General features: G+C 41.8%; 76 protein-coding genes, 6 tRNA genes, 1 other RNA gene, 1 pseudogene and 1 riboswitch. Of the genes and pseudogenes, 42 read left to right on the top strand and 42 right to left on the bottom strand.

All coding sequences use genetic code 11. The annotated features are described in order from the left end of the window. Positions 1-88 precede the first annotated feature (88 nt). Positions 89-466, top strand: coding sequence for a hypothetical protein (locus ACE01T_RS02665; protein ID WP_395518662.1), 378 nt, complete (start codon positions 89-91; stop codon positions 464-466). Positions 467-510: 44 nt separating this feature from the next. On the opposite strand, the gene ACE01T_RS02660 is transcribed toward ACE01T_RS02665, so the two are convergent. Beyond that, positions 511-3405 (bottom strand): valine--tRNA ligase, encoded by a 2895-nt coding sequence (locus ACE01T_RS02660; protein ID WP_180043205.1) that lies wholly within the window; start codon positions 3403-3405, stop codon positions 511-513. Positions 3406-3590: 185 nt separating this feature from the next. On the opposite strand from ACE01T_RS02660, the gene ACE01T_RS02655 reads away from it, so the two are divergent. Continuing rightward, positions 3591-4277 (top strand): hypothetical protein, encoded by a 687-nt coding sequence (locus ACE01T_RS02655; RefSeq protein WP_395518661.1) that lies wholly within the window; start codon positions 3591-3593, stop codon positions 4275-4277. Between the two features lie 20 nt (positions 4278-4297). Continuing rightward, the gene (locus tag ACE01T_RS02650) at positions 4298-5104 is read left to right on the top strand and encodes an SDR family oxidoreductase (protein WP_395518660.1); all 807 of its coding nucleotides are present in this window, start codon (positions 4298-4300) and stop codon (positions 5102-5104) included. 218 nt (positions 5105-5322) lie between these two features. Here ACE01T_RS02650 and ACE01T_RS02645 read toward each other — a convergent pair whose 3' ends face one another. The 8 genes from ACE01T_RS02645 to sdsA all read right to left on the bottom strand — a co-directional run bounded on the left by ACE01T_RS02645 (position 5323) and on the right by sdsA (position 15997). Then, positions 5323-5757 (bottom strand): YbjQ family protein, encoded by a 435-nt coding sequence (locus ACE01T_RS02645; RefSeq protein ID WP_180043202.1) that lies wholly within the window; start codon positions 5755-5757, stop codon positions 5323-5325. 3 nt (positions 5758-5760) lie between these two features. Then, a complete protein-coding gene (locus tag ACE01T_RS02640; RefSeq protein WP_180080651.1) occupies positions 5761-6117 on the bottom strand; it encodes a YbjQ family protein in 357 nt (118 codons plus the stop codon). A gap of 105 nt (positions 6118-6222) precedes the next feature. Further along, positions 6223-7683 (bottom strand): multidrug efflux RND transporter AdeIJK outer membrane channel subunit AdeK, encoded by a 1461-nt coding sequence (adeK, locus tag ACE01T_RS02635; RefSeq protein ID WP_180080681.1) that lies wholly within the window; start codon positions 7681-7683, stop codon positions 6223-6225. Next, positions 7683-10865 carry an efflux RND transporter permease subunit gene (locus ACE01T_RS02630; RefSeq protein WP_086196868.1) on the bottom strand — a complete coding sequence of 1061 codons (3183 nt, stop codon included), beginning with the start codon at positions 10863-10865 and terminating at the stop codon, positions 7683-7685. The genes adeK and ACE01T_RS02630 overlap by 1 nt, the downstream gene beginning before the upstream one ends. Before the next feature lie 12 nt (positions 10866-10877). After that, positions 10878-12146, bottom strand: a complete 1269-nt coding sequence (locus ACE01T_RS02625) for an efflux RND transporter periplasmic adaptor subunit (protein WP_180043201.1) — start codon at positions 12144-12146, stop codon at positions 10878-10880. 31 nt (positions 12147-12177) lie between these two features. Next, positions 12178-12783, bottom strand: coding sequence for a phosphatase PAP2 family protein (locus tag ACE01T_RS02620; RefSeq protein WP_180080653.1), 606 nt, complete (start codon positions 12781-12783; stop codon positions 12178-12180). A 147-nt stretch (positions 12784-12930) separates the two neighbouring features. Beyond that, positions 12931-14985, bottom strand: coding sequence for a site-specific recombinase (locus ACE01T_RS02615; protein ID WP_395518659.1), 2055 nt, complete (start codon positions 14983-14985; stop codon positions 12931-12933). Between the two features lie 34 nt (positions 14986-15019). Beyond that, entirely contained in the window at positions 15020-15997 is a 978-nt protein-coding gene (gene sdsA, locus ACE01T_RS02610; protein WP_086196865.1) for an All-trans-nonaprenyl-diphosphate synthase, read from the bottom strand. Between the two features lie 436 nt (positions 15998-16433). Between sdsA and rplU the strand changes: the two genes are divergently transcribed. The 7 genes from rplU (at position 16434) to ACE01T_RS02575 (ending at position 22596) form a co-directional block, all read left to right on the top strand. Then, positions 16434-16745 carry a 50S ribosomal protein L21 gene (rplU, locus tag ACE01T_RS02605; protein ID WP_086196864.1) on the top strand — a complete coding sequence of 104 codons (312 nt, stop codon included), beginning with the start codon at positions 16434-16436 and terminating at the stop codon, positions 16743-16745. Between the two features lie 18 nt (positions 16746-16763). Then, positions 16764-17021 (top strand): 50S ribosomal protein L27, encoded by a 258-nt coding sequence (rpmA, locus tag ACE01T_RS02600; protein ID WP_086196863.1) that lies wholly within the window; start codon positions 16764-16766, stop codon positions 17019-17021. A gap of 219 nt (positions 17022-17240) precedes the next feature. Then, the gene (gene lolA / locus ACE01T_RS02595; protein ID WP_180176213.1) at positions 17241-17939 is read left to right on the top strand and encodes an outer membrane lipoprotein periplasmic chaperone LolA; all 699 of its coding nucleotides are present in this window, start codon (positions 17241-17243) and stop codon (positions 17937-17939) included. A gap of 493 nt (positions 17940-18432) precedes the next feature. After that, a complete protein-coding gene (locus ACE01T_RS02590; RefSeq protein WP_300043451.1) occupies positions 18433-19221 on the top strand; it encodes an RsiV family protein in 789 nt (262 codons plus the stop codon). Positions 19222-19340: 119 nt separating this feature from the next. Further along, positions 19341-20612, top strand: coding sequence for a serine--tRNA ligase (gene serS / locus ACE01T_RS02585; protein WP_395518658.1), 1272 nt, complete (start codon positions 19341-19343; stop codon positions 20610-20612). Between the two features lie 90 nt (positions 20613-20702). After that, a complete protein-coding gene (gene cysG / locus ACE01T_RS02580; protein ID WP_395518657.1) occupies positions 20703-22079 on the top strand; it encodes a siroheme synthase CysG in 1377 nt (458 codons plus the stop codon). A gap of 37 nt (positions 22080-22116) precedes the next feature. After that, on the top strand, positions 22117-22596 hold the full coding sequence (locus ACE01T_RS02575) for a tRNA (cytidine(34)-2'-O)-methyltransferase (protein WP_086196856.1): 480 nt from the start codon (positions 22117-22119) through the stop codon (positions 22594-22596). Positions 22597-22653: 57 nt separating this feature from the next. On the opposite strand, the gene ACE01T_RS02570 is transcribed toward ACE01T_RS02575, so the two are convergent. The 6 genes from ACE01T_RS02570 to rpoD all read right to left on the bottom strand — a co-directional run bounded on the left by ACE01T_RS02570 (position 22654) and on the right by rpoD (position 29223). Next, positions 22654-24048, bottom strand: a complete 1395-nt coding sequence (locus ACE01T_RS02570) for an APC family permease (RefSeq protein ID WP_395518656.1) — start codon at positions 24046-24048, stop codon at positions 22654-22656. A gap of 264 nt (positions 24049-24312) precedes the next feature. Then, positions 24313-25497, bottom strand: a complete 1185-nt coding sequence (locus ACE01T_RS02565) for an iron-containing alcohol dehydrogenase (protein ID WP_180042407.1) — start codon at positions 25495-25497, stop codon at positions 24313-24315. A 1-nt stretch (position 25498) separates the two neighbouring features. Next, a complete protein-coding gene (locus ACE01T_RS02560; RefSeq protein WP_166170413.1) occupies positions 25499-26032 on the bottom strand; it encodes a hypothetical protein in 534 nt (177 codons plus the stop codon). A gap of 77 nt (positions 26033-26109) precedes the next feature. After that, the gene (gene lipB / locus ACE01T_RS02555; RefSeq protein WP_180042405.1) at positions 26110-26769 is read right to left on the bottom strand and encodes a lipoyl(octanoyl) transferase LipB; all 660 of its coding nucleotides are present in this window, start codon (positions 26767-26769) and stop codon (positions 26110-26112) included. A gap of 162 nt (positions 26770-26931) precedes the next feature. Continuing rightward, positions 26932-27219 (bottom strand): YbeD family protein, encoded by a 288-nt coding sequence (locus tag ACE01T_RS02550; protein WP_086196931.1) that lies wholly within the window; start codon positions 27217-27219, stop codon positions 26932-26934. 117 nt (positions 27220-27336) lie between these two features. Beyond that, positions 27337-29223 carry an RNA polymerase sigma factor RpoD gene (gene rpoD, locus ACE01T_RS02545; RefSeq protein WP_180042403.1) on the bottom strand — a complete coding sequence of 629 codons (1887 nt, stop codon included), beginning with the start codon at positions 29221-29223 and terminating at the stop codon, positions 27337-27339. A gap of 368 nt (positions 29224-29591) precedes the next feature. On the opposite strand from rpoD, the gene ACE01T_RS02540 reads away from it, so the two are divergent. Together ACE01T_RS02540 and ACE01T_RS02535 are read left to right on the top strand one after the other, a co-directional pair. Continuing rightward, positions 29592-29801: a PA3496 family putative envelope integrity protein gene (locus ACE01T_RS02540; RefSeq protein ID WP_086176283.1), complete on the top strand. Its 210-nt coding sequence runs from the start codon at positions 29592-29594 to the stop codon at positions 29799-29801. 69 nt (positions 29802-29870) lie between these two features. After that, positions 29871-30395: a YecA/YgfB family protein gene (locus tag ACE01T_RS02535; protein WP_166170407.1), complete on the top strand. Its 525-nt coding sequence runs from the start codon at positions 29871-29873 to the stop codon at positions 30393-30395. 158 nt (positions 30396-30553) lie between these two features. Here the strand turns inward: ACE01T_RS02535 and ACE01T_RS02530 are convergent, their stop codons facing one another. The 4 genes from ACE01T_RS02530 to trhO form a co-directional block, all read right to left on the bottom strand. Further along, complete coding sequence (locus ACE01T_RS02530) at positions 30554-30973, bottom strand: ABZJ_00895 family protein (protein WP_180042401.1); 420 nt, start codon at positions 30971-30973, stop codon at positions 30554-30556. Positions 30974-30994: 21 nt separating this feature from the next. Next, positions 30995-31609 carry a DedA family protein gene (locus ACE01T_RS02525; protein WP_180042399.1) on the bottom strand — a complete coding sequence of 205 codons (615 nt, stop codon included), beginning with the start codon at positions 31607-31609 and terminating at the stop codon, positions 30995-30997. An 85-nt stretch (positions 31610-31694) separates the two neighbouring features. After that, complete coding sequence (locus ACE01T_RS02520) at positions 31695-31979, bottom strand: FUSC family protein (RefSeq protein WP_180042397.1); 285 nt, start codon at positions 31977-31979, stop codon at positions 31695-31697. 220 nt (positions 31980-32199) lie between these two features. Then, positions 32200-33132 carry an oxygen-dependent tRNA uridine(34) hydroxylase TrhO gene (gene trhO, locus ACE01T_RS02515; RefSeq protein WP_180042395.1) on the bottom strand — a complete coding sequence of 311 codons (933 nt, stop codon included), beginning with the start codon at positions 33130-33132 and terminating at the stop codon, positions 32200-32202. A 206-nt stretch (positions 33133-33338) separates the two neighbouring features. Here trhO and ACE01T_RS02510 point away from each other — a divergent pair, with 206 nt between their 5' ends. Further along, entirely contained in the window at positions 33339-33827 is a 489-nt protein-coding gene (locus tag ACE01T_RS02510; RefSeq protein WP_395518655.1) for a DUF1289 domain-containing protein, read from the top strand. A gap of 140 nt (positions 33828-33967) precedes the next feature. On the opposite strand, the gene ribB is transcribed toward ACE01T_RS02510, so the two are convergent. From ribB to ACE01T_RS02450, 12 genes are all read right to left on the bottom strand, one after another. Next, entirely contained in the window at positions 33968-34627 is a 660-nt protein-coding gene (ribB, locus tag ACE01T_RS02505) for a 3,4-dihydroxy-2-butanone-4-phosphate synthase (RefSeq protein WP_086196844.1), read from the bottom strand. 94 nt (positions 34628-34721) lie between these two features. After that, a riboswitch (FMN riboswitch) is annotated at positions 34722-34882 on the bottom strand. Positions 34883-35057: 175 nt separating this feature from the next. Further along, positions 35058-35438 (bottom strand): aspartate 1-decarboxylase, encoded by a 381-nt coding sequence (gene panD, locus ACE01T_RS02500; protein ID WP_086196843.1) that lies wholly within the window; start codon positions 35436-35438, stop codon positions 35058-35060. A 143-nt stretch (positions 35439-35581) separates the two neighbouring features. Next, a complete protein-coding gene (gene pth, locus ACE01T_RS02495) occupies positions 35582-36163 on the bottom strand; it encodes an aminoacyl-tRNA hydrolase (RefSeq protein WP_180042391.1) in 582 nt (193 codons plus the stop codon). A 19-nt stretch (positions 36164-36182) separates the two neighbouring features. Next, positions 36183-36479, bottom strand: a complete 297-nt coding sequence (gene rplY / locus ACE01T_RS02490; protein ID WP_086196841.1) for a 50S ribosomal protein L25 — start codon at positions 36477-36479, stop codon at positions 36183-36185. A 100-nt stretch (positions 36480-36579) separates the two neighbouring features. Beyond that, the gene (locus ACE01T_RS02485; protein WP_086196840.1) at positions 36580-37533 is read right to left on the bottom strand and encodes a ribose-phosphate pyrophosphokinase; all 954 of its coding nucleotides are present in this window, start codon (positions 37531-37533) and stop codon (positions 36580-36582) included. A 36-nt stretch (positions 37534-37569) separates the two neighbouring features. Continuing rightward, positions 37570-37644, bottom strand: a tRNA-Gln gene (locus ACE01T_RS02480). Positions 37645-37735: 91 nt separating this feature from the next. Further along, positions 37736-37810, bottom strand: a tRNA-Gln gene (locus ACE01T_RS02475). A 41-nt stretch (positions 37811-37851) separates the two neighbouring features. Then, positions 37852-37926, bottom strand: a tRNA-Gln gene (locus ACE01T_RS02470). 27 nt (positions 37927-37953) lie between these two features. Continuing rightward, positions 37954-38028, bottom strand: a tRNA-Gln gene (locus tag ACE01T_RS02465). Between the two features lies 1 nt (position 38029). Further along, positions 38030-38860: a 4-(cytidine 5'-diphospho)-2-C-methyl-D-erythritol kinase gene (ispE, locus tag ACE01T_RS02460; RefSeq protein WP_180042389.1), complete on the bottom strand. Its 831-nt coding sequence runs from the start codon at positions 38858-38860 to the stop codon at positions 38030-38032. Between the two features lie 24 nt (positions 38861-38884). Further along, positions 38885-39466, bottom strand: coding sequence for a lipoprotein insertase outer membrane protein LolB (lolB, locus tag ACE01T_RS02455; protein ID WP_180042387.1), 582 nt, complete (start codon positions 39464-39466; stop codon positions 38885-38887). A gap of 8 nt (positions 39467-39474) precedes the next feature. After that, on the bottom strand, positions 39475-41187 hold the full coding sequence (locus ACE01T_RS02450; protein ID WP_180042384.1) for a tetratricopeptide repeat protein: 1713 nt from the start codon (positions 41185-41187) through the stop codon (positions 39475-39477). A 78-nt stretch (positions 41188-41265) separates the two neighbouring features. Here ACE01T_RS02450 and hemA point away from each other — a divergent pair, with 78 nt between their 5' ends. Continuing rightward, positions 41266-42555, top strand: coding sequence for a glutamyl-tRNA reductase (gene hemA / locus ACE01T_RS02445; RefSeq protein ID WP_180042382.1), 1290 nt, complete (start codon positions 41266-41268; stop codon positions 42553-42555). A 22-nt stretch (positions 42556-42577) separates the two neighbouring features. Here the strand turns inward: hemA and ACE01T_RS02440 are convergent, their stop codons facing one another. Further along, positions 42578-44485, bottom strand: coding sequence for a DNA primase (locus ACE01T_RS02440; RefSeq protein ID WP_180042380.1), 1908 nt, complete (start codon positions 44483-44485; stop codon positions 42578-42580). Positions 44486-44682: 197 nt separating this feature from the next. After that, the gene (locus ACE01T_RS02435; RefSeq protein WP_180042378.1) at positions 44683-45714 is read right to left on the bottom strand and encodes an outer membrane protein assembly factor BamD; all 1032 of its coding nucleotides are present in this window, start codon (positions 45712-45714) and stop codon (positions 44683-44685) included. 71 nt (positions 45715-45785) lie between these two features. Between ACE01T_RS02435 and rluD the strand changes: the two genes are divergently transcribed. The 3 genes from rluD to ACE01T_RS02420 are packed head-to-tail and all read left to right on the top strand — an operon-like array spanning position 45786 to position 48224. Then, complete coding sequence (gene rluD / locus ACE01T_RS02430) at positions 45786-46838, top strand: 23S rRNA pseudouridine(1911/1915/1917) synthase RluD (protein WP_180042376.1); 1053 nt, start codon at positions 45786-45788, stop codon at positions 46836-46838. 51 nt (positions 46839-46889) lie between these two features. Continuing rightward, positions 46890-47630, top strand: coding sequence for a peptidoglycan editing factor PgeF (pgeF, locus tag ACE01T_RS02425; RefSeq protein ID WP_180042374.1), 741 nt, complete (start codon positions 46890-46892; stop codon positions 47628-47630). A 42-nt stretch (positions 47631-47672) separates the two neighbouring features. Next, positions 47673-48224, top strand: a complete 552-nt coding sequence (locus ACE01T_RS02420) for a flavodoxin family protein (protein WP_166170375.1) — start codon at positions 47673-47675, stop codon at positions 48222-48224. A gap of 61 nt (positions 48225-48285) precedes the next feature. Here ACE01T_RS02420 and smpB read toward each other — a convergent pair whose 3' ends face one another. Continuing rightward, entirely contained in the window at positions 48286-48762 is a 477-nt protein-coding gene (gene smpB / locus ACE01T_RS02415; RefSeq protein ID WP_086196831.1) for an SsrA-binding protein SmpB, read from the bottom strand. A gap of 140 nt (positions 48763-48902) precedes the next feature. Between smpB and coaD the strand changes: the two genes are divergently transcribed. The 4 genes from coaD (at position 48903) to ACE01T_RS02395 (ending at position 50218) form a co-directional block, all read left to right on the top strand. Then, positions 48903-49394, top strand: a complete 492-nt coding sequence (coaD, locus tag ACE01T_RS02410) for a pantetheine-phosphate adenylyltransferase (protein WP_086196830.1) — start codon at positions 48903-48905, stop codon at positions 49392-49394. 1 nt (position 49395) lies between these two features. After that, a complete protein-coding gene (locus ACE01T_RS02405) occupies positions 49396-49659 on the top strand; it encodes a YfhL family 4Fe-4S dicluster ferredoxin (RefSeq protein ID WP_180042373.1) in 264 nt (87 codons plus the stop codon). Between the two features lie 26 nt (positions 49660-49685). After that, an RNA gene (gene rnpB, locus ACE01T_RS02400) (RNase P RNA component class A) lies at positions 49686-50069 on the top strand. 72 nt (positions 50070-50141) lie between these two features. Beyond that, a tRNA-Met gene (locus ACE01T_RS02395) sits at positions 50142-50218 on the top strand. A gap of 98 nt (positions 50219-50316) precedes the next feature. Here ACE01T_RS02395 and ACE01T_RS02390 read toward each other — a convergent pair. Continuing rightward, positions 50317-50580 carry a hypothetical protein gene (locus tag ACE01T_RS02390; RefSeq protein ID WP_257221636.1) on the bottom strand — a complete coding sequence of 88 codons (264 nt, stop codon included), beginning with the start codon at positions 50578-50580 and terminating at the stop codon, positions 50317-50319. Positions 50581-50866: 286 nt separating this feature from the next. On the opposite strand from ACE01T_RS02390, the gene ACE01T_RS02385 reads away from it, so the two are divergent. Continuing rightward, positions 50867-50943 (top strand) — tRNA-Met (locus tag ACE01T_RS02385). A gap of 129 nt (positions 50944-51072) precedes the next feature. Here ACE01T_RS02385 and ACE01T_RS02380 read toward each other — a convergent pair. Next, entirely contained in the window at positions 51073-52098 is a 1026-nt protein-coding gene (locus ACE01T_RS02380) for a hypothetical protein (RefSeq protein ID WP_395518654.1), read from the bottom strand. Continuing rightward, positions 52091-53716, bottom strand: a complete 1626-nt coding sequence (locus tag ACE01T_RS02375; protein WP_395518653.1) for an NAD+ synthase — start codon at positions 53714-53716, stop codon at positions 52091-52093. The genes ACE01T_RS02380 and ACE01T_RS02375 overlap by 8 nt, the downstream gene beginning before the upstream one ends. 254 nt (positions 53717-53970) lie before the next feature. Between ACE01T_RS02375 and ACE01T_RS02370 the strand changes: the two genes are divergently transcribed. From ACE01T_RS02370 to ACE01T_RS02360, 3 genes and pseudogenes are all read left to right on the top strand, one after another. Further along, a protein-coding gene (locus ACE01T_RS02370) for an IS3 family transposase (protein ID WP_087514482.1) occupies positions 53971-55130 on the top strand; the annotation gives its coding sequence in 2 pieces (ribosomal slippage) (positions 53971-54205 and positions 54205-55130; 1161 coding nt in all). 925 nt (positions 55131-56055) lie between these two features. Further along, positions 56056-56506 (top strand): annotated as a pseudogene (locus ACE01T_RS02365) (transposase); the annotation flags it as partial. A 164-nt stretch (positions 56507-56670) separates the two neighbouring features. Further along, the gene (locus ACE01T_RS02360) at positions 56671-57549 is read left to right on the top strand and encodes an IS982 family transposase (protein WP_395518663.1); all 879 of its coding nucleotides are present in this window, start codon (positions 56671-56673) and stop codon (positions 57547-57549) included. 270 nt (positions 57550-57819) lie between these two features. On the opposite strand, the gene gltA is transcribed toward ACE01T_RS02360, so the two are convergent. Then, on the bottom strand, positions 57820-59097 hold the full coding sequence (gltA, locus tag ACE01T_RS02355; RefSeq protein WP_086196825.1) for a citrate synthase: 1278 nt from the start codon (positions 59095-59097) through the stop codon (positions 57820-57822). A 1013-nt stretch (positions 59098-60110) separates the two neighbouring features. Here gltA and sdhC point away from each other — a divergent pair. The 9 genes from sdhC to sucD all read left to right on the top strand — a co-directional run bounded on the left by sdhC (position 60111) and on the right by sucD (position 72145). Next, entirely contained in the window at positions 60111-60509 is a 399-nt protein-coding gene (gene sdhC, locus ACE01T_RS02350) for a succinate dehydrogenase, cytochrome b556 subunit (RefSeq protein ID WP_131273317.1), read from the top strand. Then, positions 60509-60874, top strand: a complete 366-nt coding sequence (gene sdhD, locus ACE01T_RS02345) for a succinate dehydrogenase, hydrophobic membrane anchor protein (RefSeq protein ID WP_180042367.1) — start codon at positions 60509-60511, stop codon at positions 60872-60874. Before sdhC ends, sdhD begins: the two co-directional genes overlap by 1 nt. Positions 60875-60886: 12 nt before the next feature. Then, positions 60887-62785, top strand: coding sequence for an FAD-binding protein (locus tag ACE01T_RS02340; RefSeq protein WP_086196823.1), 1899 nt, complete (start codon positions 60887-60889; stop codon positions 62783-62785). A 14-nt stretch (positions 62786-62799) separates the two neighbouring features. Continuing rightward, positions 62800-63510 (top strand): succinate dehydrogenase iron-sulfur subunit, encoded by a 711-nt coding sequence (locus tag ACE01T_RS02335; protein ID WP_086196822.1) that lies wholly within the window; start codon positions 62800-62802, stop codon positions 63508-63510. Positions 63511-64341: 831 nt separating this feature from the next. Then, a complete protein-coding gene (locus ACE01T_RS02330; protein ID WP_086196928.1) occupies positions 64342-67182 on the top strand; it encodes a 2-oxoglutarate dehydrogenase E1 component in 2841 nt (946 codons plus the stop codon). Further along, entirely contained in the window at positions 67182-68399 is a 1218-nt protein-coding gene (gene odhB / locus ACE01T_RS02325; RefSeq protein ID WP_180042365.1) for a 2-oxoglutarate dehydrogenase complex dihydrolipoyllysine-residue succinyltransferase, read from the top strand. Before ACE01T_RS02330 ends, odhB begins: the two co-directional genes overlap by 1 nt. Positions 68400-68459: 60 nt before the next feature. After that, positions 68460-69893 carry a dihydrolipoyl dehydrogenase gene (gene lpdA / locus ACE01T_RS02320; RefSeq protein WP_180042363.1) on the top strand — a complete coding sequence of 478 codons (1434 nt, stop codon included), beginning with the start codon at positions 68460-68462 and terminating at the stop codon, positions 69891-69893. A gap of 182 nt (positions 69894-70075) precedes the next feature. Continuing rightward, on the top strand, positions 70076-71242 hold the full coding sequence (sucC, locus tag ACE01T_RS02315; RefSeq protein WP_395518651.1) for an ADP-forming succinate--CoA ligase subunit beta: 1167 nt from the start codon (positions 70076-70078) through the stop codon (positions 71240-71242). Positions 71243-71254: 12 nt separating this feature from the next. Continuing rightward, a complete protein-coding gene (gene sucD, locus ACE01T_RS02310; protein WP_395518650.1) occupies positions 71255-72145 on the top strand; it encodes a succinate--CoA ligase subunit alpha in 891 nt (296 codons plus the stop codon). A gap of 533 nt (positions 72146-72678) precedes the next feature. On the opposite strand, the gene ACE01T_RS02305 is transcribed toward sucD, so the two are convergent. Then, positions 72679-72927: a helix-turn-helix domain-containing protein gene (locus ACE01T_RS02305; RefSeq protein WP_180042357.1), complete on the bottom strand. Its 249-nt coding sequence runs from the start codon at positions 72925-72927 to the stop codon at positions 72679-72681. 513 nt (positions 72928-73440) lie between these two features. On the opposite strand from ACE01T_RS02305, the gene pgaA reads away from it, so the two are divergent. Genes pgaA through pgaD form a run of 4 tightly spaced genes read left to right on the top strand, consistent with a single transcriptional unit; the run spans position 73441 to position 79517 of the window. Then, entirely contained in the window at positions 73441-75912 is a 2472-nt protein-coding gene (gene pgaA, locus ACE01T_RS02300) for a poly-beta-1,6 N-acetyl-D-glucosamine export porin PgaA (RefSeq protein WP_180081301.1), read from the top strand. Continuing rightward, positions 75912-77750, top strand: a complete 1839-nt coding sequence (gene pgaB / locus ACE01T_RS02295; protein WP_395518649.1) for a poly-beta-1,6-N-acetyl-D-glucosamine N-deacetylase PgaB — start codon at positions 75912-75914, stop codon at positions 77748-77750. The genes pgaA and pgaB (ACE01T_RS02295) overlap by 1 nt, the downstream gene beginning before the upstream one ends. Then, entirely contained in the window at positions 77750-79018 is a 1269-nt protein-coding gene (pgaC, locus tag ACE01T_RS02290) for a poly-beta-1,6-N-acetyl-D-glucosamine synthase (protein WP_166170351.1), read from the top strand. The genes pgaB (ACE01T_RS02295) and pgaC overlap by 1 nt, the downstream gene beginning before the upstream one ends. Beyond that, the gene (gene pgaD, locus ACE01T_RS02285) at positions 79011-79517 is read left to right on the top strand and encodes a poly-beta-1,6-N-acetyl-D-glucosamine biosynthesis protein PgaD (RefSeq protein WP_395518648.1); all 507 of its coding nucleotides are present in this window, start codon (positions 79011-79013) and stop codon (positions 79515-79517) included. Before pgaC ends, pgaD begins: the two co-directional genes overlap by 8 nt. Here pgaD and pgaB (ACE01T_RS02280) read toward each other — a convergent pair. From pgaB (ACE01T_RS02280) to ACE01T_RS02270, 3 genes are all read right to left on the bottom strand, one after another. Further along, the gene (gene pgaB, locus ACE01T_RS02280) at positions 79483-80712 is read right to left on the bottom strand and encodes a poly-beta-1,6-N-acetyl-D-glucosamine N-deacetylase PgaB (RefSeq protein ID WP_395518647.1); all 1230 of its coding nucleotides are present in this window, start codon (positions 80710-80712) and stop codon (positions 79483-79485) included. The genes pgaD and pgaB (ACE01T_RS02280) overlap by 35 nt on opposite strands. An 84-nt stretch (positions 80713-80796) precedes the next feature. Beyond that, the gene (locus ACE01T_RS02275) at positions 80797-81141 is read right to left on the bottom strand and encodes a VOC family protein (RefSeq protein WP_395518646.1); all 345 of its coding nucleotides are present in this window, start codon (positions 81139-81141) and stop codon (positions 80797-80799) included. Positions 81142-81348: 207 nt separating this feature from the next. Next, on the bottom strand, positions 81349-81885 hold the full coding sequence (locus ACE01T_RS02270; RefSeq protein WP_395518645.1) for a hypothetical protein: 537 nt from the start codon (positions 81883-81885) through the stop codon (positions 81349-81351). Between the two features lie 350 nt (positions 81886-82235). Between ACE01T_RS02270 and cysD the strand changes: the two genes are divergently transcribed. The 4 genes from cysD (at position 82236) to ACE01T_RS02250 (ending at position 85870) form a co-directional block, all read left to right on the top strand. Then, the gene (gene cysD, locus ACE01T_RS02265) at positions 82236-83144 is read left to right on the top strand and encodes a sulfate adenylyltransferase subunit CysD (protein ID WP_171522023.1); all 909 of its coding nucleotides are present in this window, start codon (positions 82236-82238) and stop codon (positions 83142-83144) included. Between the two features lie 45 nt (positions 83145-83189). Further along, positions 83190-84806: a sulfate adenylyltransferase subunit CysN gene (cysN, locus tag ACE01T_RS02260; RefSeq protein WP_395518644.1), complete on the top strand. Its 1617-nt coding sequence runs from the start codon at positions 83190-83192 to the stop codon at positions 84804-84806. A gap of 148 nt (positions 84807-84954) precedes the next feature. Then, entirely contained in the window at positions 84955-85227 is a 273-nt protein-coding gene (locus ACE01T_RS02255) for a hypothetical protein (RefSeq protein ID WP_395518643.1), read from the top strand. A 64-nt stretch (positions 85228-85291) separates the two neighbouring features. After that, positions 85292-85870, top strand: a complete 579-nt coding sequence (locus tag ACE01T_RS02250; RefSeq protein WP_395518642.1) for a hypothetical protein — start codon at positions 85292-85294, stop codon at positions 85868-85870. Positions 85871-85910 lie beyond the last annotated feature (40 nt).

Here is an 85910-nt window from a genome sequence, read left to right as displayed (position 1 = left end):
GTAATGTACAAGTTGCTGTAGAAGCATGTTTAATTCGTCTGATCACAGATACTTTATAAAGCATTTTAATACTTTTTTGAATCTGTCAATGCGTAAGTCCTATAATAAATATAAAGAATATTTGTCTTTATCATCATCTTTAAATATTGAGAGCGAGAAAAAGTTGATTCAAGAATTGGAGAGTTTCGGGATTGAGACTTTAAATGATTTAGATAAACTAATTAATCGTGTTATTCAAAATTATAAAATACTTAAAAATAATACCATCCTTGGTTTATGTCGTGATGTAATGATGTTGGATGATATCAATAAATATTTTCAATTATCTTTTTTAGGGGCGACTAATTCATGGGGGGTTACTAACCCAGAAACTTATACTATGTTAAAACAAAAATATGAAGAGCATGAAATTGATTCTATTTTCAGTACAAATGAAATTGATATTATTGAAGAAGGCGAAGAATAAAAAATCCCCTCATTTGAGGGGATTTTTTGAATCAAACTACAGCATTAAAGCGCCGCAATTTGCTCCATATTCGCTTTAATCTTCGCTAACTGGTCAGCAAACTCAGCAAGTTTCACTTTTTCGCCTTCAACCACAGCAGCAGGTGCTTTTGCCACAAAACCTTCGTTAGAAAGTTTATTGGCAATTTGGTCATGTTGCTTTTGAACCTTGTCTAAGTCTTTTTGTAGACGACCCAATTCCGCTTTAGGATCAATCAAGCCCTTCATTGGAACGTATACAGATACATGACCTACAACAGAAGATGATGACAAAGGTGGTTGTTCGCCATCAGCCAAGAAGGTGATGCTTTCAACTTTCGCCAGTGCTTTGAACAGCGCTTCAATACGAGTGATCTGTGCTTTTTCAGCTTCAGTGGTATTTTGCAGAAGAACAGGCAACAAACGTGCATTACCTAAGCCCATCTCACCACGGATGTTACGAACCGCACCAATCAAACCTTGTAGCCATTGCATATCTGCTTCAGCCTGGTCATTCATCAACGACTCATCCGCAGTCGGGTACTGCGCAAGCATAATCGTTTCGCCAGTGATGCCAAGTTTAGGTGCAAGCGTTTGCCAAATTTCTTCAGTCAGGTAAGGCATTAATGGATGTGCAAGACGTAAAGATGCTTCCATCACCGCAAGCAATACACGACGAACTTCCGCTTTACGCTCTTCAGATACATTTTCATCGTTCAGAACAGGTTTAGTCAGTTCTACATACCAGTCACAGTATTCATTCCAGATGAACTCGTAAATCGCTTGTGCAGCTAAGTCTAAACGATAGGTTGCAAATGCAGTTTGTACCGCAGCAGTCGCTTTTTGCAGACGGCTGATGATCCACTGTTCAGGCAATTCCCAAAGATCAGGACGAGCCGTTTGACCTACCGTTTGACCTTCCACGTTCATCATAACGAAACGCGTACCGTTCCAGATTTTGTTGGCAAAGTTACGGTAACCTTCAACACGTTTCATGTCGAACTTGATGTCACGACCGGTGTTGGCCAGTGCGCAGAAGGTGAAACGAACCGCATCCGTACCATACGCCTGAATACCTTCAGGGAACTCTTTACGGGTTGATTTTTCAATCTTCGAAGCCTGTTTCGGGTTCATCAAACCAGTGGTACGTTTTTGTACTAGAGTTTCTAGATCAACACCATCAATCAAATCTAATGGGTCAAGCACGTTCCCCTTAGATTTAGACATCTTCTGGCCTTCGCCATCACGTACCAGACCGTGTACATACACAGTTTTGAACGGCACTTGTGGCGTACCATCTTCATTCTTCATGAAGTGCATGGTCATCATGATCATGCGGGCTACCCAGAAGAAGATGATGTCAAAGCCAGTCACCAATACATCAGTCGGGTGGAACGTATTTAAGAAGTAGTTTTCTGCATCTTTCTTGGCATCGCCAGTCCAACCTAAGGTTGAGAATGTCCAAAGACCTGAAGAGAACCATGTATCCAATACATCTTCGTCTTGGTTCAATTCAACATCGGCAGGAATGTTGTTTTTCGAACGAACTTCAGCTTCGTCACGACCAACATATACATTACCTTCTGCATCGTACCAAGCCGGGATACGATGACCCCACCACAATTGACGAGAGATACACCAGTCTTGGATATTGTTCATCCATGCCATGTACATGTTGCTGTACTGTTCAGGTACGAACTTAATACGACCGTCTTGAACCGCTTCAATCGCAGGTTTCGCAAGCGGCGCAATCTTCACATACCATTGGTCTGTCAATAGAGGCTCAACGATCACGCCCGAACGGTCACCACGAGGTGGTTTAAGCGTATATGGTTGGATTTGGTCTAACCAGCCTTCCGCTTCAGCTTGTTCTACTAACTTTTTACGTGCTTCAAAACGTTCTAAACCAATGTAGTCCGCAGGGGCAGGAATGGTTTTAGAAATTTGCTTACCCGCTTTCGCGATGTATTCAAATTCAGCCAATACTTCAGCATTTTTGTTGAAGATGTTGATGATTGGCAATTCGCAGCGTTTACCCACTTCATAGTCATTGAAGTCATGTGCAGGGGTGATTTTCACACAGCCGGTTCCGAATTCTTTGTCTACATATTCATCTTTAACGATTGGAACTGCACGACCTGTAATTGGCAGGATGATGTTCTTGCCAACAAGCGCTGCATAACGCTCATCATCCAGCGCAACTGCAACTGCTGTATCACCCAGCAAGGTTTCAGGACGAGTCGTTGCTACTACGATGTAATCTTTACCATCATGCGTGCGCAGGGATTTGTCTTCAAAGAAATATTTGAAGTGCCACAATGAACCTGCTTCTTCTTTATCTGATTCTACTTCCAGATCAGACAGTGCAGTTTGCAGTTTTGGATCCCAGTTAACTAAGCGTTTACCACGGTAGATCAAACCTTCTTCATGCAGTTTGACAAACACTTCTTTCACTGCATTGGATAAACCTTCATCCATGGTGAAGCGTTCACGTGACCAGTCAACCGAAGAACCTAAACGACGGATTTGGCGGGTAATGTTACCGCCAGACTGTTCTTTCCATTCCCAGACTTTTTCGATGAACTTTTCACGGCCCAGGTCATGACGGCTGATGCCTTCTGCACCCAACTGACGCTCTACCACCATTTGCGTTGCAATACCGGCGTGGTCAGTACCTGGTTGCCATAAGGTATTTTTGCCTGACATACGGTTAAAACGAGTCAGAGCATCCATGATGGCATTGTTAAAACCATGACCCATGTGCAAGCTACCGGTGACGTTTGGTGGCGGAATCATGATACAAAATGATTCGCCTTTTTCAGACGGCTTGAAGTAACCGCGCTCTTCCCAAGTTTGGTACCATTTTTTCTCGATCTCGGTAGGATCGTAGGTCGTAGCAATATTTTGCGCAGAATCAGTCATAGTGAAAACAGATCAAAAGTGAATAAAAAATTGCAGTTATTGTAGCAAAAAAAATGACAGATGAGGCAGCTAAAGAAAATGCAAAAATTAAGCATTTGGCACATACACAATTCGGTTCTATGATGAGAGTATTATAAAAACAGCGCAGATGATCGCAGAACAATACTAAAAAGGAGATGATCACCATGAATTATATGATTTCTTTAAAATTAAAAGCAGAAACACATCAACGGTTCTGGCAGATTCACCAGCAACTCAATCAGGGCAAAAGCGAAAGTCTGGCGAAACCGCTGGGTGAAGTCCTGGCGGATATCTCTTGTGAAATTGTGGATCAGGTGTTTGGTGAAATTGCCCGTTTATCTACCTCCAGTGACCGGGAATCTGAAAAAGTGGTGCAACAGATTTTAGATACGGTACGTAAATATATGCCGTGGTCGGTGTCATTTTTTGGTAATGACCGTCTCACTCCAATGGTTAATTATTTGATTGAAATGGCACATGAAAAAAATGATCAATACTATATTTCCTATCAGGTTGATCATGTACTGGTGGTGGAACTGTTAGGTTATGTGGAACAAGTCAAGAGTGGAAATAGCCAATATGTTTCGCCTGCCTTGAAAGCTTTTACCGAAATGGTCGATCAAGGTGTGACCTATTTGCTACGTGAGCCTAAAAAAATGTTGAAATTCAATTTGGTGGTTGATAAAACCCTGAATGGGGTGATTCATTTGACCACGCAAATGGGCTATAAACGTTTGGAAAAAATTGGAACTTATTATGATGCTCAAGATACTCATCGTTATCTTGATCATTTTCTGATGTTTTTGAACCCAGAGCCTAAAACGGACAGATCAAACAATTCTGAAACCTAATTTAAAACAGGAAGCATAACATGGCGCAGCAGGACAGTTTAAACAACAAAGTGGTATGGATTACCGGTGCATCTTCAGGTTTAGGTAAGGCTCTTGCTCAGGAGTGTGCCTTGCAGGGGGCAGAGGTGGTACTGAGTGCACGCCGTATCGATGAACTGGAAAACGTCCGTTTAAGCTTAACTCATCCTGATCGGCATATCTGTGTCAGTGCCGATATTACTGATGAAAATCAGGTTCGCCATGCTTATGAGCAAGTGCTGAACCAGAAAGGGAGTATTGACTGGTTAATTAATAATGCCGGCCTAAGCCAGCGAGCCTTAATTGCCGACACCACCATGCAAACTGAACGTGCCATTATGGAAGTGGATTATTTTTCGCAAGTTTTTCTGACCAAAACTGTTTTGCCGACCTTCCTGCAACAAAATTCGGGACGGATTATCTTTGTTTCTAGCGTGGCGGGTTTATTGGGTACCCAGTACCGTGCTTCATATTCAGCGGCAAAAGCGGCCATCCACATGTGGGCCAATAGCTTGCGCGCAGAGGTGGCACAAGAGGGTGTTCATGTCAGTGTGGTGTTTCCGGGTTTTGTCAAAACCAATGTGTCTTTCAACGCCTTAAATGGAGAAGGCAAACCGCAGGGGCATCAGGATGAAGCGATTGAAAATGGTCTGGAGCCAGAAGCGTTTGCCAAAACCGTGCTGAGTGCTTTGCTGAACGGTGAAGAATATATTGTGGTGGGTGGAACCAAAGAAAAACTGGGGGTATGGATGTCACGCTTATCGCCAAGTACCCTGTATAAAATGATCCGCAAGGCTAAGGTAAAATAATTAAAGCTCTTTCTATTTTAAAAGAAGAAGCTTTAAAGTCCCCCTTTGCAAAAGGGGGACTTAGGGGGATTCTAAATAGTAAAATGTTAGTCACGATATAATCCCTCCCTTGAGCACTTGAAATATATTTCGAATCTGCAACCGGAGATTTATCAATAATCTCCCTAAATCCCTCTTTAATAAAGAGGGACTTTGCTTTTATCGGGGGAGGATTAGGCTTATAGTTGAATCGCCGTTCCATAGGCAAACACTTCCACCATTCCGCCTTGCATGCCCATCTCTGTGGTACTGAGGCGTAAGCCCATAATCTGGGTTGCACCGATTTTCTCGGCTTCCAGTTTCAAGCGGACAATCGCTTCACGTCGGGCACGTTCCACCACACTTTCATAACTGGTCAGACGACCACCGAAAAAGTTCTGGATATTGGCAATCACATATTTAAAGTAATCATGCGAAATTACTACATTGCTGCTCACCAGTTGCCCCGGATATGAAGATATTTTAAAACGGCTATTATCCAGGGTGATATAAGCCAAACGCTGTTCATTTTCCGCCAGTGAATCCAGGTGCTTGCGTTCATTGTATCTGCCGAAACCAAAACCGAGTGCAAATAAAATGGCAAAAACAACTATCTGGAGAATTAACCCATCCATCACTTAGACCTGCGCTTGAAATGGATCGGGAAGTTTAGGAATGTTTGGCTCCACCACAACTGCTGTGCCATACACAAAAAGTTCCGAAGCACCTTGGGCAATATTGGAGGTTGAAAAACGGATGCCAACCACGGCATTGGCGCCCATTAATCTGGCCTTTTCAATCATGCGGTTCATGGCTTCCTGCCGCGACTCTTCCAGCAGTTCAGTATAGGCCGTCAGTTCACCACCGACAATATTTTTTAAGCCTGCAAGCAGGTCACGTCCGACATGCTTACTGCGTACAGTGCTGCCATAGACCACATCGAGTTGACGAATAACGGTATGACCCGGAACAGATTCTAAATTACTCAGCAGCATGTTTTGATATTCAAATGAAATGGGATTTATTGAAGATAGGAAATCATGTTTAAAAAAGCAATAAAAAAGCCTGCATGGCGCAGGCTTTTTTATCATATTGGAATATTACTGAGCACTGTTTGCCGCTTTGCGTTCAGCCGAAGAAGGTACCTGTTGAACGGCATCACCGGTGTTGGCTTTAATACCGCCACCCAGGGTCTTATACAATTCAACCTGGTTATTCATGTTGGCTTGTTCAAGCAACAATAAACCCTGTTCGGCTGCATATGATGCACGTTGTGCATCCAGTACCGTCAGGTAGCTGTCAATACCGGCGCGGAAGCGGGCATTTGACAATCGGTAAGTGGTATTGGTTGCATCCACCAGACGGCGCTGTGCTGCCAGACGGTCACCAATATTTTGACGTACCGCCAGGGCATCATTCACTTCACGGAAAGCGGATTGAATCGATTTTTCATAGTCAGATAAGGCAATTTGCTGATCTGTTTCTGAAATCTTGATGTTGGCTTTACGCGTACCCCAATCGAAGATTGGCAGGTCGATGCTCGGACCCACTGACCAGACAAATCCACCTGATTTAAACAGGTCGCTCAAGCTGGTTGAGGCATAGCCTGCGTTGCCGGTCAGACTGATAGTCGGGAACATGCGTGCTTTGGCTGCACCAATATTAGCACCCGCCGCAGACAGTTTATATTCCGCAGCACGAATGTCAGGACGATTATTTAACAAGTCACTTGGTAAACCGGCACCAATGGCATTGCTTTGACTGATACGTGTGACACGTTGAGTCGGCAGCAAATTGGCAGGAACCGCTTGACCGACAAGCAGGTTCAGCAGGTTTTGTGCCTGGGCAATTTGGGTCTTGTAATTGGCCACATCGTTACGGGCCGTTTCTACAGAAATTTGTGCCTGACGCACAGGAACTTCACTGTCGATACCGACATCGAAACGTTTTTTATTGAGGTTATAAGACTCAAGCTGGGCTTTCAGCGTTTGCTCGGCAAGTTTTAAATTGGCATTGGCAAACGAATAATTCAACCAGGCTTGTGCAACCTGACCTATCAATGCAATTTGAGTCGCATCACGCGCACTTGAAGTCGCTAAATACGTATCTAAAGCATTGTCTTTCAAGCTGCGCACGCGGCCCCAAAAATCCAGCTCATAGGCAGTCACACCTAAGCCGACATTGTAGCTGGTCATCGCACCCTTGGTGTTCATTGTATCCTGACGCAGTACACTGCCACTGGCACCAATGGTTGGCAGCTGGTTGTTCTGGGTAATTTGGTACTGCTGCTGTGCACGCTGAATATTCAACGTTGAAGTACGCAAATCACGGTTATTAGCCAATGCCAGATCAAGCACTTGAAGCAAGCGTGGATCGGCAAAAAAGTCTTTATAACCTTTTTCAGCAATTGAAGGTCCAGAACTTGCGGTTAAATAACCCTGTTCTGGAATATTTGCTTGAGCTACGGGCTCTGGGCCACGCATGCTTTGACAGGCTGTCAAAGCAAGCGCAAGTGCAGATACCGCAATGCTACGACCTGAAATAGACCATACCTTTTGCATCACGATGCTTGCTCCTGATTATTTTGGTTTTTAGGTTTGTATTTAAAGATACTTCGAATCCAGACGTAGAACACCGGAATAAAGAAGATACCCAATAAAGTCGAACTGATTACGCCACCCAGTACACCATATCCGACTGAATGTTGGCTACCTGCACCTGCACCTGCAGCCAGTGCAAGCGGAAGTACACCAAAACCGAAGGCAAGGGTGGTCATAATAATGGGACGTAAACGCATTTTCGCTGCATGAAGCGTCGCTTCAAGCAAAGGCTCGCCTTTATCCTCCTGCAGCTCCTTGGCGAATTCTACAATCAGGATCGCATTCTTCGCAGCCAAACCAATGACGGCAATAATCGCGACCTGGAAGTAAATGTTATTCGACAAGTTTGGATCTTTCAGTACGATCATGCCAAGGAACGTTAAGCCAATTGCACCGACAATACCTAAAGGAATCACCAACAGTACCGAGAATGGAATAGACCAGCTTTCATACAATGCAGCAAGACACAGGAACACGATTAACATAGAAAGCCCATATAGACCCGCAGTTTGCGAACCTGCTTCACGTTCTTCTAAAGATAAACCTGTCCATTCATAGTCAAAACCGCTCATGCCCATTTGTGGCAGTTTGGCAATGATTTCTTCCATGGCGAGCATTGCATCACCAGAGCTGACGCCCGGTGCAGGGGTACCCTGAATATTCACCGATGCAATACCGTTATAACGTTCAAGACGTGGCGAACCATAGGTCCATTCACCGGTTGCAAAGGCAGAGAACGGCACCATTTGTCCCAGGTTGTTACGTACGTACCACTTGTTTAAATCTTCCGGCATCATACGCGCATCGGGTACGGCCTGAACATAGACTTTTTTCACGCGACCGCGGTCAATAAAGTCATTAATGTATGAACCACCCCAAGCAATACTCATGGTGCTGTTGATTTCAGAAATACTGACGCCCATAGCGCTGGCTTTTTCATTATCAACATAAATTTTGTATTGCGGCGTATCTTCTTGGCCGTTCGGACGCACACCGACAAGACGTTTATCTTGTGCTGCCATACCCAGAATCATGTTACGGGCAGTAATCAGTTTTTCGTGACCACTACCTGCAGCATCTTTCAACTGCAAGTTAAAGCCAGCAGAAACACCCAGTTCCGGCATTGCAGGAAGCTGCAAAGGCATCACGTAAGAGGCATCTTTGGCAATCACGTTCAGGGCCATACCACGCTGGATGATGGCACCGATTTGAGATTCAGGTGTTGTACGCTCACTCCAGTCTTTTAACTTAATGAAGGCTAAACCGGCATTCTGACCGATACCCGTGAATGAGAAGCCCGCAACGCTGAAGATAGAATCGACATTGGCCTTTTCACCTTCCATAAAGAAACCGTTCATTTGATCAATCACTTTTTCGGTACGATCAAGTGTGGCATTCGGTGGAAGCTGAACCAGCGTCATTACTACACCCTGGTCTTCATTCGGCAGGAATGAACTTGGCAGGTTCTTGAACATGAACAGCAAGCCAGCGATGACCACGGCATAAATGGCACCCGCAATGATTTTATGAATCAGCAGTTTGCCTACCCATTTCTGGTAACCGACTGATAAGCGGTCAAAGCCATGGTTAAACCAGCGGAAGAAGCGTGCGAACACACCATTGCTTTCCGGCTTGTCTTTATCATGCTGTTTCAGCAAGGTTGCACAAAGCGCAGGAGTGAAGGTCAGGGCAATGGCCAGGGATAAAATCATCGCGGTCACAAGCGTGATCGAGAACTGGCGATAAATTACACCGGTCGTACCACTGAAGAATGCCATCGGTACGAATACTGCGGTTAATACTGTCGTAATACCGATCAGGGCACCCGAAATCTGTTGCATCGACTTTTCAGTCGCCGTAACCGGATCGAGATGTTCTTCCTGCATCACTCGTTCTACGTTCTCGACCACAACAATCGCATCATCCACCAGCAAACCAATTGCAAGGACCATGGCAAACATGGTGAGGGTGTTAATCGAGAAGCCAAACAGGTTGATGATGGCAAAAGTACCCAACACCACTACAGGCACGGCCATGGTTGGAATCAGGGTGGCACGCCAGTTCTGCAAGAACAGGAACATCACCAGGAATACCAGCACAATCGCTTCAATTAAGGTGTGAACCACACTTTCAATCGAAAGTTTGATAAACGGCGTGGTATCAAACGCCAACTGGTCTTTCAAACCACTTGGATAGTTTTTGCGCAGTTGTTGCAAGCGCTCTTCTACTGCAGTTGCCGTGTCGAGTGCATTTGCACCGGTAGCCAGTTTAATTGCTACACCGCCAGCAGGTTTACCGTTGAATTTAGACCGGAACTGATAGGTGTCAGAGCCTAATTCAACTTTAGCCACATCACCCACAGTCACTTTTGCACCAGAACCGGCATTTTTCAAGAAAATGGCACGGAACTGTTCAGGTGTTTGCAACAGGCTTTGTGCATTTACAGTGGCATTTAGTACCTGGCCTTCAACAGCAGGCGCACCACCGAGTTGACCTACTGCAACCTGTGCATTCTGGGTGCGCAGTGCGGTCACAACATCACTTGGGGTCAGCTGGTAACTGCTGAGTTTTGCTGGGTCCAGCCAGATACGCATGGCATAAGAACCACCAAAGACCTGAACTTCACCTACACCAGCTACACGGCTTAGCGGTTCAGAAATATTCGAGTTGACGTAGTCTTTGATGTCGGCATCAGAGAGTGAACCATCTGGCGAGTAGAATGCAACTACCTGCAGGAAGCTGGCACCCGATTTGGTCACCTTGAGGCCCTGACGCTGTACATCTTCAGGCAGCAGGGCAGTTGCGGACTGTAATTTGTTTTGCACCTGAACTTGTGCAATATCAGGATCAATGCCTTGTTCAAAGTTCAATGCAATAGATGCCTGACCGTTACCGGCACTGTTGGACGAAATATAGCGTAAGCCATCCAGACCGTTCATTTGCTGTTCAATGATCTGGGTGACTGTATTTTCTACAGTTTCAGCAGATGCACCTGGATAGGTCGCAGCAATGGTTACCGTTGGCGGTGCAATGGTCGGATATTGTGCAATGGGCATTTTGCTGAGGGTTAAAATACCCGCCAGCATAATCACCAATGCAATCACCCAAGCAAAAATCGGGCGATGAATAAAAAAGTGAGCCATTCAGTCTACCCCTTATGCATTTGAAGTAGCTTTTTGTTCAGTTTTAGGTTGTGCTTGGCCAGCAGGTTGGCCTGCTTTATTTGCATCTGCCGCAGGCTGACCTGCACCCTGAGGTGCTGCAGCTTGAGGCTGGTAAGGTTTGGCAACCACGGTTGCGCCTTCTTTCACCTTGGCAATACCATCAACAATGACTTTTTCACCCGTTTGCAAGCCTTTGGTCACAATCCAGTCTTTGCCTTGCACACCGGCAGTTTCAACCGGACGTGTTTCAACCACACCTTTGGCATTCACGATCATGGCAATCGCCTGACCTGTTGGGGTACGGGTAATCGCTGCCTGAGGAATCAGCATGGCATTCGGAATAACACCTTGCACGATTTGAGCAGTTGCATACATGCCTGGAAGCAGTAAATGGTTCGGGTTCTGGAACACAGCACGCAGCGTTACCGTACCGGTTTCCGGATTCACACTGGCATCGGAAAATGCAAGACGACCTTCAATTGGGTAATAACTGCCATCTTCAAGCTTAAGCTTCACTTTAGTATTGTTGCTGCTACCCAAATTGCCTTGGCTCAACTGTTGACGTAAACGCAGCAGCTCGGCACTCGACTGGTTAATGTCAACATAGATTGGATCCAGGCGTTGCACTGTCACTAAAGGTGCTTCCTGGCTTGCGGTAACCAGGGCACCTACAGTGACGCTTGAACGGTTGGTTTGACCTGAAATAGGTGAACGAACGGTAGAATAACCGAGGTTGATTTCTGCATTTTTAAGTTCGGCCTGGGTTGCCGCGACATCCGCTTCAGCCAGTTTTACTTGTGCAGCAATATCATCATATTCTTGTTTTGAAATGGCATTGGTGCCGACAAGTTGACGGTAACGTCCTTCTTTCACGCGTAATAGGTTTAAGTTGGCCTGCTGACGGTTGAGCGCAGCACGTGCACTGGCGACAGTTTCACGGTTGGTTCGCGAGTCAATTTCATACAGTGCCTGTCCTTGACGGACATAACTTCCTTCAGTAAACAGACGTTTAAGAATGACACCACTGGTTTGTGGACGGACTTCAGAAATTTCAAATGCCGTCATACGACCAGAAAGTTCTACCGATTGCTCTACGCTTTGGGGTTGAGCAACAATGACACCGACTTCAGCCGGTGGCATTTTTTGGGCTGCTGCAGCTTGCTGCGCATCCTTGGGATCTTTGCTACAACCAACAAGTGCAATACTTGTTGCTAATGCGCAAGCGGTAAGGGCGGGTGCCCATAGCTTTGCAGACATCATTGTTCCACCTCGATTAGATTCTTCTCTAAAACTAATTTCTTTTTTCTCTACTTAATTTGGCATACAGCAGATAAAGTAGTGTGATCCAAATAAAACTTATGCTCCAACCCGCCAAGACATCAGAGGGGAAATGCACGCCCAGATAAACCCTGGAAATTCCCATAACAAACAGCCAGATAAAAGCACATATACAAACCAGTATGTGCTGGGGATGTTTTTGACTGAGATAAATTGCAAGACAACCCAAAGTTGCGGCATAAAGGCTATGCGCACTGGGAAATGCAGCACCATAGCTTGCAACCAGATGATACATTTCGGGTGGGCGAGGTCTTGAAATTACATATTTAAGTAGCCAAACCGTGGCAGTACTTCCGATCAGCCCCATGCCAATAAAAACAACATTTGTAAATTTTTTATACCATGCCTGCTGTAAACACCAGACTGTGGTTAAAAATAACACAAATGGCATACCGCCTATAGTCGAAAGTGTGATGAATATTCTATTTAGTGGCACGCTACGATGCTGGCTCAACCATTCAATCATCACCCAGTCGAAGTGATTCAAGAATGGCGTAACCAACATTAATATGCTGAAAATAAATAAGAAAAATCCTACACCAAGCAACAGATAAGGCATGTAAGCAACCTTTGTTATCTTAGTCGATTGAAGCATGACTAATGAATGGTTAAAGTGTACTCATCAGTACACTTTATTTCAAGTATGTGTAAATTATGCTTTTCTTTTTACCGATTTTTTAACATGAAGTAAAACAAAAATAGCAAATTACTTGAGTGCCGATTTTTGCGGTGTTGAAAATTCATCTACTTCTAATGGAGTTTTTGGCGGCCAAAAAAAGTCACTGGGGCGAGTCAGGAAGTGGGTGAGTACCAGTTTGGCCAATGGCTTCCATTGTTCAAAGCGAACGCGGCGAGCACGTAACGCGACAATAATCGTTAAAGTAAAACTCACAAACAGGTTGGTCAAACCAATTAACAATACACCTAAAAATGACACAATAATCAAGCCAATTTCAGGGCTGCCATTAATACAAATCAAACCCTGAATAAAGTTGGCTGAAGCAAAGGCAATGTGGCGAATATCCAGAGGTAGCCCTAAAATAAAACCGATGGTGCCCATACTGCCAAGCATGATTCCGAACAGGAAGTTCCCCGCTAATGCGCCTAAATTGCGTTCGATATAGGCGGCAAATTTATTCAGGCGTTCTTGCCCCAATAACTGTTTTAAGTTTGCATGGGCCTGTAAACGTGGACCCACCTTACGGTACACCGCCATGTTGTCAAAATAGCCGGCAATCAGTCCTGAAAAGAATAGACACACCCCGGCAATCGCTGCATGAGGAATGGCCAGTGAGGTAAATGGATTGAGGGAATGTAAGGTTTTGGTGGCTTTGACATGAGTTAAAAGCGGTTCATCCATGCCGTACTGCCAGAGCAGGGTGATGACGGCCGCAGTAGGAATGGCAATGGAAATATTACCTAGAATGGCAATGAACTGGGTGCGGATGATGTTAATGATCAGTGCGGCAAGTTCAGCAATCTGTGCGGTTTTAGAGCCTTTGGTCTGTTGTACCGTTGCTGCAAGTGCTGCGGCAGTCATGGCGGGCTGTTTGGTGGCAACGGTAAAATGCAAGACATGAATCAGCATAAACCCGAATGAATAATTCATGCTAAAGACCAAGGCCTGCATGATGGGTGCCATGGCCATTCGCGCAGCCAATATTTTCAAGCTGGCCATGGTGGCAATAATGACACCGGCACCTGCAGCCGATTTATACATCGACCAAAAACCTTGCTTGTCGGTACTTACATAGTGTTCACCGGTTTTACTGGCATTCTCGGTGACCTGTAATGCAATCAGTTCGCTATTGGCGGCTAAAAGTGACCGGACACTGCGCTCGCTATAAATGGCATGGGTGATATCGACCAGCAACAAGCCTAAAGATTCATAGCGAAGCTGGTCTTCATCCATAATCAGATTAAGTAACAGTTCAATACGGTCCAGACATTGTTCCAGTAATGACAGCAGATAGGTCAGGCTTAAACTCACACCAATTCTTTTGGTGGCACGACGAATTTTTAATACCACATCCCGACATTGCTCAATCATGACCAAAGCTTGAGATGCGTCTGGAGGAACAATTAAGGCCATCGGATCGGTGTTTTGATGCAGTGCCTTGTAATGCTGGATAAATTCATTGATTTCCCGGTTTTGTACCAAGAACGGCGATTCATATTCGGTAAGTTCCGGATGGGCGTTAATAAATTCCGGATACAGCCCAATGCCACTAATCCGGTAAGATAAAACGGTAATGGCCTTGATCAGCTCACTTTTAATTTTAAGCTTGTCTTGCTGATTGCTGTGACCCTGATTGATCAAAGCAAAGAGTTTTTGCCAGTCTGCATCGACAAGACTATCCAGCCAGTATTTGTCACTACGCTGATAAAAAACACGCCGTACCAAATCTTGCAGCTGGCTTTGATCATTAATCAGGGGAAGAAAATGCGCACCCAGCCGTTGAGCGAGCTGATTCCAGAAACCATCCAAAGACAAAATGCCAGTATCGGCATATAAACTAGTTTGCTTGTACTGGTTAATGAGTTTTAAGATAAAATTTTGAAAGGTAGTAACAGCGTGGGGTGTAAGCAGCAGTGCCTGGATGAAAGCCTGGAATTTATGGTTAATTTCGTCAAGATTGGTGGAGTCATCTGGGCGAATCCGGTTCACCAGCTCAATCAGCAGTGAATCATCAAGAACAGTCTGACTGGATTCAAGCTGCTCCTGCATTTTTAAAAATAGATCATTAAAATTTATATGCATAGGCGAGGGGTAAAACTATATTTTTCAAATACCGTTATTGAATCCGGTTGAGGGCAAGCTGGGCCAAATTAATCAGTGCCTGGCGATATTCACTTTCAGGAAGTGCATCTAATGCGTTCAGTGCAAATTGTGTTTCTTCAGTGGCACGTTGGCGGCAATAATCCAGAGCACCACAGCTTTGCACAATCTCGATCACACGTTCCAGCTGGTTAAGACCGCCGGTGGCAATACTACGACGAACAATTTCATGTTCTTCATCGGTGGTTTTTTGCAAGGCAGAGATTAATGGCAAAGTCGGTTTACCTTCCATTAAATCATCACCAATATTTTTACCTAATGTTTCCGCATCGGAAGTATAGTCTAAAATATCATCAATAATCTGAAAGGCATTGCCAAAGTGACCGGCAAAGACGCGCAGGGGTTCACGGTATTGTGGCGTGCCCGATAAAATGGCAGCACCTTCAGTGGCCAGTTCAAATAGGCGCGAAGTTTTACCATGAATAATGTCGAGATACGTCTTTTCGGTGGTTTCAGGCTGATGCTGTGCTTGCAGTTGCAACACCTCACCTTCGGCAATTTCACAGGTACCGGTAGAAAAGTCCTTTAGCAGGGTCATGTCATTCAGGTCGACCAGTAAATCGAAAGCACGGGAAATCAGAAAGTCACCGACCAGAACCGCAGTTTGGTTGTTCCATGTAGCATTGGCTGTAGGACGACCGCGGCGCAAGCCTGATTCATCCACTACATCATCATGGACCAGCGTTGCGGTATGCAGCATTTCAATAATCGCTGCCAGTTTACGCTGGCGTTCGATATCTTCTGCGCCGCAGGCTTTGGCTGCCAATAGGCACATGATTGGGCGCATACGTTTGCCGCCTGCTTCAACCACGTGTTTACTTACCGCCATCACCAAGGCAACTTTTGAAGTGATTCCTTCATTGATAAATGTGTCCATCGCAGCAAAGTCTGAAGCAACAGGAGCGAGAATGTCTTGCTTAAAATCGATGGCCATATGAAGAGAAACCTCTAAAAATTGAATTGCTTATTTATAGTTTAACAACTATAGCTGATATAAGGCGAAGATATTAATATAGTTGTTTAAAACCTGACTAGGCAAATGGTTTTAAATTTAACCGCATTATTATTATCCAGCCAGATGTGTGATGGAACTGGCACTCGGGTTTTTATACTAGCGAATTGAGTTTAAAAATCTATTACATTGACAAAACGTCAGCTCTACATACATAGCTAAAGGGTCATTTTTTAATACGCTTTGATCGTTTATAAAATAAACTGCGGACAAAGTGCAAAAAAACGCTTAAATGGCTTGTTGTTTGATTTATTATCACTTAATATGTTTGCCCTTATATATCCCCCCAGTGGCGTTCGTATTAAGATCGATATATTCCTTTATCGGCACGACGACACGGGCATGTTTGGAGTACATTATGTACGCAGTAATCCAAAGCGGTGGTAAACAACACCGTGTGGTTGAGGGTGAAACCCTTAAAGTAGAATTGTTGAAAGCTGAAACTGGTACAACTATTACGTTTGATGACGTATTAATGCTTGTAAACGGCGAAAGCATTCAAATTGGTGCTCCAGTTGTTGCTGGTGCGACAGTAACTGCTGAAGTAGTTAGCCACGGTCGTCACGACAAAATCCGTATTGTTAAAATGCGTCGTCGTAAACATTACCGTAAACAACAAGGTCACCGTCAATGGTTTACCGAGTTGAAAATTACTGCTATTTCAGGCTAATTACGAGGATTATGAAACATGGCTACTAAAAAGGCTGGTGGATCGACACGTAACGGTCGTGACTCGAACCCTAAAATGCTAGGTGTTAAAATGTACGGTGGTCAATCTGTGACTGCGGGTAACATTATCGTTCGTCAACGTGGTACAGAATTCCACGCTGGTGCAAACGTAGGTATGGGCCGTGACCATACTTTATTTGCTACCGCTGATGGCGTGATCAAATTCGAAGTGAAAGGTCAATTTGGCCGTCGCTATGTATCTGTTGAAACTGCATAAGTTTTAATGGTACGAAAAACCCACATTTGATGTGGGTTTTTTTATGTCTGTAAATCGGTGAAATAATGGTTGCCATCTTCATCATGATGTAGAAATGGCTACATTGGCTATTAATAACAATACAAAACTTCTTATTTTCTCAATTATTAGGATTAAAAATTGGTTTAAGATGGACGCATTGAACAAATTGCGATACTGCAAATAAAAAAAGGTGATGATATGAAAATGCTTCGTAAAACTCTGTGTGCGATGACCTTGGGTGCTGTAACGCTTGCACCGGTAATGAGTACAACTGTTTTTGCTGCCCCTGTAGCAGCATCGGAGCAGCAAGCAACCAACAATCTGGTCAAGCAGTTAAGTAATATTCGCACATTGTCTGCTAACTTTGAACAAACCACAAAAGCGACTTCTGCTGGTAAAGCCCCGCAGAAAAAAGGCTTGACCGGACAACACATGAATCAAACCTTTAAAGGGGTGATGAAAGTGGCTCGTCCTGGCAAGTTCTTCTGGGAAACTACCAGTCCAGCCAAACAGACCATTGTGACTTCCGGTAAAACAGTATGGATTTATGATCCCGATTTACAGCAAGCCGTCCGTCAAAGTCTGGATGAACAGGTGGCAAATACGCCTGCGTTATTATTGTCGGGGAATACCAGTCAGATTATGAAGTCTTATCGTGTCACTCAACCAGATAAAGGCAAGACCTATTACACCTTGTACCCTAAAGTGAAAGACAGTGCATTCCAAAGCCTGACCATTAGTTTTGGCGCGAACAAGGCCCCAAGTTTGATGATTTTGCAGGATTCATTGGGGCAAACCACCTATGTGCGCTTTAATAATGTGAAATTGAATCCATCGATTGCTTCTTCAACCTTCAATTTTACACCACCAAAAGGTACCGATATTATTGATCAATAATATATTGATTTATAATATTTAATTATGAGTTCGTCATAAATTGAAAAGCAGTCCTGTGTGGCTGCTTTTTTATTGGATATGCTGTTAAAAATGAGGGAAATTTTTATTCACCCAGCACCACCCTACAAGAATATGTTCAAGCTCGAACCTAAACATCATAATGCACAATATTTCAAAATCAGCGGATGTGCAGAGGGCTAGGGCTATCTGTTATCTTATCTCTATCATATCCATACAGAATCTTCCAAAGTAGTGATTCTCAAGGTGTAAGATTTAACACTTCAGTCTCAGGCAGGAATTATCCTGGGTGTGCATGTGCCCTTGAGTTTTCACGATAACTGGGTTGAGCTATCTTAAAATCAGGCAATTTTTTATACAAATGCCTCATTATTCAGCTAAACAGGGTTAAAGATACATATTTTAAATGTTATTCAGGGATCTGGCTTTGTATAGTGAAGCCGCATGATCAAAGGCACTAGGTTGTTAAGATAAGATGAAAATACGCACGAATCAACAATGGCTCTGGGCTGTTCCGGTTTCTTTGGCAGCACTCGTTATGGCAGGTTGTCAGGAGCGACCTGCACCGCAAAAGGAACAGGTTAAGGTAGAAAAACAGGAAGCTTCTTCTACAATTCCATTAATTCAAGCCAAGGTTGTTCCTGTGAAATTAAGCAAACCGGAAGTCTGTGATGCGGAAGGTTGTACCCAGTATGAGATTCAGACGGTAAAGAGCAACTTGAAATGGGTGGATGACTATTTTATCGATCGGGTGAAAAAAGCCGATCCGATTGCATTTTCTACCACGCCCAATGAAAAGATCAATGCTGCCGAAGGAGCGAGTCCCAATTTAAGTCAAAGCTCGACCTATATCCGTTTTGTCAGTCAGCAGTATGACCGGGCAACCTTTGCCATTCAAACTTATACCTATTCATCCGGTGCTGCGCATGGCATGTATCATCAGGAATTTGTCAATTTTGACTTGAAAAACAAAAAGCGTCTGGCACTGCAAGATATTATGGTCAAAGGTGCAGAACAGCAATTATTGAATACTTTATATGATTCAAACAGCATCTGGCTGGAACAGCACAGTATAGATAGAGAAAAACTGAAATTAAGTGATAATTTTTACTATGGTGCCAATGGTATTGTCTTTGTTTATCCCTTGTATGAGCTGGCTTCCTATGCAGAAGGCATGACTGAACTGACCTTGCCTTATTCTGCACTCACTAAACTGATTAAAGCTGAATATCTGCCAGCTTTACCCAAGTATCCATCGTCCTAATTTAAGCTTAATTCGGGTAAATTTGCTTTAATAAGCCACAGCTGTCCGCTCGATCACTGTCTTTTTTAGTGTTTAGCGCTTACACTATAGCCAGTTTTTTTCTTTGCAAAAGATTGGCTATGATCGACCCGAAATTAATCCGAAATAATATTGAGGCTGTAAATTTAGCCTTGGCAAAACGTGGTGTACAGCTGAATGTCGAAGAGTGGGCTTCACTGGAAGCTCGCCGTAAAGAGCTTCAATCGAAAACTGAAGCTTTACAAGCAGAGCGTAATTCGGGTGCTAAACAAGTTGGCCAAATTAAAAAATCTGGTGGCGATGCATCTGAAATCATGTCACGTATGGCTGCCATTGGTGATGAAATTAAAGCTGCTGAAGTTGCACTTGCTGAATTGCAAACTGAAATTGAAACCAAGTCTTTAAGCATTCCCAACATGCCGCATGAATCTGTACCTGAGGGTAAAGATGAAGACGACAACGTTGAAATTTTAAAATGGGGCACACCGCGTCAATTTGATTTTGAAATCAAAGATCATACTGACCTAGGGGAATGGATGGGCGGTTTGGAGTTTGAAACCGCAACCAAATTGACCGGTACACGTTTTAGTGTTCTGAAAGGCCCATTGGCGCGTTTACAACGTGCGCTAACCCAATTCATGCTGGATACCCATACCCTAAAAAATGGTTATACTGAAGCCTATGTGCCTTATCTGGTGAATGCAGATTCATTGCGCGGTACAGGTCAATTGCCTAAATTTGAAGAAGATTTATTCAAATTGCAGGGTGAAAAAGAATATTACCTGATCCCGACTGCTGAAGTGCCGGTCACTAACTTTGTACGTGACGAAATTATTGATCCTGAACGTTTGCCATTGAAATATGCCGCACATACGCCATGTTTCCGCAGCGAAGCAGGTTCATATGGTCGCGATACCCGTGGGTTAATCCGTCAACACCAGTTCGACAAAGTTGAGATGGTGCAAATTGTAAAACCTGAAGATTCGATGCAGGCTTTGGAAGAACTGACCGGGCATGCTGAAGGTATTTTGCAGGCACTCGGTCTGCCATACCGTAAAATTATTCTGTGTGGTGGTGATATGGGCTTTGGTTCAACCAAGACCTATGACCTTGAAGTTTGGGTACCGAGCCAAAATACCTACCGTGAAATCTCTTCATGTTCAAATATGGGCGATTTCCAGGCCCGTCGTATGAAAGCACGCTACCGTGTCGACCAGAAGAAAACCGAATTCGTGCATACCCTGAACGGTTCAGGTCTGGCTGTTGGCCGTACCTTGCTTGCGGTGATGGAAAACTACCAGCGTGCAGACGGTTCTATTGAAATTCCTGAAGTGCTACGTCCATATATGGGCGGTGCGGAATTTATTGATTGATCTTCGGATTGATCAATAAATTTATGAACAGCACAATTTTGTGCATGAAAATTGCTTAAGACAGTCAGATTTAAAATATTGAGGTCATTCGTGGATATCTTTCCAATCTCTTTAAAGTTGCAACAGCAACCTTGTCTGATTGTCGGTGGTGGGCGCATTGCCTATCGTAAGGCCGTACTTTTGGCAAAAGCAGGCGCAGTCATTGATGTGATTGCGCCTGAAATCGAAACTGATTTACTAGAGATTGTTCGTGCCAGCCAAGGGCAATATGTCCAAGCATCTTTTAGTCCAGATATTCCATTACGCCCTTACCGGTTGGTGATTGCGGCAACCAATGACAAAGCGACCAATATTCAAGTTTTTGAAGTTTGCGAAGCTGAAAAAATTCTGGTGAATAGTGTGGATGATCTACCGCATTGCCGTTTTATGGTGCCTGCCATTATCGACCGTTCTCCTTTGGTGGTTTCGATTGCCACTAATGGCAAATCACCAGTTTTATCCCGTCAAATCCGAACCCAACTGGAAGCCAGTATTCCGCATGGCATGGGCAAGCTGGCAGAGTTTTCTGGAAAATGGCGTGCTGCAGTCAAAGCCAAAATTGAAAATCCAGATGAACGCCGTATTTTTTGGGAAGACCTGTATGCCAGTCCACTCAAAGAACAGGTGTTTAATGACAATATTGCTGAAGCGGACCGTTTAATTGAACAAGCCTTAATGGAATGGAAAGCGCCAAAAGGTGAAGTCTATCTGGTGGGCGCAGGACCGGGTGATCCTGAACTGTTGACCTTAAAAGCACTGCGTTTGATGCAGCAGGCAGATGTGGTTATTTACGATCGTTTAGTGTCACCTGCAATTATGGACTTGTGCCGCCGTGATGCGGAAAAGGTTTATGTGGGTAAAGCCCGCTCCAATCATAGTGTGCCGCAAGAAGGCATTAATGCACTCTTGGTGGAATATGCTGCAAAAGGTAAACGTGTCTGCCGTTTAAAAGGCGGTGATCCATTTATTTTTGGTCGTGGTGGTGAAGAGATTCAGGAACTGTTTGCTGCAGGTGTGGCTTTTCAGGTGGTTCCAGGGATTACCGCGGCTTCAGGTTGTTCAGCCTATGCCGGTATTCCTTTAACCCATCGTGACTATGCACAAAGTGTGCGCTTCCTGACTGGACATTTAAAAGAAGGTTCACCAGAGTTACCTTGGAGTGAGCTGGTGTATGAAAATCAGACCTTGGTATTGTATATGGGGTTGGTAGGTCTGGAAAAAATCTGTGCCCAGCTGATTGCCCATGGCCAACGTCCAGACATGCCGGTTGCACTCATTTCCAAAGGGACTACCCCTGACCAGAAAGTGGTGGTTGGAACCTTGGCCGATATTGCTTCAAAAGTGTCAGAACATCAAATTCAAGCGCCAACCCTGACCATTATTGGGGAAGTGGTAAAATTGCGCGAACAATTACAGTGGCAAGGCTAATTCGAGTCTTGTTACATTGAAAGAGTAGAGAAATCCTGTGATCCACGTTGTTTTATACGAGCCTGAAATTCCTGCAAATACAGGGAATATCATTCGTTTATGTGCCAATACCGGTGCGCAGTTGCATCTGGTAAAACCGCTGGGTTTTGAGCTGGATGATAAAAAGCTGAGACGTGCAGGTCTGGACTATCATGAATGGGCGCATATGAAAGTGTGGGAAAACTTTGCAGAATGTATAGCGCATTTAAAAGAACAGGGAATTGAGAATGATGCCATCTATCCCTTAACCACCAAAGGTTCTGAAACTCCGCATACCTCAAATTTAAACCGCCCGGTGGCGTTGTTGATGGGACCGGAAACACGTGGTCTGCCTGAAAATGTGCGTATGATGTTTCCGGAAAAACACTGGATTCGTTTACCCATGGCTGCTAATTCACGTAGTTTAAATTTGTCTAATGCTACAGCAGTTATTCTGTATGAAGCATGGCGTCAGCAAGGTTTTAAAGAACTGGTTTAATTTCAGATCATAAAAAAAGACGCATTGAGCGTCTTTTTTTTGCATGAAGTCAAAGCATTAATGCGTATCATCAAACTCGTTGTGCTGCGGAGCGGGGTGTTTGAAGCCTTTGGTTTTATAACCCAGATACAAAATACCGAACATTGCCCACCATAAACCAAATTTTAATGCGGTATCTTCAATCTCTAGCCACATCGCAAAAATGCTCAGGAAGCCAAGTAAAGGAATGACCACAAAGCTGAGAATGTCTTTGATGCTTTTGGTGCGACCATCTCGTAAGGCATAACGTGAAATAACAGACAGATTTACAAAGGTAAAGGCAGTGAGGGCACCAAAACTGATCATTGAAATCACGATGTCTAAGTCCATGAAACCAGCAGTTAAGGCCACGCCACCAACAATCAGGATGTTGTAAACAGGTGTGTAGCTTTTTGGGCTAATATGACCAAAAATTTTCTTATTGATCACGCCATCACGACCCATCACATACATTAAGCGTGAAACACCTGCATGTGCAGAAATACCGGATGCCATTACCGTAACGATTGCAAAGTAAAGCACCACAGTTTTGAACGCTACTCCCCCAACGGCTTGAAGAATGTCCGGCTGAGTTGCAGCAACATCTTCAAAATATGTCTTTGGATCGTTCGGGAAGTAAATTTGCATGAAATAGGTACTGATAATGAAGATAATACCTGCGATGAGTGCCGTAAGGAAAATCGCTTTAGGTAGAGTCTTTTCAGTCTCTTTGGTTTCTTCTGCCAGTGAGCTGAGTGAGTCAAAACCAGTAAAAGAGAAACAAAGCAATGTTGCACCGGTAATTAACGGACCCAAAGCCGTCATTTCATTCCAGAACGGTTCCAGACTCCATAACTGGTATTTGGCATTCGCTAATGTACCATCGGCATTGATCCCACCTGCGAGTAGAGAGTAAACCATCCAGGTGAAGTATGCGATGACAGCCAGCTGAATCAATACAATCAAGCCGTTGAAGTTGGCAACAAATCTGGCACCACGCAAGTTTACGCCAGTCATAAATGCGGTCAGTGCAACAACCCAAACCCAATGGTTAACCTCAGGGAATAGGGCTTCCAGATAAATGACTGCCAAAATGATGTTGACCATGGGTGACAGTAGATAATCCAGCCATGATGACCAGCCCACCATAAAACCGACATTAGGGTGAATCGATTTTTGTGCATAAGTATATGCCGACCCTGATGATGGATAACGACGGATCATGTGTCCATAACTAATAGATGTAAATAGTATTGCAATCAGGGCAATAATGTACGAAGTTGGCACGTGGTAATGGCTTTCTTCAGCAACCAGACCGAAGGTATCAAATAATGTCATTGGCTGAATATAAGCTAAACCAATAATAATGATGTGCCAGAGTCCAAGCGTTTTTTGCAGTTTAGCTGTCGATTGAGTCCCAGAGATAGTTGTCAACGGCGTTATCCTCTTATCGTTGATCAAGGATCAGTCATGTTTACAAGGATCGTTTGAGACGAACGATCCCCCCTAAATGAATAAAACAAAAGTGCGCCAATCTACTCTAGTTTGGTACGTTTTGCCAATATCTTTGTGAGTTTTTAATGCAGAAAATATGCCACTTGATATAAAAAACTAACTTTAATTTTCTATAAAGTAAAAGCCTGATGCTTAAAAAAACATCAGGCTAATTTTTAGCTATATTCGCTTAATTTTCAATGTTTACCAAGCTTTTTCTAAAATCGCTTTTAAATCATTCAAGGTGGCTTCTTTCGGATTGTAAATAATGGAACCATCATTTAATGCTTTGTCTGCGACTTCATCCAATTGTGCTTCTGAAATCTTGTCGGTTTCACGTAAAGTACGTGGCAATTTCGTCAGTGCATACAAGCGATCACGCATGGTCAGAATCGTAGCAATGGTTTTATCGGCACGTAAATGGGCAGGGGTTTGCGCATAAATGTCTGGACCTGCTAAAGGTAGCAATAATTCTGCAAGCTTGTCGCCATTCACCTCTTTATTGTACTCAAGCACATAAGGCAGGAACAGGTTCATGCACAGGCCATGTGGCAAATGTGCAACTGCACCTAAAGCATGTCCAAGGGAATGCACCAGGCCTACCATGGAGTTGGAGAACGCAATTCCGGCCATGGTGGACGCTTGTGCCAGTTCCAGACGGCCAAACTCATCAGCTGGATTATCTAACACATTGAACAGGCTGTTGCTCACTTTTTTGATGGCAGCTGTCGCATAAGCATCACTGATCGGATTGGCAGCCATGCAAGTATAGGCTTCAACTGCATGGGTTAGTGCATCCATGGCTGTCATGGCAGTTAAATGTGGTGGCAAAGTCTGGGTCATGCGCGGATCCAGAATTGCCGCATGCGGCATCAGATAATAGGATGCAAAGGGCATTTTGACATTTTTTTCAAGATCGGATACCACAGCCACCATGGTCACTTCTGAACCCGTACCCGATGTGGTAGGAATCACAAAAAATGGTTTTAACGGTTTTGGCAGGTTATGTGCACCTGAATATTTAAGCAGGTCATCGCCACCTTCGGTCACCAGAATATTGGTTGCCTTGGAAGTATCAATCACTGAACCGCCACCGACAGCAATAATCGCATCACAACCATTATCACGATAAGCTTTCGCTGCATTTCGGACGGTTTGTACGCTTGAATCAGGTGGAACATCATCAAAAATATAACCAATGACTGCATCGGTAGATTCAAAAGCTGCTTCAATTGGTGCAAGCAGATTGTTGCTGCGTACACCTTTGTCAGTAATGATCAGAGGACGTTTGGCACCTAAAGTAGCAAGTTCAAACGGAATATGTTCTAAGGCAGCATGACCTGCAATGACTTTGACCGGACAGAAAAATTCGTAATAAGGCTTAGCCATGTTATGCACTCCGTTTAAAATAGGATTGAGCTACTTTCAAATAAATATTTGCAGCTCCAGTCAGTTTTTCTTTTAGGCTTAATTCGGTCGGATATTGTTTTACAGCAAGCTCCGCAAGGAGTTTAGGTAAAATAAGCGCTTCCATTTTGTTTAAGCAGCGGACCAGACGAATGGCAAATGCAATATCTCCATCGGCTATCATACGGTCATGGGCAAAGGCCTGTGCGGTACTTTCCTGAAAGGAAAATACTAAAAAGGCATGGCTTAAGTGCTTAAAAGTAATGGTGAGGTCAGGTTTGCTGTCTACAGATTGCAGTAATTGTAATTGATGGTCTTGCGTGACTTTTGCAATAAAAGCCGGGCCATGGGGAAATACTTTCATTGATAGAACGAAACCCACCGGGAATTTTGCAACTTCCTGTTTGACTTCGGCGTCGACTTGACTCGCCATTACCAGACCTCTGCCAATCACATCCATCATGAGTTTGACATAGGTCAGTTGTAAAGCGGGCTTAACGGATTTGGTTGAAATCACTTGTGTATCCCTTATCTAAAGAATATTTTATTAGTTTAGAGTAAATACTCTAATTTATTTTTATGTCAAAAGCAAAATTATTGTTGCATGATTTGAACTTCACTAAAGTAACCGCTGTTGTTTAAAGTTTCAATGATATCGAAGCATAAGTTCTCGAATTTTGGATAATCTTGAACTAAATCCTGAATGCGTACCATCTCCAGGCCAGCATAACCACAGGGGTTAATGGTGTGGAAACCAGACAGGTCACAATCAATATTTAGAGCCAGTCCGTGATAGCTGCGTCCTTTGCGGATTTTAAAACCCAGCGAACCAATCTTGCGCTCATTGACATAAACGCCCGGCGCATCCGGTTTGGCATAGGCTTCAATGCCATATTTGTTCAGCAGTCCAATCATTAAATTTTCAGCATAAGATACCAGCGTGCGTACATTCCAGCCCAAGCGGTTTAGGTCAAACATAAAGTAGGCTACCAGTTGGCCTGGGCCATGCCAGGTGACTTGTCCACCGCGATCCGTTTGTACCACCGGAATATTGCTGGGTATCAGAATATGTTCCGGTTTGCCAGCTTGACCTTGGGTCAGCACATCATGATGCTGCAAAATCCACAGTTCATCTGGCGTATTCTCATTGCGGTTTTCAGTCAGCTGTTTCATATCCTGAAAACGGTCGAGATAAGGTGTGAGCTGGTTAAATTGACGAATAATCAGTTTGGGTTTTAGAACAGCATCAGTCATGTGAAGTGCGTCCTTAAAAATTTTCAACAGGATGCAAGGATTATAATGAAATCATGCCAAGATAGGGGATGATCACTGCACGATTTAGAGTTTTTCGTAGTATTGATAATATTTTTATTGGCTTATAAATAAAAAAACACGCATGACGCGTGTTTTTTGCTCTTAAAGTGCAGTTTTAATCAATGGGCAGGCTGCCAAGTCAGCATATAAAGCATGTACCTGTTCCAGTTCGACAAAAACGATTTGGGCAGTTAAAGAGTGATATTTTCCAGTACGTGAAGGTTGTACCTTGATGCTGTTACCATCAAATTCCGGAAAATGTTTTACCAAAATATCTACAACAGCAATATGTAATTCTTCACAGGCTTCACCAATCAGTTTGATCGGATAATCCATAGGGAAAACCCATAGATGTTCCTGAAGTTCGCGAGATGGTGTACGGTCTAACATGGTCATAGTAGTCCCACTTATATATCAAACGCCTGCATAGAGGCAGGCGTTATGTGTTGCTGAATACTAGATGGGGGTGTTGGATAATTTTTCAATCCCCATCCGTATCACTATGTCTTAGTCATTTTCCAGGAATGAACGTAAGTGTTCAGAACGGGAAGGATGACGTAATTTGCGTAGTGCTTTGGCTTCAATCTGACGGATACGTTCACGGGTAACGTCAAACTGTTTACCGACTTCTTCCAGAGTGTGGTCAGTCGGCATGTCGATACCAAAACGCATTTTCAAGACTTTCGCTTCACGTTCAGTCAGGTTTTCCAGTACTTCACGGGTTGCTTCTTTCAGGCCTTCTGAAGTTGCCGCATCAATTGGAGAAGTGATGTTGCCATCTTCAATGAAGTCACCCAAATGTGAATCTTCATCATCACCAATTGGCGTTTCCATGGAAATCGGCTCTTTGGCAATTTTAAGTACTTTACGGACTTTAACTTCATCCATTTCCAGACGTTCGCCCAATTCTTCCGGGGTTGGTTCACGGCCCATTTCCTGAAGTAATTGACGAGATACACGGTTGATCTTGTTGATGGTTTCAATCATGTGTACCGGGATACGAATGGTACGTGCCTGATCGGCAATCGAACGGGTAATTGCCTGACGAATCCACCAGGTGGCATAAGTCGAGAATTTATAACCGCGACGGTATTCAAACTTGTCTACCGCTTTCATCAAGCCGATGTTCCCTTCTTGAATCAGGTCAAGGAATTGTAAACCACGGTTGGTATATTTTTTCGCAATTGAAATTACCAGACGCAAGTTGGCTTCGACCATTTCCTTTTTCGCACGACGGGCTTTTGCTTCACCTACTGCCATACGTTTAGAAATATCTTTGATTTCCTTAACATTCAAACCCAATTCTTTTTCGATGTCGGCAATTTTTTGCTGGAATGCCAGTACATCGGGACGTACTTTTTCTAAATAAGTTTTTTGTTCAGCTGGCGCTTTGGCAATTTGCTCATCTAACCAGGCTGGATTTGATTCCTGCCCCGGGAAAGACGTACGGAATTGAGTACGGTCCATACGGCCACGGCGGACTGCATAACGCATTACTTCACGTTCAGACGTGCGGATCTGTTCATGGGTGCCACGAATCATTTCAGAAATGATGTCAAATAGACGCGGAGTGAATTTGAACATCATAAACACGGTTGCCAGTGCTTGAAGCGCTTCATCTGCCTGTTTGCTGTTACGACCGTATTTTTCAATGGTCGCTTTGGTTACTTTCCAGGCTTCTTCCAGTTCAGCAAAACGCACACGTGCAATTTCTGGATCAGGACCGGATTCACCTTCAGAATCATCCTCAGTTTCAGCTTCTTCTTCTTCGTCATCGTCCAGTTTTACATCTTTGGTCGATTTAGATGTTGATTCTTCATCCTCATCGATATCCGCTTCATCTTCTAAAACTTCTGGGATTTCTTCATCAGATTCCGGGTCTAAATAGCCCGATAAAATATCAGCAAGACGACGTTCACCTTCAGTAACATCGTTATATTCTTTTAATACAACTTCAACGGCATTTGGCCAGTAGGCAATCGAGTGCAGAACGTCACGGATACCTTCTTCAATGCGTTTAGCAATGCTAATTTCGCCTTCACGTGTTAAGAGTTCAACCGTTCCCATTTCACGCATGTACATACGTACGGGATCTGTGGTGCGACCAGGTTCGTTTTCAACAGAAGCAAGTACGGCTGCCGCTTCTTCTTCGGCAACTTCATCGGTCGCTTCTGCACTAGTGCCATCGAACATGGTGTCATCAGATTCAGGCGCACGTTCATGAACAGGAATACCGACATCCTGAAGCATCTGAATGATGTCTTCAATCTGTTCGCTTTCCGTGATCGAGTCTGGGAGATGATCGTTAACCTCAGCGTAAGTTAAGTAACCTTGCTCTTTGCCTCGGCTAATCAGAGCCGCTACTTGCGAAGTAGGGGAAGTCATATCGCTCATCTTTGCTTACTCTTCGTTGAATCTGTGGCAGTGAAAAACCGTGCATGATAGCACAATTTGCTTAAAATTGTTTTGAATATTGATTGCTCAAGTTTCATTTAAAAATATAAATTTGATTTAACAGCTGTTTTCAATATTGGGCTGAAACTTTTTTTTTCAAGTCCATAGGGTGGATCACTCAAATTATGTTGAGTTTTTATTGGTCCATGCTGGAAATTCCAGGAACTAATAAATACACAATTTTTAGGGAGAAAAACAAGATTAAACCCGGTTTGCGGGAGAAAAAAATAAAAATACTTGACAAGAGTGCGTAAGCAGGATAAATAGCGCCTAGACCCATTCACTTTTTTCACCTTGAGGTAGTTTTAGTGTCTTCTACAGATTTTGAACTAGATGATAGCTACAGTGATGATGATGTTAGTTTTGATGAAGTATCAAGCAAAATTAGTGCTAAAGAGTCGTTAGAAAAACGTCGTCTGATTGATGACCTTCTTGCACAGCGTCGTTTAGAGCGTGAGCTGAAAGATTTTGATTATGATCTGGATGATGACGACGATTTTGATGATGAAGAAGACTAAAATAGGATTCTGCATAGCAGGCTAAAATGCTATGCTATGTCGCAGTTATTTTACAAACCTGGATTTTAAATGAGTGCTTTAGATTTAGACCTTTTGAGCGAATATCTAGATGGCGACCAGAATGAATATGGTCTAGATTTTCCGGCTACTCATGGCTTTTTATGTGCAATTGCGGTTGGTCCGAAATTCGATAAATGGCTGGACGAACTTTTTGATAACAATCATAAGAAAGTGCCTGCTGAAATCATTGCTCAAGTAAAAGCCTGGTTAGAATCAATTCGTCAAAGCCTGGCGAATGAAGAAGGAATCGAGTTTCCTTTTGAAATTGAAGAAGCAGAAGTGGATTCAAGTTTAGGTGACTGGAGTGTCGGCTTTGTCGATGCCATGTTCTTAAACGAAGATGCCTGGTTCACTCCTGAACATGAAGAACAATTAGTTGATTTAACTTTGCCAATGATGGTCTTTAGTGGTGTGGATGAAGAAGATCCGCAAATGGAATCTTTCCGTCGCAATGGCCAGTTGATGGATGAAATTGCTGAAGAAATTCCGGATAATTTAAATGAATTATATTTGATGTACCATACGCCAGCATGATGGTACGCCTTGCGCTGCTATAATCGCCGCGCATAGATCACACACCAGCGTGATGTGACATCTTGTGCTGTTCTAATCGCAGCTTATGTATATATTTAGCTCAGATTAATTTGTTAATAAAAAAGCACCATAAGGTGCTTTTTTAATTGTTCAATTGGCTATTTTCTGGATTTTAATTTCAAGAAGAGCGGACTCATCCACTGATAGGCAATAAAGAATAAAGCAAAATGTATTGCAACGATGAGCAACATAAATACGGCATAACCTGCTAAACCCATTTTTTCAGCAGATTGAATAATTTGTTCTGCATTCGGGTTCATCATGACCAAAAAGAATATAATAAAACACTCCAAAGTAATGGCAATCGCAGTATTTCCCCAGACCAAGATATTGCGTTCTTGTACAGTCGGCAAGCGTTGTTCTTTTTGCAGGAATTTAACCACATGACGAATCATGGTAACCAAAAAAATAGCGACGAAGAGCATCAAGCCAAGATTGGTAACAAACAATAAAAACAAAACGCTGAGAATTAAAACCACGCCATAATCGATAGCAAAACTTTTTAGATATTGTTGCATTTAAGCCCCTGATAAAATCAATTAGTTCTTCATTTTGCGTAGTTGTCTACGGTATAGGAGGATGGCGATAATCACCAGGATAATGAGGATAATACCATGGCTGACTTGGCTAAATATTTGCTGCATGAGCTGTTGGTTTTCACCAAAGTAAAAACCGACACAAGCCAGAAATGTAGTCCAGATGATAGTCCCTAAGCCACTGTAAAACATAAACTTCCAAAAAGGCATGTGGCTCATGCCAGCGGGAATACTAATCAGCGAGCGAACTGCCGGAATCATACGACCAAAGAATACGATGCGATGTCCATAATGCTCAAACCAGTCCAGAGACTTTTTAACATCACTAGATTTGATAAACATATATCTGCCATAACGGTCAACGAAACGGAAAATACTGTCATGGTTAAACTTATAGCCAATCCAATACAGTAAAGCAGCTGCAAGCAATGAACCGAAACAACCGGCAATGATGACGCCAAATAAAGTCAGCTGGCCTTGTGATGCAGAATAGCCAGCCGAGGGCATGATGATTTCAGAAGGAATAGGCGGGAATACGTTGTCAAGAAACATCAGTAGGGCAATACCGAGATAGCCCAATTGTTCCATGATGGAGATAATCCATTCTGTCAGATTCATAAAGTGATAAAAATAATCGTGATATTTACACCATCCTAAAGTTTATTAGATTTAGGGTAAAGTGTAGCCAGGTAATCAGTCTGGATTATTCCTGGCTATGAATCAGAGTATGGATATAAACTTTTCTCAAACTATAGGCAAGTGCAAATGGAATTACACCGAGCAAGGCATATTCTATAAAATTAGGTGTAAGGTGATATGCAATAAATATGGAAAAAATGCTGCCAATAATAGCACCCATCATCACAATAAAAAGATGGGATTCCTGCTCTAGAGTTTGTTTAATGTGTTTGACTTTTTGTAGATTTCTTTCGCGTGCAAGGTAAAAGCGTCGAGTATAATTGGCGGAACGACTAATTGCTCTTGACATAATTTAACTCCTTTTTCACGTTACTTTTTAATGTTATATATTAAATATTTCACGTTAAAAATTAATGGGTTATAGATTTATTATAATTTTTATCCCAGATTACCATATTATTTGTGACTTGATATACATTAATGGTGAAAATTGGTGATATTTTTTTATTTATTGTTAATTTTAGGTAAATAAAAAGCCCTCGAGTGAGGGCTTTTTTGAGGGAGATTAATTACAGGCGTTTACGCTTGGCAGCTGCAATTTGTGACTGACGCATACGGAAACCGGCTTTTTGCTTCTCGCTGGTTTTGTCGATGCAGTATTTACATGATACGCCATGTTCATAGCTTGGAAGTTCTACTTCTCCAGGAAGCAAAGGCCAGCCACAAGCATGACACTTGGTGTTCTGGCCTTCTTCTACACCATGAGTAACAGCTGTACGGCCATCAAACACGAAACATTCACCTTCCCACATACTTTCATCAGCAGGAGTTTCTTCCAGGTATTTTAAAATACCGCCTTTCAAATGATAGACCTCATTAAAGCCTTCTTGCAGCAATAATGATGTTGATTTTTCACAGCGAATACCACCCGTACAGAACATGGCAATTTTCTTGTCTTTATGCTGTTCCAGCTGTTTTTTTACATATTCCGGGAATTCACGGAAGGTTTCAGTTTTAGGATCAATTGCGCCTTTAAATGTACCGGCTTTATATTCATAGTCGTTACGGGTATCAATCAAGATCACGTCATCACGTGCAATCAGTTCATTCCATTCTTTTGGATCAAGATAGTGACCGACTAAATCGCGCGGTTTGACTTCAACGCCTAAAGTCACAATTTCTTTTTTTAGTTTAATTTTCATTTTACGGAATGGCTTGTCAGAGCTGTGTGACTCTTTATATTCCATTGCGTTAAAACCTTCATCCAGAAGAAACTGGTGGATGGTATCAATTGCTGCACGGTCACCTGCTACAGTACCGTTAATGCCTTCTCCTGCAACAATAAGAGTTCCACAAAGATTGATGGTTTTTACCAAATCAAGAAGACGTTGCTGCAGATCGGCAGGATTTTGAACTTCTTTAAATTGATATAGTGCCGCAACAACCCAGTCAGTGGTCGCTTGCTGTTCTACAGGTGCAAGCTGTTCTACAGTAGCGTTCATGGAAAACTCCAAATGTATTAAGGTAAGACAAAATTTAAGCCGCATATTCTAACGTGAATTGGCGCAATTAGCGATAAAACCTAGTATGAAATATGGTTTTTCATTTGCTGTTGGGGGATGTATGATGCCTGTGCTGATGGTTTATCAAATCAGAAAAGCGGTCTGAATTTTCCAGATGTGAACATTGTTGAATTTCGGAGTTTATTTTGAATACTGATCGTCGAATTGCTTCTTTGACCCCATGTGCAGGGCGTTGCTCTACGGTGTTTGGTGATTCGGTCTGTCGGGGGTGCCGTCGTTTTAATCATGAAGTGATTAAATGGAATACCTATACAGCAGAGCAGCATACAGCCATTTGGCGTCGATTAGATTCGCAACTTGATCAGATTTTGATTCCAATGTTGCCTATGGCGGATATCACCCATGTTGAAGGTTTTGTTTTATCCAAGCATGTGCGGTTGCGTCCGGATGCGAGCAAAGGGCGCAAGCTATACCATGCATTAAAATTATGTGAGAAAAATCGTCATTTTACTGATGATAGTGGGTTAGGTATTCACTATAAAGATGTTCGTCCTTTGTGGGATGAATTTGAGCGACGAGTATTGGCACTTGCCACAGCCAGTTATGATTTGGCCTTTTTACGCGCTGATGGCATCAGTATGCATTTGTTGCAAAGTCTGGAAGAAGAGGATTAAATCCTCTTTTTTAACTTAAAATTTATAAAAAAATTTCTTATTCTCGTGTGCACTGAAATCATTTTGCATTAAAAAATCATCAGGCTTAATCAGGAAGCCTGATGATTTTAATTTTTTTGTGGCAAGTTTTGTTGTCTCGTTTAAAGATTATGCTGCAAACGGTACTGTACAATTTCTTCAATGGTAATCACGGTTAAATGATGAGTCTGTGCATAAGACAGAACCTGAATACCAGATGCCATCGTACCGTCAGGATTGGTCAGTTCACATAATACACCAGCGGGTTTCAAGCCAGCCAAACGTGCCAGATCAATGGTGCCTTCAGTATGGCCACGACGCGTCAGTACCCCACCTTCGCGCGCGCGTAAAGGGAAGACATGACCTGGTCGGTTGAGATCACTTGCCACAGCACCATCTTTAATTGCCGCTTTTACTGTGGTGGTACGGTCTTTTGCCGAAACGCCTGTAGTGACACCTTCTGCTGCTTCAATGGTCACGGTAAAAGCTGTTTTAAAATGGCTGGAGTTATCTGTCACCATTGGGGGAAGTTCCAGATGGTTAGCGAGTTCATCAGTCAAACAAAGACAGACAATGCCTGAGCCATCGCGAATCATACGGGCCATAGTGTCTACAGTTAAGGTTTCTGCAGCCACGATCAGGTCGGCTTCATTTTCACGGTCAAAGTCATCCATGACTAAAACGGGTTTGCCTTGGCGGATATCTTCTAAAGCTTTCTGGATGCGTTGTTTAGCAGGAGGAAGGGCAGAAAAGAAAATTTCGGGTTGAATCAAACTAGACATTGAAACGCTCTCGTAAAATAAACATACGGTTGAACATTTCAGGACTGATGCAGAAATGGGGTCGCAGCGATATATCACATATCAATATCGGTTACGTCGTCTTCTTTCATCCGGACTATACCGTCGGCTTTGGTTTTTCACCAAATCTGCGAGTAAACTTTAACCAGTTTACAGGCTCGTGGGCTGATTAAATCCTACAAGAATGTAGTTTTAATTTACCACCGGTGGGGAATTGCACCCCGCCCTGAAGCGATGTGTCATAAGTATAGTCCTGTTTTTAACAGTGGGTACAAATTTCTATAGATGAATCAGTCATATCCATAGTCAAACCAAGAATAACTTTAGAATAAGCTTATAATTATGAATATGTAGGGTATAAAAAAGCCCGCAGAAGCGAGCTTTTTGAATGTTTTGATCTGAACTGATCAGTTTAGGCAACCTGTACAGGAATACAGTTGGCGGTATGGTTCACTGTATTGTCCGGATTGGCATATACCAGACGAGGTTTATGGGCATTCGCTTCAGCTTCGGTGAAATCGCCAAATGTGGCGATAATCATTAAATCGCCCACATCAGCCTGCAGGGCAGCACCACCATTGACTGAAATAATGCCAGAATTTTCTTCACCACGGATGGCATAAGTGGTAAAACGCTTACCATTAGTCACGTTCCACATATGAATTTCTTCATATTCACGGATACCGGCTAAATCCATTAACACGCCGTCAATTGCACAAGAACCTTCATAATGTAATTCTGCTTGTGTCACGACACAACGGTGGATTTTAGCTTTTAATAAACGAGAAAGCATGGCTAGCGTCTCCTTAGTCGACCTAAGATTTTATCTTAGTTAAATCAAATCACTTCTTACTGGATCAGTAATCCGCAGAAAGCGCATTTTGCTCCGAAAAAAGCAACATGGCAAGAAGGAAAATTCAATTATTTGTAGAATGATCAGTTCGGTTTATACGCGTTAATTTGATTCATGGCTGTCTGAATGTCACCGTTTACCAGCAATTTAATGCGAGATAAAGCATGTGCAATGGCATCATCCATTAAACCTTGTTCGCTGCTTGGAGCTTTGCTCAGGACATGACCCGATACGCGTTCTTTGGAACCTGGGTGACCGATACCGATACGTAAGCGATGGAAATTGGGACCTGTATGCGGAACGATATCACGTAAACCGTTATGCCCACCATGACCACCACCTGTTTTCAGGCGAATGACACCGGGATTCATATCCAGTTCGTCATGTGCGATGAGCATGGCTTCAGGAGCAACTTGATAGAATTTGGCGAAGGGTACAACGCTTTTGCCAGAGGCATTCATAAAGGTTGTGGGTAACAGCAGACGAACGTCTTGACCTTCGATGTTACCTCGACCACTGATTCCGTGGAATTTAGGATCGGCTTTGAGAGAGATGCCATATTGTTCTGCAAGGCGTTCAACGAACCAGAAGCCTGCATTATGGCGGGTTTGGGCATATTCCTTACCAGGATTGCCCAAACCAACAATTAGCGAAAGTTTTGACACTAATTTACACCGTTAACACTTATGCGCGTTTAAAGTCAGCGTGCATTGGAGTGTTTTTAGCTGGGTGACGTTGTAAAGCTTGGATTTTAACGCTTTCAACTTTGTCACCAACTTTGATTTCAACAACTTCTTCAAAGAAAGCGTTGTCTTCAAGTGCTTTAACAAGTTCACGAAGTTCTAAAGTAACCGCTACAGGTTCAGCAGCACCACCGTAGATGATTGCTGGTACTTTGCTTTGAAGACGAAGGCGGCGGCTCGAACCTTTCCCTTGTACTGCTTCTTCACGTGCTGCTGCGTTTAATACGAAGTTTGCCATGATAGACATTCCTAATTTAAGTTTAATTAAGCTGAGTTTTCGACCAGCTCAGCGATAGAAAACCCTGCTAAAGGCAGGGTTTTGAAAATTTAGCGCTATATTATAGATAAGAATCAAACATTGCGCTAATAGATTCTTCGTTGTTAATACGACGAATTGTTTCAGCAACCATGCTGGCGACTGAAACTTGGCGAATCTTACCAAGTTCTTGAGCTTCTTGAGAAAGAGGAATGGTATCCGTAACAACGAGCTCGTCGATTACAGAGTTTTTCAAGTTCTCAATTGCTTTACCAGAAAGTACTGGGTGAGTTGCATAGGCAACTACACGGCGCGCACCAAACTGTTTCAGTGCATCAGCAGCTTTACATAAAGTACCTGCTGTATCCACCATGTCATCCACGATGACGCAGTCACGATCTTTTACATCACCAATCAAATGCATCACTTGTGATTCATTGGCTTTTTGACGACGTTTATCGATGATTGCAAGATCGATATCACCCATTTGTTTCGCTACAGCACGTGCACGAACTACACCACCAACGTCTGGAGAAACAACCATTAGGTTATGGTGTTGCTGTTGACGAAGATCAGCAAGTAATGCAGGAGTACCGTAGATGTTGTCTACAGGGATATCGAAGAAACCTTGAATCTGGTCAGCATGAAGGTCGATCATTACTACGCGGTCAATACCAACAGTTGTCAGCATGTCTGCGACAACTTTTGCGGTGATTGGCACACGGCTTGAACGAGGACGACGGTCTTGACGAGCATATCCGAAGTAAGGGATGACAGCAGTAATACGACCTGCACTTGCACGACGCAAAGCATCAGCCATAACAAGGACTTCCATCAGGTTGTCATTCGTTGGGGCGCAAGTAGGCTGTACTAGGAATACGTCTTTACCACGAACATTTTCAGTAATTTCGACAGCGATTTCACCGTCAGAAAATTGACCTACAGATGCTGCACCTAAAGGGATGTGCAGATGGCTTACGACTTTTTGGGCGAATTGTGGATGTGCAGTTCCACTAAAAACGACAAGATTGGGCATGAAGCACCCTTGGCGGTTGGAATGTTTGAAAATAGATGGCAGGGGCGGCTGGATTCGAACCAACGGATGCCGAGATCAAAACCCGGTGCCTTACCACTTGGCGACGCCCCTAATGCGGCAGAACTTTAATATTTTTGCGGTTCTGTGTCAAGGTGAATTAACAAATGAACATGCAAATTCTGTTCTGTCTTTTTTGAGAAAATGGCAGGGGCGGCTGGATTCGAACCAACGGATGCCGAGATCAAAACCCGGTGCCTTACCACTTGGCGACGCCCCTAAATTTGATTGCTGTATTGTGATTTAAACCATAAGTTTAAATGGCAGGGGCGGCTGGATTCGAACCAACGGATGCCGAGATCAAAACCCGGTGCCTTACCACTTGGCGACGCCCCTAATACAGTAATCTACAGATGAATATGATGGCAGGGGCGGCTGGATTCGAACCAACGGATGCCGAGATCAAAACCCGGTGCCTTACCACTTGGCGACGCCCCTATCATATAACCTTGAAATGACGTAATGGTGATTCATTTAAACTATTGACCAAGTAAGCTTTACAAGGCAAATGAGCTAAAATCTCATCAATATTCATGTCAGCGGTTACTTCAGTAAAAACACAAGCACCTGTACCTGTAAGTTTTGCAACACCGAACTGGTCTAAATACTGCATCGCTTCATTTACCTCAGGATATAGGCTTTTTGCCAAAGGCTCAAAGTTATTTCCAAAGTTAAATGGCTTTAACTGATAGGCGCAAAATTTAGTAGGCTTCGTGTCTCTTGTCAACGTTTTTTGTGAAAAAAGCAATTGAGTGCTGATAAAACAATCAGGTTTTAACACAATGTATTGTTTTTGATCTAAGTCTATGAATGTTAAGTGTTCACCAATACCTTCCGCCCAGGCATTCCGACCATGGACAAAAACTGGAACATCGGCACCTAATTTGAGTCCCAGTTCGGCTAACTGCTCAATACTTAAGCCACATTGCCATAACTGATTGACCACAATGAGGGTGGTGGCCGCATTGGATGACCCCCCGCCAAGTCCAGCACCCATAGGAATATTTTTTTCAATGCGGATATTTAAGCCTGAATATGCTGTTGCATACGGCTTTAAAATCTGTGTTGCCTTGAAAATCAGGTTCTGTTCCAAATCAACGCTGTTTAGTCCATCAATACTAATTTCAGGACTTGCTGTTTGGCTAAATTCCAGCCAGTCATACAGGTCAATGAGCTGAAAAATGCTTTGCAATTCATGGTAGCCGTCGTCACGACGGCCGGTGATATGCAAAAAAAGATTAAGCTTGGCAGGAGAGGGAACACGAATCATAGAATTTTAAACTTTTGAATAGGCTTAACGGTTTTGAATGAGCATTGTAATACGGTTTTCCTGACCGGATTCAAGCAGATGTTTTAAAACTAGCTTGTTCGGTAACTGGGCTTGCTCGTTATAACTGAGATCTACTATCCAGCCATCTTCCAAGAACTGGATGGGGCGGTTTTGCTCATCTTTACTGATTTTTGCCAGCATAGTTGCCGGTTTGGCCTGAACCCAATCGACTAAATGAGTAATCGGGGCTTGCCAGCCTGTGGCACGCTCCAGTAACTCTTCCGGAGTATCCGCTGTAATCAACCCGGTTTTTGCACTATTGAGGGTGACATTACCCGGTTGACCGGAAATCTGGGTTTTACCCACGCCCAAAATTCCGCTTAATTCGATGTCGAATGCATCCTGCTGTTGTACCCAGGTAAAAAAGGCACTGCCAGATTGTCCCGGAGTTCTTACCCCAATTTTACCTTGCAGATTAAAATTCTTCGCAGCTTCTGGAATTTGAGCCACATTCGGTGCTTGAGGCTGGGTGTATTGTTGGCAACCGCTCAGGATTAGCGTGCTTGCTGCAATCAGGCTTAAACTGAATTTTGAAAAAATGTGCATACAGATAGTTAACTCTTTTTCATTTGTTGCGGTAACAGTAACGATTTCAATTGCTCTAATTGCGGATCATTCGGATGATTTTTTTGTAATTGTTGTAACACTTTACTAAATTTTGTCAGCTCACCTTGCATGTATAAAGATTTTGCATAACGTACACCAATTTTCACATTTTGACTTAATTGGTAGGCTTGCTCTAATACTTGAGCTGAAGTTTTAAAGTCATTTTGTAAATAAGTGATATAGCCTAAAGTATCTAAAATAGAGGCCTGTTCCGGAGCAAATTCCAGAGCATGTTCAACATACTTGCGGGCTTCATCTAAACGCCGGTTTTGCAGGGCAAGCGTATAGGCATAGGCATTGAGGTAAGTCGGGCTATTGGGTTCTATTTCCAGTAATTTTTTCAATAATTTATCCAGTTTATCTTTGTCTTGAAAAGCATCAAGTAATAACACTTCGGAGTAAATTAGTTCCGGGTCATCCGGGACGTTTTTAATGGCTTCATCCAGCAGGCGCATGGCTGCTTTTTTATTGTCCATGCGTTTTAAAATATCAGCCTGAGCCTGGTACAGGAAACTGGCATATTGCGGATAATTGACCCGTTCCTGAGTCAGGAAGCGCAGGGCATCAGTGGGCTGGTTCTGGGCAGTAAAAATATTAACCATGTTGCGGCGCGAAACTGTGTACAGGCTGCCATCCACCAGACGGTAATAGGCTTTTGCGGTTTCAAAATGCTGCTTTCGTTCGGCATTGACTGCCAGATAATAATAGGCCTCATTTTGATATTGCGTGGAATATCGCAGCTCAACTAAATATTTTTCAGCTTTTTCATATTGTTCTAAGTCAATACTGGTTAAACCGGCAATAAACAGCGCTTCTTCTTCATGCGGCCATTTTTTTAACAGGGCTTCAAGTTTATTGAGAGCTTCTTCTGACTTATTTAATTTAATCAGATATTTAATTTCCGCTAAGCGAACTTCGATATTGTTTTTATGTTTGCGGCTGGCTTTGTCGTACCATTTTAGGGTTGCTTCATCATCGCCCAAGGCACTGAGCAAATTGGCCTTCATTAAAATAAAGCCGGTCACATTGGCACGCTTTTTTAAGGCACGACTAATGGTGGTCAGGGCATGCTCCAGTTGCCCGTTTTGTGCTTCCAAGCCTGCAATCAGTACCAGTACGGAAGGATTATCCCGTTCTTTACTTTTACGCAAGGCATCAATCAGAAAATCCCGATCTTCAGGGTCTTCAGGGGCAATTCCGGCCAGAATTTTTTCCAGGTCTGCATTGGGGTCAATATTTAAAATTTTGTCCAGCGTTTCTGCGGCGAGTTCATATTCATGGGCTTTTAAGGCAATATGTGAAAGATAAAATAAAGCCGGCACATCGGTCGGTTCTTGCACCACCCAATGGGTTGCAATATCCAGGGCTGCTTTTAGATCATTCTGTTCAATCGCAACATTTAAGGCGCGCTGTTTAACCGTGGTGGAATTGCTTTTAATTGCAAGCACGGTGTAGTTGTGTAATGCTGTGGGAATGTCCTGATAGGTCAGTGCAAATTCAGCAATCATGCTTTGTTTTATGGCATTATAATTTGAATTGGCATGATAAATTTCTCCAGATGCTCTAATATGAGCACTGTAAGCCATGCTACCCACAAGTAAGAATGTGGTAGAATATTGCTTAATTGTCGCGCCGTTTATCCGGCTATTTGTTTGACGCAATTTTTCTTGATCCAAGTAATGCTTTTTATGACACCAATACTGCACAATAGCATAAATTTAGCGAAATGATGATCTGATATGTCTTTCTTTGCATTGGGTGTCAACCATCAAACCGCCTCTGTAGAGCTGCGTGAGCAGATTGCATTTAATCCTGAAAAATTAATGCACCTGCTTGCCCTGCAAAGCCAAAACCATGACTTGAATGATATGGTGGTGGTCTCTACATGTAACCGCACCGAAGTTTATGCCATGTCTGAAAATGCGGACATGGTAATGAATTGGCTCGCCGAAGCAAATGACTTAGATGTTAAACAATTGTTTAATCATGTATATCGTTACGAAAATGCGCAGGCAGTGACCCATTTAATGCGGGTAGCCAGTGGTCTGGATTCGCTGATGCTAGGTGAACCGCAAATTTTGGGGCAGGTGAAATCTGCATTGTCTCTGGCTAAAGATGCACATACCGTTTCTCCGGATTTAAACCGAATTTTTGAATACGCCTTTTATGCAGCCAAACGTGTGCGCTCGGAAACAGCAGTGGGGAGTCATGCTGTTTCGATGGGCTATGCCGTTGCCCAACTTGCACTTCAGGTGTTTAGTAAACCTGAAAAACTGACTGTGATGGTGGTGGCTGCAGGGGAAATGAACAGCCTGGTGGCGAAGCATTTAGCGGAAATGGGAGTGGGGAAAGTCCTGATTTGCAACCGAACCCACGCGCGTGCAGAAAATCTGGCACAGGAAATTGCCCATCGCGTTGATGTGGAAATTATTGAATTCTCTGAGTTGGCTGCAAATTTACACCGCGCAGACGTCATTTCAAGCTGTACCGGAAGTCTGCATCAGGTCATTTCATATCAAGATGTTAAAACAGCGTTGAAAAAACGTCGTTATCAACAAATGCTGTTGGTCGATTTGGCCGTTCCGCGTGATATTGATCCCAAAGTAGAATCTCTGGATGGCGTTTATTTGTATGGAGTGGACGACCTGCAAAGTGTGATTGACGATAATCTTGCCCAACGTCGCCAGGCTGCGGTTGAAGCCGAGGTAATGGTCAATCAGTTAGTTACAGAAATGCTGACCCAGGAAAAAATCAAAAAAGCTGGCAGTACCATTCAAGCTTATCGTGAACAGGGTGAAGTACTCAGGCAAGAAGAACTGGCTTTGGCAATCTCACGTCTGGCTAGTGGTGACAATCCTGAGCAGATTTTGCAGGAATTATCGTATCGCCTGACACAAAAACTACTGCATCCAACTTCAATCTTGTTGCGACAGGCAGCCAAGGCTGAAGATCCGGCTTGTTTTGAATCGATGCGTGATCAATTAGAAGATGTATTTGCTAAACGGCGTAATACCAAGCATGAATCATAAATACTAAATTATAGCCGCTCGCTTAGTCTTCCAGCAGGGTAAGCGAGCGCTTTTTATCAATCTCGTAAATTTTCTGTTTCAGGTTGCGCATTTCGGCAATGCTGGTGAACTTTTTAGATTTGAGTTTTTGTTGCAAACATTGATATTGCAGTTTGATGGAAAAATCTTCTGCCAGTTTATCTGCCTGCTCCGGTGATGAGGTGTAATCACTGACATTGGCATGTAGCAAAATATTTTGCAGATCATGGTGATAAGGCGCACATGCACCTAAGACATAATACTGCGACAGCTCGGTATCATCAGGCAAATCATCAAAAATAATATTGAAGATATTTAGAATTTTAAACAGCAATTGATCCTGAGAAATCAAGGCGCGTAGCGGTTCAAAATGAATATACAGATAGGGGTGATTCATTAAAATCGCAATGACATATTCTTCAGCATCAATCTTGGTGCTAAAGCTTAAGGATGCGTCATTGTTGACTTGCGGTTGCCATTTGCGGCTAAAGCCCAGTTTTTCTCTAAAGAACTGCTGCAATAAATAACGGTACGACCCCTGTTTTGGCAATAGTTCGGTCAGTTGGCGTAATTCACCCATGACCTGGCTTTTGCCTTCCGGCTTGGTCACATCATGATTCTGGGTGAGATGTGCAAAAACAAAATCGGAGAGTAACGGCGCTTGCTGTAACAGGCGGTGAAAGTTTTCAATACCTTCACGGCGAATCAGTGAATCCGGGTCGTGATCATTGGGTAACACAAAAAACTTGAGTTCACGGCCATCATTGAGTAGCGGCAGCGCAATTTCCAGAGTACGGCGGGCGGCTTTTTGTCCGGCAGCATCACCATCAAAAGCAATGGTAATACGGTTGTTTTGTTTGAATAAAATATTCAGGTGTTCAGTATTACTGGCTGTTCCCAAGGTCGCCACAGCACCAGAAATGCCATATTGCTGCAAAGCAATCACATCCATATAACCTTCAACCATCAGCCAGTCCTGGGCTTTCTGTTTTCGGCCTTCATATAAACCATACAGCAACTGGTTTTTATGGAACACTTCCGAGTCCGGCGAGTTGATGTATTTGGGTTTGATTTCGTCATTCAAGGCACGACCACCAAAACCGACCACGCGACCTTTAGCATCCCGGATCGGGAAAATCACCCGGTCACGCAGCAGGTCAAAATCGCGTCCATTGTCACTGGTACGGATCAGCCCCAGTAGTTTTAAGCCTTCAATATCCTGTGGAAAAGCTTTTTCCAGATGTTGCCAGTCTTCTGGCGCATAGCCTAAACGCCAATAGTCAATGGTCTCTGCACTTAAGCCACGTTGCTTGAAATATTGCTGGGCACTGGTACTTTGCGGTAACTGGCGTTGGTAATACTGGGCAATGTTTTCCAGTAGATCAAACAGGTTGCCGTCTTGTACTGTTTCTTCCATTGGCATCTGTTCAAAAGATGCAAATGGATCATCATAGTATTCGGTTTCTTGCGCCTGAAATTCTGCAAAAGGATCAAAATGTGCTACAGGCGCTGCATTCGGTGTTTGATCGATGGTGTTTTTCGGTTGTTCTTGCAGCTGTGTTGCTGCAGCAGGTTTTATGGATTCACGTTTATATTTGATTTTATTGCTGTCGTTATTGTCTTTCGGCAGTTCAATCCCGGTACGGCTCGATAGATCCTTCATCACATCAATAAAGTTACGACCGTCAATATCCATTAAAAAGCGGATGGCATTACCGTTGGCCTGACAGCCAAAACAATGGAAATATTGCTTGTCGCGATAGACATGGAAAGATGGCGATTTTTCCTGATGAAAAGGGCAGCAACCTGAATAGGTGCGACCAGTTTTCTTGAGTTTCACGCGCTGACCAATCAGATCGACAATATCGGTGCGATCCAGGATTTGATCAATCGTGTGTTGAGGAATAGCCATAGGTATGCAATCGGGTGATAATTTATCTAAATGGCTGACAAATAAGCTGTCAGAATTTCCGCATATTAAAATTGCGGCATCGGTTAAAAGTTAATTTGTATACCTTTTGCGCAAAATGATCAATATGATGCATTGAAATGACAAAAGGGCAAGTATGATAACTTGCCCTTCATAAAAATGCGACCGATAAGCCAAGCTTATTCTGATGCTGGTGCCTCGGTTGGTGTTTCTTGTTGAGGCTGTTGCTCTGGTGCGGCAGGAATGCTGCTTTCAGTTTTAGGACGGTCTAGCAAGCCAAAACTGATGCGATTAGTGAAACTGCGTTTTTCACTCTGCGCTGCATTTTGTTGTTGCTCTGCTTCGGTCGAGCTTTGCGCTTCGCGGCCAAAAATACCTAAAGTGGTGCGGTTAAACCAGCTGCCTTCACCATGTGCAGCACGCATATTCACGCTACCATCAGCTTTGACCAGATGCGGATAATTCAGCTTTAACACTTCAATGTACTGCTGTGAAGTCTGCTGATCGCCCAATTTGTCATATCCATAGGCCATGGTTGCTAAAGCTTCAGGAATTTGTGGGGTTTGTGGATAGTGTTCAACCACCCATTGTGAACGTTCAACGGCAGCAAGCCATGCTTTACGCTTAATATTAAAGCGCGCTGCGTTCATTTCACTTTCAGCCAGCTCCGTGCCAATGAACTTCATACGCTGTGCCGCATCGACAGCATAAGTACTTGATGGGAAGCGACGGATGAAATCAACAAAGTTCTGATAAGCCACTTTTAAATAGCTGACATCACGGTGTGACTGTTTTAATGAGGTATAACGCAATAGGCCATCATAGTTTTGTTCCATGTTCGCGACACCACGAACATAGTAGGCATAGTCCACATTGGGATGTTGCGGGTTTAAACGGATAAAACGCTCAGCCAGGGCAACTGCGCCTTCATAATCTTTTTGTTGAAATTTAACGTATAACAATTCCAGCTGTGCCTGTTGGGCATAGTCACCTGTTGGATAATAGGTATCGATTGCTTCAAGATGTTTGGCCGCATCGGTATATTGACCACGTTCAAGGGCTTTTTCAGCTTTTTGAATATAAACTTGTTCGCTAGATTGTGGTCCTGTGTCTACCACTTCTTTCTTTGGATTACTGCTACAGCCCACTATTGCCGACGCAACGCCTAAAGATAAAGCAAGCATTGTCATTTTATAACGTGGTAACGACATAAAAATTCCTCTGTTAATACGGGCAATGAGCTACAATTGCACTATTAAACCACTTTTGTCTGAATGAGCAAATGAGTCAAGCACAATCTTCTAATTCTAATGTCCCTGAAACTGATTTCAATTTACTTGAAGATTCTGAGGATGCAGATAACCATACTTCAGACTCAACTGCAACACGTTTATCGTTGCAATTTCAATTGGATGAAAGTTATTTAGGGCAACGTATCGATCAGGTTGCAGCGCTAGTCTGGAGCGATTTTTCTCGTGAAAAATTGAAGCAGTGGCTGAAAGATGGCCATTTGTTGGTAAATGGTAACACTGTCAAACCTAAGTATAAATGTGAAGGCAATGAGCTGCTCACGCTGGATGTAGAGCTGGAAGTTCAAACCAAAAGCCTGCCGGAAAATATTCCCCTCAATGTGGTGTATGAAGATGACGATATTATTGTCATTAACAAACCGGTTGGTATGGTTGTTCATCCAGGTGCGGGAAATACCAGCGGTACACTGGTGAACGCCTTGCTTTATCATTATCCAAAATCTGCTGAACTGGCTCGTGCCGGTCTGGTACACCGTATTGATAAAGACACCAGCGGTTTGCTGGTGGTAGCGAAAAATCTTGAAGCCCAGTTTTCTTTAAGCAAGCAATTGGCGAAGAAATCGGTATATCGTCTCTATGATTTGGTGGTGTACGGTAACATTATTGCCGGTGGTACGATTGATGAGCCAATTAAGCGCCATCCGGTCGATCGAGTAAAAATGGCCGTGTTGCCGGGTGGTCGAGATGCAGTGACCCATTACAACGTGAAAGAACGCTTTCAGCATTTCACTCGTGTGCAGGCACGTCTGGAAACCGGCCGTACCCATCAGATTCGTGTGCATTTTAGTTATCTGGGCTTTGGTCTGGTCGGTGATTCGGTGTATATGAGCCGTGTCCGTGTACCGGCAGGTGCTTCAGAATTACTGGCCGATACTTTACGCGGCTTTAAACGTCAGGCCTTGCATGCAACCAAACTCGGACTGATTCATCCGCGTAGTGGTGAAGAAATGATGTTTGAGGCACCATGGGCAGATGACTTTGCGCAATTGATTGATGTATTGCGCAGTGAAAATAAAGCCTATTAAGTGGTTTTATGGCTGGGTATGAATCATAAGGAAAAGCACAAGGAAATAGACATGCAATTTGTTCAAGGGCTTCCGGAAGGTGTATGTGTTGGGCAGACGCGAGTGCATCATGAAAAAAATCAGCCTTCAGCTCAACCTGAACTTGCAGGATTTAACCTGGCCTTGCATGTGGGTGATGATGCAAAGCGTGTACAGCAGCACCGTATGGCTTTACTGGCGGAGTTTGCTGAATTCGGGGTCGATAAAGTGACCTGGATGACGCAAACCCATAGCACCATTTGTCATACCATCAATGAAGAAATCCCTTTTCAGGCCCTGGAAGGGGATGGAGTGGTGACCCAGCGTAAAGCACATGCCTTAATGATGATGACTGCGGATTGTTTACCTGTCGTGCTCGGCAATGCAGATGGAACGGAGATAGCGAATTTGCATGCCGGCTGGCGAGGCTTGGCCCATGGTATTGTGGAAAATACCATTGCTGCCATGCAAACCCAGCCAACTTGGGCATGGTTGGGCGCTGCGATTAGTCAGCCCTGTTTTGAAATTGGAGCAGAAGTCAAACAGGCTTTCTGCTCTAAATACCCTGAACTGGAAGCTGCTTTTAAAGCGGGTGAAAAAGCAGATAAGTTTTATGCTGACTTATATGCCATTGCGCGATTTATTTTAAAGCAACATGGGGTTGAAATTGTGCTGGGCGGTGACCAATGTTCCTACACACAGGCAGAAGAATATTTTTCCTATCGCCGTGCAGCTAAAACCGGTCGTATGGCAACATTCGTGTTTATGATTTGAAACTGTTAAACTTGTTGATTAAAACTTACTGCTTTTATTGATATGCTTTTATCCACGAAATCTCTTGCTATCGTTTATCACAGCCCCTATGGACATACTGCAAAGGTCGCTTCTTTCATTGCTCAAGGGGCCAAGCAAACCGGTATTCAGGTACATTGCATGAATATCGAGCATGTGGATTGGGATGTTTTGGATCAGGCTGATGCCATTATATTCGGTTGTCCGACCTATATGGGTAGTATTACTTCAGCCTTGAAGCTATTTATGGAGCAGTCATCCAAACGCTGGCTGGCACGGACCTGGCAAGGCAAAATTGCAGCGGGTTTTACCAATGGCGGCGGATTGAGTGGTGATAAACTGGCAGTATTGCAGCAAATCAATCTGTTTGCCATGCAGCACGGCATGCTGTGGGCAGGTTTGCCGCTGATGCCGACTGGGCGTGGTTCGCAGGACCTGAACCGGATGTCGGGCTTTTTGGGATTGATGACCCAATCGGATAATGCCCCGGTAGAGGTGACACCACCGCAAGGTGACCTAGATACGGCTATCTGGTTTGGTGAATATCTGGCATTGTTAGCAAACAGATTCAAATAAGTTTAGATTTTTACCTGAATTAAAAAACCTCCAGCTGGAGGTTTTTTAATTCAGGTAAAAATTATTTGTGGAAAATCCGGGCCTTGTCACGCTGCCAGTCCCGGTCTTTTTCAGTCGCACGTTTATCGTGTAACTGTTTCCCTTTAACCAGGGCAATTTCCAGTTTGGCTAATGGACCTTTCCAGTAGCAGGCCAAAGGTACACAGGCATAACCTTTCTGATTCACTGCACCCAAAAGTTTTTCAATTTCGCGGCGTGAAAGCAGCAATTTGCGTGTGCGGGTGGCTTCAGGCACCACATGCGTTGAAGCAGATAACAGGGGCTGGATTTGTGCACCAAATAAAAACGCTTCATTGTTCTTGAACAGAATATAACTTTCGGTAATGGTCATCCGCCCGGCACGCAAGGACTTGACTTCCCAGCCTTGTAAAGACAACCCGGCTTCGAATTTATCTTCAATAAAATAATCATGGCGAGCACGCTTGTTCTGCGCAATAGTGCCACCAGTATTTTTTTTAACTACGATTGATTTCGACATAATACGCATATTCCAAGATTAGTTCTATTTTGCCTCAAACTCGCTCTGAGGTGAAGTTTTTTCAAAAGTAAGGAGATTGTTCACTAAAAAAAGAAGTTTTTGTTAAAATAGGGCTCTACTAAAAACTAGAGTAAAAATGGATGACTAAATCTCGCGTCATTTATCCAGGCACTTTCGATCCAATTACCAATGGACATATCGATTTGGTGTCACGTGCAGCGAAAATGTTTGATGAAGTTGTGGTTGCTATTGCCATTGGTCATCACAAAAATCCAGTCTTTAGTTTGGAAGAGCGAGTGGAACTAGCAAAAAAATCGCTCAGTCATTTGCCTAATGTAGAATTTGTCGGCTTTGATGGTCTGTTGGTCAATTTTTTCCGTGAACAGAAAGCAACAGCTGTGCTGCGTGGATTACGCGCCGTATCTGACTTTGAGTACGAATTTCAACTGGCCAACATGAACCGCCGCCTGGATGCAAGTTTTGAGGCGGTATTTCTAACCCCTTCAGAGCAATATTCTTTTATTTCATCTACTTTAGTACGTGAAATAGCACGCTTAAATGGTGATGTCGCGCAGTTTGTACCGCAAGCTGTGGTAGAAGCCTTTAAGCGGAAACAACAGCAAGGTTGGTAACGTGTCTTTATATATTACCGATGAATGCATCAATTGTGATGTCTGTGAGCCGGTGTGCCCGAATGAGGCGATATTCATGGGTGAGGTCATTTATGAAATTCACCCGGACTTATGTACTGAATGTGTCGGGCATTTTGATCAGCCACAATGTCAATTGTTCTGTCCGGTCGACTGTATTCCGCATGATCCCCAGCATGTGGAATCACAAGATGACCTGATGGAAAAATATAAAAAGCTGATTGAACAAAAAAGCACCAGCAATTAGTGCTGAAATTTGTTAGCATACGCCCCGAAGTGAGCCAGACGATCGCTGCTGTGGAGATCTCCGTGATTGAAGCAGGGGAGGAAAGTCCGGGCTTCGTAGGGCAGGGTGCCAGGTAACGCCTGGGCGGTGAAAGCCGACGGCAAGTGCAGCAGAGAGTAGACCGCCATCTTTGCAATTTCCCTTCGGGGAGACCAAGAGAGATGGTAAGGGTGAAAGGGTGCGGTAAGAGCGCACCGCGTGTCTGGTAACAGTTCACGGCAAGGTAAACCCCACCAGAAGCAAGACCAAATAGGAATCCTTCAGGCACGGCCCGTGCTGGATTCGGGTAGGTCGCTTGAGCGTACGAGTGATTGTACGCCTAGAGGAATGATCGTTCACGACAGAACCCGGCTTATCGGCTCACTTCACCAATTTTTTTACAATTATTGCGTGATATTTCTTGACATGAAGTGCCCTGAAATAGATAATACGCGCACAGTTTTGGCTATGTAGCTCAGTTGGTTAGAGCACCGCACTCATAATGCGGGGGTCACAGGTTCAAGTCCCGTCATAGCCACCATTTTCATAGACCACGTTTATAAAAGCGTGGTCTTTTTTTATGTCTAAAATTTATCTTAAAAAATCATTATTTACATTGAATTGCACTGGCATCGAGTTTTACTTTAGGAAATTTTTGCTTATATTTTCCAGAATTTTTGGCTTTTTATCTTTTCCAAACACGATCTGTTGCAATTGATCGATTTTATTTTTAGTAAGATGAAACTGTGCATAGAGCAAAGCAATCTGGTTTTGCGTAGCAACTGCTAATTTCTGATCTTGCGGAATCTGCTCAATACGATAGAGCTTTTGCTGTGCTTGACTGCGTTGTACTGGGGGCTGTGCTTTTGCTACATGGTCAAAAGTTGTTGATTGTTGATCCATCACCAATCCATACAGACTCCATTGTAATCGACGAATATGGGTGAAACTAACTGGCAGAGGAGCCACTAATTAGGGGAATTAAGCTGATGGCGATGAATTTGAGATGCATTTTATTTCAATATTTCAGTGCTTTAATTTTAAGGTTTAAGTAGGAAATAGCTGGAATAAATCGCTGTTTTGTTTAAATATTAACTGAAAAAAAATAAAACGCTCAAACTCTGAACACTCATAAAATAAAGGGCTTGACGCTAGTTGTCGAAATCTAGATAATGCGCACACAGTTTATGGCTATGTAGCTCAGTTGGTTAGAGCACCGCACTCATAATGCGGGGGTCACAGGTTCAAGTCCCGTCATAGCCACCATTTTTATAGACCATGCTCTCAGCATGGTCTCTTTTTTTATGGTTCAAAAAAGTCAGGTCGATTCTCAGAAGCAGAAAAAGGTCTGTTAACCATCCATTAGTAAAATGCCAACAGAGCCTGTATAAGAAATTAAAACCTTTCTTGAAGATATTGCTCAATAAATTGATGAGTAGTTTCGCTGGCATAAAAAGGTGAAATCAGCGCCAGAATAATCCCGTCTAGCAATCCTTGTTGTTCTAGGGCTTGAAGAGTGTAGGGCATAAAACGGTGGGCTTCCTGATGTAAGTCTTCTTCATCTAGTCCGACAGATTGCAACAGTTCCTGTAAGCTGTAGTTGGCGAAATAGTCATAAAAGCCAGCCACCACATCCAAAACCACCTGTTGCAGGTATTCTGTTTGTCTTAACTGTCGCCAGGTTTCATAGACCAGAATAAAGAACTCTTCAAAGTCTATGGGCTGGAATTGGGAAAAAGTTTCCCGCAAGGTTCTTTGTTTAATATCTTCCCATAAATGCAGGCTGATATCTGCCAGCTCTTCATTCGGCAGTAAAAACAGATTGGCAAGTTGTTTAACCAGAGCGTGAGCAAGTTGCTGCTCCAGCTTGAGTTCAATAGCCTGTTGCTGGTCTTGAATAAAACTGAGTATCTTGGAACCTAAACCTTGTTGATGGGTATTGAGCTTGCGTAGATGATCCAGCCAAGGCGTATTACTTTCAAGAATCTGGTTCGCTAGCTGTAAACTGACATGTTCGACTTGCGGATTGTGCTGCAAATTATCATGGATGTAGTGACGCAACTGATCCAGTTCGAGAATCTTGTACATCCAGAGTTCAAAAGTTTCATCAGACAGCAGGGTGTTGATTTGAGTCTGGCTGTTCATTGCCAGCTGATGAATTCTTTGAGAAACAACCCCGATGAACTCTAAAATTTCAGCACCTAGATTCAATTCAAAGGCATATTTTTGAACCACCTCTTGTAGCGATTCAAGTTGAATAATCTGTTTTAAAGCAATCTGATCTGAAGAAATATAAATATGATGAACAAATTTTTCGATATAAGGATTATGTTGTTCTGCTAATAATTGTTTTTTTATAAAGCGGGTTTGCTCAAGCATAAGCGCTTGAGCAAACTGTTGGGCTAGGTGTTTCTTAGACACCTGGTGCCCATCCATTCATAATTGGATAACGGCGTTCACGGGTAAATGCGCGTGAGCTGATACGCGGGCCAATCGCACCTTGACGACGTTTATATTCATTACGATCTACCAGGCGAATGACTTTTTCCACCACTGCTTTATCAAAGCCTTTGGCGATAATGTCATCCTGGCTCATATCTTCTTCAATATAAGAATAAAGAATGGCATCCAGTACTTCATAGGCAGGTAAAGAGTCTTGGTCTTTCTGGTCTGGACGCAGTTCTGCAGAAGGTGGGCGAGTAATGACACGCTCTGGAATGACTGGAGTCTCTGAAATGCTGTTACGGTATTTCGCCAGTTCAAACACAATGGTTTTATACACGTCTTTCAGCACCGCATAACCGCCAACCATATCGCCATACAGGGTGCAGTAACCTACAGAAAGTTCAGACTTGTTGCCGGTAGATAAAACCAGATTACCAAACTTGTTCGACAAGCCCATCAGTAAGGTACCACGAGCACGGGCTTGTAGATTTTCTTCAGTGGCATCTGCAGGGCTGTTACCAAAGAATGGATATAGGGTTTGCATGAAGCTGTTCACGATTGGATTGATTTCAGCAATACCGAAAGTTACACCCATGGTTTTCGCCTGTGCAGCTGCATCTTCTACACTGATTTGTGCGGTGTAAGTATAAGGCATCATCACGGCCTGAACTTTATCTGCACCAATCGCATCAACCGCGATTGCCAGTGTTAATGCCGAGTCAATGCCACCCGATAAACCAAGAATCACGCCAGGAAAACCAGAACGCTGAACATAATCACGAGTTGCTAAAACCAGACCTTGATAGATTTCAGCCAAGGTATCTAAAGCAGGTGTTACTGTTCCGACTTTATAGGCTTTTTGTTCGGCTTCATATTCGGCGTAATAAAGATCTTCTTTAAAGCTGGCTGCCTGTAAAGCAATATTGCCATCTTTATTGATCACAAAGCTGGTACCATCAAAAATTAGGTCATCTTGACCACCAATCTGGTTGGTATAGACTAGATTAATATTCAACTGTTTAGCCAGTTGACTCATGGTAGTGACACGATGTTGCGGTTTACCTACTTCATAAGGTGAAGCATTTAAGACCAAAGCTGTTTCAACATTCAGTTGAGATAACTGATGCACGGTACTCAGTGACCAAATATCTTCACAAATCAGCACGCCAAACTTATGACCTAAATATTCAAAAACAAGGTGTTGATGGCCTTCGCTGAAATAACGTTTTTCATCAAATACACTGTAGTTTGGCAAGTTTTGTTTGTTGTAAACACCCAGTACTTGTCCATCTTTCATTACGGCCGCAGAGTTGTAGCGGTGACCCTCTTCACTCTGATTGACAAAACCAAAAACCATCACAATGTCTTTGACTTGACTGAGCAGCTCAAATGCTTTTTGCGTGCGTTTTGCCAAGCTAGGACGGAGTAATAGATCTTCTGCAGGGTAGCCTACAGTTGAAAGCTCCGGGAAGAGAATTAAATCAGCTTTTTGTTTTTTGGCTTCATTTATCTGTTCAAGCATCTTTTGAGTGTTTGCTTCGATATTGCCAATATGCGGAGAGAATTGTGCAAGGGCAATTTTAAAACTTTTCATTCCAACTTAATCCTATTACCTATAGGGATGTATACACAGACTTAGATTTATTATGATTATGCGTTCAATGCTGTGTACGTGACGACAAATAAAATAGAAGTATTAATCAATAATTAGCAATTCGATACTATATACGAATTGCATCGTTTATAGAGAAAAAAACAAAAAAAAATCTGAATTTTGATCCTAGACAAAATAATGGACAGCACGTCCCTCTAAAGATAACGTAACTTTAATCTTTGGAGATTCAAGAAATGGCTAAACGTTTTAGTCCCGAATTTAAACAGCAAGCGATTGATTATGCACTTTCAAACTCACACGAGTCTGTAGCTGCAATCGCCCAGAAATTAGGTGTGGGTTATTCAACATTAGATAAATGGATTCGTGAAACCAATCCGGCAGGTTCAAGCAAACGTCAACTTTCACCAGAACAACAGCGGATCGTGGAATTAGAGAAAGAAGTCAAACAGCTCAAGGAAGCCAATGACATCTTAAAAAAAGCGCATGTGTACTTTCTAACAGATCATGCCAAGAAAAGTACACGGTAATTCAAGATCTAGATATGAATGAAGTCACTGTATCTTCTGCCTGTAAATACCTAGGTGTCAGCACTTCAGGCTATTATGCCTGGCGAAAACGTCAAGCCAATACGGCACAGAAATATAATGACTTAAAAGCCGTATATTGGCAGCATCATGCACGATTGGGTGCACCTTCATTAGTACATGACATGCATGATTTAGGTTACAACATGAGCGAACGTACTATTGGAAGGATGCTAAAAAAGCTTGGTTTACGTAGCAGGATTGCACGTAAATACAAGCATACGACTGATTCAACCCATCGTTTGCCTACAGCACCCAACTTGTTGGATCGCCAATTTACAGTTACTCAGCCTAATAAAGTCTGGACAACAGACATTACCTATATCCGCACTAAAGAAGGTTGGTTGTATTTATGTGTGATGCTAGATTTATTTAGCCGTCGTATCGTGGGGTGGCAAACCAGCCATCGAATAGACCGCCAGTTGGTGTGTGATACGTTTAACTATGCAATGGCTCGTCAGGGTTATCCAACTGGTGTTATGGTTCATTCGGACCAAGGCTCACAGTACTGTAGTCGTGATTTTAGAGCGCTGTTACTGAAAAATGATTGTACTCAGAGTATGTCTAGACGTGGAAACTGTTGGGATAATGCAGTGACTGAAAGCTTCTTTCATACATTAAAAGGTCATGTGGTACATGGCAGTGTGTTTTCGACTCGAAAAGAAGCGAATGCTGTCTTGTTTGACTATATTGAAATTTATTACAATCGAGTCAGAAGACATTCTGCAAACGGCTGGTTAAGTCCAGAAGCCTTTGAACAGAAATATATTAAAAGTTTAGAGGGGCTGGTTGTCCACGATACTGTCTAGGATCAGCCTGCAAGAATTACTGTATGAGGTGTTCATTATTTAAAATAATGTTGGGGATATTTTTAAAGAATATGTCCTGGGCAATCTCTCCTTGTTGTTCAATGTTGTATGTATGAAACGGTTTGCTCGCAATAAAGTGGTATTTATAAGGATTATATTTTTTAAAACTCAAAAAATATTTGGACTGCAGTATAGCACCGTGTAACAGAACATTGATATTGGACTGATATTGATAAATATGGGTCATCTCATGTATGAACAAACCTTGCATTTGTTTAGATCGCCGAGAGAAATCTTCACAAAAATTTTCGTTATTCATAAAAATGTTGCCATTGGGAGCCATATACATATTTATGGGTTGCCAGGGAAGATATTTGATATTCAATATTTGAACTTCATTGTAATTGATTAAATTACCGAAAACTTGCCGTGCAAGATTTATCTCACCAGTGGTCAACTGCCGAAAACGAAAGTTATGAATATCAAACATTAAATAAAGTTTGAACAATAACCAGAACCTAAATTTTTGGAACATAAAGTTTCATTTTACTGTTTGTAGGGTAAATTCTATTCACAAAGTAAGGCGAGAATAAATGTCAAGGAAGGGAAATTTGTTCAATTCTTTGATTTGATATTGTAACGATGCTGAAGAAAATTTGAATTCTTATTACCCGTGATGGATAAGAAGTTAGATACAAGTTTAACAATAGAATTTAAAGATCAATTCAAAATGAATTTACTGAGAAGTTTAAATCTGGGAAAATCCGTTTACGGACTTATTTCTTTGATATTTATATAAAAGTATAGCTAAGCCTGAAAATATATTGTTTAATTTAAGAAAATCTGAATCGCACATAAGAAATAGACTTGAAAAAAAAGGCAGCTAAAAAACCATGAGGGAGTTACCACATAACCTACGTCTTTAATGACCATGTTCGATGGCTTTTTTCAGAAATTTGAAGCAAGCTATTGGGAATTTTTAAAATATAGCAATAAGCGTTTGAGAATACTGTCTACTCAATTGCAACTTTCAGAAATCGTGTTCATTGCCATTTGGTATAAATACTCTTATTTCAATAATTTCAAAGCCTTCTTCTTTTTTATTAAGGCAAAATCAAGGTCAACTCTTTCGATATTTACCATGTTACCAGCGGATGGTTCATCTCATCAGAGCTCATTAATTGGCGCTGCATGCTTTACATTTTTCCTGGATGAAAGATTGTTAAAGTCATTATTTATGGATTGATTCAACTACGCTAACTGTATGCAAAAATCAGCGGATTCAACGCATAAATCTCTAGGCAGCGATTGCAACCCGCGGCAAAAGCTCAATGGGATGGTTCTTTGATTGTAAGCTGTACTTAATTATGAATCAGTTATGAAATCCACTCGACTCTCTACATCAGATGAATATCACTTAAAGCAGCCTAATAAAATAGAGACTTTATTTAACCCGAATTACGGATAAGAAAACCGCTTGAAAAAAAGATGGTTAGAGCCATTTAGAAAGTTACTACACAAACCAAAGACTCTAACCACCATGTTTGATTTTACAGAAATCTTCTGTGTTATTGATGATTTTTTTAAGAAATTTGAACCTATCTATTGGCAATTTCTCAAGCAGGAAAATAAGCGTAAACGAATTCGATTAGCAACCTTATCCCTCTCTGAAATTGTGACGATTGCAATTTGTTATAAAACATCGCAAGTAAATAATTTTAAAACATTTTTCCAATTGCTTTATCAATTTGAGAGTAAATTATTTAAGTCTTTGCCTTGCTATAAAAATATGCTCAGCCTGATTAACCAACATCAGCTTGCGATTCATGCACTACACCGTGCTTTAAGCAAAGGACAAGCATGTCAATATCTATGGATTGACTCAACACCTTTACCTGTTTGTAAAAACAAAAGAAGTCCTAGAGGCCACCATGCTTTGGAGGATATTGCTTCTCGTGGCAAAAGTTCTATAGACTGGTTTTATGGTTGCAAATTACACCTTCTCATGAATAGTGAAGGACAAATTGTGAAAACAGTTTTATCCACTGGACACATTGCAGACATTATAAAAATCGAAGAATTAGTTGATGGCTTATTGGCAACTGTTTATGGAGATAGAGGTTGTATTGGAAAATCAATAAAAACTAAATTATTAGAGCAAGATATTGATTTAATTACTTATCCTAGAAAGAATATGCGAGTAAGTCTATTGCCTTTTTCTGATGAATACCACTTGAGACAGCGGAAAAAAATTGAAACGTTAATTGGCTTATTGAAAGAAAAATACCATTTAGTAAGCAGTAAACATCGGACTATTTCCGGTTTTCTAGCAGGCATATTTTCATCTTTATGTGCTTATCAACTCTGTCAGAAGAATAAGCCAAAAATTCATGTCGTTAGAAATTTAGCTTATCCGTAACTAGGGTTATTTAGCTTGTTAAAAGAAAAAATCATTTGGTGACGAGTAAAACGAGAAGCATCGACGGGTACTTATCTGGAGTTTATGCATTGTTATGTGTCTATCAACTTTGTCATAAAAAATCAAGCCAGTGGTTCGTATTATGCAAACATTGGCTTAAACAGGATTCGGGTTGAGTAAAATTTTATTGCATGGAGTAGAGGCTTGATTGAAAGACGTAAAAAAACCGCCCGGAAGGGCGGTTTTTTTAAATCATTAATTCGTAAAGAATTAACGACCTTGGATGTCACGTTGAACTTCACCAGTGTAAAGCTGACGTGGACGACCGATTTTGTAAGGGCCGCTGTGCATTTCTAACCAGTGGCTGATCCAGCCCACTGTACGTGCAAGAGCGAAGATTACAGTAAACATTTCAGTCGGAATACCAATCGCTTTAAGGATGATACCTGAATAGAAGTCTACGTTAGGGTATAAGTTACGTTTGATGAAGTATTCATCAGACAACGCAATGCGTTCAAGTTCCATTGCAAGAGCAAGTTGTGGATCGTTGATACCAAGCGCACCAAGAACTTCATCACAAGTTTCTTTCATTACTTTCGCGCGTGGATCGAAGTTTTTATAAACTCGGTGACCGAAGCCCATAAGTTTAACTTCTTTAGTCTTCACTTTTTCCATGAAGCCCGCAACGTTTTCTACAGTGCCGATTTCATCAAGCATCTTAAGAACGGCTTCGTTCGCACCACCGTGAGCAGGACCCCAAAGTGCAGAGATACCCGCAGCGATACATGCGTAAGGGTTAGCACCAGTAGAACCGGCTAAACGTACTGTAGAAGTAGATGCGTTTTGTTCGTGGTCAGCATGAAGCGTGAAGATACGATCCATTGCTTTAGCAAGAATTGGGTTAACTTTGTAGTCTTTGTCTGCAGGAGTAGCAAACATCATGTACAAGAAGTTTTCAGCGTAGCTCAAGTCATTACGTGGGTAAACGAATGGTTGACCAACTGTATATTTGTAGCTCCAAGCTGCTAGCGTAGGAACTTTAGCAATCAAGCGGATTGCAGTAATTTCACGGTGGTTAACATCTTCGATGTCCAAGTTGTTGTGATAGAACGCAGAAAGCGCACCAACTACACCAACCATAATTGCCATCGGGTGAGCATCACGACGGAAACCATTGAAGAAACGGCTAACTTGGTCGTGAACCATAGTGTGGTTACGAACTTTAGCATCAAATTCTACTTTTTGTTCAGCTGTTGGAAGTTCGCCGTTTAACAATAAGTAGCAAGTTTCTAAATAGTCTGCTTTAGTTGCAAGCTGGTCGATTGGGTAACCGCGGTGTAGAAGAACACCTTTGTTACCATCGATGAATGTGATTTTAGATTCACATGCAGCTGTTGCCATAAAACCAGGATCAAAAGTAAAGTGACCTGCGGCCAACACATCTTTAACGTCGATTACATCTGGGCCCAATGTGCCGCTGTAAATTGGTAATTCAATTTCTTTGCCATCAAGCTGTAAAACGGCTTTTTTGCCAGTTGCTGCAGACATTCAATAGATCTCCTGTCCTGGTGAATGTTTTATCTGACTCGTAGTACTAATCTTTTAATGCGCGAATCAGACGGGTCAAAAATTTGCTATAAGATTAGTGAGTACTGAAATTTTGTCAATTATACTTATGGATAAAGCGACGCCCTCACCGGGGTTGGATCAAAAAAATCCAGTAGCCATGAGGAAAATATCAGTATCGACGCTGTATAATAAGTCAAATGAAAATAAGTTGCAGAAAAAAATATGCATGTTGTGGGAATTGTAGGCAATTTTTAATTCCTAAAAACTCTGATAGGTTCCGAATTTACGTCAAGCCTAATATTTTAAATTATTATAATTTTCGTAACTTACATCTTTTTATTGTATTTTTTGCTGATTTTTTAGTCATAATTAAAAGCGATAAATGAAAAGTGAAATTAAGTTTGTTTGGTTAAAAAATAGCTGCCAAATATGTGCTGAAATGCCGGTTATTTGTCCAAATTGGATAAAATAAACCATAATTTTGCAGAAAAAATCAGCATGATTTTGCCATATAAAGAAGTTATGCACAGACTAAGTGGTTATTTCATTTCATGAAGTTGGATTGATATAATTATTATAAATACTATATATTTCTAATGGAAATGAAAATTGTTATAAATGATATAAATACAGCTAAGATTGTTGTAAAATATAATGATTCTTTGTTCATCTTTAGTCTAAATAAATAAATTTAATTCTCAAAGCTAAAAACGATAAATAAAATTTAATTTTATTTAATAAAAACCAAACATATAGCTCTGTTTTCTTAGATGTATTTTGTCTGCTTGCATTGGGGATTTTATGTTAATGATTCTTATTTGATGCTTTTTTATGGAAAAGCTAAATGTGACTGTTTGTATTTTGATAGTTCACGTTTTATAATTCAGTGTCGTTTTAAGTTTAGGTGTTACTGGATAGAGTAATTGCCTAAAAATGCTAGCTTTCCTTCGAATTAATTCCAACAAACTCCGGATGGAGTTTTTACTTACAGGATGCCCGCTGTGAAAAGCAACAGACCTGTCAATTTGTCCATGGGTCAAGTTTTAGAAGTAAACTTAAAATCCCCTGTGGCTATTGCATCAATTCTACACCGTCTCTCTGGTGTCATCGTATTTTTACTTGTACCGGTACTTTTGTGGCTTTTAGACAAATCATTGTCTTCTGCTGAGGGTTTTGCTGAAGTTCAGGCAATCTTTAGTGGCTTCATTGTGCGCTTTATCGTATGGGTATTTGTAGCCGGCTTACTTTTCCATTTTATTATGGGTATTAAGCATTTACTTGCTGACCTTGGTTTTGCTGAAGAACTGCAAAGTGGTCGTGTGGCAGCTACTATTTCATTGATCTTGGCTGCGATTTCGATTGTCGCATCATTTGTATGGATTGTTCTCTAATGAAAAGTGCTACAGGTTTAACGGGTTCAGGTTCTCGCGATTGGTATATCCAACGCGTAAGTGCTGTTGTATTAGCTGTTTATACTGTTGTGGTATTGGGTTGGATCCTTCTGAATGGTGGATTTAACTATGAACAATGGTTTGGCTTTATGATGACATTACCAATGAAGATTATGTCTTTATTGGCAGTCTTATCTCTTGTCGCACACGCTTGGATCGGTATGTGGCAGGTATTCACGGATTATGTGACTACTCGTCAAATGGGTCCTTCAGCTTCGGGCTTGCGTTTGGTGCTGACTTCAGCAGTGATTATTGCTGTATTTGCATATGCAATCTGGGCGATCCAGATTTTTTGGGCGAATTGATAGGAAAATATCATGGGCGCGATTAACCCTAAAGAAGATTACACAAATATTCCACACGAAACTTTCGATGCTGTCATCGTTGGTGGTGGTGGTTCAGGTATGCGCGCATCTTACCAGCTTGCTCAAGCGGGTTTGAAAGTTGCGGTACTGACTAAAGTGTTCCCAACACGTTCTCATACTGTAGCGGCACAGGGCGGTATTGGTGCATCTCTTGGTAATATGCAAGAAGATAACTGGCACTACCACTTCTATGACACGGTTAAAGGTTCAGACTGGTTGGGCGACCAAGACGCGATCGAATTTATGACGCGTGAGGCTCCACAAGTTGTTTATGAATTAGAACATCTGGGTATGCCATTCGACCGTAACGCAGACGGTACAATTTACCAACGTCCATTCGGCGGTCACTCTGCAAACTACGGTGAAAAAGCAGTTCCTCGTGCATGTGCTGCTGCCGACCGTACAGGTCACGCACTGCTTCACACGCTTTATCAAAGCAACGTGAAAATGGGTACGCAATTCTTCGTAGAATGGATCGCACTTGACTTGATCCGTAACGAAGCTGGTGACGTACTTGGTGTAACTGCTATTGACCAGGAAACTGGTAAAATTGCAGTATTCCAAGCGAAAGCGACATTATTCGCTACAGGTGGTGCAGGTCGTGTTTACCGTGCATCTACTAACGCATATATCAATACTGGTGACGGTCTTGGTATGGCGGCTCGTGCAGGTATTCCATTACAAGATATGGAATTCTGGCAATTCCACCCAACGGGTGTTGCGGGTGCAGGCGTATTGTTAACTGAAGGTTGTCGTGGTGAAGGTGCAATCCTTCGTAACAAAGACGGCGAACCGTTCATGGAACGTTATGCTCCAACTTTGAAAGACTTGGCGCCACGTGACTTCGTATCACGTTCTATGGACCAGGAAATCAAAGAAGGTCGTGGTTGTGGTCCTAAAGGTGACTACATTCTTCTTGATATGACGCACTTAGGTGCAGATACGATCATGAAACGTCTTCCATCTGTATTCGAGATTGGTAAGAAATTCGCGAACGTTGATATCACCAAAGAGCCGATTCCAGTAGTACCAACAATCCATTATCAAATGGGTGGTATTCCAACGAATATTCATGGTCAGGTTGTGGTTCCTGAATCTCGCGAAACAACTCCGCTTGAAGCACACTACAACAAAGATACTGATGTTTATTCTACAAATGCGGAAGGCCGTGACTTCACTAAGCCAGTGAAAGGTTTCTATGCAATTGGTGAATGTTCATGTGTATCTGTACATGGTGCGAACCGTTTAGGTACAAACTCATTGCTTGACTTGGTTGTATTCGGTAAAGCTGCTGGTCAACATATCATTGATTATGTGACTAAACATCATGGTGATGACTACCAACCGCTTCCTACGACTGTGCTTGAACAAACTGTTGAGCGTATTCGTAAATTGGATGAGTCAACTTCAGGTGAGAACGCTCAAGAAGTTGCTGATGCAATCCGTGACATCGTTCAAGACCACGCTGGTGTATTCCGTACATCTGCACTTCTTGAAGAAGGTGTGAAGCAAATTCTTGCGATTGAGCCACGTGTTCGTAACATTCACTTGAAAGACAAATCTAAAGTATTCAACACTGCACGTATTGAAGCTCTAGAAGTTGAAAACTTGTATGAAGTGGCGAAAGCAACACTGATTTCTGCTGCGGCTCGTAAAGAATGTCGTGGTGCGCATACAGTGGTAGATTTTGAATTGCCGCCAGAACATGCGGACTATCCATACGGTCGTCGTGATGATGAGTGGATGAAGCACACATTATGGTTCTCTGTTGATAACCATCTTGAGTACAAGCCAGTGCGTTACAAACCTTTATCGGTTGATGCAATTCCACCTAAACCACGTACATTCTAATAGGGAGAAGTAAGATGAGTAGAGGTACTCGTACATTTAATATCTACCGCTACGATCCTGATAAGGATAAAGCACCGTACATGCAAACTTTTAAACTTGAATTGACAGACAAGCACCGTATGTTGCTTGATGCTCTTCTTGCTTTGAAAGTGCAGGACGAATCTTTAACGTTCCGTCGTTCATGTCGTGAAGGTATTTGTGGTTCTGATGGTGTAAACATCAATGGTAAAAATGGTTTGGCGTGTCTGTGGAACCTGAATGATTTACCGGAAGTGATTACTGTTCGTCCACTTCCAGGTCTACCAGTGGTTAAAGACTTGGTTGTAGATATGAATCAGTTCTATGATCAGTACAATAAAATTCATCCGTTCTTGATCAACAACCAGCCTGCACCACCGAAAGAGCGTTTACAGTCTCCTGAAGAGCGTGAACACCTTGATGGTTTATATGAATGTATTCTTTGCGCATGTTGTTCGACTTCATGTCCGTCATTCTGGTGGAACCCTGACAAGTTCTTGGGTCCTTCAGCATTGTTGAATGCTTACCGCTTCATCATTGACTCGCGTGATACTGGAACACAAGAGCGTTTGGCTCGTCTTGACGATCCATTCTCGCTATTCCGCTGTAAAGGTATTATGAACTGTGTATCAGTTTGCCCTAAAGGTCTTAATCCAACTAAAGCTATCGGTCACATCCGTAGTATGTTGTTAGATCAAGCAGGTTAATCTGCTCCAGTCAAAAAAAGCACACCCTAGGGTGTGCTTTTTTATGCTTTTAATAGTTGTAAGATAGGTAAGGAATACTAAATGGCTATATGAATAGACAGGAGTAGGGGGGTGAAGTGTTATTAAAAAATATATAATTGATTAAAGTATAGAGACGGAATCTTGCTTAAAAGCGATCTAAGTGTGGTGGGATTGTTTGAGTGAGTGATTAAAGCACTAATTGTAGGCTTGAATCTGCAAAGTTGAGATTAAAATGTTATCATATAACGCATATAAAGAGAGCCAGTTTAAATATTGAGCTCTCTTTTGTTATATGTGTGGGCGTGGGGTAGGACTTTGGTCTAGATTGAATCTAATTATGAGATAAAGCACCATATGTTAGATGAAAATGGAGGATATGTATTTCGCTGAGTTATGAGAGGTATGTGTCAAAAAAATCAATTGCAACTGGAGAACATGTTACGATTTGGCACAAAGCTATATTTAAAAAAAGCACTGTATTTGCGTACATTTTTTCAACATCTGAAATTATGTATAAGGTTTATAAATAGATATAAATCGCTTTAGAAAAATTAAGTCGCGTAGTTATTTTTTCTAAGTCGATTTGCAAAAAATTGCTCGGTCTTGGTCGAGTATATATCAATGAGTGATGATGCCAATGGGGGCGTTATGATTCATTATTCACATTGGGTTATTCCTAATGTAGTGATCACGCCTCATGGCTTATGCCTTATGGGGACTAATGTCATATTACCAATTTGACATTATTAATCATGGGTTCGCTTAAAAAGCATCCTGAAAATGTTTTTGCAATAGGAAATGGGTCCACAAATGCAAGAAGTTGCTGACGCACTGCGTCTTGACACTGAACTTAGCGCTGACAGTGCAGCGTATATTGAAGAACTTTATGAGCAGTATTTGACGGCTCCAGATTCAGTAGGTGCTGACTGGCAGGAATACTTCGGTAAATTCCCTAAAGGTGATCAACCACATAGCAATGTACGTGAGCAATTCCTTTTATTAGGTCGCAACTCAAGTCGCGTTCAACCTGTAATTCAAAGTGCTGTAAGTTCTGAGCATGAGCGTCGTCAAATTGGCGTATTGCAACTAATTGCGGCTTATCGTAACCGTGGTCATCAAAAAGCAAAATTAGATCCACTAGGTTTGGCTAAGCGTGAAATCGTACCTGATCTTGATCTTGCTGCGCATGGTTTGACTCAATCTGATTTAGATACAGTATTTAACACAGGCAACCTTGCAATCGGTAAGAGTGAAGCAACTCTAGCTGAAATGGTTCAGGCGATGGAAGCAACTTATTGTGCTTCTATTGGTGCTGAATACATGCATATTGTTGATACCAAAGAAAAACGCTGGATTCAACAACGCCTTGAAAGTGCAAAAGGTCAATTCGGTTTCACTGCTGAGCAGAAAAAACACGTCTTAGAACGTCTGACAGCAGCTGAAGGTCTGGAAAAATACCTCGGTAATAAATACGTTGGTGCAAAACGCTTTGGTGTAGAAGGTGGTGAATCCTTCATCCCGATGGTGAATGAACTGATTCAACGTGCAGGCTCTGTAGGTTGTAAAGAAGTTGTAATCGGTATGCCGCACCGTGGCCGTTTGAACTTGCTGGTCAACATTATGGGTAAAAACCCGGCTGACCTGTTTGGTGAGTTTGAAGGTAAATCACTGCACAAAAAAGGTTCTGGTGACGTTAAATATCACCAAGGTTTCTCATCTAACGTGATGACACCGGGTGGTGAAGTTCACTTGGCATTGGCATTTAACCCATCTCACTTGGAAATCGTTGGACCTGTAGTTGAAGGTTCTGTACGTGCACGTCAAGTCCGTCGCAAAGACATTGGTGGTGATGATGTATTGCCAATCATTGTTCATGGTGATGCAGCATTTGCAGGTCAAGGTGTTAACCAAGAAACCTTCCAGATGTCACAAACACGTGGTTATACTGTAGGTGGTACAGTTCACATCGTTGTTAACAACCAGGTGGGCTTCACAACTTCTGACCCACGTGATGCACGTTCTACAGAATACTGTACTGATATCGCGAAAATGATTCAGGCACCGATCTTCCATGTCAATGGTGATGATCCTGAAGCTGTATTGTTTGTTTCTCAATTGGCACATGACTTCCGTCATACTTTCCGTAAAGACGTTGTAATTGACATGTTCTGTTACCGTCGTCGTGGTCACAACGAAGCGGATGAGCCAGCTGCAACTCAACCAATGATGTATCAAGTGATTAACAAAAAAGCGACGACTCGTACGCTTTATGCTGACCAACTTGTACAACAAAATGTTCTGGATCGCGCTGCTGCTGATGCAATGGTTGAACAATACCGTTCAGACCTTGAAGCAGGCAAGCATGTTGCCAATGCATTGGTACTTGAACCAAATACCAAAATGTTTGTCGACTGGTCTCCATACCTGGGTCACGAGTACACAGACGTATGGGATACATCATTCCCAATCGAACGCTTGAAAGAACTCGGCACTAAAATGCGTGAGCTTCCAGAAGGCTTCGTTATGCAGCGTCAGGTTGCAAAAGTGATTGATGATCGCTTGAAAATGCAAACTGGTGAAATGCCGCTGAACTGGGGGGCTGCAGAAACTTTAGCGTATGCCACTATTCTAGATGAAGGCTTCCTGGTTCGTTTAACTGGTGAGGACGTCGGTCGTGGTACTTTCTCACACCGTCATGCGAAATTGCATAACCAGGTAGACGGTTCAACTTACATTCCATTATGTAATCTGAAAGAAAACCAGCCACGTACAGCAATTTATGACTCTTTATTGTCAGAAATGGCGGTACTTGCATTTGAATACGGTTATGCAACGACTCTTCCTAAGAGCTTGATTATCTGGGAAGCTCAGTTCGGTGACTTCGCTAACTGTGCACAAGTCGTGATTGACCAGTTCATCGCATCTGGCGAAACTAAATGGGAACGCGTGTGTGGTTTAACTATGCTTCTTCCACATGGTTTTGAAGGTCAGGGTCCAGAACATTCATCTGCACGTTTAGAGCGTTTCTTGCAGCTTTGTGCTGAAGACAACATGCAAGTGATGACACCGACTACACCTGCGCAAATTTTCCATGCGATGCGTCGTCAAGCACTTCGTCCAATCCGCAAACCAATGATCATCATGTCACCGAAGTCATTGCTTCGTCACAAACTTGCAACCTCTACGCTTGAAGAGCTTGCAAATGGTTCATTCCAGACTGTGATTGACGAAATCGACAACATCAACAAGTCTGATGTAACTCGTCTGGTGCTTTGTGGTGGTAAGGTTTATTACGATTTACTTGAAAAACGTCGTGAACAGGAATTGAACAACACTGCAATCGTTCGTATCGAACAATTGTACCCATATCCAGAACAACGTATTGCTGAAGTACTTGCTTCTTATCCAAATCTAAAAGAAGTGGTTTGGACTCAAGAAGAGCCGAAAAACCAAGGTGCTTGGTTATTCATTGCTCCTCGTTTATATGACGATGTAATGAAAACAGGTAAACAGGTACGTGTTAGCTACGCAGGTCGTCCAGCTTCTGCTGCGCCAGCTTGCGGTTCACCATATTTGCATGCAAAACAACAAGCTCAGCTGGTAAATGACGCATTAGCGATTGCAGCTGAACAATCAGGAGATTCTAAGTAATGGCAACCGAAATTAAAGCACCGGTATTCCCAGAGTCAGTTGCAGACGGTACGATTGCAACTTGGCACAAACAACCAGGTGAAGCTGTATCACGTGATGAAGTGATCTGCGATATTGAAACTGATAAAGTTGTTTTAGAAGTTGTTGCTCCTGCTGACGGTACAATTGCATCAATCATTAAAAATGAAGGTGATACAGTTCTTTCAGCTGAAGTGATTGCACAGTTTGAAGAGGGCGCTGTTTCTGGCGCTGCTCAAACTCAAGCAGTTCAATCTGAAGAAAAAGTTGAACAAGCGGCTGCACAAACTCAAGCGGGTAATGCACCTGTTGTTGAGCGTGCTCAACCTGTTGCTGATCAAGCTCCAGCAGTGCGTAAAGCATTGACTGAAACTGGTATTGCAGCGAGCGATGTAGCTGGTACTGGTCGCGGTGGTCGCATCACTAAAGAAGATGTTGCAGCTCATCAAGCTAAACCGGCTGCTCCTGCTGCTGCGCCGTTAAGTGTGGCTGTTGGTGAACGTATCGAAAAACGTGTTCCTATGACTCGTCTTCGTAAACGTGTTGCTGAACGTTTACTTGCTGCAACTCAATCAACAGCAATGTTGACTACGTTCAACGAAGTGAACATGAAACCAATCATGGAAATGCGTGCTCAATATAAAGATGCATTTGAAAAGCGTCATGGTGCACGTCTAGGCTTCATGTCATTCTTCGTTAAAGCAGCGACTGAAGCACTTAAACGCTATCCAGCTGTAAACGCGTCTATCGATGGTGATGACATTGTTTATCACGGTTACTATGACATCGGTGTAGCTGTATCAAGCGATCGTGGTCTAGTAGTTCCTGTATTACGTGATACTGACCGTATGAACTATGCTGAAGTAGAAAACGGTATTCGCGCTTATGCTGTTAAGGCACGTGACGGTAAGTTGGGCATTGAAGACATGACTGGCGGTACGTTCACTATTACTAACGGTGGTACTTTCGGTTCATTGCTTTCTACCCCAATTTTGAACACACCACAAACTGCAATCTTGGGTATGCACAAAATCCAAGACCGTCCTATGGCAGTGAATGGTCAAGTAGAAATCTTGCCAATGATGTATCTAGCACTTTCTTATGACCACCGTTTAATTGATGGTAAAGAAGCGGTAGGTTTCCTTGTAGCAATCAAAGAATTGTTAGAAGAACCTGCTCGTCTTATCCTTGATCTTTAATTTTATAGAATAAATCCATGGGCTTAGAGCGATCCTCTAGGCCCATTTTTGGAGAGCATAATGTCTCAACAATTTGATTTAGTAGTAATTGGCGGTGGACCAGGTGGTTATGAAGCTGCAATTCGTGCAGCTCAACTTGGTTTTAAAGTTGCGTGTATCGAAAAACGTATTCATAAAGGCAAACCTTCTTTAGGTGGTACTTGCTTAAACGTGGGTTGTATCCCGTCTAAGGCATTACTTGATTCTTCACACCGTTATGAAGACACCGTAAAACATTTAGATGATCACGGTATTACCACTGGTGAAGTAAGTTTCGACTTGTCTAAGCTTCTTGCACGTAAAGATAAAATCGTTGACCAGTTGACTGGCGGTATTGACCAGTTATTAAAAGGTAACGGTGTCGAGTGGTTAAAAGGTACTGGTAAATTACTGGCAGGTAAAAAAGTTGAGTTCGTTTCTCACGAAGGTGAAACTCAAGTTTTAGAGCCTAAGTATGTCATTCTTGCCACTGGTTCTGTGCCAGTAAATATTCCTGTAGCTCCTGTTGATCAAGATATCATTGTTGATTCAACTGGCGCGCTTGAATTCCCAGAAGTGCCTAAACGTTTAGGTGTTATTGGTGCAGGCGTGATTGGTCTTGAGCTTGGTTCAGTATGGCGTCGTTTAGGTGCAGAAGTTGTTGTATTTGAAGCAATGGATGCATTCTTGCCAATGGCGGATAAAGCATTGGCAAAAGACTTCCAGAAACTGTTAACTAAGCAAGGTCTTGATATCCGTGTAGGCGCGAAAGTGTCTGGTACTGAAATTAACGGTCGTGAAGTAACTGTTAAGTACACTCAAGGCGGTGAAGACAAAGAGCAAACTTTCGATAAGTTGATCGTTTGTGTAGGCCGTCGTGCTTATGCTGAAGGTTTATTGGCAGATGATTGTGGCATTAAACTGACTGAACGCGGTCTGGTTGAAGTGAACGATTGGTGTGCGACTTCTGTGGAAGGCGTATATGCAATTGGTGACTTGGTACGTGGTCCAATGCTTGCACACAAAGCAATGGAAGAAGGCGTAATGGCTGTAGAGCGTATTCATGGTCATGCTGCACAAGTGAACTACGACACGATTATTTCTGTTATCTATACTCACCCGGAAGCAGCGTGGGTCGGTTTAACAGAAGAGCAAGCCAAAGAAAAAGGCCACGAAGTTAAAACTGGTCAATTCGGTTTTGCTGTAAATGGCCGTGCTTTAGCTGCGGGCGAAGGTGCTGGTTTCGTGAAGTTTGTTGCTGATGCAAAAACTGACCGTTTACTTGGTATGCATGTGATTGGACCAGCTGCGTCTGATATCGTACACCAAGGTATGATTGCACTTGAGTTTGTATCTTCAGTTGAAGATTTACAGTTGATGACTTTTGGTCATCCAACCTTCTCTGAAGTGGTTCATGAAGCTGCACTTGCAGTAGATGGACGAGCGATTCACGCGATTCAACGTAAGCGTAAGTAAGACAAAAAAGAGCGGCTTAGGTCGCTCTTTTTACATTTGATAGTTGTTTTTATTAGAACAATCATCTAAAAATAAAGATAAGAATCATTTTAAGTTCTCAAAATACCAATATTGATTGATGTGAACCAAAAGATATTGGTGAATGTAATAACAAAGTCAAATAAGTACTAAAAGGTTGTTCAATGAATTTACATGAGTATCAAGCAAAAACATTATTAAAAAAATATGGGATGCCGGTTCAAGAGGGCATCTTGACAACAAATGCAGAAGAAACCGTAAAAGCTTTTGAGCAGCTTGGTGGTAAATTTGCAGTACTCAAAGCTCAAGTCCATGCCGGGGGACGCGGTAAGGCTGGTGGGGTAAAAGTCGTGAAGTCTGCACAAGAAGCTGCAGACTATGCCAATCAGATCATTGGTACTCGTTTAGTGACTTATCAGACGGATGCCAATGGACAACCAGTCAACAGCATTTTAGTCTCTGAAGATGTTTATCCAGTTGAACGCGAGCTGTATCTTGGTGCAGTCGTCGACCGTTCCAGCCGTCGTGTAACTTTTATGGCATCGACTGAAGGTGGGGTCGAAATTGAAAAAGTGGCTGAAGAAACCCCAGAAAAAATTATAAAAGTCGAAGTCGATCCATTGGTTGGACTGATGCCATTTCAAGCTCGTGAAGTGGCTTTTGCTCTTCATTTGAAAGATGGTCAGATCAATCAGTTTGTCAAAATTATGACCGCAGCTTATCAGGCATTTATTGAAAATGATTTTGCCCTATTTGAGATTAACCCACTTTCAGTTCGTGAAAATGGTGACATCTTATGTGTGGATGCCAAAGTCGGGATCGACTCTAACGCCTTATACCGTTTACCCGAAATTGTAGCGATGCGTGACAAGTCTCAGGAAAATGAACGCGAATTAAAAGCTTCAGAACATGACCTGAATTATGTAGCCTTAAAAGGTAACATTGGATGTATGGTCAATGGAGCTGGGCTTGCTATGGCAACTATGGACATCATCAAACTGTATGGTGGTCAGCCTGCGAACTTCCTTGATGTTGGCGGTGGTGCAACCAAAGAGCGCGTTATTGAAGCATTTAAAATTATTTTGGCAGACAGCTCGGTACAAGGGGTTTTAATTAATATTTTTGGTGGAATTGTACGTTGTGACATGATTGCTGAAGCCATTATTGCAGCGGTCCAGGAAGTTCACGTAACCGTGCCGGTCGTTGTGCGTTTAGAAGGAAATAACGCAGAACTGGGTGCCAGGTTATTGGATGAATCTGGACTCACGTTAATCTCTGCATCAGGTTTAGCTGATGCAGCAGAAAAAATTGTCGCTGCGGTAAAAGCTTAAGGAGTATCAATCATGAGCGTATTAATTAATAAAGACACCAAAGTATTGGTACAAGGTTTTACCGGTAAAAATGGTACGTTTCACTCAGAGCAAGCATTGGCTTATGGCACTAAAGTTGTCGGTGGTGTAACGCCAGGTAAGGGGGGGCAAAGCCATTTAAACCTACCTGTATTCAACACCATGAAAGATGCAGTCAAAGAAACAGGCGCAGATGCCTCGGTCATTTATGTACCTGCACCATTTGTATTGGATTCAATTGTAGAGGCAGTAGATTCTGGGATTGAACTTATTGTTGTAATTACTGAAGGTGTGCCAACTTTAGATATGTTAAAGGCCAAGCGTTATCTTGAAACCAATGGCAATGGTGCACGTTTAATCGGTCCAAACTGTCCGGGTATTATTACCCCGGGAGAATGTAAAATCGGCATTATGCCAGGACATATTCATCAGCCAGGTAAAATCGGAATTATCTCACGTTCGGGTACACTAACCTATGAAGCTGTAGCTCAGACTACAAAGCTCGGTTTAGGTCAGTCAACCTGTATTGGCATTGGGGGAGACCCAATTCCAGGCATGAACCAGATTGATTGCTTGAAGTTGTTCCAAGAAGACCCGCAGACCGAAGCCATTATCATGATTGGTGAAATTGGCGGTAGCGCAGAAGAGGAAGCAGCTGAATATATTCAGTCTCATGTCACCAAGCCGGTTGTGGGCTATATTGCAGGTGTGACTGCACCAAAAGGTAAGCGTATGGGGCATGCAGGTGCAATTATTTCTGGTGGTAAGGGCACAGCAGAAGAAAAATTTGCAGCCTTTGAAAAAGCGGGTATGGCTTATACGCGTAGTCCTGCAGAGCTCGGATCAACCATGCTAGAAGTTTTAAAACGCCAAAACCTGGCCTGAGTCAATCAATAAACTTGAAAGCTCTCAATTGAGGGCTTTTTATTTTATGGTCTTTGATAAGCTGGGTATCTGACATTGAAAAAACTTCATATAAAAAATGAGAAACCAGACTTTTTGCAAAATCACTTTTTAAATTATTTCAATGTTGTAAATTACAGTAATCAAATTCATGCCTAAACCTATACCTTTACATCGACTATAGTAAAGTGTAGCAAGAATTTTGAAGAATCTTTAATTTACCATTTACCTGCTCAATTCGAAAACGATGTTTGCCCATTTCTCGATTACTCTGCTTATGTAAGAAAGTTAATGGGTTGTTTTACTTGCTGAAAATGTGGTCGGCGTCTGATCCCTAATCGGCTTAAAGCTGGTTACTCTTTATCAATAAGTATAAGGGCTTGATATCTCCGCTTCTTGTGCTGATCTTTAGACAATGAAAATCATGTGTACTTCCTTATGCAAGACCTATTGGAATCATCTGCATCGTTTCATCATGAATTGTCAGTTGAGCTTTAATCGTATGGTATTTTTTCTTAGCACTTATAGAATTTTTTTCCGCTTTTTGGGGAATGCTTCATTGCCATCTCAGTGGCATCAACAATAACAACCTCCCCATCTAAGCCTTCACTATGAGATAATTTCCTAGGCAAATGAAACTTATCATATTTTATTAAAATATTTTCGATCTTTTGGATGATTCCACATGCATTAGATGCATGTATTTCATGGCTCATAGCGACAGGAAAAAGTGTTTGATATTTATGCCAATAACGTAGAGTCATTAATGGTTAATCTTTCGGTAAAAGGCTAAAAGGTCTGCCTCGTCCGGTATTTGCTTGGCTTATTTTTAATACTTCGAGCACTTCTAAAAAAAATTCTAGGTTGTATTCCAATAAGTCATTTGAATTGACTGCTTAATAATATTTTAACTTTTGAATATTTTATGTTCCTATAATAATAGAACATATCTTTTCTGTATGAATGAAAATACTCAACTTATTGAGTATTTTTGATTTATACAAGATATTCATTTTGAGTAATAATGTTTTTATAAAGTGGTTAAGATGAAGGATTATATAAAAAATTAATTATTAAATAAATAAAATATTGCTGTTAAAATAATTTGCTAAGATAAAAAAATAATATATTTCACAATTAAAATAATGTGATATTTATCGCATAAAATAATAAAAACACAAAATTATACACAATATTTTTGTTAATACGGTCTTTTATTTATATATTGTGGATTACAATATGACCATTAATAACAATGAATAAAGAATATTTTAATTATGAACTTTAATCTCACTATACTATCGATCTCCTGTGGGACTTTACTGTTTTCTACATTGTCATTCGCAGAATTGATCTATAAAGACGTTGTTGATCAACAACGTGAAAAAATTGTACCTTTAATTAAACAAGGCCAGGTGGATACTGGATTACAAAAACTCAGGCAATTATTGGGGCGCTATCCCAATAATCAAAAATTGATTGCTGATTTTGTACTAATGGCTTATGAAAATAAAAAATTTGCAGAATCAGATATTCGCTACCTGAAGGGTATTCAAAGTCAGCAATTTCCAGACTATGGAAAAATATATGTTATTAAGGCACTACGCGACTTAAAAAAATTTGAGCTTGCAGAAAACTGGGCCAAAAACTTTGCCAAAACCGATTCTAATCAACAATGGATCGTGTGGGCAGGAATATTACAAGCAGAAGCCGGTAAAAAGGCTCAGGCGAAAAAAACCCTTTCTCAAGTTGATATTAATCAAGTCGAAGCAGATTATTTAGCACAGCTTTCCTATACTTACCGGATACTAGATATGCCTGTTGAGGCATTGAATACGGCTAATCTGGCTCTTGAAAAGAGCAAGGACATGGGTACCGAGGAACAGTATGCATTAGCATTGCTGAATAATGCAGATTACGCTAATGCGGAAAACTTTATACAAAACAGTAACTCATTAAAAGAGAATACTGATCTCAGAGCCAATGCCAAAATTAGTGAATTTTCTCAGCGGATTCAAAATGCTGTGGAATATTATAAACTTTCAATTTATCGAGGACGAAAACAGCCGTACCAGCAACTCGATGAAGTGCTCGCAGATATGGAGCAATACGAATCACAATTGCCGAATGATTCCAATTGGAAACGCCGTTTTTATTATGAATACATCTATGCCTTAAACGAGCGAAATCGCTCTAAAAAAGTTTTTGAACAAATTTCAAAAACAGGAGTGCCTCTAGAACAGATGCCTCCTTATGTGCGTCAAGCTATTGCAGATGCTTACTTTAAGAATCAACAACCTCAAATAGCTGAAAAAATTTATAAAAGCTTATTGAATGAAAAGAGCTATGCTCATTTTGAGCTATATGCAGGCTTGTATTACTCATTAATTGAACAAGAGAAATATAAGGAAGCTGATCAATTACTCAAAACGATGGACAAGGCATTACCTACTTTCCAATACAGTAATGCTAAAGGTGTGGATAAGGTTACTCATGATGACCGGAGTGAATATTTAGCTTTAGTCGGGCTTAATTACGCCTATCGTCAAGAATATGCTAAAGCAGAACAATACTATGAACAATTAATTGCAAAAGCACCGAATAACGTTCTTTTTCAAAATAATCGTGCATTCATTCAACTTTTGCGTGAAAACCCACAGCGTGCAGAATGGATTGTATCTCAATGGGATGGAGTCATACCTGTAGATGAAGGCATCCGGATCCGTCATTTAGAAAATCTGCGAGCTTTGGAAAATATCCAGCAATGGCGTCTGCAAAGTACTGAACTCATGCAAACCATGCCTGAAGATACGACCGTAATAAAAAATAAAAAACAGCTTGATGACCGTAATCATGCCTCTATTCAACATCAGAGTAACTTTTCAGAAAGTGATTCTGATAACTCGGCTTTACTTAATCGTTTGAAGGGGAACCGTGAGCAGGATCATTTTACCCGTATTCACAGCCCATGGTTTTTTGATAATTATCGTACTTATGTAGATCACAGTTTTCGTTCTGGTGAATATGATACGGGCACAATTGAAGATCAACGCGTAGGTTTAGGACTGGAATGGGCATCACGTCGTAAAGCAGTGAATATCATGTTGTCTCAGAGTATCGATAATCCACAAGATCAAGACCGTTTTGGGATCAAGGCCAATTGGTCACAATGGCTGAATGATCATTGGCAGTATGCATTCGGATTTAATAGTCAGGCGGATATTCCATTACAGGCCATCCGAAAGGGCAATGAAGGTAAATCTTATACTTTTGATTTGAATTGGCAACAGCATGAATCTCGTAAGGCGGGTCTGGTCTATCTGTTAACTGATATTGATGATAATAATACACGCCAAGAGGTTTCGGCATACCTTAAACAGCAGATTTTCCAGGCTCCGCATCATATTACCAGTTTGACTTTAGCGGGTTATTACAGCCAGAACAAAGATGTCATTGTGGACTATTTCAATCCTGAAGAAAGTTATAGTGCAGAGTTGCATTTACAGCATGAGTGGATTACGTGGCGGAGATATGACCGCAATTTTACTCAAAATTTTGAAGCTACCGTTGGGACTTTTGGACAAGATAATTATTCCGCGAAGCCAATTTATAACGTTTTTTATGGACATGATTGGCAGGTTTCCCGGACTTGGAGTCTGAACTATGGCATAGGATGGGGAACTCATCCTTATGATGGTGAAGATGAAGAAAAAACTTATGCAACAGTGGGCTTTAAAGGAATTTTTTAATGAAACAAGTGATGAAAACCTTACTTTCTGCTGTCATGGTAACGGTCTTCGCCGTTCCTGCGACGGGTTTTACGCAAAATATAACCAAAAATACCACTGAAATACCTGATAACTTATTTGTTACCATTACTTTTCATGATGTTCGAGATGATGTTGCCCGTGAAGGAGATCGGGATCTTTATGCAATCAGTACTAAAAATTTAGGACGCTATTTTGCCTGGCTAAAACAGGAAGGCTGGCAAACCATCAGTTTGCAAGATGTATGGGATGCTCGGCAAAAGAAAAAGAAATTACCAAAAAAATCAGTGTTATTGACCTTTGATGATGGCGCACTCAGTAGTTATACCCGGGTTTTTCCATTATTAAAACAGTATAAATATTTCGCTGCTTTTGCTATTCCGACGAGCTGGATTAACGGGAATACCAAAGATGCTTATGAAGCCTATGGTCAAAATAGCTTAATGTCCTGGGATCAAATGCGTGAAATGCAGCGCTCAGGTCTGGTAGAGTTTGTTTCACATTCGGACAATATGCATAAGGGCATACTTGCCAATCCACAACAAAGTATGCAGCCTGCAGCAATTACACGTCAATTTTTACCAAAATATCAACGTTATGAATCTGATCAAGCTTATCAAAACAGGGTTGTAGAAGATTTACAACAATCCAAGAAAATTTTAGAAACTGAATTGGGAATAGATACACGCGCGATATTCTGGCCTTATGGGGCGGTGACCAAGGAAAGTGAAGAACTTGCAGAAAAAGCTGGTTTGCCTATGTCATTTAGCTTGGGCAGTATGTCAACCCTTGCTGATTCGGGGCAAACCTATCAACGTGCCCTAGTAATGAATAATCCAACCCCCGAAATGCTGCATGCAGAAATGCTGGATTTTTTAACTTTTGCAAGCGATATCCACAAACAGCGGAGAAGTTATATCCGTTTTGATTTGGCTGAAATGGTCAGTCCTAATGACAAAATTTTTGATCAAAAACTGGGGCAATTCTTAGATCAGATTAGTGCATTACAAACCAATACTATTTTATTAAAAACCGTAGCGGATGAAAATGGGGACGGAAAAATAGATGTTGCCTATTTTCCTAATCGTCAACTGGGTATGCGTAAGGATTTATTAAATCGTACAGTTTGGCAAGCACGCACCCGTGTGGGTAATCGGGTGTATGCTGAATTACCGATCAGTTTACAAACGAAACAGGGACTCAATTTTGCAGATCTTACTGCGGAATTAGTTAAGTATAATTCTTCAGTTGAAGGTGTAATGATCGATATTGGAGATGAGCTCGACTGCGCGATACAGAAAAAGACTTGGGATGGGGAATGCGCTGAAAAAATAAAACAGGTTTTTGATATAAAAGATCAAGCTAAAAAACAGGCAAAATATTACACCAATATCAGTAATAATTATCAAACTGTTTTGAAAATCACCTTAAAGGATAAGCATGTAGATGGATTAATGCCTTTGATGGAATATAGTTTAAATAATAATGATTTTCTTTATATTGAATTTGATCCGGTGAAAGATTCTGGAATATTTAAAACTTTAGAAAAACAACTGGAAAAATTAAACAGTATACAAAAACAGTATTTAATCGTGAGTTTTACAGTAAATCCGAATGGGAAAAGAAGTGATTGGAAAGAATATTCACAATATTATCAGGAATTAAAAAAATTATCCGTACAAAAAATTGGGATTAATAATTATCAGTTGAAGGCTGGACAGCAAGTTCAGGGACATCTTTACCAAGATCTAAGTATTAATACCAGTCCACTCACTTATCGTAATCCATATGAAAATAATACTGCGAAGGGGAGGAAATAATGACTGACTCAAGTTTATTTCAAATGAGTGATGTGTATTTTGGCTTTGCTTTTTTCTACCCATTATTTATGGCTTGGCTTTGGATTGCTGGGGGAATCTGGTTCTATTTAAAACATGAACGCAAGCAACCATCGTTACCTCATCCTAGCGAACATGGATGCAGTATTATTATTCCTTGTTTTAATGAGGCAGCACAGGTTAGGGATACCATAAAGTTTGCCATGCAAACGCAGTATCCGGATTTTGAAGTCATTGCGGTCAATGATGGTAGTCGAGATAAGACTGCTGAAATTCTAGACGAGCTTTTGCAAAAATATCCGAAACTCAGGGTTGTCCATTTGGCTGAAAATCAGGGCAAGGCCTATGCTTTACGTGCCGGTGCAATGGTGAGTCAAAATGAATATCTGGTTTGTATAGATGGTGATGCCTTAATCCATCCTCATGCAGTGTTATGGATGATGCATCATTTAACAAAATATCCACGGGTTGGGGCAGTCACGGGGAATCCACGTATTTTGAACCGCTCCAGTATTTTGGGCAAAATTCAGGTGGGTGAATTCTCTTCTATTATTGGATTAATTAAACGTGCACAACGTACCTATGGACGCATCTTTACTGTTTCAGGTGCAATCGTTGGTTTTCGTAAAACGGCACTAGACCGGATTGGATATTGGCGCGATGACATGATCACGGAGGATATCGATGTATCATGGCGCTTACAGTTCGATCATTGGGACTTGCAATATGTCCCAAGAGCATTGTGCTATATCTATATGCCTGAAACCTTCAACGGCTTGTGGAAACAGCGTTTGCGTTGGGCACAAGGAGGAGTAGAGGTTTTATTTGCTTATTTACCGAACTTATTTAGGTGGAATCGACGCCGTATGTGGCCTATTGCACTAGAGTCTATTATCAGTGTGGTTTGGGCATATGTGATGTTCGGTATTATTATCTTATATCTATATGGCCTATTTTTTTCTTTACCCGGAGAGTGGGCAATTCAATCTCTCTTTCCACAATGGTACGGGATTATTCTGGGTTTAACTTGCCTGATTCAATTCTTTGTTAGCTTATATATTGATAAACCCTATGATAAAGCCCGAATCTTCAGAAACTATTTTTGGGTCATTTGGTATCCACTGTTCTTCTGGATTCTGACTATGCTGACGACTGTGGTTGCATTACCTAAAACGATTTTTAAGACTCAAAAACGTGCACGCTGGGTAAGTCCAGATCGTGGATTTAGAGGAGAGCCAGAAAATGACTAAAGTATATAAATATTATTTAATTGAAGATGAGTCAAAATTAGAACTACCAGCGTACATTGATCAACCTGAATATGTAAGTAATAAAAGCCTGGGTTACAGTTTGCAAATCGTGGGTTGGTTTATGTTTATGTGGTTATTTATGCCAGTGTTGACCCTATTTTTATGGTGGTTTGAAAGTCAAACCATTTATCAGCAACTGGTCATACAAGCTCAACCCAATAGCCAGTTAAGTTTATTGAATCTTGTGGTGATGATTTTAAGCTTTATTGGCGTGCTGTTGCTTTGGGCAACTTATAACTGGGCCCGCTTTTCAGGTAAGGATCGTAGAAAAGCTCCATTAGCGGTCGCGGTACCCCAACTTGCCAGCAGTTTTAAGGTGAATACGGCAGATATTATCAATATGCAACAGGCCAGAAATTTAACCCTTTATTATAATAATAAAGGGTTACTGGAATTCTTTGAGACTAATCACCAGTTAAAAAAGCGGATTTCAGCTTAGAAGGTTGAGGATGTTCCTGTACAAAATCATCGGGGTAATAACCAATATGTTTTACCCCGTGTTTTTCTAAAAACTTGATGGTATCCACAATTTCTTCGGTGGAAAGCTGTTGATTGTTTCGCCAATTCAATGCTTGCAGTTCAAAGATGGTATGACTCAAATCCGGGTCGTATTTTTTTGACTGTTGTATGAGGTCGAAATAGAATTTTTGATGATCATCCGCTTCTTCCATATAAGGCATCGCCATAATGGCATTGTAGTCATAATATTGATAAGTACTTGGCATGGATTGACTAAACCAGTTTTCACTATGAGGCTCTAATACTACGGGTGCATACATATTACGTGCAGTCAGCAGATGAGGCTGTTGTTGTTTAATGATTTTGCTAATACCTGCGGCAAACTGATCCAGATATGCCGTTTTGAATTTGGCAAATTGTAATTGTTTAGATTGTCGTGGTTGTTTTAATAATTGATCTGCACTAAATCCCCAAGCCCGATACATACTCTGTGCTGGAGCAGAGCTGTCTTCATAATCATTCAGCGTGACATCATCATGGTAGAGCACACCATCTACCGCATTTGATTTGATAAAATCTAAATAAATCTCGGAAACATATTGCAGGTTTTTCGGATCAAATGGGGATACCCGAATATAGCCCTGTTTTCCGCCGTTGTTATGTGAGACATAAGTCAGTTTGTAATTTTTGGGAAACTCCCACGCCATTAAGGGCAACCAGGCATAAATATGCTTGACCTGGGTCTTGCTACGAATCTGGCTGACAAGAAGAGGAAAAAGATTGTCTCTGGTCGGGATATGGCGGTTTTTAAAGTACACCTGATTGGCTGAACCATTGGCATCGGGATCGGCAAAGGCTTGCAAGAAAATGGTATTGGGTTGAATCTTGTTAATACGTTGTAATAAAGCCTGAATATTTTCTTGCTGCTGTTCTTTATTTTTATCATATACATAGTCAATATCGATATGCATGATACGCATCTGATCGATTTTGCTGGTTTTTTTTAATGGCGGCGCAACTGATTTTTGTGTCATATTCTGCTGCACAATTGCATCAATAGGATGCGGTTTGATCTGTACGAAATCTGCAGCCTGTGTAGCCAATGGCAGACAGGTTAAGCTCCAACAAAGACAATGGCTAAGCCTGCTCTGGTATAAATTTTTTAAATTATTCATTATTATACTCACATTTCTTGGTTATAGAATTTTAAAAAATATCAATGGGTTGTTTTATTATTAGCTCATTCTGTTAAAGGGTGATCAGGCATGAATCAAATCATCAATCAGCAGCTTTTTCATTTTAAATAACGTTGCTTGTACATGAGAATTCTGCTTAACAATCTCGCCTAAATTTTCAGGGTGAATTTGCCAGCTCACCCCAAACTGGTCTTTACACCAGCTAGATTGACTCTCGATTCCTTTTAGCGTGATGCTATTCCAGTCATAATCAATCTCGGTCTGATTTTCGCATTCAATGATTTTTGCTTTTGCCGCATATTCGTTTGTGGCAATCATGTGACTATACGGAAAACTAGAGTAATACCATTCACAGGCTGCTTGGGCATTTTTTCCAAACCACAGGCAAGGATAAATAGAGGTCGTCATTATTATGTTCTATATAGGCCATATAAACAGATAATGTAGCGCTCTACCAGCATGACTCAAGTGAGTTTGTGCAGGTTAATTGTTTAAAATTGATTCAATTTAAATGAAAAATGCAGCCGATGAGACTGCATTTTTTAGCTGGCAAAAATTTATCTAGATTCAATCATTTGTGATATGAACTCTGAATGATATTTTTAATAAGCATGATTAAAGTAAACAGGTTTGAATACGGACTTTCATGTTCAAGGCCTGTTGCAGAATAAAGGCTTTCATCCAGTTGACCTGTTGTCCCATCGGATTGGTTTTGATGGCTGTCTTCAAGAAATCCAAGTTGGCCTGATTGAACAGTTGTGTTTCAATGGCCTGTTCAAGCTGAGCACTACTGGCTGTCATGGGCAGGCTCACCAGATAAAATGCCTTGGGATAGTTATAAAAGGCATACAACAAGTTAAAGGCTTTTTGATCGGCCTTAAGATTGCCTGCACCAATTTCATAGCTGCGATCCTGATTGCTATGGGTGACACCAATCAAAAAATCAAAATGATTATCCGAAAGTCTTAGTCCAAATTGCAGCCCAATCTGGTCAGCGGTGAGCTCATGTTGCACAAAATTATTCAGGATGGAGCCATCCTCTCCCCAAGGTTCTTGCAGCACCAGTAAATGTGGATTGTGCTGATAGATGTAGCCTGCAAGCTGTGCTTGTTCCAGGCTGGATTTCACGGATTCAATAGTACGGTCTGGCATAGGTATAATTCAAAAGAATACAGGAGATGGGAGAAAGTTTAGTTACTCTATGCAATTTTCAGCATGAATTACATAGATGTTTTAGAGGAATTAACAATCAGATTAGATTTTGTACATTTTAATGTTGGCTTGCGGTAAGGGTTATCTCTGAATACAATCAATAGATCATCATTTAAGTAAATCATTAATAAAAACTTATACTCTTTATTAGTTAAGCTTTATATGACAAATATGCATATTAATATAATAAAACAAGCAATAGATGTGATAACTAAATCTCTATAATGAATATATATTTTTTTAAAAGTGTAATAAGTACACGTTGATCTGAGCTGGTGTTGTCAATGTCCATAACTGAGGAAAGACTTACTCATCTTAAACAGCTTGAAGCTGAGAGTATTCACATTATTCGTGAAGTGGCTGCCGAATTTGAAAATCCGGTCATGTTGTATTCTATTGGTAAAGATTCTGCAGTGATGCTGCATCTTGCTTTAAAAGCCTTTTATCCTGCAAAACTTCCATTCCCGCTATTGCATGTCGATACAGGCTGGAAGTTTAAAGAGATGATCACCTTCCGCGATAACATGGCGAAAACCCATGGTTTCGATTTGATCGTGCATCAAAATAAAGAAGGCGTTGAAGCAGGAATCAATCCGTTTGATCATGGTAGTTCTAAATATACTGACATCATGAAAACCCAGGGCTTAAAACAGGCTTTGGATAAATACGGTTTTGATGCTGCCTTTGGTGGTGCACGCCGTGACGAAGAAAAATCACGTGCCAAAGAACGTGTTTACTCGTTCCGTGACAGTAAACACCGTTGGGATCCTAAAAACCAGCGTCCTGAGCTTTGGAACCTTTACAATGGTAAAGTAAACAAAGGCGAAAGTATTCGTGTGTTCCCGTTATCAAACTGGACTGAGCTTGATATCTGGCAATACATCTATTTGGAAAGTATTCCATTAGTACCACTTTATTTGGCTGCAGAACGTCCTGTGGTTGAACGCAGTGGCACACTGATTATGATTGATGATGAACGTATGCCTCTACAAGAGGGCGAAGTTCCACAAATGAAATCGGTACGTTTCCGTACTTTAGGGTGTTACCCACTTACGGGTGCAGTTGAATCAACGGCCAATACCTTGCCGGAAATTATCCAAGAGATGCTCTTGGCGACCAGCTCAGAACGTCAAGGTCGTATGATTGACCATGATGAAGCAGGCTCGATGGAGAAGAAAAAACAAGAAGGTTACTTCTAATTTTTCGATCTGAACCCGATTTCTAAAGTATGTGGAGTTTGAGCGATGTCTCATCAATCTGAACTGATTAGCCAGGATATCTTGGCGTATTTGAAACAACACGAAAATAAAGACTTACTGCGTTTTTTGACCTGCGGTAACGTGGATGATGGTAAATCGACTTTAATCGGTCGTTTGCTTTACGATTCGAAATTGATTTATGAAGATCAATTGCAAGCCGTAACCCGTGACTCGAAAAAAGTCGGTACCACAGGCGATGCACCTGACTTGGCATTACTTGTCGATGGTCTGCAAGCTGAACGTGAGCAGGGCATTACCATTGATGTAGCGTATCGTTATTTCTCTACTGAAAAGCGTAAGTTCATCATTGCCGATACTCCGGGGCATGAGCAATACACCCGTAACATGGCGACAGGCGCGTCTACCTGTGACCTTGCGATTATCCTGATTGATGCGCGTTATGGTGTGCAAACCCAGACCCGTCGTCATACCTATATTGCAAGCTTGCTGGGCATTAAGAACATTATTGTTGCAATCAACAAAATGGATCTAGTTGAATTCTCTGAAACGCGCTTCAATGAAATTCAGGCTGATTATGCAAACTTCGTTAACCAGTTAGGCGACCGTAAGCCAAGCAACATCATCTTTACGCCTATTTCTGCATTGAATGGCGATAACGTGGTGAACAAGTCGCCAAATACGCCGTGGTACACGGGCGAAACCTTGATGGGTACGCTTGAGTCTGTAGAAATTAACCGTGATACCGCGAAACGTGATTTCCGTTTCCCTGTGCAATATGTGAACCGTCCAAACCTCGACTTCCGTGGTTTTGCAGGTACGATTGCGTTGGGTGAAATCAATGTCGGCGATACAGTTGTGGCTTTACCATCGGGTAAGACTTCAACAGTGAAAGAAATCGTGACTTATGATGGCAACCTTGAACATGCTTTTGCTGGTCAAGCGGTGACATTAACGCTGAATGATGAAATTGACGTATCACGCGGTAATATGCTGGTTCGTGCAGATCAGGGCATTCCTGCCATTTCACGTTCGGTTAAAGCGACTGTGGTATGGATGGCGGATCAACCGCTGGTCATTGGCAAGTTGTATAACATCAAAATTGGTACACAAACGGTGCCTGCTAAAGTGACTGGCATTAACTTCCGTACCAATGTGAATACTCTTGAACACATGCAAGTGGATCATCTTGATCTTAATGCTATTGCCAATGTGACTGTTGAATTTGATGCGCCAGTGGTCTTTGACCGTTATCAGGATAGCCGTTATACCGGTTCGTTTATCTTCATTGATCGTTTGAATAACGTGACGATTGGTGCGGGTATGGTGGAAGAGTCTGTTGAATGGACTGCGCATAGCAACCCTGTCACAGCGGAAGACCGTGCGGCACGTTTGGGTCAAAAACCTGCGTCAATTACGGTGTCTGCCAAAGCATTGGAAAATGCGCAAGCGCTTGAAAACTTGTTGCTTCAACAAGGTATTGTGGCAATTGCGAAAGCTGATCTTGATGCTGCGCAAGTTGCACTGCTTCGTGAAACAGGTATTGCGGTCATTACTACTGTTGCAGAAGCGACAGATGTAAGCTTTATGCAAGAGTCTGTTGAAGAACTGGCTGAGAAAATTGTGGAATTGGTTCGTCTATAAGACTGGACTGATTTGAAAAGAAAACCCGCTGAAAAGGCGGGTTTTTTATTTGTTTAAGTTGTAAGTGTCTTAATAATATACAGTCATTCGAAAGTTGAACATTCACTTAAATTACTTCTCGATACAATACAAATATTGAGGGGTATTTATGAAAAAATTATTTATTTTAATAGGGTTATGTTTAGCCTTTGGTGTGGAAGCTAAACAAAGTAATGAAAGTACAGAAGCAATTAAGCAAAAAATAATTCAGCAGTCGATTGAAAGTTATCCCGGGAATTGTCCTTGTCCTTATAATACTGCGAGGAATGGCAGTCGTTGTGGGAAAAGGAGTGCCTATAATCGTGCTGGTGGATATGCACCGCTTTGCTATCCGGAAGATGTTAGTGAAAATATGGTAAAAAACTTTTTAAGTCGTAAATAATAAAGAAGAATGAGTCTATGAAAAAGTGTAAAAAATAATGTTGTACTTTAATTTAAATGGGGTAATGGGTGAACAAAATAACGATCAATCTTTTTATAAGAATGTAATGGGGGAATATTGCTCTCCGTTAACAGATTATTCATATCAATTTGAAAGAAAATTGATCAATTTAGAACACTCTATTCAAAAAGATGTATTTGGAACAATAGAAGCTTATTGGGGAGTTTCTAGAGTTTTATATCCATTACAAGAAATTGGTTTAAGTTCAGAGTCAAAACTCTCAGTTCAAGATTTTGGGGCGATAGTAATTAAAAACCTTCCGGAGGACACACTTAAATACTTATATTTAAATGAAATAGGATATTTGATATCTAATGTCCAAAATGTTGTAAATAGTATTATCCAAATCTTAGGAAGTTTTTTTGAAGATTTTAATGATCAATTACTTGTGATCCCTGCGGTGGATGGATACAGAGTAGTTAGTTCACCAAAAATTACAGCTTTAATTAGTAAATTAAATTCAGTTATTATCTCATTAGGTAGCTTATTAGATTACGCAGCAAAATTAGCTTATGAGAGTAAGCGTCCGCTGAATCCCATACCAATTTTAATTCGATTTAGGTTTCCAGCAGTGTGGCAGTAACTCTTCAATCTGGGTCACTTTATGTGTCGGCAGCCTTTTC

Origin of the sequence: Acinetobacter uliginosus (assembly GCF_044130295.1) — a bacterium.
GTDB lineage: Bacteria > Pseudomonadota > Gammaproteobacteria > Pseudomonadales > Moraxellaceae > Acinetobacter.
Note: the sequence above shows the minus strand (reverse complement) of the source record. Positions and strands in the feature narration are given on the sequence as shown.

Excerpts from the sequence above, each read along its gene's own strand:
- ACE01T_RS02665 (WP_395518662.1), top strand. The coding sequence starts at position 89 with ATGCGTAAGTCCTATAATAAATATAAAGAATATTTGTCTTTATCATCA.
- ACE01T_RS02660 (WP_180043205.1), bottom strand. The coding sequence starts at position 3,405 with ATGACTGATTCTGCGCAAAATATTGCTACGACCTACGATCCTACCGAG.
- ACE01T_RS02655 (WP_395518661.1), top strand. The coding sequence starts at position 3,591 with ATGAATTATATGATTTCTTTAAAATTAAAAGCAGAAACACATCAACGG.
- ACE01T_RS02650 (WP_395518660.1), top strand. The coding sequence starts at position 4,298 with ATGGCGCAGCAGGACAGTTTAAACAACAAAGTGGTATGGATTACCGGT.
- ACE01T_RS02645 (WP_180043202.1), bottom strand. The coding sequence starts at position 5,757 with ATGGATGGGTTAATTCTCCAGATAGTTGTTTTTGCCATTTTATTTGCA.
- ACE01T_RS02640 (WP_180080651.1), bottom strand. The coding sequence starts at position 6,117 with ATGCTGCTGAGTAATTTAGAATCTGTTCCGGGTCATACCGTTATTCGT.
- adeK (WP_180080681.1), bottom strand. The coding sequence starts at position 7,683 with ATGCAAAAGGTATGGTCTATTTCAGGTCGTAGCATTGCGGTATCTGCA.
- ACE01T_RS02630 (WP_086196868.1), bottom strand. The coding sequence starts at position 10,865 with ATGGCTCACTTTTTTATTCATCGCCCGATTTTTGCTTGGGTGATTGCA.
- ACE01T_RS02625 (WP_180043201.1), bottom strand. The coding sequence starts at position 12,146 with ATGATGTCTGCAAAGCTATGGGCACCCGCCCTTACCGCTTGCGCATTA.
- ACE01T_RS02620 (WP_180080653.1), bottom strand. The coding sequence starts at position 12,783 with ATGCCTTATCTGTTGCTTGGTGTAGGATTTTTCTTATTTATTTTCAGC.
- ACE01T_RS02615 (WP_395518659.1), bottom strand. The coding sequence starts at position 14,985 with ATGCATATAAATTTTAATGATCTATTTTTAAAAATGCAGGAGCAGCTT.
- sdsA (WP_086196865.1), bottom strand. The coding sequence starts at position 15,997 with ATGGCCATCGATTTTAAGCAAGACATTCTCGCTCCTGTTGCTTCAGAC.
- rplU (WP_086196864.1), top strand. The coding sequence starts at position 16,434 with ATGTACGCAGTAATCCAAAGCGGTGGTAAACAACACCGTGTGGTTGAG.
- rpmA (WP_086196863.1), top strand. The coding sequence starts at position 16,764 with ATGGCTACTAAAAAGGCTGGTGGATCGACACGTAACGGTCGTGACTCG.
- lolA (WP_180176213.1), top strand. The coding sequence starts at position 17,241 with ATGAAAATGCTTCGTAAAACTCTGTGTGCGATGACCTTGGGTGCTGTA.
- ACE01T_RS02590 (WP_300043451.1), top strand. The coding sequence starts at position 18,433 with ATGAAAATACGCACGAATCAACAATGGCTCTGGGCTGTTCCGGTTTCT.
- serS (WP_395518658.1), top strand. The coding sequence starts at position 19,341 with ATGATCGACCCGAAATTAATCCGAAATAATATTGAGGCTGTAAATTTA.
- ACE01T_RS02565 (WP_180042407.1), bottom strand. The coding sequence starts at position 25,497 with ATGGCTAAGCCTTATTACGAATTTTTCTGTCCGGTCAAAGTCATTGCA.
- lipB (WP_180042405.1), bottom strand. The coding sequence starts at position 26,769 with ATGACTGATGCTGTTCTAAAACCCAAACTGATTATTCGTCAATTTAAC.
- ACE01T_RS02550 (WP_086196931.1), bottom strand. The coding sequence starts at position 27,219 with ATGTTAGACCGTACACCATCTCGCGAACTTCAGGAACATCTATGGGTT.
- rpoD (WP_180042403.1), bottom strand. The coding sequence starts at position 29,223 with ATGAGCGATATGACTTCCCCTACTTCGCAAGTAGCGGCTCTGATTAGC.
- ACE01T_RS02535 (WP_166170407.1), top strand. The coding sequence starts at position 29,871 with ATGAGTGCTTTAGATTTAGACCTTTTGAGCGAATATCTAGATGGCGAC.
- ACE01T_RS02530 (WP_180042401.1), bottom strand. The coding sequence starts at position 30,973 with ATGCAACAATATCTAAAAAGTTTTGCTATCGATTATGGCGTGGTTTTA.
- ACE01T_RS02525 (WP_180042399.1), bottom strand. The coding sequence starts at position 31,609 with ATGAATCTGACAGAATGGATTATCTCCATCATGGAACAATTGGGCTAT.
- ACE01T_RS02520 (WP_180042397.1), bottom strand. The coding sequence starts at position 31,979 with ATGTCAAGAGCAATTAGTCGTTCCGCCAATTATACTCGACGCTTTTAC.
- trhO (WP_180042395.1), bottom strand. The coding sequence starts at position 33,132 with ATGAACGCTACTGTAGAACAGCTTGCACCTGTAGAACAGCAAGCGACC.
- ribB (WP_086196844.1), bottom strand. The coding sequence starts at position 34,627 with ATGTCTAGTTTGATTCAACCCGAAATTTTCTTTTCTGCCCTTCCTCCT.
- panD (WP_086196843.1), bottom strand. The coding sequence starts at position 35,438 with ATGCTTTCTCGTTTATTAAAAGCTAAAATCCACCGTTGTGTCGTGACA.
- rplY (WP_086196841.1), bottom strand. The coding sequence starts at position 36,479 with ATGGCAAACTTCGTATTAAACGCAGCAGCACGTGAAGAAGCAGTACAA.
- ACE01T_RS02485 (WP_086196840.1), bottom strand. The coding sequence starts at position 37,533 with ATGCCCAATCTTGTCGTTTTTAGTGGAACTGCACATCCACAATTCGCC.
- ispE (WP_180042389.1), bottom strand. The coding sequence starts at position 38,860 with ATGATTCGTGTTCCCTCTCCTGCCAAGCTTAATCTTTTTTTGCATATC.
- lolB (WP_180042387.1), bottom strand. The coding sequence starts at position 39,466 with ATGCACATTTTTTCAAAATTCAGTTTAAGCCTGATTGCAGCAAGCACG.
- hemA (WP_180042382.1), top strand. The coding sequence starts at position 41,266 with ATGTCTTTCTTTGCATTGGGTGTCAACCATCAAACCGCCTCTGTAGAG.
- ACE01T_RS02440 (WP_180042380.1), bottom strand. The coding sequence starts at position 44,485 with ATGGCTATTCCTCAACACACGATTGATCAAATCCTGGATCGCACCGAT.
- ACE01T_RS02435 (WP_180042378.1), bottom strand. The coding sequence starts at position 45,714 with ATGTCGTTACCACGTTATAAAATGACAATGCTTGCTTTATCTTTAGGC.
- rluD (WP_180042376.1), top strand. The coding sequence starts at position 45,786 with ATGAGTCAAGCACAATCTTCTAATTCTAATGTCCCTGAAACTGATTTC.
- pgeF (WP_180042374.1), top strand. The coding sequence starts at position 46,890 with ATGCAATTTGTTCAAGGGCTTCCGGAAGGTGTATGTGTTGGGCAGACG.
- ACE01T_RS02420 (WP_166170375.1), top strand. The coding sequence starts at position 47,673 with ATGCTTTTATCCACGAAATCTCTTGCTATCGTTTATCACAGCCCCTAT.
- smpB (WP_086196831.1), bottom strand. The coding sequence starts at position 48,762 with ATGTCGAAATCAATCGTAGTTAAAAAAAATACTGGTGGCACTATTGCG.
- coaD (WP_086196830.1), top strand. The coding sequence starts at position 48,903 with ATGACTAAATCTCGCGTCATTTATCCAGGCACTTTCGATCCAATTACC.
- ACE01T_RS02390 (WP_257221636.1), bottom strand. The coding sequence starts at position 50,580 with ATGGATCAACAATCAACAACTTTTGACCATGTAGCAAAAGCACAGCCC.
- ACE01T_RS02375 (WP_395518653.1), bottom strand. The coding sequence starts at position 53,716 with ATGAAAAGTTTTAAAATTGCCCTTGCACAATTCTCTCCGCATATTGGC.
- ACE01T_RS02360 (WP_395518663.1), top strand. The coding sequence starts at position 56,671 with ATGTTTGATTTTACAGAAATCTTCTGTGTTATTGATGATTTTTTTAAG.
- gltA (WP_086196825.1), bottom strand. The coding sequence starts at position 59,097 with ATGTCTGCAGCAACTGGCAAAAAAGCCGTTTTACAGCTTGATGGCAAA.
- sdhC (WP_131273317.1), top strand. The coding sequence starts at position 60,111 with ATGCCCGCTGTGAAAAGCAACAGACCTGTCAATTTGTCCATGGGTCAA.
- sdhD (WP_180042367.1), top strand. The coding sequence starts at position 60,509 with ATGAAAAGTGCTACAGGTTTAACGGGTTCAGGTTCTCGCGATTGGTAT.
- ACE01T_RS02340 (WP_086196823.1), top strand. The coding sequence starts at position 60,887 with ATGGGCGCGATTAACCCTAAAGAAGATTACACAAATATTCCACACGAA.
- ACE01T_RS02335 (WP_086196822.1), top strand. The coding sequence starts at position 62,800 with ATGAGTAGAGGTACTCGTACATTTAATATCTACCGCTACGATCCTGAT.
- ACE01T_RS02330 (WP_086196928.1), top strand. The coding sequence starts at position 64,342 with ATGCAAGAAGTTGCTGACGCACTGCGTCTTGACACTGAACTTAGCGCT.
- odhB (WP_180042365.1), top strand. The coding sequence starts at position 67,182 with ATGGCAACCGAAATTAAAGCACCGGTATTCCCAGAGTCAGTTGCAGAC.
- lpdA (WP_180042363.1), top strand. The coding sequence starts at position 68,460 with ATGTCTCAACAATTTGATTTAGTAGTAATTGGCGGTGGACCAGGTGGT.
- sucC (WP_395518651.1), top strand. The coding sequence starts at position 70,076 with ATGAATTTACATGAGTATCAAGCAAAAACATTATTAAAAAAATATGGG.
- sucD (WP_395518650.1), top strand. The coding sequence starts at position 71,255 with ATGAGCGTATTAATTAATAAAGACACCAAAGTATTGGTACAAGGTTTT.
- ACE01T_RS02305 (WP_180042357.1), bottom strand. The coding sequence starts at position 72,927 with ATGACTCTACGTTATTGGCATAAATATCAAACACTTTTTCCTGTCGCT.
- pgaA (WP_180081301.1), top strand. The coding sequence starts at position 73,441 with ATGAACTTTAATCTCACTATACTATCGATCTCCTGTGGGACTTTACTG.
- pgaB (WP_395518649.1), top strand. The coding sequence starts at position 75,912 with ATGAAACAAGTGATGAAAACCTTACTTTCTGCTGTCATGGTAACGGTC.
- pgaC (WP_166170351.1), top strand. The coding sequence starts at position 77,750 with ATGACTGACTCAAGTTTATTTCAAATGAGTGATGTGTATTTTGGCTTT.
- pgaD (WP_395518648.1), top strand. The coding sequence starts at position 79,011 with ATGACTAAAGTATATAAATATTATTTAATTGAAGATGAGTCAAAATTA.
- pgaB (WP_395518647.1), bottom strand. The coding sequence starts at position 80,712 with ATGAATAATTTAAAAAATTTATACCAGAGCAGGCTTAGCCATTGTCTT.
- ACE01T_RS02275 (WP_395518646.1), bottom strand. The coding sequence starts at position 81,141 with ATGACGACCTCTATTTATCCTTGCCTGTGGTTTGGAAAAAATGCCCAA.
- ACE01T_RS02270 (WP_395518645.1), bottom strand. The coding sequence starts at position 81,885 with ATGCCAGACCGTACTATTGAATCCGTGAAATCCAGCCTGGAACAAGCA.
- cysN (WP_395518644.1), top strand. The coding sequence starts at position 83,190 with ATGTCTCATCAATCTGAACTGATTAGCCAGGATATCTTGGCGTATTTG.
- ACE01T_RS02255 (WP_395518643.1), top strand. The coding sequence starts at position 84,955 with ATGAAAAAATTATTTATTTTAATAGGGTTATGTTTAGCCTTTGGTGTG.
- ACE01T_RS02250 (WP_395518642.1), top strand. The coding sequence starts at position 85,292 with ATGGGTGAACAAAATAACGATCAATCTTTTTATAAGAATGTAATGGGG.